Source organism: Sulfitobacter sp. M05, assembly GCF_029285175.1.
Classification (GTDB): domain Bacteria; phylum Pseudomonadota; class Alphaproteobacteria; order Rhodobacterales; family Rhodobacteraceae; genus Sulfitobacter.
Window position 1 is genome coordinate 1 of the sequence record NZ_JABEDH010000005.1, and the last position, 107,718, is coordinate 107,718.

At 57.5% G+C, this 107,718-nt stretch carries 126 protein-coding genes, 1 tRNA gene and 1 other RNA gene (1 of these 128 only partly in view); 69 read left to right on the forward strand and 59 right to left on the reverse strand.

The features are described 5' to 3' along the window. Positions 1–209 precede the first annotated feature (209 nt). The 3 genes from HKX44_RS16490 to HKX44_RS16500 are packed head-to-tail and all read right to left on the reverse strand — an operon-like array spanning position 210 to position 2,304. Complete coding sequence (locus tag HKX44_RS16490) at positions 210–464, reverse strand: DUF6525 family protein (RefSeq protein ID WP_276152469.1); 255 nt, start codon at positions 462–464, stop codon at positions 210–212. Then, positions 464–1,096, reverse strand: coding sequence for a DUF1826 domain-containing protein (locus HKX44_RS16495; protein ID WP_276152470.1), 633 nt, complete (start codon positions 1,094–1,096; stop codon positions 464–466). The genes HKX44_RS16490 and HKX44_RS16495 overlap by 1 nt, the downstream gene beginning before the upstream one ends. Beyond that, positions 1,093–2,304 (reverse strand): GTP-binding protein, encoded by a 1,212-nt coding sequence (locus HKX44_RS16500; protein WP_276152471.1) that lies wholly within the window; start codon positions 2,302–2,304, stop codon positions 1,093–1,095. Before HKX44_RS16500 ends, HKX44_RS16495 begins: the two co-directional genes overlap by 4 nt. A 104-nt stretch (positions 2,305–2,408) precedes the next feature. On the opposite strand from HKX44_RS16500, the gene HKX44_RS16505 reads away from it, so the two are divergent. After that, entirely contained in the window at positions 2,409–2,834 is a 426-nt protein-coding gene (locus tag HKX44_RS16505; RefSeq protein ID WP_276152472.1) for an Rrf2 family transcriptional regulator, read from the forward strand. Positions 2,835–2,928: 94 nt separating this feature from the next. Here the strand turns inward: HKX44_RS16505 and HKX44_RS16510 are convergent, their stop codons facing one another. Continuing rightward, complete coding sequence (locus HKX44_RS16510) at positions 2,929–3,567, reverse strand: class I SAM-dependent methyltransferase (protein WP_276152473.1); 639 nt, start codon at positions 3,565–3,567, stop codon at positions 2,929–2,931. 93 nt (positions 3,568–3,660) lie between these two features. Here HKX44_RS16510 and HKX44_RS16515 point away from each other — a divergent pair, with 93 nt between their 5' ends. Further along, positions 3,661–4,539 (forward strand): LysR family transcriptional regulator, encoded by an 879-nt coding sequence (locus HKX44_RS16515; RefSeq protein WP_276152474.1) that lies wholly within the window; start codon positions 3,661–3,663, stop codon positions 4,537–4,539. A gap of 3 nt (positions 4,540–4,542) precedes the next feature. Here the strand turns inward: HKX44_RS16515 and pheT are convergent, their stop codons facing one another. Further along, entirely contained in the window at positions 4,543–6,942 is a 2,400-nt protein-coding gene (pheT, locus tag HKX44_RS16520) for a phenylalanine--tRNA ligase subunit beta (protein ID WP_276152475.1), read from the reverse strand. 573 nt (positions 6,943–7,515) lie between these two features. Continuing rightward, a complete protein-coding gene (gene pheS / locus HKX44_RS16525) occupies positions 7,516–8,589 on the reverse strand; it encodes a phenylalanine--tRNA ligase subunit alpha (protein WP_276152476.1) in 1,074 nt (357 codons plus the stop codon). Between the two features lie 205 nt (positions 8,590–8,794). Here pheS and HKX44_RS16530 point away from each other — a divergent pair, with 205 nt between their 5' ends. Beyond that, positions 8,795–9,451 (forward strand): OmpA family protein, encoded by a 657-nt coding sequence (locus HKX44_RS16530; RefSeq protein ID WP_276152477.1) that lies wholly within the window; start codon positions 8,795–8,797, stop codon positions 9,449–9,451. Positions 9,452–9,532: 81 nt separating this feature from the next. On the opposite strand, the gene HKX44_RS16535 is transcribed toward HKX44_RS16530, so the two are convergent. Then, positions 9,533–10,231, reverse strand: a complete 699-nt coding sequence (locus HKX44_RS16535) for a glutathione S-transferase N-terminal domain-containing protein (protein ID WP_276152478.1) — start codon at positions 10,229–10,231, stop codon at positions 9,533–9,535. A 147-nt stretch (positions 10,232–10,378) separates the two neighbouring features. Between HKX44_RS16535 and mscL the strand changes: the two genes are divergently transcribed. Then, a complete protein-coding gene (mscL, locus tag HKX44_RS16540; protein WP_276152479.1) occupies positions 10,379–10,810 on the forward strand; it encodes a large conductance mechanosensitive channel protein MscL in 432 nt (143 codons plus the stop codon). Between the two features lie 227 nt (positions 10,811–11,037). Beyond that, complete coding sequence (locus tag HKX44_RS16545; RefSeq protein WP_276152480.1) at positions 11,038–11,571, forward strand: DUF2087 domain-containing protein; 534 nt, start codon at positions 11,038–11,040, stop codon at positions 11,569–11,571. Between the two features lie 44 nt (positions 11,572–11,615). On the opposite strand, the gene ald is transcribed toward HKX44_RS16545, so the two are convergent. After that, the gene (ald, locus tag HKX44_RS16550; RefSeq protein WP_276152481.1) at positions 11,616–12,734 is read right to left on the reverse strand and encodes an alanine dehydrogenase; all 1,119 of its coding nucleotides are present in this window, start codon (positions 12,732–12,734) and stop codon (positions 11,616–11,618) included. A gap of 139 nt (positions 12,735–12,873) precedes the next feature. On the opposite strand from ald, the gene HKX44_RS16555 reads away from it, so the two are divergent. Together HKX44_RS16555 and HKX44_RS16560 are read left to right on the forward strand one after the other, a co-directional pair. Further along, positions 12,874–13,335 (forward strand): Lrp/AsnC family transcriptional regulator, encoded by a 462-nt coding sequence (locus tag HKX44_RS16555; protein WP_276152482.1) that lies wholly within the window; start codon positions 12,874–12,876, stop codon positions 13,333–13,335. A gap of 53 nt (positions 13,336–13,388) precedes the next feature. Beyond that, positions 13,389–13,895 (forward strand): GNAT family N-acetyltransferase, encoded by a 507-nt coding sequence (locus HKX44_RS16560; RefSeq protein WP_276152483.1) that lies wholly within the window; start codon positions 13,389–13,391, stop codon positions 13,893–13,895. Between the two features lie 25 nt (positions 13,896–13,920). Here the strand turns inward: HKX44_RS16560 and rpsU are convergent, their stop codons facing one another. Then, complete coding sequence (gene rpsU / locus HKX44_RS16565; protein WP_025043397.1) at positions 13,921–14,127, reverse strand: 30S ribosomal protein S21; 207 nt, start codon at positions 14,125–14,127, stop codon at positions 13,921–13,923. 112 nt (positions 14,128–14,239) lie between these two features. Between rpsU and HKX44_RS16570 the strand changes: the two genes are divergently transcribed. The 5 genes from HKX44_RS16570 (at position 14,240) to HKX44_RS16590 (ending at position 18,041) form a co-directional block, all read left to right on the forward strand. Continuing rightward, on the forward strand, positions 14,240–14,926 hold the full coding sequence (locus HKX44_RS16570) for a COQ9 family protein (protein WP_276152484.1): 687 nt from the start codon (positions 14,240–14,242) through the stop codon (positions 14,924–14,926). 94 nt (positions 14,927–15,020) lie between these two features. Beyond that, positions 15,021–15,755, forward strand: coding sequence for an ABC transporter ATP-binding protein (locus HKX44_RS16575; protein ID WP_276152485.1), 735 nt, complete (start codon positions 15,021–15,023; stop codon positions 15,753–15,755). Continuing rightward, on the forward strand, positions 15,730–16,326 hold the full coding sequence (locus HKX44_RS16580; protein ID WP_276152486.1) for an energy-coupling factor transporter transmembrane protein EcfT: 597 nt from the start codon (positions 15,730–15,732) through the stop codon (positions 16,324–16,326). Before HKX44_RS16575 ends, HKX44_RS16580 begins: the two co-directional genes overlap by 26 nt. 80 nt (positions 16,327–16,406) lie before the next feature. After that, entirely contained in the window at positions 16,407–16,952 is a 546-nt protein-coding gene (locus HKX44_RS16585) for a biotin transporter BioY (protein ID WP_276152487.1), read from the forward strand. A gap of 102 nt (positions 16,953–17,054) precedes the next feature. Further along, positions 17,055–18,041 (forward strand): NAD(P)H-quinone oxidoreductase, encoded by a 987-nt coding sequence (locus HKX44_RS16590; protein ID WP_276152488.1) that lies wholly within the window; start codon positions 17,055–17,057, stop codon positions 18,039–18,041. 274 nt (positions 18,042–18,315) lie between these two features. On the opposite strand, the gene HKX44_RS16595 is transcribed toward HKX44_RS16590, so the two are convergent. Then, entirely contained in the window at positions 18,316–18,960 is a 645-nt protein-coding gene (locus HKX44_RS16595) for a ribonuclease T2 (RefSeq protein ID WP_276152489.1), read from the reverse strand. A gap of 130 nt (positions 18,961–19,090) precedes the next feature. On the opposite strand from HKX44_RS16595, the gene HKX44_RS16600 reads away from it, so the two are divergent. Beyond that, complete coding sequence (locus tag HKX44_RS16600) at positions 19,091–19,858, forward strand: DUF1013 domain-containing protein (protein ID WP_276152490.1); 768 nt, start codon at positions 19,091–19,093, stop codon at positions 19,856–19,858. A 741-nt stretch (positions 19,859–20,599) separates the two neighbouring features. On the opposite strand, the gene recR is transcribed toward HKX44_RS16600, so the two are convergent. The 3 genes from recR to HKX44_RS16615 all read right to left on the reverse strand — a co-directional run bounded on the left by recR (position 20,600) and on the right by HKX44_RS16615 (position 23,403). Continuing rightward, positions 20,600–21,193 carry a recombination mediator RecR gene (gene recR, locus HKX44_RS16605; RefSeq protein WP_276152491.1) on the reverse strand — a complete coding sequence of 198 codons (594 nt, stop codon included), beginning with the start codon at positions 21,191–21,193 and terminating at the stop codon, positions 20,600–20,602. Between the two features lie 64 nt (positions 21,194–21,257). Further along, complete coding sequence (locus HKX44_RS16610; protein WP_276152492.1) at positions 21,258–21,602, reverse strand: YbaB/EbfC family nucleoid-associated protein; 345 nt, start codon at positions 21,600–21,602, stop codon at positions 21,258–21,260. 52 nt (positions 21,603–21,654) lie between these two features. Next, a complete protein-coding gene (locus HKX44_RS16615; protein WP_276152493.1) occupies positions 21,655–23,403 on the reverse strand; it encodes a DNA polymerase III subunit gamma/tau in 1,749 nt (582 codons plus the stop codon). A gap of 140 nt (positions 23,404–23,543) precedes the next feature. Here HKX44_RS16615 and HKX44_RS16620 point away from each other — a divergent pair, with 140 nt between their 5' ends. Continuing rightward, complete coding sequence (locus HKX44_RS16620; protein WP_276152494.1) at positions 23,544–24,386, forward strand: neutral zinc metallopeptidase; 843 nt, start codon at positions 23,544–23,546, stop codon at positions 24,384–24,386. Beyond that, a complete protein-coding gene (locus HKX44_RS16625; protein WP_276152495.1) occupies positions 24,383–24,733 on the forward strand; it encodes a DUF6404 family protein in 351 nt (116 codons plus the stop codon). Before HKX44_RS16620 ends, HKX44_RS16625 begins: the two co-directional genes overlap by 4 nt. A gap of 103 nt (positions 24,734–24,836) precedes the next feature. Here the strand turns inward: HKX44_RS16625 and ffs are convergent. Then, positions 24,837–24,934: signal recognition particle sRNA small type (gene ffs, locus HKX44_RS16630), an RNA gene on the reverse strand. Positions 24,935–25,091: 157 nt separating this feature from the next. Here ffs and nudC point away from each other — a divergent pair. Together nudC and HKX44_RS16640 are read left to right on the forward strand one after the other, a co-directional pair. Further along, positions 25,092–26,060: an NAD(+) diphosphatase gene (gene nudC, locus HKX44_RS16635; RefSeq protein WP_276152496.1), complete on the forward strand. Its 969-nt coding sequence runs from the start codon at positions 25,092–25,094 to the stop codon at positions 26,058–26,060. A gap of 76 nt (positions 26,061–26,136) precedes the next feature. After that, entirely contained in the window at positions 26,137–26,604 is a 468-nt protein-coding gene (locus HKX44_RS16640; RefSeq protein WP_276152497.1) for an SRPBCC family protein, read from the forward strand. A gap of 61 nt (positions 26,605–26,665) precedes the next feature. On the opposite strand, the gene HKX44_RS16645 is transcribed toward HKX44_RS16640, so the two are convergent. Together HKX44_RS16645 and HKX44_RS16650 are read right to left on the reverse strand one after the other, a co-directional pair. Then, complete coding sequence (locus HKX44_RS16645) at positions 26,666–27,034, reverse strand: DUF4157 domain-containing protein (protein WP_276152498.1); 369 nt, start codon at positions 27,032–27,034, stop codon at positions 26,666–26,668. Between the two features lie 112 nt (positions 27,035–27,146). After that, entirely contained in the window at positions 27,147–27,989 is an 843-nt protein-coding gene (locus tag HKX44_RS16650; protein ID WP_276152499.1) for a prephenate dehydratase, read from the reverse strand. Positions 27,990–28,116: 127 nt separating this feature from the next. On the opposite strand from HKX44_RS16650, the gene HKX44_RS16655 reads away from it, so the two are divergent. The 6 genes from HKX44_RS16655 (at position 28,117) to HKX44_RS16680 (ending at position 35,351) form a co-directional block, all read left to right on the forward strand. Then, a complete protein-coding gene (locus HKX44_RS16655; protein ID WP_276152500.1) occupies positions 28,117–28,614 on the forward strand; it encodes a cytochrome c family protein in 498 nt (165 codons plus the stop codon). A gap of 277 nt (positions 28,615–28,891) precedes the next feature. Continuing rightward, a complete protein-coding gene (locus tag HKX44_RS16660) occupies positions 28,892–30,721 on the forward strand; it encodes an extracellular solute-binding protein (RefSeq protein ID WP_276152634.1) in 1,830 nt (609 codons plus the stop codon). 9 nt (positions 30,722–30,730) lie between these two features. Then, the gene (locus tag HKX44_RS16665; RefSeq protein WP_276152501.1) at positions 30,731–31,822 is read left to right on the forward strand and encodes a microcin C ABC transporter permease YejB; all 1,092 of its coding nucleotides are present in this window, start codon (positions 30,731–30,733) and stop codon (positions 31,820–31,822) included. Further along, positions 31,822–32,928: an ABC transporter permease gene (locus HKX44_RS16670; protein ID WP_276152502.1), complete on the forward strand. Its 1,107-nt coding sequence runs from the start codon at positions 31,822–31,824 to the stop codon at positions 32,926–32,928. The genes HKX44_RS16665 and HKX44_RS16670 overlap by 1 nt, the downstream gene beginning before the upstream one ends. Beyond that, positions 32,928–34,505, forward strand: coding sequence for an ABC transporter ATP-binding protein (locus HKX44_RS16675; protein ID WP_276152503.1), 1,578 nt, complete (start codon positions 32,928–32,930; stop codon positions 34,503–34,505). Before HKX44_RS16670 ends, HKX44_RS16675 begins: the two co-directional genes overlap by 1 nt. A gap of 75 nt (positions 34,506–34,580) precedes the next feature. Next, entirely contained in the window at positions 34,581–35,351 is a 771-nt protein-coding gene (locus tag HKX44_RS16680; RefSeq protein ID WP_276152504.1) for a DUF2189 domain-containing protein, read from the forward strand. A gap of 100 nt (positions 35,352–35,451) precedes the next feature. Here the strand turns inward: HKX44_RS16680 and HKX44_RS16685 are convergent, their stop codons facing one another. The 3 genes from HKX44_RS16685 to HKX44_RS16695 are packed head-to-tail and all read right to left on the reverse strand — an operon-like array spanning position 35,452 to position 36,375. Then, on the reverse strand, positions 35,452–35,709 hold the full coding sequence (locus tag HKX44_RS16685; RefSeq protein ID WP_276152505.1) for a DUF6552 family protein: 258 nt from the start codon (positions 35,707–35,709) through the stop codon (positions 35,452–35,454). Further along, positions 35,693–36,220 carry a cysteine hydrolase family protein gene (locus HKX44_RS16690; RefSeq protein ID WP_276152506.1) on the reverse strand — a complete coding sequence of 176 codons (528 nt, stop codon included), beginning with the start codon at positions 36,218–36,220 and terminating at the stop codon, positions 35,693–35,695. The genes HKX44_RS16685 and HKX44_RS16690 overlap by 17 nt, the downstream gene beginning before the upstream one ends. A gap of 8 nt (positions 36,221–36,228) precedes the next feature. Continuing rightward, a complete protein-coding gene (locus HKX44_RS16695) occupies positions 36,229–36,375 on the reverse strand; it encodes a hypothetical protein (protein ID WP_276152507.1) in 147 nt (48 codons plus the stop codon). Between the two features lie 99 nt (positions 36,376–36,474). Here HKX44_RS16695 and HKX44_RS16700 point away from each other — a divergent pair, with 99 nt between their 5' ends. Then, positions 36,475–37,365, forward strand: coding sequence for a LysR family transcriptional regulator (locus HKX44_RS16700; protein ID WP_276152508.1), 891 nt, complete (start codon positions 36,475–36,477; stop codon positions 37,363–37,365). On the opposite strand, the gene HKX44_RS16705 is transcribed toward HKX44_RS16700, so the two are convergent. Together HKX44_RS16705 and HKX44_RS16710 are read right to left on the reverse strand one after the other, a co-directional pair. Further along, positions 37,346–38,845, reverse strand: coding sequence for a D-alanyl-D-alanine carboxypeptidase family protein (locus HKX44_RS16705; RefSeq protein ID WP_276152509.1), 1,500 nt, complete (start codon positions 38,843–38,845; stop codon positions 37,346–37,348). The two genes, HKX44_RS16700 and HKX44_RS16705, sit on opposite strands and share 20 nt — an antisense overlap. A 236-nt stretch (positions 38,846–39,081) precedes the next feature. Beyond that, entirely contained in the window at positions 39,082–39,798 is a 717-nt protein-coding gene (locus HKX44_RS16710; protein ID WP_276152510.1) for an HAD family hydrolase, read from the reverse strand. Between the two features lie 90 nt (positions 39,799–39,888). On the opposite strand from HKX44_RS16710, the gene clpS reads away from it, so the two are divergent. The 17 genes from clpS (at position 39,889) to HKX44_RS16795 (ending at position 55,433) form a co-directional block, all read left to right on the forward strand. After that, complete coding sequence (clpS, locus tag HKX44_RS16715; RefSeq protein ID WP_276152511.1) at positions 39,889–40,230, forward strand: ATP-dependent Clp protease adapter ClpS; 342 nt, start codon at positions 39,889–39,891, stop codon at positions 40,228–40,230. Positions 40,231–40,233: 3 nt separating this feature from the next. Beyond that, positions 40,234–41,232, forward strand: a complete 999-nt coding sequence (locus tag HKX44_RS16720; RefSeq protein WP_276152512.1) for a class I SAM-dependent methyltransferase — start codon at positions 40,234–40,236, stop codon at positions 41,230–41,232. A 12-nt stretch (positions 41,233–41,244) separates the two neighbouring features. Beyond that, entirely contained in the window at positions 41,245–42,045 is an 801-nt protein-coding gene (locus tag HKX44_RS16725) for an SDR family oxidoreductase (protein WP_276152513.1), read from the forward strand. Between the two features lie 333 nt (positions 42,046–42,378). Beyond that, a tRNA-Met gene (locus HKX44_RS16730) sits at positions 42,379–42,455 on the forward strand. 196 nt (positions 42,456–42,651) lie between these two features. Beyond that, positions 42,652–43,329, forward strand: coding sequence for a TenA family protein (locus tag HKX44_RS16735; protein ID WP_276152514.1), 678 nt, complete (start codon positions 42,652–42,654; stop codon positions 43,327–43,329). 406 nt (positions 43,330–43,735) lie between these two features. Then, complete coding sequence (locus tag HKX44_RS16740; RefSeq protein WP_276152515.1) at positions 43,736–44,770, forward strand: TRAP transporter substrate-binding protein; 1,035 nt, start codon at positions 43,736–43,738, stop codon at positions 44,768–44,770. 71 nt (positions 44,771–44,841) lie between these two features. Continuing rightward, positions 44,842–45,423 carry a TRAP transporter small permease gene (locus HKX44_RS16745; protein ID WP_276152516.1) on the forward strand — a complete coding sequence of 194 codons (582 nt, stop codon included), beginning with the start codon at positions 44,842–44,844 and terminating at the stop codon, positions 45,421–45,423. Between the two features lies 1 nt (position 45,424). Beyond that, positions 45,425–46,744 carry a TRAP transporter large permease gene (locus tag HKX44_RS16750; RefSeq protein WP_276152517.1) on the forward strand — a complete coding sequence of 440 codons (1,320 nt, stop codon included), beginning with the start codon at positions 45,425–45,427 and terminating at the stop codon, positions 46,742–46,744. A gap of 90 nt (positions 46,745–46,834) precedes the next feature. Further along, a complete protein-coding gene (locus tag HKX44_RS16755; protein WP_276152518.1) occupies positions 46,835–48,382 on the forward strand; it encodes a benzoate-CoA ligase family protein in 1,548 nt (515 codons plus the stop codon). Further along, entirely contained in the window at positions 48,379–48,858 is a 480-nt protein-coding gene (locus HKX44_RS16760) for a DUF309 domain-containing protein (RefSeq protein WP_276152519.1), read from the forward strand. Before HKX44_RS16755 ends, HKX44_RS16760 begins: the two co-directional genes overlap by 4 nt. A 111-nt stretch (positions 48,859–48,969) precedes the next feature. Further along, on the forward strand, positions 48,970–50,628 hold the full coding sequence (gene boxC, locus HKX44_RS16765) for a 2,3-epoxybenzoyl-CoA dihydrolase (protein WP_276152520.1): 1,659 nt from the start codon (positions 48,970–48,972) through the stop codon (positions 50,626–50,628). 71 nt (positions 50,629–50,699) lie between these two features. Beyond that, a complete protein-coding gene (gene boxB, locus HKX44_RS16770) occupies positions 50,700–52,151 on the forward strand; it encodes a benzoyl-CoA 2,3-epoxidase subunit BoxB (RefSeq protein ID WP_276152521.1) in 1,452 nt (483 codons plus the stop codon). 77 nt (positions 52,152–52,228) lie between these two features. Continuing rightward, positions 52,229–52,399, forward strand: coding sequence for a hypothetical protein (locus tag HKX44_RS16775; protein ID WP_276152522.1), 171 nt, complete (start codon positions 52,229–52,231; stop codon positions 52,397–52,399). After that, a complete protein-coding gene (gene boxA, locus HKX44_RS16780; protein ID WP_276152523.1) occupies positions 52,396–53,565 on the forward strand; it encodes a benzoyl-CoA 2,3-epoxidase subunit BoxA in 1,170 nt (389 codons plus the stop codon). The genes HKX44_RS16775 and boxA overlap by 4 nt, the downstream gene beginning before the upstream one ends. Further along, positions 53,566–53,988, forward strand: a complete 423-nt coding sequence (locus HKX44_RS16785) for a thioesterase family protein (RefSeq protein WP_276152524.1) — start codon at positions 53,566–53,568, stop codon at positions 53,986–53,988. A gap of 54 nt (positions 53,989–54,042) precedes the next feature. Further along, positions 54,043–54,933: a helix-turn-helix transcriptional regulator gene (locus HKX44_RS16790; protein ID WP_276152635.1), complete on the forward strand. Its 891-nt coding sequence runs from the start codon at positions 54,043–54,045 to the stop codon at positions 54,931–54,933. After that, positions 54,930–55,433 carry a hypothetical protein gene (locus HKX44_RS16795; protein ID WP_276152525.1) on the forward strand — a complete coding sequence of 168 codons (504 nt, stop codon included), beginning with the start codon at positions 54,930–54,932 and terminating at the stop codon, positions 55,431–55,433. Before HKX44_RS16790 ends, HKX44_RS16795 begins: the two co-directional genes overlap by 4 nt. Positions 55,434–55,518: 85 nt before the next feature. Here the strand turns inward: HKX44_RS16795 and HKX44_RS16800 are convergent, their stop codons facing one another. The 5 genes from HKX44_RS16800 to hmgA all read right to left on the reverse strand — a co-directional run bounded on the left by HKX44_RS16800 (position 55,519) and on the right by hmgA (position 61,525). Continuing rightward, on the reverse strand, positions 55,519–57,183 hold the full coding sequence (locus tag HKX44_RS16800) for an ABC transporter substrate-binding protein (RefSeq protein ID WP_276152526.1): 1,665 nt from the start codon (positions 57,181–57,183) through the stop codon (positions 55,519–55,521). A gap of 464 nt (positions 57,184–57,647) precedes the next feature. Beyond that, a complete protein-coding gene (locus HKX44_RS16805) occupies positions 57,648–58,598 on the reverse strand; it encodes an MBL fold metallo-hydrolase (protein WP_276152527.1) in 951 nt (316 codons plus the stop codon). A gap of 72 nt (positions 58,599–58,670) precedes the next feature. Next, on the reverse strand, positions 58,671–59,924 hold the full coding sequence (gene fahA / locus HKX44_RS16810; RefSeq protein WP_276152528.1) for a fumarylacetoacetase: 1,254 nt from the start codon (positions 59,922–59,924) through the stop codon (positions 58,671–58,673). A 72-nt stretch (positions 59,925–59,996) separates the two neighbouring features. Then, the gene (locus tag HKX44_RS16815; protein WP_276152529.1) at positions 59,997–60,167 is read right to left on the reverse strand and encodes a hypothetical protein; all 171 of its coding nucleotides are present in this window, start codon (positions 60,165–60,167) and stop codon (positions 59,997–59,999) included. Next, on the reverse strand, positions 60,164–61,525 hold the full coding sequence (hmgA, locus tag HKX44_RS16820) for a homogentisate 1,2-dioxygenase (RefSeq protein ID WP_276152530.1): 1,362 nt from the start codon (positions 61,523–61,525) through the stop codon (positions 60,164–60,166). The genes HKX44_RS16815 and hmgA overlap by 4 nt, the downstream gene beginning before the upstream one ends. Before the next feature lie 78 nt (positions 61,526–61,603). Here hmgA and HKX44_RS16825 point away from each other — a divergent pair, with 78 nt between their 5' ends. Beyond that, entirely contained in the window at positions 61,604–62,053 is a 450-nt protein-coding gene (locus HKX44_RS16825) for a MarR family transcriptional regulator (protein WP_276152531.1), read from the forward strand. Positions 62,054–62,079: 26 nt separating this feature from the next. Beyond that, positions 62,080–62,946, forward strand: coding sequence for a DMT family transporter (locus HKX44_RS16830; protein ID WP_276152532.1), 867 nt, complete (start codon positions 62,080–62,082; stop codon positions 62,944–62,946). 10 nt (positions 62,947–62,956) lie between these two features. Here the strand turns inward: HKX44_RS16830 and HKX44_RS16835 are convergent, their stop codons facing one another. The 4 genes from HKX44_RS16835 to rplS form a co-directional block, all read right to left on the reverse strand. Beyond that, positions 62,957–63,766 carry a division plane positioning ATPase MipZ gene (locus HKX44_RS16835; protein WP_276152533.1) on the reverse strand — a complete coding sequence of 270 codons (810 nt, stop codon included), beginning with the start codon at positions 63,764–63,766 and terminating at the stop codon, positions 62,957–62,959. A 206-nt stretch (positions 63,767–63,972) separates the two neighbouring features. Next, positions 63,973–64,704: a peptidoglycan-binding domain-containing protein gene (locus HKX44_RS16840; RefSeq protein ID WP_276152534.1), complete on the reverse strand. Its 732-nt coding sequence runs from the start codon at positions 64,702–64,704 to the stop codon at positions 63,973–63,975. 230 nt (positions 64,705–64,934) lie between these two features. Next, on the reverse strand, positions 64,935–65,156 hold the full coding sequence (gene rpmE / locus HKX44_RS16845; RefSeq protein ID WP_276152535.1) for a 50S ribosomal protein L31: 222 nt from the start codon (positions 65,154–65,156) through the stop codon (positions 64,935–64,937). An 11-nt stretch (positions 65,157–65,167) separates the two neighbouring features. Continuing rightward, the gene (rplS, locus tag HKX44_RS16850) at positions 65,168–65,542 is read right to left on the reverse strand and encodes a 50S ribosomal protein L19 (protein WP_276152536.1); all 375 of its coding nucleotides are present in this window, start codon (positions 65,540–65,542) and stop codon (positions 65,168–65,170) included. Positions 65,543–65,890: 348 nt separating this feature from the next. Here rplS and ppk2 point away from each other — a divergent pair, with 348 nt between their 5' ends. Next, positions 65,891–66,781 carry a polyphosphate kinase 2 gene (gene ppk2, locus HKX44_RS16855; RefSeq protein ID WP_276152537.1) on the forward strand — a complete coding sequence of 297 codons (891 nt, stop codon included), beginning with the start codon at positions 65,891–65,893 and terminating at the stop codon, positions 66,779–66,781. A 35-nt stretch (positions 66,782–66,816) separates the two neighbouring features. Next, positions 66,817–67,068 carry a YdcH family protein gene (locus HKX44_RS16860; protein ID WP_276152538.1) on the forward strand — a complete coding sequence of 84 codons (252 nt, stop codon included), beginning with the start codon at positions 66,817–66,819 and terminating at the stop codon, positions 67,066–67,068. Between the two features lie 30 nt (positions 67,069–67,098). Here the strand turns inward: HKX44_RS16860 and trmD are convergent, their stop codons facing one another. The 11 genes from trmD to HKX44_RS16915 all read right to left on the reverse strand — a co-directional run bounded on the left by trmD (position 67,099) and on the right by HKX44_RS16915 (position 73,959). Then, positions 67,099–67,887: a tRNA (guanosine(37)-N1)-methyltransferase TrmD gene (trmD, locus tag HKX44_RS16865; RefSeq protein WP_276152539.1), complete on the reverse strand. Its 789-nt coding sequence runs from the start codon at positions 67,885–67,887 to the stop codon at positions 67,099–67,101. Continuing rightward, positions 67,884–68,675 (reverse strand): hypothetical protein, encoded by a 792-nt coding sequence (locus HKX44_RS16870; protein ID WP_276152540.1) that lies wholly within the window; start codon positions 68,673–68,675, stop codon positions 67,884–67,886. The genes trmD and HKX44_RS16870 overlap by 4 nt, the downstream gene beginning before the upstream one ends. Next, positions 68,675–69,211 (reverse strand): ribosome maturation factor RimM, encoded by a 537-nt coding sequence (rimM, locus tag HKX44_RS16875; protein WP_276152541.1) that lies wholly within the window; start codon positions 69,209–69,211, stop codon positions 68,675–68,677. Before rimM ends, HKX44_RS16870 begins: the two co-directional genes overlap by 1 nt. A 43-nt stretch (positions 69,212–69,254) precedes the next feature. Next, positions 69,255–69,407 (reverse strand): hypothetical protein, encoded by a 153-nt coding sequence (locus tag HKX44_RS16880; RefSeq protein WP_276152542.1) that lies wholly within the window; start codon positions 69,405–69,407, stop codon positions 69,255–69,257. After that, positions 69,404–70,033: a 5,6-dimethylbenzimidazole synthase gene (gene bluB, locus HKX44_RS16885; RefSeq protein ID WP_276152543.1), complete on the reverse strand. Its 630-nt coding sequence runs from the start codon at positions 70,031–70,033 to the stop codon at positions 69,404–69,406. Before bluB ends, HKX44_RS16880 begins: the two co-directional genes overlap by 4 nt. 16 nt (positions 70,034–70,049) lie before the next feature. Beyond that, positions 70,050–70,436 (reverse strand): 30S ribosomal protein S16, encoded by a 387-nt coding sequence (rpsP, locus tag HKX44_RS16890; RefSeq protein WP_276152544.1) that lies wholly within the window; start codon positions 70,434–70,436, stop codon positions 70,050–70,052. Positions 70,437–70,477: 41 nt separating this feature from the next. Continuing rightward, a complete protein-coding gene (locus tag HKX44_RS16895; protein ID WP_276152545.1) occupies positions 70,478–70,774 on the reverse strand; it encodes a chorismate mutase in 297 nt (98 codons plus the stop codon). Further along, positions 70,771–71,298 carry a GNAT family N-acetyltransferase gene (locus HKX44_RS16900; RefSeq protein WP_276152546.1) on the reverse strand — a complete coding sequence of 176 codons (528 nt, stop codon included), beginning with the start codon at positions 71,296–71,298 and terminating at the stop codon, positions 70,771–70,773. Before HKX44_RS16900 ends, HKX44_RS16895 begins: the two co-directional genes overlap by 4 nt. After that, positions 71,295–71,822 (reverse strand): GNAT family N-acetyltransferase, encoded by a 528-nt coding sequence (locus HKX44_RS16905; protein WP_276152547.1) that lies wholly within the window; start codon positions 71,820–71,822, stop codon positions 71,295–71,297. Before HKX44_RS16905 ends, HKX44_RS16900 begins: the two co-directional genes overlap by 4 nt. Then, positions 71,819–73,315: a signal recognition particle protein gene (gene ffh / locus HKX44_RS16910; protein WP_276152548.1), complete on the reverse strand. Its 1,497-nt coding sequence runs from the start codon at positions 73,313–73,315 to the stop codon at positions 71,819–71,821. The genes HKX44_RS16905 and ffh overlap by 4 nt, the downstream gene beginning before the upstream one ends. 161 nt (positions 73,316–73,476) lie before the next feature. Then, complete coding sequence (locus tag HKX44_RS16915) at positions 73,477–73,959, reverse strand: hypothetical protein (RefSeq protein WP_276152549.1); 483 nt, start codon at positions 73,957–73,959, stop codon at positions 73,477–73,479. A 229-nt stretch (positions 73,960–74,188) separates the two neighbouring features. Here HKX44_RS16915 and HKX44_RS16920 point away from each other — a divergent pair, with 229 nt between their 5' ends. Together HKX44_RS16920 and HKX44_RS16925 are read left to right on the forward strand one after the other, a co-directional pair. Continuing rightward, the gene (locus HKX44_RS16920; protein ID WP_276152636.1) at positions 74,189–75,067 is read left to right on the forward strand and encodes a LysR family transcriptional regulator; all 879 of its coding nucleotides are present in this window, start codon (positions 74,189–74,191) and stop codon (positions 75,065–75,067) included. Then, complete coding sequence (locus HKX44_RS16925; RefSeq protein ID WP_276152550.1) at positions 75,064–75,984, forward strand: DMT family transporter; 921 nt, start codon at positions 75,064–75,066, stop codon at positions 75,982–75,984. The genes HKX44_RS16920 and HKX44_RS16925 overlap by 4 nt, the downstream gene beginning before the upstream one ends. 133 nt (positions 75,985–76,117) lie before the next feature. Here HKX44_RS16925 and HKX44_RS16930 read toward each other — a convergent pair whose 3' ends face one another. Both HKX44_RS16930 and HKX44_RS16935 read right to left on the reverse strand, forming a co-directional pair. Then, positions 76,118–76,459 carry a metalloregulator ArsR/SmtB family transcription factor gene (locus HKX44_RS16930; protein WP_276152551.1) on the reverse strand — a complete coding sequence of 114 codons (342 nt, stop codon included), beginning with the start codon at positions 76,457–76,459 and terminating at the stop codon, positions 76,118–76,120. A gap of 39 nt (positions 76,460–76,498) precedes the next feature. Continuing rightward, positions 76,499–76,729, reverse strand: a complete 231-nt coding sequence (locus tag HKX44_RS16935; RefSeq protein WP_276152552.1) for a hypothetical protein — start codon at positions 76,727–76,729, stop codon at positions 76,499–76,501. 103 nt (positions 76,730–76,832) lie between these two features. Between HKX44_RS16935 and HKX44_RS16940 the strand changes: the two genes are divergently transcribed. The 6 genes from HKX44_RS16940 (at position 76,833) to HKX44_RS16965 (ending at position 80,500) form a co-directional block, all read left to right on the forward strand. Beyond that, on the forward strand, positions 76,833–77,741 hold the full coding sequence (locus HKX44_RS16940; protein ID WP_276152553.1) for a LysR substrate-binding domain-containing protein: 909 nt from the start codon (positions 76,833–76,835) through the stop codon (positions 77,739–77,741). Between the two features lie 178 nt (positions 77,742–77,919). After that, the gene (locus HKX44_RS16945; protein WP_276152554.1) at positions 77,920–78,264 is read left to right on the forward strand and encodes an AtpZ/AtpI family protein; all 345 of its coding nucleotides are present in this window, start codon (positions 77,920–77,922) and stop codon (positions 78,262–78,264) included. Position 78,265: 1 nt separating this feature from the next. Then, positions 78,266–79,027, forward strand: coding sequence for a F0F1 ATP synthase subunit A (locus HKX44_RS16950; protein WP_276152555.1), 762 nt, complete (start codon positions 78,266–78,268; stop codon positions 79,025–79,027). A 57-nt stretch (positions 79,028–79,084) separates the two neighbouring features. Continuing rightward, positions 79,085–79,309 carry a F0F1 ATP synthase subunit C gene (locus HKX44_RS16955; protein WP_011567586.1) on the forward strand — a complete coding sequence of 75 codons (225 nt, stop codon included), beginning with the start codon at positions 79,085–79,087 and terminating at the stop codon, positions 79,307–79,309. 97 nt (positions 79,310–79,406) lie between these two features. Further along, on the forward strand, positions 79,407–79,934 hold the full coding sequence (locus HKX44_RS16960; protein WP_276152556.1) for a F0F1 ATP synthase subunit B': 528 nt from the start codon (positions 79,407–79,409) through the stop codon (positions 79,932–79,934). A 5-nt stretch (positions 79,935–79,939) separates the two neighbouring features. Next, positions 79,940–80,500, forward strand: a complete 561-nt coding sequence (locus HKX44_RS16965; RefSeq protein ID WP_276152557.1) for a F0F1 ATP synthase subunit B — start codon at positions 79,940–79,942, stop codon at positions 80,498–80,500. Between the two features lie 105 nt (positions 80,501–80,605). On the opposite strand, the gene HKX44_RS16970 is transcribed toward HKX44_RS16965, so the two are convergent. After that, the gene (locus HKX44_RS16970; protein WP_276152558.1) at positions 80,606–81,373 is read right to left on the reverse strand and encodes an FCD domain-containing protein; all 768 of its coding nucleotides are present in this window, start codon (positions 81,371–81,373) and stop codon (positions 80,606–80,608) included. A gap of 111 nt (positions 81,374–81,484) precedes the next feature. Between HKX44_RS16970 and HKX44_RS16975 the strand changes: the two genes are divergently transcribed. Together HKX44_RS16975 and smc are read left to right on the forward strand one after the other, a co-directional pair. After that, positions 81,485–81,886 (forward strand): hypothetical protein, encoded by a 402-nt coding sequence (locus tag HKX44_RS16975; protein WP_276153150.1) that lies wholly within the window; start codon positions 81,485–81,487, stop codon positions 81,884–81,886. A gap of 153 nt (positions 81,887–82,039) precedes the next feature. Continuing rightward, positions 82,040–85,495 (forward strand): chromosome segregation protein SMC, encoded by a 3,456-nt coding sequence (gene smc / locus HKX44_RS16980; RefSeq protein WP_276152560.1) that lies wholly within the window; start codon positions 82,040–82,042, stop codon positions 85,493–85,495. 89 nt (positions 85,496–85,584) lie between these two features. Here smc and HKX44_RS16985 read toward each other — a convergent pair whose 3' ends face one another. Genes HKX44_RS16985 through HKX44_RS17000 form a run of 4 tightly spaced genes read right to left on the reverse strand, consistent with a single transcriptional unit; the run spans position 85,585 to position 89,038 of the window. Next, on the reverse strand, positions 85,585–85,980 hold the full coding sequence (locus HKX44_RS16985) for a rhodanese-like domain-containing protein (RefSeq protein ID WP_276152561.1): 396 nt from the start codon (positions 85,978–85,980) through the stop codon (positions 85,585–85,587). Positions 85,981–85,994: 14 nt separating this feature from the next. Then, on the reverse strand, positions 85,995–87,176 hold the full coding sequence (locus tag HKX44_RS16990; protein ID WP_276152562.1) for a lytic murein transglycosylase: 1,182 nt from the start codon (positions 87,174–87,176) through the stop codon (positions 85,995–85,997). Between the two features lie 9 nt (positions 87,177–87,185). Continuing rightward, positions 87,186–88,100 (reverse strand): adenosylcobinamide-phosphate synthase CbiB, encoded by a 915-nt coding sequence (cbiB, locus tag HKX44_RS16995; RefSeq protein WP_276152563.1) that lies wholly within the window; start codon positions 88,098–88,100, stop codon positions 87,186–87,188. Beyond that, positions 88,097–89,038: a threonine-phosphate decarboxylase gene (locus HKX44_RS17000; protein ID WP_276152564.1), complete on the reverse strand. Its 942-nt coding sequence runs from the start codon at positions 89,036–89,038 to the stop codon at positions 88,097–88,099. Before HKX44_RS17000 ends, cbiB begins: the two co-directional genes overlap by 4 nt. Before the next feature lie 170 nt (positions 89,039–89,208). Between HKX44_RS17000 and HKX44_RS17005 the strand changes: the two genes are divergently transcribed. Then, complete coding sequence (locus HKX44_RS17005; protein WP_346348189.1) at positions 89,209–89,625, forward strand: response regulator; 417 nt, start codon at positions 89,209–89,211, stop codon at positions 89,623–89,625. A 10-nt stretch (positions 89,626–89,635) separates the two neighbouring features. Here the strand turns inward: HKX44_RS17005 and HKX44_RS17010 are convergent, their stop codons facing one another. Next, the gene (locus HKX44_RS17010; protein WP_276152565.1) at positions 89,636–90,610 is read right to left on the reverse strand and encodes a glutathione S-transferase family protein; all 975 of its coding nucleotides are present in this window, start codon (positions 90,608–90,610) and stop codon (positions 89,636–89,638) included. Between the two features lie 160 nt (positions 90,611–90,770). On the opposite strand from HKX44_RS17010, the gene HKX44_RS17015 reads away from it, so the two are divergent. Continuing rightward, entirely contained in the window at positions 90,771–91,121 is a 351-nt protein-coding gene (locus tag HKX44_RS17015) for a hypothetical protein (protein ID WP_276152566.1), read from the forward strand. Between the two features lie 12 nt (positions 91,122–91,133). Here HKX44_RS17015 and HKX44_RS17020 read toward each other — a convergent pair whose 3' ends face one another. After that, entirely contained in the window at positions 91,134–92,177 is a 1,044-nt protein-coding gene (locus tag HKX44_RS17020; protein ID WP_276152638.1) for a fatty acid desaturase, read from the reverse strand. 191 nt (positions 92,178–92,368) lie between these two features. Beyond that, entirely contained in the window at positions 92,369–92,905 is a 537-nt protein-coding gene (locus HKX44_RS17025) for a winged helix-turn-helix transcriptional regulator (protein WP_276152567.1), read from the reverse strand. Between the two features lie 40 nt (positions 92,906–92,945). Here HKX44_RS17025 and HKX44_RS17030 point away from each other — a divergent pair, with 40 nt between their 5' ends. Next, entirely contained in the window at positions 92,946–93,323 is a 378-nt protein-coding gene (locus HKX44_RS17030) for a VOC family protein (protein ID WP_276152568.1), read from the forward strand. 17 nt (positions 93,324–93,340) lie between these two features. On the opposite strand, the gene HKX44_RS17035 is transcribed toward HKX44_RS17030, so the two are convergent. Further along, on the reverse strand, positions 93,341–94,510 hold the full coding sequence (locus HKX44_RS17035) for a MalY/PatB family protein (protein ID WP_276152569.1): 1,170 nt from the start codon (positions 94,508–94,510) through the stop codon (positions 93,341–93,343). Positions 94,511–94,607: 97 nt separating this feature from the next. Here HKX44_RS17035 and def (HKX44_RS17040) point away from each other — a divergent pair, with 97 nt between their 5' ends. Genes def (HKX44_RS17040) through HKX44_RS17060 form a run of 5 tightly spaced genes read left to right on the forward strand, consistent with a single transcriptional unit; the run spans position 94,608 to position 97,302 of the window. Continuing rightward, on the forward strand, positions 94,608–95,126 hold the full coding sequence (gene def / locus HKX44_RS17040; RefSeq protein ID WP_276152570.1) for a peptide deformylase: 519 nt from the start codon (positions 94,608–94,610) through the stop codon (positions 95,124–95,126). Then, positions 95,123–95,620, forward strand: a complete 498-nt coding sequence (gene def, locus HKX44_RS17045; protein WP_276152571.1) for a peptide deformylase — start codon at positions 95,123–95,125, stop codon at positions 95,618–95,620. Before def (HKX44_RS17040) ends, def (HKX44_RS17045) begins: the two co-directional genes overlap by 4 nt. Beyond that, positions 95,617–96,114: a peptide deformylase gene (gene def, locus HKX44_RS17050; RefSeq protein WP_276152572.1), complete on the forward strand. Its 498-nt coding sequence runs from the start codon at positions 95,617–95,619 to the stop codon at positions 96,112–96,114. Before def (HKX44_RS17045) ends, def (HKX44_RS17050) begins: the two co-directional genes overlap by 4 nt. 32 nt (positions 96,115–96,146) lie before the next feature. Next, a complete protein-coding gene (fmt, locus tag HKX44_RS17055) occupies positions 96,147–97,061 on the forward strand; it encodes a methionyl-tRNA formyltransferase (protein ID WP_276152573.1) in 915 nt (304 codons plus the stop codon). Between the two features lie 4 nt (positions 97,062–97,065). Continuing rightward, the gene (locus HKX44_RS17060) at positions 97,066–97,302 is read left to right on the forward strand and encodes a hypothetical protein (protein WP_276152574.1); all 237 of its coding nucleotides are present in this window, start codon (positions 97,066–97,068) and stop codon (positions 97,300–97,302) included. 42 nt (positions 97,303–97,344) lie between these two features. Here the strand turns inward: HKX44_RS17060 and HKX44_RS17065 are convergent, their stop codons facing one another. From HKX44_RS17065 to ispH, 6 genes are all read right to left on the reverse strand, one after another. Beyond that, positions 97,345–97,968 (reverse strand): trimeric intracellular cation channel family protein, encoded by a 624-nt coding sequence (locus HKX44_RS17065; RefSeq protein WP_276152575.1) that lies wholly within the window; start codon positions 97,966–97,968, stop codon positions 97,345–97,347. After that, positions 97,965–98,417 (reverse strand): ribonuclease HI, encoded by a 453-nt coding sequence (gene rnhA, locus HKX44_RS17070; RefSeq protein WP_276152576.1) that lies wholly within the window; start codon positions 98,415–98,417, stop codon positions 97,965–97,967. The genes HKX44_RS17065 and rnhA overlap by 4 nt, the downstream gene beginning before the upstream one ends. Continuing rightward, positions 98,410–99,003, reverse strand: a complete 594-nt coding sequence (locus HKX44_RS17075) for a class I SAM-dependent methyltransferase (RefSeq protein WP_276152577.1) — start codon at positions 99,001–99,003, stop codon at positions 98,410–98,412. Before HKX44_RS17075 ends, rnhA begins: the two co-directional genes overlap by 8 nt. Beyond that, entirely contained in the window at positions 99,000–99,452 is a 453-nt protein-coding gene (locus tag HKX44_RS17080) for a DUF3429 domain-containing protein (protein WP_276152639.1), read from the reverse strand. Before HKX44_RS17080 ends, HKX44_RS17075 begins: the two co-directional genes overlap by 4 nt. Before the next feature lie 11 nt (positions 99,453–99,463). Beyond that, complete coding sequence (locus HKX44_RS17085) at positions 99,464–100,078, reverse strand: LysE family translocator (protein WP_276152578.1); 615 nt, start codon at positions 100,076–100,078, stop codon at positions 99,464–99,466. A gap of 75 nt (positions 100,079–100,153) precedes the next feature. Further along, the gene (ispH, locus tag HKX44_RS17090) at positions 100,154–101,104 is read right to left on the reverse strand and encodes a 4-hydroxy-3-methylbut-2-enyl diphosphate reductase (protein ID WP_276152579.1); all 951 of its coding nucleotides are present in this window, start codon (positions 101,102–101,104) and stop codon (positions 100,154–100,156) included. A 266-nt stretch (positions 101,105–101,370) separates the two neighbouring features. Between ispH and HKX44_RS17095 the strand changes: the two genes are divergently transcribed. Then, positions 101,371–102,375, forward strand: coding sequence for a response regulator (locus tag HKX44_RS17095; protein WP_276152580.1), 1,005 nt, complete (start codon positions 101,371–101,373; stop codon positions 102,373–102,375). A 69-nt stretch (positions 102,376–102,444) separates the two neighbouring features. On the opposite strand, the gene HKX44_RS17100 is transcribed toward HKX44_RS17095, so the two are convergent. Then, positions 102,445–103,002, reverse strand: coding sequence for an NYN domain-containing protein (locus tag HKX44_RS17100; protein WP_276152581.1), 558 nt, complete (start codon positions 103,000–103,002; stop codon positions 102,445–102,447). A 152-nt stretch (positions 103,003–103,154) separates the two neighbouring features. On the opposite strand from HKX44_RS17100, the gene folK reads away from it, so the two are divergent. The 5 genes from folK to HKX44_RS17125 form a co-directional block, all read left to right on the forward strand. Continuing rightward, positions 103,155–103,790: a 2-amino-4-hydroxy-6-hydroxymethyldihydropteridine diphosphokinase gene (folK, locus tag HKX44_RS17105; RefSeq protein WP_276152582.1), complete on the forward strand. Its 636-nt coding sequence runs from the start codon at positions 103,155–103,157 to the stop codon at positions 103,788–103,790. A gap of 62 nt (positions 103,791–103,852) precedes the next feature. Next, on the forward strand, positions 103,853–104,206 hold the full coding sequence (gene rpoZ / locus HKX44_RS17110) for a DNA-directed RNA polymerase subunit omega (protein ID WP_025043502.1): 354 nt from the start codon (positions 103,853–103,855) through the stop codon (positions 104,204–104,206). A gap of 42 nt (positions 104,207–104,248) precedes the next feature. Further along, positions 104,249–106,390, forward strand: coding sequence for a bifunctional (p)ppGpp synthetase/guanosine-3',5'-bis(diphosphate) 3'-pyrophosphohydrolase (locus HKX44_RS17115; RefSeq protein WP_276152583.1), 2,142 nt, complete (start codon positions 104,249–104,251; stop codon positions 106,388–106,390). 57 nt (positions 106,391–106,447) lie between these two features. Beyond that, positions 106,448–107,113, forward strand: a complete 666-nt coding sequence (locus HKX44_RS17120) for a DUF2062 domain-containing protein (protein ID WP_276152584.1) — start codon at positions 106,448–106,450, stop codon at positions 107,111–107,113. Between the two features lie 11 nt (positions 107,114–107,124). Beyond that, positions 107,125–107,718: the 5' portion of a pyridoxine 5'-phosphate synthase gene (locus HKX44_RS17125; RefSeq protein WP_276152585.1), read on the forward strand. It continues 168 nt past the right edge of the window; 594 of the gene's 762 nt are visible here — the first part of the coding sequence; it begins with the start codon at positions 107,125–107,127; its stop codon lies off the right edge, out of view.

Here is a 107,718-nt window from a genome sequence, read left to right on the forward strand (position 1 = left end):
AGTGCCTTAGCGCCGATGGTACTGCGTCTTAAGGCGTGGGAGAGTAGGTCATCGCCAAACCTAATAAAGACTTCAATTCAAAACGTATCTCTCTACGATGAAAAATCAATAATCCAAAATTACCGTAATCATACAACGATGAAACACACACCGCGGGTCAACGGTTTTTGATAATCTCCTTACTGATGGTTGTAGATCCTCCCGAAGGATCACCCGGGCAGGCCCGAGCGATCACGTGCCAACATCCGTGCTTCTGCTGCGGAAAGGGCAAGCAGCGCTTCTTGGGTAGTCAGTCCCTTCGCGCTAAACTTCTTCCACAAACGACGTGCTGATGTAGGCGACCACGGTAGCGTCGCCTGCGACAGCCAGTGCCGCAGTGGTTGGGGCAAGCTGTCATAACTTTTCATTGGATCTTCTGGCCGAGATTTACGCCGCAGGCTGGTTGCGCCCAAATTCCGGTTCATCACGCGTCCTCCGGATCGGTAATTGGGTCAATCACCAGCACCAACCGGGTTTCGCCCGTTCCCTCAATCGGTGGGGACCGGTGACGCAGACCGCGTGCCGGCGTTGCCGGCCAAAGTGTGCCCCGCAAAAGCACTGGTGCGCCGGTCGGGACAGTGAAAATTCGCTCGGGGTCTGACCGGTCGTTGGAAACCCCATATTGTGTCCCGATACCACGATAGGTGCAGACCAAACGGGCTGTGACAGCATCAATGTGAAATTTCCGACAGGCGTTTGTTGTTACGGCTTGCAGGCGCAAACGCAGATACTGGGTTTCCATAAGATCGGCAAAAACCGCGGCCTGTGTGGTCGCATCGTTGATCAGTTGTTCACGCTCGCGGCATGGCGGCGTTTTGGCGATGTCGCATAACTCGGTCAGCGCCGCACGAAAGGCGCTGCGGTGCAGGATGACCCGACCATTCGGCAGGTTTTCAGGTTGAAGCCCATCAATCCAGGCCTGAAATTCGGGCCGGGGCCGCCTGTGCCAGATTGCGGCGGCGCAGTCTGGCCGTTTGAACGCGGCCAGACCTTGGCTAGACGGGGTCACGACAACCCCGCCAACGGCCCCTTTGACTTTTTCCGCTACCAGCGTCATGCCGCTTCCTCGGCCCGGCGCCAGAGCGGAAAAGGATCGGGATAGTCGGGCAAGTTATCAGGGCTGGTTGCCGCAACTGCTGGCACCAAGCAGGCATCCAGCCGTGCCCTTAATGCCGGCCAGTCAATGCCAGCACCAATGAAAACGATCTCTTGCCGGCGATCGCCCCACGGCTCTTGCCAATGGGCTTGCATATAGGCTTTGGCACTTTCATGGTCCGGCCAGCTTTCTTTCGGGACCGATGCCCACCATGTCCCCAAGGGCTTAACACTCGACAACGACCCCGCCAGCGAAAATTCAGCGACCCAGCCCGGACGGGTGGCAATCCAGAAATGCCCTTTGGCCCGGATAACACCGGGCATATCGCCATTCAGTACCTCCAGAATCCGTTCAGGGATGAACGGCAGACGCGCGCGGTAAACGAATGACGCGACCCCATACTCTTCGGTCTCCGGAACATGATCGGCAAAGCCATAGAGCTCTTTCGCCCACATCGGATGTTCATGGGCCTTTTCGAAATCGAACAAGCCGGTGTCCAGAATGGCTGAAGCGGGGACTTCGGAGTGGTCGACTTCGATAATCTGCGCATCTGCATTCAGGCTGCGAATGATCTTGCGCGCGGCGTCCACACGCTCGGGGCCGGCATCGGTCACCTTGTTCAGGATCACAACGTCAGCGAATTCGATTTGGTCGGTCAGCAGATGTACAAGGGTGCGTTCATCCTCTTCGCCTAGCGTCTCGCCCCGATCCCTCAGGAAATCGTGGCTGGAAAAATCATTCAGCAGGTTTGCTGCATCAACGACGGTGACCATGGTGTCGAGACGGGAAATATCGGCAAGGCTGTTGCCGAATTCATCACGAAAATCAAATGTCGCGGCGACCGGCAAAGGTTCTGAGATGCCTGTAGATTCGATCAGCAGATAGTCGAATCGCCCCTCATCCGCGAGACGCCGCACCTCTTCCAGCAAATCATCACGCAGGGTGCAGCAGATACAGCCATTGGACATTTCAACAAGGGTTTCGTCTGTGCGGCTCAGTTCCGTGTCCGCCCGCACCAGATCGGCGTCGATGTTCACTTCGGACATATCGTTGACAATAACGGCGACACGGCGGCCATCACGGTTGTTCAGCACGCGATTGAGCAGCGTGGTTTTGCCCGCGCCAAGAAAGCCGGAAAGGACCGTGACGGGAAGGCGGGTATCTGACATGGTTAGCTCCATAGGTTGCGTTAAGCATCACGCAACTTACTCAGTTACTAGATCAATGCAACAATAAATGTTACATTACCGCGCGCCTTGGAGAAATCACGCCGATGAAACGCAATTCCCGTCTGTCGCTTGCACTGCATACCTTGGGTCATATGGCCGGTGATCCCGATGCCGTGCAGACTTCGGCGGATATTGCCAGCCATGCGGGCACGAATCCGGTTGTTGTGCGGCGTGTCTTGGGCAAGCTGAGAGAGGCCGGCCTGTTGACCTCGGAAAAGGGCCATGCAGGTGGCTGGCGGCTTGCCCGGCCCCCCCAGCAGATTACCTTGGCGGATGTTTATCTTGCGCTTGACGAAAGCCTGATTGCGTCCCCCGATGAGATGGAGCCGCCAGATTGTTCTATCGAGCACGTTTTGCAAAAGAAAGTCGCCGGGGTGATGGCGGATATCGAACGCAGTCTGATTGAGCGGTTGGCCGCGACGACAATTGCCGAGGTGCGCGAAAGCGGACAGGACGCTCACGTGCATTGACGGGTTTTGCGCCCCGTATGCACATCCAGATTGTTATGAGACCCTGCTGCCGGCATCATTGCGCTGCCTATGGAACAGTCCAGCCTAAAGGCCGCTACCCCGTCTTGCGCCGCGCCACCAGATAGCGGCTCATGCTGGGCTTGCTGATGGCCTCTATAATCTCGAAACCCGCAGCGGTTATCAGCGCCTCAAGGTCTGCAAAGCTCAGCTTGCGCACGAACGGGGCCTTGCCGACAAGCTGCATCACCGGAATCAGGGCACCGAACAGAAACCGCTTTATCCCAATGGATGGTTCGCTCAGGCAGGGGGTTTTGGTGATCAGTAAAGCACCGGGTTCTAGTATTTCGGACAGGGAGGCCAGTATGCCCTCCAGATCCTCAGTGAGATGAAAGATGTTGAACCCCAAAACCACATTCATGCCAGCGGCATCGTGGGCCGCCTGTGCGGCGGTCGCCACATGAAACCCAAGATTTTGTGCGCCCTGTTCTGCCGCTTTTTCCCGCGCGATCCGCAGCATTCCGGGGGAGATATCAGTGCCGGTGAACTGTGCTACGTTTGGGGCAAGCAGCAAGGCGGTTGACCCGGTGCCGCACCCGATTTCAAGCACTTTATCCTCCGCATTCAGATACCTGCGGGTTCGTTCAAGCGTATAGGCATAGGCCTGTTGGTCCCGGATTGGGGCCGCGGCATATTTCAGAGCGTTCTTGTCCCAGAACTTTGAAGCTTGTGACATGAGGTTTTCCTTATTGAGGCACCTCCAACTCAATATCAATGTATGGGTGTGGCGAGAATTGACGAAATTTGCAGGCTATATATACGTATTTGTATGGATTTATCGCTGACCGACTGGAACCACCTGCGCGCTTTTCTTGCCACGGCCGAAAACGGATCCCTGTCAGCGGCGGCGCGGGCATTGGGGCTGACCCAACCAACGTTGAGCCGGCAGATTGCTGCCCTGGAAGCGGCGTTGGACCTGATGCTGTTTGAACGCAATGGCCGCACCCTGACATTGACCGACGCGGGGCGCGCCCTGTTGATCCATGCGGGAGACATGGGCAGCGCCGCGCTGCGGTTGTCGCTGGCGGCCAGCGGTCAACGTTCTGAGCTTAGCGGTTTGGTACGGGTCACCGCCAGCGATGTCACGTCGGTTCATGATTTACCGCAGGTGCTGCGTGCGCTGCGCTTGCGGGCACCGCAGATCAGCGTCGAAGTGGTGGCGTCAAATGACATAGAAAACCTGATGCAGCGTGATGCAGATATCGCCGTGCGCAATGTTCGGCCCGATCATCCCAACCTTGTCGCGCGCCTGTTGCGAAAACGAAGCGGGTATTTCTATGCGACCACCGCATATCTCGACGCCCGAGGGCGCCCCAAAACACTGGATGATCTGGCGCTACATGACTGGATTGCCCTCGGGCCGGTGGTGCGGATGCACCGCTATATGGTCGACATGGGCATCCCGATCACACCGGAGAACTTTCGCATTATTTCGGAAAATGGTGTCGCCGCATGGGAAATGTGCCGGGCGGGCCTGGGCATCAGTGCGATGGACGCCGAGGTGGCGGCGAAATCACCCGACCTTGAAAAGATACTGCCGGAACATTTGCATGTGACCTATCCTGTCTGGTTGGTCACCCACCGCGAGGTCCACACCAGCCCGCGCATCAGGCTGGTGTTTGATCTTCTTGCCGAGGCATTAAGCTGAGCGTTACCCGCGCAGCACGCCACCCGTTGCCTTGGCCACCTTTTCGATGACCTTGGCTCCGACTGCCTCGATGTCGGCATCTTTCAGGGTCTTGCCTTCGGGCTGCAATCGGACCGTGATGGCCAGCGATTTTTTGCCTTCGCCCAGGCTGCCACCAATGAATTCATCGAAGACGCGAACGTCGGTGATCAACGTTTTGTCGGCCCCCATCGCCGCATTGACCAAAATCAACGCTTCGACATCGGCATCGACAACAAAGGCAAAATCACGCTCGACTGCTTGCAAATCGCTGATCTTGAGCGCGGGACGTGTGGCACCGGATTTGCGTGGCATTGGCACTTGTTCGGGCCACAATGTGAACGCCATCGCAGGGCCTTTCACATCCATCGCCGTCAGAATCTTCGGATGCACTTCGCCGTAGATGCCCAGCACTTTTTTCGGACCCAAACAGATCATACCGTGGCGGCCCGGATGCCATTCACTCGATGTGCCGCGCAGGATTTGCACCCGCGCAGGTGCGCCCATCGCCGCCAGCACCGCCTCGGCATCTGCCTTGACATCATAGACATCAACGGGCCGCGAAGCCCCATGCACATCTTTCGGGCCGGTCCGTCCGATCAACAAGCCACTGACCAGCGCGTGCTGTTCTTTCGGCTCTCCACCGTGAAAGGCGGGGCCGACCTCGAATAGGGCCATGTCGGCAAACCCACGCGCCTGATTACGCGCCGCGGCGGCCAGCAAACCGGGCAGCAAGGCAGGGCGCATATGGCTCATGTCGGCGCTGATCGGGTTTTCCAGACGGGTCTCGTCTGTGCCACCACCGAATAAAGCAGCGGATGCCTGATCAATGAAGCTGTAGGTAACGCATTCGTTGTATCCCAAAGCCGCCGCTGCCCGCCGTGCGGCCACTTCACGCCGCTGCATCGGTGACAGGATTGGGCGGGGCACACCGGCGCTGAGGCGCGGCAAAGGCACGCCTTCCAGCTTGGTCAAGGAGGCGATCCGCGCGACTTCCTCTACCAGATCGGCAGAGCCTTGCACGTCGGGGCGCCAGCTGGGCACATGGGCCATATCGCCCTCAAGCGTGAAACCAAGGGCCGTCAAGGTCGTCCGTTGGGTTTCTGCCGGAATCGTCATGCCAACCAATGATTGCACACGATCCGTGTCCAGTTTGTAAGCGCGGCTGGTATCAGGAATGGCACCGGCGACCACCACATCAGAGGCTTCTCCCCCCGCGTGATCCATGATCATCCGCGTTGCATGTTCGATGCCATGCGGTGTCCATTCGGGGTCAATACCGCGTTCAAAACGATACCGCGCATCCGAGTTGATCTTGAGCGCACGGCCCGTATAGGCGGTGCGGACCCGGTCGAAATAGGCTGCCTCAAGGAAGACATTTGTGGTCTCTTCGGTACAACCCGTCGCGAGACCACCCATCACACCACCGATGCTTTCAACGCTATTGGCATCGGAGATGATGGTCATACCCTCTGCAAATGTATATTCCTTGTCGTCCAGCCCCATCAGCGTTTCACCCCCTTTGGCGCGGTGCACACGCAGGGCATTGCCAGCAATCTTATCTGCGTCAAACACGTGCAAAGGCCGGTTGCGGTCATAGGTGAAAAAGTTTGTCACATCGACAAGGAAGGAAATCGGGCGCAGGCCAATCGCCTGCAACGCATCCTGCAACCACGCCGGCGAGGGGCCGTTTTTCAAGCCTTTGATCACACGGCCATAGAACACAGGACATTGTTCCAGCGTGTCCTCGTCAATCGTGACGCTAACCGGACAAGGGAAGGTGCCTGCAACCGGTTCGCAATCGCGCGCCTTCAACGTGCCCAAGCCCCGCGCGGCCAGATCACGCGCAATGCCGCGCACACCCAGAGCATCGGGGCGGTTCGGGGTGATTGCAATCTCGATCACCGGATCAACCTTGGCCGGATCGTTCAACGCCAGCCAATCAACAAAGGACTGCCCAACCTCGCCAGAGGGCAGTTCGATGATGCCGTCATGCTCTTCCGACAGCTCCATCTCGCGCTCGGACGCCATCATGCCAAAGCTATCGACCCCCCGAATTTTGCCCACGCCAATGGTTGTATCAATTCCCGGCACATAGACACCCGGTTTGGCGACAACCACGGTGATCCCCGCGCGGGCGTTCGGTGCGCCGCAAATGATCTGCATCACGCCTTCGTCGGTCTCAACCTGACAGACGTTCAGCCGGTCGGCATCGGGGTGTTTTTCGGCGGATTTGACATACCCAATGGTAAAATCACGCAGCCGTGCCCCGCGATCCTCGACGCCCTCAACCTCAAGGCCAAGATCGGTCAGGGTTTCGCAGATTTCATCGACCGTGGCCGTGGTCTCCAGATGGTCTTTCAACCAGGAAAGCGTGAATTTCATGTCTCAATCCTCGTGCGTGTGCTTGGGTTCAGTCGGTATCGCCAAACGGGGCGGGGATCAATGCGGTTTGCTGATTGCACCAACGCGCGCCGTGCCATCGACGGCCCGCGGGGTGGCGATACCACGCTGGTTCTCTGGCAGTTTATGTTTCAGCTGTGATGAATTCTATCGAGGTCACTCCCAGCCTCACCAAATCGCCAACCCGATGGGGCGGGTAGGCGATGGCACGGCGGCTGCAAGCAGCCTTGATTCCGTGCTTGGTGCTCAGATATTGCGTTAGTTCTTACCACTACGTTTAATGAGATTTTGAACCTGTTTGGTTCTCCGCCATGCCTTAGTTGCTTTTTCCTGCACTGCACTGCGATTCCTAGATGCTGCCAAGTAAGCCGGAACCAGAAGCAATGCCATCACGGGATACAAAACAAGAATCCAGATAGGCGGAACAATCCAGAGAAGAAATAGCAGAGGGAATTGCATCAGAAACGTGCCTGCTTCCCACAGAATTGGGTGCCTTGCTGTCCGCCTTACCCACCAATCATAGTAAGCCCCAAGCCAGACCCCAATTAGATACATCTACCTACTCAAGCCACCATGCAAATTCGGCTGATCCAGCGACGCAAACCCGTAGTGCCGCAACCAGCGCAGATCGCTGTCAAAGAACGCCCGCAAATCCGGTATCCCGTATTTCAGCATCGCGATCCGGTCGATGCCCATGCCGAATGCAAAGCCCTGCCAGACGTCAGGATCAATCCCGCCCGCCTGCAACACTTTCGGATGCACCATGCCGGAACCCAGCACTTCCATCCAGCCGTCGCCCTCGCCAATGCGCAACTGGCCGTCGACCCATGAACACTGGATATCAACCTCGGCAGAGGGTTCCGTGAACGGGAAGTGGGAGGCGCGGAAACGGGTTTTGATGCCGTCAATTTCAAAGAACGCGGAAAAGAATTCCTCAAGCGTCCATTTAAGGTTCGCCATCGAGATGTCTTTGTCGATCGCCAGCCCCTCGACCTGATGGAACATCGGCGTATGGGTCTGGTCATAGTCCGCGCGGTAGACGCCACCGGGGCAGATGATGCGCAGCGGCGCGCCCTCGGCCTCCATCGTGCGGATTTGTACCGGCGAGGTATGGGTGCGCAAAACATGCGGCGGGCGGTTGTCGCCCTCGGCGCGGGCCATGTAGAACGTATCCATCTCTGCGCGGGCAGGGTGGTGGCCGGGAATGTTCAGCGCGTCGAAGTTATACCAGTCGGTGTCAATGCGCGGCCCTTCGGCAACGGAAAACCCCATTTCGGCGAAAATCGCGGTCAGTTCTTCGGTGACCTGAGATACGGGATGGATCGTGCCCTGCCGCTGTGCGCGTACGGGCAATGTCACGTCGAGCCATTCAGAGCGCAGCCGTTCGTCCAGCGCGGCATCGCCAAGGGCGGCTTTTTTCGCAGCCAGTGCTGAATTGATCTCGTCTTTCAACGCATTCAGCGCCGGGCCGACGGTCTGGCGTTCTTCCGGCGTCATCTTGCCCAGTTCGCGCATTTTCAACGCGACCTCGCCCTTTTTGCCCACGGCGGCCAGCCTGATATCTTCCAGACCCGATTCATCCGTCGCATCCGCAATCAGCTTCAGGTATTTTTGCTTGAGATCATCCATCGGGCACCCTCGAAATTTGCTTGGTTTGTGCTACTTGCGGTCCTGTGGAAATGCAACCCACCGACAAGGGGCAGAATGGGGGCTTATCCACAGGAAAATCGCGCTGGGCGTGAAAATGGTGCCTGCTGTCCTTGGCCACGGGCCGCATAGGGTGGTAAGGTTTTGCTGAAACCCAACATATTGCAGAACTCTCAAGGAATCGCCGGTGCCGCCTCCCAGCCCATTCAAACCTGCATCGCGCCATGGTCGTCCGGGCTTGATCCGCGCCTTGGCCAGCGGTGCGATTGCGGTTCTGCTGGGCGTTGGTGCTTTGACCGCCCTGCGCGTGGCGACCGGTGACGTCGGACCTGATGTGATTGACCGCGCAGCTACACCACAGCGCATTCCCGATCTGGAAATTCTGGCAATGGCGCGGATGGTGTCTCCGCCGGCACCGGGATCGTTTTCGATTGGCGAAGTACCAGCGCAAGTGTCCCCCGTGGTGCCCCCCTCTGATGACGACTGTGTACAAACGCTTCATCAGGCGTTGTCATCTACCATCGTGCGCTTTGACAGCGGCAGTTTTGAAATCACGCCACAGCATATCGCCGGCATGGCGCGGATCAGTGATCGGATCATGGCCTGTGAAACGGCCTATGTTATGGTGGGCGGACATGCGGATGGGGGCGGTGATGACGCGGCGAACCTTGCGCTGAGCTGGGAACGTGCGGACCGGACACTTAATCATCTGCTGTTGCTGGGCGTTGATCCCGCCGCCATCGAGGCCGTGGGCTATGGCGCGCGTGCGCCCCTGTCGCAAGGTTCAAATGAAGATGACGGCAGCGACCATCGGGTTGATTTCAAGGTGATGCGAAAGCCCTGAACACTGTGCGGCAGAATGCCCTAGGATCGTTTGATGTGCGGGCCGCGGCTATTTCGCAGCGCAGCTGTGGCCCGCAAAGGGTTAATCGCGCGGCGGTGTTACCAGCCCTTTTTGCACAGCAGGGCGGGCGGTAAAACGCTCAAGATAGGCCACGAGGTTCTTGTGATCATCCCAGCCCAGCAGGTCCTTGGCACCGTAGAAATCCAGCGCCCGCAGCCACGGCGCAATCGCCATATCCGCGATGGAATATGCGCCAGTGATCCAGTCCTTGCCCGCCATTTCGCCCTCTAGAACAGAAAGCAGACGCTTGGCCTCGGCGACATAGCGGTCTTGGGGGCGTTTATCTTCCCATTCTGAACCGGCGAATTTGTAAAAGAATCCGAGCTGCCCCAGCATCGGGCCAAGGCCACCCATCTGGAACATCAGCCACTGCTGGGTCTTTGCTTTTTCACGTGCTGATGTCCCCATGAATTGGCCTGATTTTTCTGCGAGGTAAATCAGGATCGCGCCCGATTCAAACAGACCAAGCGGCGCGCCGTCTGGCCCGTTCGGGTCAATGATCGCGGGGATTTTGTTGTTGGGGTTGAGGGACAGGAATTGCGCGCTTTTCACGTCGGCATCGGACAGCGTCACTTTATGGGCTTCGTAAGGAATGCCCATTTCCTCCAGCGCAATTGAAATTTTGACCCCGTTTGGTGTCGGGAACGAATAAAGCTGCAATACGTCGGGGTTCTGTGCGGGCCATCTTTGCGTGATGGGAAAATTTGAAAGGTCGGGCATTTCTTACTCCAGTGTGGGTTATTGAGATAAAGTAGGTGTTTTTCCCCCGAAAAACAGCCTTACCGATGTGCGGTGATGTGCTAGGGCATGTGCGGTAACGAGCCGACTGAACAAACAGCGGACGTAAGTGGAAAAAAGGGACAAGTAATGATTCAAGAATTCAAAGACTTCATCGCCAAAGGCAATGTCATGGACATGGCAGTTGGTATCATCATCGGCGCGGCCTTCACGGCCATTGTGACATCGCTGGTGGGTGATCTGATCAACCCGATTATCGGTCTGGTTTCCGGCGGTGTTGATTTCACCAACAAATATGCGGTTCTTAGCGGCGAAGTGCCTGCTGGCGCATCATTGGAAGCTGCACGCGAAACGGGTGGTGCAATCTTTGCTTATGGTGCCTTCATTATGGCGGTCATCAACTTCCTGATCATTGCATGGGTTGTGTTCATGCTGGTCAAAGCGGTGAACAAAGCGAAAGACTCGGTTAAGGAAGAAGAGGTTGTCGCCGAGGCAGCCCCAGCTGGTCCAACACAAGAAGAGCTGTTGGCTGACATCCTGAAGGCGCTGCAAAAGTCCTGATAGGGATGTTTGAGAGATCGGAAGGGCCTGCCAAATGGTGGGCCTTTCTTGTTTTTGTTGTCCGGCCAGCAAAGCTGCGCTAGAAAGCCCTTGGTTGGCAGTCACCAAGGCGTCGCTGTTTCGCAAGGAAAGCTAAAGCTGCCGTTCACGCTTCATTGATACATCTGTTCAATGCCGCGTCCGTAAGTCAGCGACCACGGATCTTTTGCGGCACTAAAGGACATGACATGTCAAAAGAAGCCATTCCGCTGTTGGTGGCGGATATCACCCCCTTTGCGCGATCTTTGTCGCTTCAGCTCAAGGATACGGATGGAAAACCGTCGCATCTTGCTTTGCTGAACATGCTGGCCCGTGCCTCGGGGTTTCGAAATTACCAACATTTGCGCGCATCTGAGGCGGCCAAGGGACGGTTAGCAGACACAGCACCGCAGGCGGATTTCAAACGGGTCGAAAAATGCCTAGAGCAGTTCGACGATGCCGGGCAGCTGATCCGTTGGCCGTCGAAACGGTTTGTGCAGGAGTTGTGCCTTTGGGTGCTTTGGTCACACCTGCCACGCGGCGAGGTGATGCAGGAACGCGATGTGAACGGGCTGTTGAACAAGGCGCATCTGTTTGAGGATGCCGCGATCTTGCGGCGCAGCCTGATCGGGCTCAAACTGGTGTCGCGCAATGCCGACGGGACGGATTACCGGCGCATTGAACAAACGCCGCCACCAGAGGCCATTGCTGTGATCCGCGAGATATCGGCGCGGCGGTCCTGAAAAAATCGGCAGGCCGGAATGTGTTGTCCGGCCTGCCTTTTGTCTTACGCTTTCAACGCGAGTTTTGGTGACAGCACGTCAATACCCAGTGCTTTGCCTACTGCGTGATAAGTCAACTGCCCCGCGTGAACGTTCAACCCGTTCAGCAGGTGTTCGTCATCTGCGCAGGCCTGACGCCAGCCCTTGTTGGCAAGGTCAAGCATGAAAGGCATGGTGGCGTTGCCCAATGCGATGGTCGAGGTGCGCGCAACCGCTCCCGGCATGTTGGCAACGCAGTAGTGCATGATGCCGTCAACTTCATAAACGGGGTCTTGGTGCGTGGTCGCTTTGGATGTCTCGAAACAGCCACCCTGGTCAATCGCAACGTCCACAAGGGCCGCGCCGGGTTTCAACTCGCTGAGCTGTGCGCGGCTGATTAGTTTCGGCGCTTCGGCACCGGGAATCAGGACCGCACCGATGATCATGTCGGCCTCGCGGGCCAGTTCGATGGTGTTCTGTGCGGACGCATAGGAGGTCTTGAACGTACCGCCATAAACGTCATCCAGATAGCGCATCCGGGGCAGAGATCTGTCCAGCACGGTTACATCCGCGCCCATACCGGCCGCGATACGGGCCGCGTGGGTGCCAACAACACCGCCACCGATCACCACAACGCGGGCCGGACCAACGCCGGGCACGCCGCCCATCAACACGCCACGCCCGCCGTTTGCTTTCTGCAAAGTCCACGCGCCAACCTGTGGGGCCAGACGACCCGCAACTTCGGACATCGGTGCCAGCAGGGGCAGCCCGCCGGTACGGTCTGTGACGGTTTCATAGGCGATACATGTGGCGCCAGAGGCCAGCAAATCCTTGGTCTGTTCTGGATCGGGCGCGAGGTGCAGATAGGTAAAGAGCAACTGCCCTTCACGCAGCATTTTGCGTTCGCCTGCCTGGGGCTCCTTTACCTTGACGATCATATCGGCAGCGGCAAAGATTTCGGCAGCGGTGCCGATGATCTGGGCACCGGCGGCCTCGTAATCGCTGTCCTCAAAGCCGGCACCCTGACCGGCACCCGCCTGCACGATCACTTCGTGACCGGCATTGATGGCTTCAAGTGCGGCACTTGGCGTCAGGCCGACGCGGAATTCTTGGGGTTTAATCTCTGTTGGGCAACCAATTTTCATTTTTGCGTCCTTTTGTTCGCATTGTGCCTGATATTTAGGCAGCTTCGACTGCAAAGGGGCACGAATAGCCGTGGCGTTTCAGTCCATTTTTCGGATACCTTTGCAAAATAGTGTTAATCCACGCGAGATTTTTGCGCATATGAGCCTTGATGAGATTGATCGGCGTATCCTGCGCGCCTTACAGCGAAACGGCCGGATGTCGAATGCAGAACTGTCTGACGACGTGCATCTGTCCCCCTCCGCCTGTCATCGGCGGGTCCAGCGGATGGAGAAAGAGGGATATATCAAGGACTATGTTGCCTTGTTGGATGCCCGTATGTTGAACGTGCCGACAACGGTGTTTGTAGAAATCACCCTGCGCGGGCAGGCCGATGACATTTTGGATGCATTTGAAAAATCCGTGGCGCGGATACCGGATGTGCTGGAATGTCATCTGATGGCAGGCTCTGCGGATTACTTGTTAAAGGTGGTGGCGGAAAACACCGAAGATTTTGCACGGATTCATCGGCAATATCTGGCGCGCCTGCCGGGGGTTCAAGGGATGCAATCGAGCTTTGCGCTGCGCACCGTGTTTAAAACGACGGCGTTGCCTGTGGTGTGAACATTGATTGAGTGCCCATTTCGCTTAAGCTGGACTGCTGCTCATTTGCGAAAATGGATATCAAGCTTCTTTCCATTGGTGCCGCGCAAGACTGTCGTCGGATATTGAAGTCTCTGCCTGAGTGGTTTGGAGACGCCGAGGCTTTGGATATGTACATTGCCCATGCCGGGCATTCTCCAGTGGTCGTTGCGCGCATGGATGGCGCTGTTGTCGGCTATATTTCTATATCGGAACATTTTGGAAGAAACTGCGAGATTCACTCAATGGGGGTGGATAAAGCCAACCATCGCAGTGGCTTGGGAAAAGCTATGGTGCGCCACCTGTTCGATTACGCTACAAATGCGGGTTTTTCATACCTTTCAGTCAAAACCCTATCCGAGCGGCACGCCGACCCAAACTACGAGGCTACAAGACAGTTCTATAGAGCAGTTGGCTTTGAGCCATTTGAGGAGTTGCCGACGCTTTGGGGCAAGGATCTGCCTTGTTTGGTGATGCTTCTTCCGCTCGCCTCTCCCCAAATAAAAACCCCCGCAGCCCTCACAGGCCACGGGGGTTCTTAATTCTTCAGCAAACGCTGGGAATGATTTACATCATACCTTCGCGCTGTGCTTTTTTGCGAGCCAACTTACGGGAACGACGAATCGCTTCCGCCTTCTCACGCGCTTTTTTCTCTGACGGCTTCTCGAAATGTTGCTTAAGCTTCATTTCACGAAATACGCCTTCGCGCTGGAGTTTTTTCTTCAGAGCCCGAAGGGCCTGATCGACGTTGTTGTCACGAACACTAACCTGCATGTGGTTTTCACCACCTTTCTAGGATAAAGTTGCAAGGATTTGCAGGAAACCGGCCTATATCAAGGTCAAACCCGTTTGTCGAGTCTTCCTGACCTGCTGAAAAGGACCAAATATGTCTGACCCAAAACACCTCTTGCTGGATGCAGCGCTGCCGCATGTGCCCTTTGATGGATGGAGCGAGGCCACTTTCGAGGCGGCTGTCGCGGACAGTGGCGTGGAAAAAACGGTGGCCCGCGCCGTTTGTCCCCGTGGGGCGGTCGATCTGGCCGTGGCCTATCACCAGCGCGGCGATCAGCAGATGTTGGATTCCCTCGGCGATGAAGACCTGAGTGCGATGCGTTTTCGTGACCGGATTGCCCATGCGGTACGCCTGCGATTGGAAGCTGTTGGTGACAAGGAAGCCGTCCGGCGCGGCACCACGCTGTTTGCCCTGCCGCCCTATGCGCCGGATGGTGCAAAGCTGGTCTGGGGGACAGCGGATCATATCTGGGAGGCGCTGGGCGATACTTCGGATGATTTCAACTGGTATTCGAAACGCATGACGCTAAGCGGCGTCTATTCAGCAACGGTGTTGTTCTGGTTGGGGGACACAAGCGAAGGGCACGCCGCCACCTGGGCATTTCTCGACCGGCGGATCGACAATGTGATGCAGATCGAAAAACTGAAAGCGCAGGTCAACAAGAACCCGACGCTGGGCAAGCTGATGGCGGGGCCAAATTGGTTGTTGGGCCGGATCAAGGCACCAGTGCGCTTTCCCAAGGGGGATTTTCCCGGTTCATGGACTGCGCGACGGGACTGAACACCTAGCAACAGTGTTCGTCAGGGGGGCTGGCTCCCTTTACTTCATCAGATGACCTGTTAGGCAACGCCTGACCCAGATGATGCGAGACAAGATGCGCCCCCCGACTTCCCCGTTGATTGCCCTGAAAGACTTGTCATACTTGCCGGATGGCAAACCTGTGCTTTCGGGGGTTACCCTTGAAACAGACGCCAAACGGATCGGGATCGTCGGGCGCAACGGCTCTGGCAAGACCACGTTGGCGCGGATCATCGCCGGGCTGTTGGCACCGGACGCAGGCACGGTACGTATTGGCGGTGTCGATGTGGCGCGTGACCGAAAGGCGGCGCTGGGCGCAGTCGGCATCCTGTTTCAAAACCCTGACCACCAGATCATTTTCCCAACAGTCGAAGAAGAACTCGCCTTTGGTTTGGCGCAGCTGGGGCAGAACAAGCCCGAGATTGAAACCGCTGTTGCCGCTATGCTGCACCGCTTTGGTAAGGCCCATTGGGCCGGCGCGGCAATCCATCAGCTGTCACAGGGGCAAAGGCAACTGGTCTGCCTGATGTCGGTGCTGGCCATGGCCCCGCGTGTGATTGTGCTGGATGAACCTTTTGCCGGACTGGACATCCCAACGACCCGGCAATTGGCGCGGGTTCTGGACGGTCTCGATGTCTGTCTTGTGCTGATCACCCATGATCCCGCCATGCTGGAAGTGTATGACCGCGTGCTGTGGATCGACGAAGGTCGCATTCTACAAGACGGTGATGCGAAACCTGTGTTGCACGCCTTTGAGCAGCAAATGTTGCGATTGGGAGGTGGCGATGATCTCTCTGACCTCGCCGGTTAGAACACGAGCCCACGGTTGGCCTGCCGGCCTTAAGCTGGGCGCGTTATGCGTTGCCACTGTACTGCTGTTCTCGTTGGACAGCATTTGGTGGCACCTTGGATTTCTCTGTGCCTCCGTGCTGCTCTATGCCCTGCCTGGACGGGTGTTTTTGCGCAGCGGGATGCGGCGGCTGTGGGGGCTGTGGCCCTTTGTGGCGCTGATTTTTGGCTGGCATGTCGTGATCGGTGATGTTGCCGGTGGGGCGGCAATCTGTTTCCGGATGCTGACGGCAGTGGGGCTGGCCAATCTTGTTACCATGACAACGCGTCTTAGTGACATGATGTCGGTGGTGCGGGTGCTGATCTCGCCGGTACGCTGGTTTGGCATTCCACCGCGTCGGATCGAACTTGCGATGGCGCTGGTCATCCGGTTCACCCCCGTGCTTGCCCTGAAAGGCGAGGCACTGGTCGCGGCATGGCGGGCACGTAGCCCAAAGCGCGCCGGCTGGCGGATTGTCATTCCCTTCGCCGTTTTGGCGATCGATGATGCCGAACGCGTCGCCGAGGCCCTGCGGGCGCGCGGCGGTGTTTGACTGCCACCGCCTCCTTGTTTCACGTTGAACGTGTCGCAGAAACATCTTACCTCTGCGTCAACCAATTTAAGGAAGTCCTCATGGAACGTTCAGTTGCTCTTATCGCCGTCTTCGCCGCCCTGATTGCGGCCCTTGGCCTCATGCCCACATTGATGCTGGCCTCCGGCATCCCGATCACAGCGCAAAGCCTAGGGGTGATGTTGTGCGGCACCGTTCTGGGGTCAAAACGTGGTGGGCTGGCGGCGCTGCTGTTTGTGGCGCTGGTGGCGCTTGGCCTGCCATTGTTGGCAGGTGGTCGCGGTGGACTGGGTGTCTTTGCTGGCCCCTCTGTCGGGTTTGTCATTGGCTTTCCTGTTGCTGCCTTTGTCACCGGCCTTGTGATGGAGAAAACCCGCCGGATGCCGATCACACTGGCGGCTGGTGTGGCCTCGGTTATTGGAGGCATTCTGGCGCTTTATTTCTGCGGTGTGCTGGGGTTCATGCGCGTGCTGGACAAAAGCTTGCTGGAAACACTGGCGATCCTCGGCGTGTATATCCCCGGTGATATCGTCAAGGTTGTTCTGGCGGGCTTGATCACCGCCGGTCTGGCCCGCGCCCGTCCAGCGAGTGTTTTCTCGCGCGCCTGAATTTGGGCAGACACCACGCCATTTGAATAGGAATGACAAACCGCGTGCGCTCCGGCGTGCGCGGTTATATGTTTTCCACTAAAGAGATACAGAGGAAACCCGATGACCGACACAATGCGCGCAATTGAAATCACCCAGCCCGGCGGCCCGGAAGTCCTGCAATTGGTGGAGCGGCCCGTGCCGCAAGCGCAGCACGGACAGGTCGTGATCAAGGTGGCTTATGCTGGGGTGAACCGGCCGGATGCTTTGCAACGTGCCGGCAAATACGCGCCACCCCCAACGGCCAGCGATCTGCCCGGGCTGGAAGCTTCCGGTGAGGTGGTCAGCATTGGAGCGGGCGTTACAGGGGTGAATGTCGGCGATCAGGTCTGCGCCCTGTTGCCCGGTGGTGGGTATGCCGAATATGTGGCCACGCCGGCGGCCCACTGCCTGCGCGTGCCTGAGGGACTGGGCATGAAAGAGGCCGCATGTCTGCCGGAAACGTTTTTCACCGTCTGGTCCAACGTCTTTATGCGTGGCGGACTAAAGGCGGGCGAGCGGTTTCTGGTACATGGCGGATCCTCGGGGATTGGTACAACGGCGATTCAACTGGCCCATGCCTTTGGCGCGCGTGTCTTTGCAACGGCTGGAACGGATGCAAAATGCACCGCATGTGTGGGATTGGGCGCGGAGGCCGCGATCAATTACCGCGATATGGATTTTGTTGATGTCTTGCGCGCTGAAGGCGGGGCCGACCTTATCCTTGATATGGTTGGCGGGGACTATATCGCGCGTAACATCAAAACTCTGGCAGAAGATGGCCGTCTGGTGCAAATCGCTTTCCTGCAAGGCCCGGTTGCCGAGTTGAACTTTGCCACGCTGATGACCCGCAGATTGACCATGACAGGGTCGACCCTGCGCCCGCAAAGCGATCTGGCAAAAGCGCGGATTGCGCAGGAGCTGGCAGAGGCGGTGTGGCCCCTTCTTGACGCAGGGCGTATCGCGCCGGTGATGGACAGCGAATATGCGATGCAGGACGCAAGTGACGCTCATGCCCGTATGGAAAGCAGCGGCCACATTGGCAAGATTGTGTTGCATATCGGCGGGTGACCCAAAGGACGCGGGCAAGCCCGCGACATGTTTCTGAATTCGCCAAACGCCGGCGGGCGGTGGCAGCTGAGAGCGCGGACAGTATTTTAAGCCAAAAAGAGAAACGGTTTGTTAACCAACCTCTGCGTTTATTGAGCCACGGAACAGGCAGCAGTGCCGATGACCGTGCCAAGAAGAGAACCTCTGCGTTCTTGTAAGGAGGGGAGAAGCAATTCTCTCCTCTTTTTGGCTTAAAATACTGTCCGCACTTTCAGCACCGTACCGTCAGTATAGGTTACCGCAGCGGTGCAAATCCCGCCTTTTTCAACGTACAGTCACGTAGGACGTCTTGCCCGCAGGGTACCGGGTTCAGGTCTTTTGACAAACAAATCCGCGCTTCCTGGATCTGTTCGTTGCGGCAGGTGATTGTCACCCCGTCCGCAAACATATCAGGGTTGGACTTCAAAAACGCTTCTTCAACCACCGCTGCGGGCAGCAGAACCTTGCGGTCAAGTTTACGAAAGACTGCCGGGCGGGTAACCCGCGCATAGGCTTTGCGTGATAACGCATAATAAGCGGCAGCTGAAAGGCCGGTACAGGTGCCGTGTTTTTTCCATTGATGCCACGCCAGACCGGAGGTTCCCATGATATCGGCCATTTTTGCAGTCATCCCCCGTGAAGGTGGGCGTTCGGCTGTTTGGCAGAAAGACGGGTAGCCACGATGAAACTGTGGCCAAAGCCCGTGCATAATCCAGCCATGACCGCTGCCTGTTTCGCACTGTTCCGAGTTGCGCGCGTCGCCTTCCAGCAGGCACCAGTTGGGGGACCAGCTGAGGGACAGCACGTAGTAGTCGAACACACCGGGCTTGTCGTTTTTGGCCTGCACACCGGTGGCGACCACGACGAACGCAACCGCGAGGCCGGTAAAGAGCTTGTGCATTGGGTCTTTCCTTATCTTGTTGCGCTCAGTATAAGCCAGTCAAGTTCCCCGACAATGGAAACCGTCTCAATCCACTGAGACAGCCTTTTCAGGCGACGGGAAAGTTGTGTTTTGAGAGAGGAGAACCATTATGGCAAAACCGATTATGGCCAAGGCAACAGCCGTTTGGCTGGTGGACAACACCACCATCAGTTTCAAGCAGATTGCCGATTTCGTCGGTATGCACGAGTTGGAAGTGCAGGGCATTGCCGATGGCGACGTGGCCACCGGGGTGAAGGGATTTGATCCTGTGGCCAACAACCAGCTGACGCAGGATGATATTGAAGCTGCGCAGAAAAACCCGCTGCACAAGTTGACGTTGAAATTCAACGCTGCCGCGCAGGGCGAGGAAAAACGCCGCGGGCCGCGGTACACACCGCTGTCCAAACGTCAGGACCGCCCGGCGTCGATCCTCTGGCTGGTCAAGTTCCACCCCGAACTGAGCGATGGTCAGGTTGGCAAGCTGGTGGGCACCACCAAACCGACCATTCAGGCGATCCGCGAGCGCACCCACTGGAATATCGCCAACATTCAACCAATCGATCCGGTTGCGCTGGGCCTGTGTAAACAGTCCGAGCTGGACGCCGCCGTGCAAAAGGCCGCTGCCAAGAAAGCAGCCGCTGGCGAAGTGATGAGTGACGACGAACGCCGCAAGCTGGTCAGCACCGAGCAGAGCCTTGGCATGGATGCAGAGCCCAAGATTCCCACCGCCATCGAAGGGCTTGAGACCTTTACACTATCCGGTGACGATATGGGCGAGGATGACGAGAAAGACGACAGCAATTATCTGGATGCGGATAGCTTCTTTTCGCTGCCTGATACGGACGCTGACAAGGACGAGGATGACACCAAGTCCTGAGACGTCGCGCACCGTTTTTAACGGGCCAAGCGATTTGCTTGAAACAAAGGGGCGCGGGGGAAACCCTGTGCCCCTTTTGTTGTCGACGGGAGGCCGCCAGAATGATCAGCGGTTGCATTCTCTCGCCTGCGCGAATCTTTGGCGCTTTGAGTAGGACGTGGATCACCTGACCCCAGCCTCTCCTTTTGGGTGCGATCAAAAGCTAATGGGGACGACTTTAATTTTACGCGGAAGCCGTTAAAGCGTCTGGCCCTAAACTTGAGACATCAAAACTCTGCCCACCTACGGCGCTCTCGGGGTATTGGTGGCACGCAATGATCCAAGTTTACGACCGGATTCGTTCGTCAGGTGTGAACGCCGTGCGAAAGAAGCGAATGCAGGCACCATTGGGCTGTCCTGCGGCAGTGCCGATATTCGTATGAAAAACCACCTTTACAACTGTCTGTTGCATTGCTGGACTAGGATAAGGTAATGAACCGGTGTCGTGGTGCCTATACCAGCGCGTACAGCTTTGTCGGATTTAACGGTTTTCCGCCGCTGGATGTCATCGTCCTTTGACGACAACGTCGCGGTCGGAAAGGCCGTCTGCTTTGGGAGGGGCAGGCGGCCGTTTTGTTTTTAAAGTGTCCGACCACCTCTAGCCCGACGCATTTCGTATCGCCCATGTCTTGAGTGCGCATGGCGTGGCAGGGAATTTGGGTTTCATGTTTAAGGCTGGGCGCTAAAAGCGCTGGGACACGGCTATAGTTTCTTGCGCGCAAGCATGGCGGCAGTAATGGTGCCGTCATCCAGATAATCAAGTTCGCCACCAATCGGAACGCCCTGTGCAAGGGAGGTCAACTGTACCCGCCCCTCCAGTTGATCGGCGATGTAATGGGAGGTGGTCTGCCCGTCGATGGTGGCATTCAGCGCAAGAATCACCTCGGTGACGTCTTCGGTGGCGATGCGGTCGATCAACCGCGGAATACGCAGTTCCTGCGGGCCGATGGCATCAAGGGCGGACAATGTGCCGCCCAGCACGTGATAGCGTCCGTGAAACACGCCAGAGCGCTCCATCGCCCAAAGGTCCGACACATCCTCGACCACGCAAAGTTCACCATTGGCGCGTTTGTTGGCGGTGCAGATGTCACAGATGTCAGCGGTGCCGATATTGCCGCAATTCAGGCATTCGCGGGCGGTGGCGGCCACGGTTTGCATGATGTCCGCAAGTGGTGTGAGCAAAAGCGCGCGTTTGCGAATGAGGTGCAGCACTGCACGGCGCGCCGAACGGGGGCCAAGCCCGGGGAGCTTGGCCATCATGTCGATCAGCGCGTCAATGTCCTGTGTTGAACTCAACTGTCTGTGCCTTTTGTGAGGGCGGGATTGAGTTTAGGGGCAAGATGAAGCCAGGGCGAGGCGCCTAGAATGGCAGTTTCATATCCGCGGGCAGGCCCATGCCTTCGGTCAGTTTCGCCATTTCTTCCTGCGCCCGCTGGGTGGCTCTGGACTGGGCGTCTTTGATGGCGGCGAGGATCAGGTCTTCGACAACCTCCTTGTCGTCGCCGTTAAAGATGGACGGATCGATATCAAGTTCTTTCAATTCACCCTTGGCGGTGCAGGTCGCTTTGACAAGGCCGGCACCGCTTTCGCCGGTGACTGTGATATTGGCCATATCGTCTTGCAACTGGGCCATTTTGCCCTGCATTTCCTGCGCTTTTTTCATCATGCCGGCCATATCACCCAGCGCGCCTAATCCTTTGAGCATTGCTCTCTCCTAATCTGTGTTTGTCTCTATATGCGGTGCGCAAGGAGCGGGTTCAACCATCCTCGAAGGGGTCCCATTCGTCTTCCACTTCTGGCAGGGCTTCGCTGACCGCTGCAGCGGCGATTTGTTCAGGTGTGCGGATGCTGCCGATGCTGGCTTTGGGGAAGGCGGTGATGACCGCTTGCCACAGAGGGTGTGCTTTTACTTCGGCGATCAGTGCGTTTTGTTTGGCATCCTTGACTTCGGCGATGGTTTCGCCACCGCCTTCGTTCACGATTGTCACCGCCCAGCGGTTGCCGGTCCAGAGTTGCAGCTTTGCGCCAAGGCGCTGGGCAAGGTCGCGGGGCGCGCGGTCTGTCGGGACAAATTCGATACGCCCCGGTTGATAGGCGGCAAGGCGCAGGGTGGTTTCGACCTCGACCAGCAGTTTCACATCGCGGTTGGCGCGGATCAGCTCGACCACATGGTCAAAGGTTGGAAAGCGGGCGAGGGCGGCGTCAAGGTCTTGGGCAAGCGCTGTGGTCTGCCCTGTGCCAGTAGGGTTGGCAGCCATGCGGGTTCGAGCCTGATGAACCGCCTGCGCACCGCCGCCTTGTGCAGCGCTGCCCCCCCCGCCGGCCGGCGCAGGGGCAGGCGGTGGCGTGGCATTGTTCAACTTGCGCACCAGCTCTTCGGGGCTGGGCAAGTCGGCCACATGGGTCAGGCGGATGATGGCCATTTCGGCGGCCATCATCGCATTGGGGGCAGAGGCCACTTCGTCCAGCGCCTTGAGCAGCATTTGCCAGAAGCGGGTCAGCACGCGCATTGGCAGGGTCTCGGCCATCTGGGTGCCGCGGCTGCGTTCTTCGGGTGAGATGGTGGGATCTTCGGCGGATTCCGGGGTGATTTTAACAACGGAAACCCAATGGGTGATTTCCGCCAGATCGCGCAGCACTGCCATTGGATCAGCCCCGTCGGCATATTGGCCGGACAGTTCTGTCAGCGCCCCGGCAGCATCCCCGCGCAGGATCATGTCAAACAGGTCAAGCACGCGGCCACGATCCGCAAGCCCCAGCATTGCGCGCACCTGCTCTGCGGTGGTTTCGCCAGCGCCATGGCTGATTGCCTGATCCAGCAGGGATGTCGCGTCGCGTACCGATCCTTCGGCAGAGCGGGTGATCAGCGCGAGAGCGTCATCGGCAATTTCGGCCCCCTCGGAGGTGGCGATTTTGCGCATCAGGGCAATCATCACCTCGGGTTCAATTCGGCGCAGATCAAAACGCTGGCACCGTGACAGCACGGTCACTGGCACCTTGCGGATTTCCGTGGTGGCAAAGATGAATTTGACGTGTTCGGGGGGTTCTTCCAGCGTCTTCAGCAAGGCGTTGAAAGCGCCGGTCGACAGCATATGCACTTCGTCGATGATATAAACTTTGTAACGGGCCGAGGCGGCGCGGTAATGCACTGAATCAATGATTTCGCGGATGTTGGCGACGCCGGTGTTTGATGCCGCGTCCATCTCGATCACGTCGACATGGCGGCCTTCCATGATTGCGGTGCAATGTTCGCAGACTCCACAGGGTTCGGTTGTGGGCTTGCCATTCCCATCCGGCCCGATGCAATTCATGCCCTTGGCGATGATCCGCGCAGTTGTGGTTTTGCCGGTGCCCCGGATGCCGGTCATAACAAAGGCTTGCGCGATCCGGTCTGCCTGAAACGCGTTGCGCAGGGTGCGCACCATCGCATCCTGTCCCACCAGATCGACGAAGGTCTCGGGCCGATATTTGCGGGCCAATACGCGATAGGCTGAGGTGTCGGTCATGCATGCTCCGGCAAGAAGGGATTCGGCGTTACGCTGCAAAGTAGGCGGTGCGGCGGGGCAGGTAAACCACGCCGTCCGATTGCTTGGAATTCGCCCGCGACTGGGGCATCATGTGCCAGCGAGTGATACAGGGGTTGAGTATGCGGTTACGTGGCATCAGAAGAAGCAGAAACGTCGAGGTGCGCGGCGGCGGTCACAGGCGGCGTGTTGGTGGCAGGGCAGGCGGGATCGGTGTTGTCGGGGTCCTTGCGGTTCTGGCCATCGGCTATTTCACCGGTATCGATGTCAGCCCCCTGTTGCAGGGCGGCACGCAGACCCAGCAAAGCGTGCCGGTTACAGCAACCGACAACCGCGAAACCGAATTCTCAGCGCAGGTGCTGGCAACAACCGAAGATGTCTGGACAAAGATTTTCCGTGACCAGCTGGGGCGCGAATATGTGCCGCCAAAGCTGGTGGTGTTCTCCGGCGTTACCCAAAGCCCCTGTGGCGGCGCGTCGGGGGCGACGGGGCCGTTTTATTGTCCGGCGGACAGTAAGGCCTATCTCGATACCAGTTTTTTCACCATGTTAAGTCAGCAAATGGGCGCCGGCGGTGATTTTGCGGCCGCCTATGTTATTGCCCATGAGGTCGCGCATCACGTGCAGAACCAACTGGGCATCCTGCCCAAGGTAAACGCCGCGCGCCAACGCGCAAGCAAGGCCGAGGCGAATCTGTTGACCGTGAAGTTGGAATTGATGGCGGATTGCCTGTCGGGAATTTGGGCGGTAAACGTGCGGGGGCTGATGGAAAAGGGCGATTTGCAAGAGGCGTTGAATGCGGCGCGCAAAATCGGCGATGATCATTTACAGCGTCAGGCAGGGCGGGTGCCGCAGCCGCATACCTTTACACATGGCACCTCAGAGCAGCGGGCGCGGTGGTTTGCTCGCGGGTTCGAAACCGGTGATGTCGGGCAGTGCGACACCTTTGCCGCGCGTCAGCTGTGACGGAGTATGACCGCAAGTTTGCCGCCGCCTTGGCCGAGCTGCAAGCGACCGACATGTGGGATACCAATTACAATCCGCCGCTTTTGCGGGTGCAGCGCCGGTTAGGGTGGTCGGCGCGCCCACCACATTATGCCCCTTTCTGGCGAATTTGGTCAGGCTATGCGCTTTGGTTTGGCCTCGTCTGGGGCGTGGCCATGTGGTTTATCATTTGGCGCGGGCAGGGGTTTTCACCGGCGAGTGCTGCTGGTGCGGCCGCTCTTGCCGGGATTATTTTCGGGGGGCTGATGGCCGGCTATTTCGCACGGGCGCGGCACCGCTACAAGCTGAGCAGGTGGGAAGAGTTGTGAGGGGCGTTCCTCGGCGGTTTCTGCGAAAAGACGCTTGACCTCTCGGCAGCATCCCTTGGATGCGCCTGTCGGTCCTGCGCGTATTTGCTTTGCAAATACGCCAGGGTGAGAGATTGATAACGACCCAAGCGGGACTCGTTGTGGCTGCTGCCTTCCGGCTCTGACCAGGTTGGCGAGGCGCCTGCCCGCACCAACCTCTCACGCTCCATATAGGCCCGCAGAAGATGCAGCGCAAGTATCTGCTTACGCCTGAACTTGAAACCTTGGGTCACTGACAGTTCTGTTTCATTGGCCGGATTGTGTCCCTGCGCCAGATGCCACACAAAGGGGCAGAGAAGTTCTGGAGAGGGATAGGTTTATGCGTCACGCGGAAGAGGTGACTTTTGGAGGGTCCGCATTGGACCGCGCCGGAGAGATTCGCGACAATCCGGCAGTGGTGAAATTTGCCCGTGCCGCCGCAGACAGCCGTGCCATTGTGTTCTGGCGCGGCAAACCTTTGATTGCCCCTGATCGGCCTGCTTCACTTGTCCGGTTGCCGATGGATCACCCGGTCCTTGCGGACGCTAAGGAGGAACCGATCTTGCTGGGCCGTGAAGACGGGGCTGCGCGGTTTGCTTTTGATTTGTCGGCGTGGCAGCCGGAGGGGTTGGACGAGGTTGAACTCGGCGCATTTCTTGATCCAAGCGAACAGCGCCACCCGGATTTGCCCGAGGGGATGGTTTTTGCCGAATTGCGCCGCGTGATGACATGGCTTGATCCGCGGGATGCCGAACTGGCCGCAACCGGAAAAGCGATCCTCAGCTGGCATGAAAGCCATGGCTTTTGCGCAAAATGCGGGGCGAAATCCCATATTGGCCAAGCGGGATGGCAGCGCCAGTGCCCAGTGTGCAAAACCAGCCATTTCCCGCGCACTGATCCTGTTGTGATCATGTTGATCACCCGCGGCAACTCTGTGTTGATGGGCCGCTCACCGGGGTGGCCGCGCGGTATGTTCTCGCTTTTGGCGGGGTTTGTGGAACCGGGAGAAACGCTGGAGGCCGCTGTCCGGCGCGAGGTGTTCGAGGAGGCCGGCGTGAAGGTCGGCGCGGTCAGCTATCTTGCCAGCCAGCCCTGGCCGTTTCCTGCCTCGCTGATGATGGGCTGCCACGGCGAGGCAACCAGCGAAGAAATCAACATTGATCCGGTGGAGATCGAACATGCCATGTGGGTCCCGCGTGAGGAAATGATGGAGGTCTTTGCCGGCAACCACCCGGTTATCCTGCCCGCACGCAAAGGTGCAATTGCCCACTTTTTACTGGAAAACTGGCTTGCGGATCGGCTGGAATGACGCGAGTGTCGGTTAACAGAGGGTTAACGACGGCAAGTTGGCAAACATAAGCCAGCAGGATCGGTAGGACACAGAGATGAAATTTTCCACCAACGAGGATATCGAAGCCCCCGCAGAAGCGGTTTTCGAAATGCTCTGCGACTTTGAGGGGTTCGAGCGCTCCGCAATGCGTCGCGGTGCAGAGGTGCAGCGCCTTGATCAGCTTCAAAAGCCTGGTGTCGGTATGATGTGGCAGGCCACTTTTGCCTTGCGCGGCAAGCAACGGCAGATGGACGTTGAGATGGTGACTTTCGAGCGCCCCAACGAGATTGTTCTCGAAAGCACCTCGCCGGGGTTACTGGCCACCACCGGGTTTGAATTGATCGCTCTGTCGCGCAGCAGTACGCGGGTCAAGGTCGAGTTGGAAATCAAACCCCTGAACCTCTCGGCGCGGCTCTTGGTGCAGTCGCTTAAGCTGGCGAAAACCTCCCTGACCAAGAAGTTCAAGCAGCGCGTGTCGGAATATGGCAGAGGAATGGAAGACAAATACAAACGCCTTGCCTAGGGTCAGGACCCATAATTTCGATCCTGACCCCAGCAAGGCCTGCGTAGTTTGTCGCACTTTGCTATTTTGACGTAAGCACCTTGCCCTTTTTGGCCGACGGGACCTTGCCCTTGGTCTGCTGGAGGACATGAGACAGTTCATGTGCCAAAAGTTTGCTGTCTTTCGCATCGCCGGATTTTGCCAGAAAGATATCCGACCCGCTGATGAAAGCTTTCGCACCTAGTGTTTTGCACGCTTCGGTGGCTTCGGCACCAACGTGAACTTTTACCGTGGACAGTTTCGCTGACGGGAATTTCTCACTCATCGCTTTGATGACTTCGGTCGGCAGTTTTCTGGATTTGGTGTCTGTTGGTATCTTATCCAGCGTTTTGGTTTTGGCGCGTTTCCCGTCAGTTTTTTCAAGCACTTCTGTTAACTTATCTTTGGCCATTTGAGGCAATCCCCTAGATCAATGCGTTTTTTCAATGCTTGATCTGTAGCACAGAAGGGGTAATCCCCCTAGGAATGCCTTGGGGGGCGGTTTGCCACGCTGTTACCGGGTGTTAGCCGCGAACGGGGTGGGCCGGATAGACCCCCAGAATATCAAGCGCCTTGGTGAAATACCCCAGTTCGTCCAGCGCCAGCTTTACATTGGCATCCTCGGGGTGTCCTTCGATGTCTGCGTAAAACTGTGTGGCGGTAAACGAGCCGTCCACCATATAGCTTTCCAGTTTGGTCATGTTGATACCGTTGGTCGCAAAACCGCCCATTGCCTTGTAGAGGGCGGCCGGAATGTTGCGGACCTCGAACACAAAGGTGGTCAGCATTTTGCCGCCACGCCGCGAAAGATCAATATCGGGTGCCATCAGCAGAAACCGAGTGGTGTTGTGGTCGAGGTCTTCAATGTCCCGCGCCAGCACATCAAGACCGTGAATATCTGCCGCCACTTCGCCGGCCAGCACACCCTCGACCGAGCCTTGGGTCCGCGCCAGATCTGCGGCGGCCCCAGCGCTGTCGGTGGCGGCTTCAAAGGTGATGCCCTGCGCATCCAGATAGCTGCGCGCTTGTGGAAGCAGGACCATATGGGCGCGCACATGTTTGACCTGATCCAGCGTGATGCCGGGCCGGGCCATCAGCGCGATGCGCACACGCACAAAGGCTTCCTCGATGATGTGTAACCCGCTTTGTGGCAACAAGCGATGAATGTCAGCCACGCGGCCGTAGGTTGTGTTTTCGACCGGCAGCATGGCCAGATCGGCACGCTCTTCGCGCACGGCACGGATCACCCCTTCGAAGGTTGTACAGGGGACAGGAATCATCTCGGGGCGGGCTTGCAGGCAGGCTTCGTGGCTATAGGAGCCCAAGGCACCTTGAAACGCGATACGGGGTGTGCTGTTGTCAGACATCTATGCAATCCTTGGTATTTCTGCACCCTCGGGCGTTTGGTCGCGGTAACTACACCTTGCTTGCAATAAGGGAAAGCAATAGATACGCCGCTGAAACGCATCAAATGACAGATACGGACCCAAACCTATGTTCGACACAATGACACTTACGAAAATTGCCGCCGGGCTTTTTGGCGCTTGGTTAATCCTGTTGCTTGGCAAATGGGCCGGCGAGGTACTGTATCATGCGGACGCACATGGCGAACCCTCTTATGTGATCGAGGTTGCCAGCGCTGGAAATGATGAGCCTGCCGAAGAACTTGATCTGGTTGCGCTGATGGCTGGTGCCGATCTGGACAAAGGATCAAAAGTATTTCGTAAGTGTACCGCCTGCCACAAGGTTGATGGGACCGATGCCGTTGGTCCACACCTGAACGGAGTGGTTGATCGTGAAATCGCAGCGGTTGGCGGGTTCGGATATTCCGGCGCATTAAGCGGCCTTGAAGGAAGCTGGACCGTTGAGGCGTTGATGGGCTTTCTGGAAAGCCCCAAGAAATACGCACCCGGGACAACAATGGGTTTCGCGGGTCTGAAAAAGCCGGCTGATCGGGCGAACGTCATCGCCTATCTGCAAAGCCTGAACTAAGCAGACCCCATTTCACGACCTCAAGCCGCCCTTTCGGGGCGGCTTTTTCATGTGTGTTTCACGAGATAACATATTCGCAACTTGTCTCTTGGCACGCTGCACCGTTAGCTTACATGAAACGTATTCGTGTCTTGCGACCTAAAGGATGTGCCTGATGATCAACGCCCTGAAAGCCGAAGGTAAACCGCAGGCTGTCCAGCCAAAACCAACAGGCAAGTGGCGCAGCCAGCTGGCCGCCCTGTGTGTTGCATTGGGAGGGATCGCCGGCAGCGCGGTGATGGCCGAAGAAGAGATTATCGTTACCCACGGCTACAACTTTTACGGAAATCTGAGCTATCCTGCGGATTACGAACATTTCAATTATGTGAACCCGAATGCTCCCAAAGGCGGGGAAATGTCGGTCGGTGTTGTTGGTACTTTTGATTCCATGAACCGCTATGCGCGCAAAGGGAATCCCGATGGTCTTGCCAATATCGGCTATGAAAGCCTGCTGGCTGATGCGCCTGCCAGCAACCCGTTTGTGTCGTTGCCGGCAGATGTTTACGGCGAATACTATGGCCTGCTGGCCGAGCGACTTGAGTATCCCGCGACCAAGGACTGGGTGATCTTTTATATGCGCAAAGACGCGCGTTTTTCTGACGGTACGCCGGTCACCGCGCATGATGTGGAATTTAGCCATAACCTGTTTCTGGATCAGGGGTTGAAATCCTATGGTGAAGCGGTGCGCAGACGTATTCCAAAGGTCGAAGTGATTGATGATCACACGATCAAATTTTACTTTACCAAAGGAATATCCCGGCGGTCCCTGATTGATCAGGCTGGCGGGGTTCCAGTCATGTCAAAAAAATGGTTTGAAAAAACCGGCGCGCGTCTGGATGAAAGCCGCTTGGACATCTCGCCCGGTTCAGGGCCCTATGTTCTCGATCACTTCGATATCAACCGGCGGGTCGTATACAAACGCAACCCGGATTATTGGGGCTGGCATTTGCCGATCAACAAGGGTCGGCACAATTTTGATTCAATCCGGCTTGAGTATTTCACAGATCCGACCGCGTCTTTCGAGGCTTTCAAGGCGGGGGTGTATACGTTTCGCCGTGAGGGGAGTTCAAAGATCTGGTCGACCGGATATGATTTCCCCAAAGCGCAAAGTGGTGCGATTGTGAAAGAAGTCCTGCCAGATGGTGATATCCCGCAGTCGTCGGGTTTCGTGTTCAATCTTGGCAGTGCGGTGATGCAGCAAAAAGACGTCCGGCGCGCGCTGGGGCTGGCCTATAATTTCCAGTGGACCAATGAATCATTGCAATACGGATTGTTCAAGCAGCGCCGTTCCTTTGTTCAGGGGACGGACCGGATGGCATCGGGCAAGCCTGAAGGCGCTGAGCTGGCATTTCTTAAAGGGCTGGGGGATGTAATCCCCTCCTTTATCTTTGATGAGGACGTGCCCGAACCGCATGTTTCCAAACCAGAGCGCCTGGCGGACCGGCGCAACATGCGCAAGGCAACCAAGCTGTTGGATGGGGCCGGTTGGGCAGTGGGTGACGATGGCATCCGGCGCAATGCAGACGGGGATAAGCTGACGGTCAATTTCCTGATTAGTTCCGCTGGTTCACCGACCGGGCGCGCGATTGTCGAAAACTATATCTCGAACCTCAAGACGTTGGGCGTTGATGCGGTGCTTGAAGCTGTGGATTCTGCACAATTCTCTTCGCGGCGTCAGGACCGGGATTATGATATGATTCTTGGTGCCTACCTCGATTTCCGCGAGCCGGACACTAACCTCGAACAGATGTTTGGTTCCGAAGCCGCTTCTTATAGCCTGTTCAACCCTGCCGGTATCTCAGACCCTGCGATTGATGCCATTATCTCCGCCTCGCTGGCCGCTGAAAGCCTTGAGGAAGAGGCTGCATCCATTATGGCGCTGGACCGGGCGCTGCGCCATCAGGTTGCAATGATGCCAGTGTGGTATCTTTCGGATCACTGGGTGGCCTATTACGATCAGTTCGAACACCCCGAAACGATCCCGCCGCTTGATCTGGGGTATCTCGATTTCTGGTGGTACAATGCTGATAAGGCTGCCAAGCTGCGTGCCTCTGGCGCGCTGAGGTAAGCGGCACCCATGGCGGCCTATATCCTTCGACGTTTGTTGCTGATTATTCCCACTTTGCTGGGCATAATGTTGATCAACTTTGCGCTGGTGCAGTTTGTGCCCGGCGGTCCGGTGGAACAGGCCATTGCCCGTGCGCAGGGGGGTGGTGACGTATTTGGTGGATTCGCTGGAGCGGGAAATGACGCGGGCGACCTGTCACTCGATTCCGGATCAAACAGCAGTTACATCGGCGCACGTGGCCTGCCGCCCGAGTTCATTGCCGAGCTGGAAAAGGAATTCGGTTTCGACAAACCGCCGGTTGAACGGTTTGTCAGCATGATCTGGAACTACATGCGTTTTGATTTCGGCGAGAGTTACTTCCGCTCTATTACAGTCATTGACCTGATCAAGGAAAAACTGCCGGTGTCGATCACGCTGGGGCTTTGGTCGACACTGATTGCCTATCTGGTGTCGATCCCGCTGGGTATCCGCAAGGCGGTGCGGGACGGGTCGCGGTTTGACACATGGACGTCCGGCGCGATCATTGCCGCCTATGCGATCCCGGGTTTCCTGTTTGCGATCCTGCTGCTGGTGATGTTCGCGGGGGGATCCTATTGGCAAATCTTCCCGCTGCGCGGTCTGACCTCGGATAATTTTGACCAACTCAGCCCGCTGGGTAAGGTTGCGGATTATTTCTGGCACATCTCCCTGCCGGTGCTGGCCTCTACCATCAGCGCTTTTGCCACGCTCACATTGCTGACCAAAAACAGCTTTCTCGACGAGATCAAGAAACATTATGTCATGACCGCCCGCGCCAAGGGCTTGTCTGAACGTGCGGTGCTTTATGGCCATGTATTTCGCAACGCCATGTTGATTGTCATCGCCGGTTTTCCTGCGGTGTTTATCGGGGTGTTCTTTGGTGGATCATTGATCATCGAAACCATCTTCAGCCTTGATGGGCTGGGCCGGTTGGGGTTCGAGGCGGCAGTGGCACGTGACTATCCGATCGTTTTTGGCACCCTGTTTATCTTTGGCCTGATCGGGCTGGTTGTCGGTATTCTGTCTGACCTGATGTATGTCTTGGTTGATCCGCGGATTGATTTCGAGCGGAGGGAAGGTTGATGGCCCTGTCCCCGTTGAACCAACGCCGCTGGCGCAACTTTAAACGCAACAAACGTGCCTTGTGGTCGCTTTGGATTTTCGCTGTGCTGTTCGCCATTTCGCTGTTCGCCGAGTTTGTCGCCAACGATAAACCGATCCTCGTGAATTATCGCGGCGACTATTATATGCCGATCTTCAGCTTTTACCCCGAGACCGCGTTCGGCGGGGATTTCCAGACTGAAGCCGTATATCGCGATCCGGAAGTCAAATGCCTGATTGCGACCGGCGGGCTGGACCTGTGTTTCGATGACCCCGATGCCTATATCGAGGATGCGCAGGACGGCGTGATCGAGGGCGAAGAGATCAGCAAAGGCTGGGCCATTTGGCCGATCATTCCCTATAGCTTTAACACCGCAGTTGATCGGCCCGGTGCCGCCCCTCTGCCGCCGAATGCACAGAACTGGCTGGGCACCGACGGGACCAAGCGTGATGTTATGGCGCGGGTCATTCACGGGTTTCGACTATCGATCCTGTTCACGCTGATCGTCACTGGCCTTGCCTCGCTTATCGGCGTTATTGCAGGCGCGGTGCAGGGGTTCTTTGGCGGTTGGACCGATCTGATTTTCCAGCGGGTGATCGAGATCTGGTCCTCCACCCCGTCACTCTATGTGATCATCATCATGTTCGCGATTCTGGGGCGCAGTTTCTGGCTGCTTGTGTTTTTGCTGGTGCTGTTCAGCTGGACATCTTTGGTTGGTGTGGTGCGTGCGGAATTCCTGCGTGCGCGTAACCTTGAGTACGTCCGCGCGGCGCGGGCATTGGGCGTCAGCAACGCCACAATCATGTTCCGCCATATGTTGCCCAATGCGATGGTGGCGATGCTGACGATGTTGCCGTTTATCATCACCGGCACAATCAGCACTTTGGCGATCCTCGACTTTCTGGGGTTTGGCTTGCCGTCCTCGGCACCGTCGCTGGGCGAGTTGACCTTGCAGGCGAAACAGAACCTGCAAGCACCGTGGCTTGCTTTCACCGCCTTCTTTACCTTTGCGATCATGTTGTCGCTTCTGGTGTTCATCTTCGAAGGCATCCGTGATGCCTTTGATCCGCGAAAGACGTTTTCCTGATGCCCTTGCTTGAAGTCAAAGACCTGTGTGTCGGGTTCCGTCAGGATGGCAAACTGTCCGAAGCGGTCAAAGGCGTCAGTTTTCACGTGGAACGTGGCGAGACCGTTGCGCTTGTGGGCGAATCCGGTTCCGGCAAATCCGTGTCTGCCCTGTCCACGGTGTCATTGTTGGGCGACAGTGCCGAGGTGTCGGGCTCTGTCACCTATGACGGGCAACAGATGATTGGGGCGGATGACGCTCTGCTGCGCAAAGTGCGTGGCAACGACATCAGTTTCATTTTTCAGGAACCGATGACCTCGCTGAACCCGCTGCACACCATCGAAAAACAACTGGCAGAAAGCCTTGCCTTGCATCAGGGGCTTGTTGGTGGGGCGGCCCGTGTGCGTGTTCTTGAGCTGCTGGAGCAGGTGGGTATCAACGAGGCCGAAAGCCGGCTTGGGGCCTATCCGCACCAGTTGTCTGGCGGGCAACGTCAGCGCGTGATGATTGCCATGGCCTTGGCCAATGGGCCTGACGTTCTGATTGCCGATGAACCGACAACGGCTCTGGATGTGACCATTCAGGCGCAAATCCTCGATTTGTTGAAAGACCTCAAGGACCGGATGGGCATGGGGCTTTTGTTTATCACTCATGATCTGGGCATTGTGCGTCGCATCGCGGACCGTGTTTGCGTGATGCAGCATGGCGAGATCGTAGAGCAAGGGCCAACGCAAGAGATTTTCGAGAATCCGCAACACCCTTACACAATCAAACTGCTGGGGGCCGAACCGACCGGACAGCCTGATCCAGTGGCAGAAGATGCCGCTGAGATCGTGCGTACGGAAAACCTGAAGGTCTGGTTTCCAATCACCCAAGGTCTGCTGCGCCGGACTGTCGGCCATGTGAAGGCGGTCAATGACGCGAGCATTCGCGTGCGCGCGGGTGAAACCCTTGGGATTGTGGGGGAAAGCGGCTCTGGCAAGACGACGATGGCGCTGGCGATTATGCGTCTGATTGCCTCTGAGGGGGGCATCACCTTTATGGATCAGGACGTGCGGCAATGGTCTACCCGCGAGTTGCGCAAGCTGCGCTCGGAGATGCAGATCGTGTTTCAAGATCCTTTCGGATCATTATCGCCGCGCATGACCTGTTTCCAGATCATTGCCGAGGGGCTGACAATTCATAATGTCGATCCAAATCGTGATCAACGCGAGCTGGTCCAAGAGGTGATGATTGAGGTCGGCCTGGACCCCAAAACGATGGACCGCTATCCGCATGAGTTTTCCGGCGGACAACGGCAACGGATTGCGATTGCCCGTGCCATGGTCCTACGCCCGCGTTTGCTGGTGCTGGACGAACCGACATCGGCGCTGGATATGACAGTACAGGTGCAAATCGTCGAATTGCTGCGCGATCTTCAGGCCAAATACGGGCTGGCCTATCTGTTCATCAGTCACGACCTTAAGGTGGTGCGGGCGATGTCGCATCAGGTGATGGTGATGAAGCGCGGCGATGTGGTGGAATACGGGCTGACGGCGGATCTCTATGAGCGGCCGAAATCCGACTACACCCGCAGCCTTTTGCAAGCGACAAGCTAGGGGTAACTCCTATGCGGTGGGGCGACTTGATCCAGATCAATTTACCCTCGCTGTTTTCCGCGCAATACTGAGCGGATGAATAACAGACCCCATGGTGCGCCCGAGCTGCGCAACCCGACATTCACTGATCTGCGCCAAAGCCTGGCTGCCGGTTTCCGCGATTTTCTGGCCGCACCGGGCCCGGATTTGTTTTTCGCCAGTTTCTATGTGATTGCCGGCCTTGTGATGGGGGCGATTACCTATGCCACAGGCACGACGTTCTGGCTGATCCTTGCTGTGATGGGCTTTCCGCTGATTGGTGCTTTGGCAGCCTTGGGGTTTTACGAGGTCAGTCGCCGGCGCGCGGCACAAGAGCCGCTAGAACTGTCCAAGGTGGCCGCGGTGGTTTGGTTTCACCGCGGTGAACAACTGCCTTGGCTGGCGGCGATCATTATCGTGGCGTTCTTGTTTTGGTTCTTTCTGGGGCACATGATTTTCGCGCTTTTTCTTGGCTTGTCGCCGATGACCAATGTGTCGACCTCACTAGAGGTGTTTCTGACCTCCGAAGGTCTGATGATGTTGGGCTTTGGCACGGTTGTCGGTGCGGGGTTTGCGCTTTTTGTTTTTGCTATCAGTGTTATGGGGATGCCCATGTTGCTGGACCGTGACGTTGATTTCATCACGGCGCTGCTGCGTTCGATAGCGGCGGTGCGCGCGGCACCGCTGGTCTACCTGTGCTGGGGCGGTGTGATCGGGATGTTTACCCTTTTGGCGATGCTGCCGATGTTCCTCGGATTGTTTGTGGTCATGCCCCTGTTGGGCCATGCCACCTGGCATTTGTACCGCACCCTGTCTGGGCAGGCCTAGAGAGCGTCCCGCCTTAAACATCAATCGCTTGTTCGCGGCCTCTCTCTTTGCTCAAACGTGAAAAGCGATAGATGATGGCTCAGGTTAATGGCGGGATGCTTTAGGCGGCGCTGGCAAGCCCGGCAATCATGGCCGCCAAAGCGACGATATGGATCAACATAATCGCCCTGTCGTTCCACAACAGGCCCACGGTAAACCACCCGACCAGCCCCACCAGAAACAGATAGATATTCAATGGGGTCATGCCGAATGCCGTGGCGGTATAGCCAAGGATCTGGACAATAGACGCCGCCCATTTCAAAAGGAAAACCACCTTCGCTCGGTCAAGTTTTGCCATTTGTTCAACGGATTGTTGCATAGGACATCCCCAATGGACCAAAGAATGCGGCCTGTACCTGCGCCGCGGTTAATTCAACACCACCAAAGCTTTGCGCCTTGGCCCCACAGGCATCTGCCACCAAGGTGACGTCAAACCCGAAGTCACGTGCCGCCCGTGTTGTGGCATCGATACACATCTGCGTCATGGCCCCGACAATTGTCACTTCTGTAATGCCCGCTGCTCTCAGGCGGGCGTGCAGATCGGTTTCGTGAAAGCTGTTCGGACGGTGTTTCAGGATTACCGCTTCGTCCGGCAGAGGAGCGACGCTGGCATGGATTTGCGCGCCCTCTGTGCCGGGTCGAAAGAACGGTGCCTTGTCGCTTGTTGCCTCGTGATAGACGTGGATGATCAGGTCGCCCGCTGTTCGTGCATCTTGCAGAACCCGGCAGGCGGCCTCGGCAACCTGCGCCATGTCATCGACCGGCCAAAGCCCGCCTGTGAAGTAATCGTTCTGAATATCGACCAGAACCAGCGCTTTGTTCGTCGTCATCACGTTGCTCACAGCTTGGCCGGATCGATGCAGATTTCCTCGCGGCGCGAGAACCAACGGCGGCGTTTGGGCGCGTTGCCAGAGGGAGCCGCACGCAGGCGGACACAGCCGGAGCGGGTCGCCGTCATCATGGATTGTGCGTAGATACTTAACATTTCAGTTCCTTTCCGCGTTGACTTGATGCTTATAAATATGAGGAAGTGGTGCGAATACGCGAGTCATTGAAAATCTGAATATGTAAGTTGAGGTTAAATATGGAATGGCGCAAGCTACCGCCCTTATCGGCGCTGCGGGCATTTGCCGCTTTTGCCGAGACCCGCAATGTGGTCGCGGCAGGGGACGCATTGGGCGTCAGCCATGCTGCCATCAGCCAACAGCTGCGGGCCTTGGAAAGCCATTTGGATGTTGCCCTGCTAGACCGCTCGGGGCGCAGCCTTGTCCTGACCATCGCGGGTGAACGCTTGGCCACAGCTTTACAGGCCGGTTTCGCCGGTATGATTGAGGCCACGGATGAAATCACCGGCCAGCAGGAGATTCGTCCCTTGCATATCTCGACGACGCCGACCTTCGCGGCGTCATGGTTGATGCCACGCCTGCCCAGCTTTCGCGAAGCCCACCCGGAGATAGACCTGATGATCGACCCCTCGCCACTGGTTGTGACGCTGGAGAACAGCGGGATTGACGTCGCGGTCCGCTATGGTGCCGGGGTCTGGCCGAAAGTCGAAACCGAGATTTTGTTTCATTCGCCGATGGTTGTTGTCGCGGCACCGTCTCTGGTCGGGGATCTGCCGTTCGGGAATTTGAGTGCCATCGCGGAATTTCCCTGGCTGGAAGAGTTCAGCACCTCGGAAGCCACCAATTGGTTCAAGCGCATCGGCGTGCCCAAGGCCAAGCTGGGGATGATGAAGGTGCCGGGTAACCTGATGTTGGATGGCGCGCGCGACGGGCAGGGGGTCGTGGTGACCGTGCGTGAATTCGTCGCCCGGGATATTGCGGCGGGCCGGTTGCGCGAATTGCATATCGAAAAACGGGAGGGGGAAGGATACTATATCGTCACCCGTCCCGGTGTGCAGCGCAAATGGGTCAAAGCATTTACCAGTTGGCTGCGCCGCGAGGCCGCGTCTGTTAACCCGGCCCGATCATAAAGCAGCTGACCTTGCGCGCGGCAAGGCGGCGGCAGGCTAAATCAGCGGTTTCACGGCTCATGCCCAGAAAGTTAGCGTCATAACCTTGTGGGCGGCGGACGACTTTGCGCAGCGAGCCGTCCAGCGTCGACATTTCGGCAAGCGCCGTTTTCAAGAGAACTTTTTCGGCGGCATAGCGGCTGGGATAGCGGCCCACGTTCACGCCCCAATGACGTCCGCCAGAGGTGGAAACCCGGGTCACGATTTCCTGCTCAACCGCGCGTTTTTTGCGTGTTACAGCGGTCTTGCGGGCTGTTTTCGGGCGCAAGGTTGGGCGGATTGAGCTGCTGGCTGCGGCAAGTGTTACGTTTGGCGGCGTTGCGGCCATCTGTGGTGCGGGGCCGGGGGCCGGTTGTGGCGCGGGTGTTTTCACGGCCTCTTTCAGTGCGGCGGTGATATCCGCATTGGTGATCAGCGGCTCCTGAACCGCAGCCACCAAAACAGAAGCCGGTGCGGTGGGGCGCTGTCTGGGGCGTTTGGAGTTCTTTACAGCGCCGACAAGGCGAATGGTTTTGCCCGCGCCACCAGCCACTGATCCGGGGTTTGTGCTGGGCCTGCTGGGGGCGGTTTCGACGTCGGCGTATACTGGTTTTTGTGGCTTGCGCAGCGGCGCGCGCGAGGGGGCGCGGCGGAACCCGAGGTCCATCAGCTTGGCCACCTGCGCGTTGCGCGAAGTTGTGGATTTACCGCCAAAGACGGTCACGATGATCCGTTCATTGCCCCGTTCGGCAGAGGCTGTCAGGTTGAAGCCCGCGGCGCGGGTATATCCGGTCTTGATCCCGTCTGCCCCTTTATAGGAGTTCAGAAAACGCCGGTTGGTGTGGCTGACCTTGCGCACACCGGCATCCGCCGTGACCCGCGAGAACAGGTTGTAATATTCAGGGAAATCATAGAGCAAATGCCGTCCCATGATCGACATGTCATGTGCGGTAGACAGGTGGCCGGCCTCTGTCAGGCCATGCATGTTCTTGAACGTTGTACGGTGCATTCCCAATGCTTTGGCTGTGCGGTTCATGCGGCGGGCAAAGCGCGCCTCGGTTCCGCCAATCGCTTCGCCGATGGCAGTGGCTGCATCATTGGCCGACTTCACCGCTGCTGCGCGGATCAGATAGCGCAGCGCAATGCGTTGACCCGGACGCAGGCCCAGCTTGCTGGGGGGCTCTGACGCAGCTTTTTTGGAGATCTTGACCTTGGTGTCCAGCGAAATCTCGCCACGCTTGATCGCCTCGAAGGCGATGTAAAGCGTCATCATCTTGGTAAGCGAGGCGGGGTGCAGCCGGGTGTTGGCGTTTTGTGCATGAATAACCTTGCCCGTGCGCGCATCCATCACATAGGCGGCATAGGGGGCTGCCATCGCGCTTAGCGGCACGATAACGATCAACCAAAAAGCCGTGATGAAATACAACCCCAATCGGGCTGACGAAACGCTTCGCGCTCTCATGATTACTGCCTTGTTCTGCCTCAAGACCGCCGATTTTTCGGCTGGCCATACTTTTTATAGAACAACACTAACATAGGTCTAAACTTCGATAAACCCTATGTTTCTTGGGATTTGCGGGAAAACGCCGGCTTTGCTTGTCCACATTTGGGGGCTGTTGGGCATCGCCATACTAAGGGGAGGATTGTGGCAGGAATGTGGCGGGAATTGGGCCTGTTTGCCCAGATTCCTTTGGCGTTTCAGGCCAGTTGCTTGGCAGGGAGGTTGCGAATGAATTCCGGCAAGGCAGCCAGGCGGTCGATCTGACCGAAACGGGCGGTGTCGTGGGGTGTTTCAGCGTCTTCAATTGCCCAGGTCAGCCCGTGAGGAACAAGGACGCCCCAGCCCCCCGCCCGGATCATCGGCACCACGTCGGACGCCATGGAGTTGCCTGCCATCAGCCCCTGATCCGCGCCGGTTCCGTGGCGATCAAAAATGTCGAGATAGGCGGCGGGTGTCTTGTCCGACACGATTTCTACCGCATCAAAATGGTCGCGCAGGCCCGATTGCGCCAGTTTGCGCTCTTGGTCCAGCAGGTCGCCCTTGGTGATCAGCAGTAATTTGAAATCGTGTTTCAGTGCATTCAAAGTGGCTTTGACATCTGGCAGTAATTCGACGGGATGGGACAGCATATCGCGCCCTGCATCAAGGATTTCAGCAATGACCGCAGCGGGCACATTGCCGTCCGTCACCTCAATTGCGGTTTCTATCATCGAAAGAGTGAAGCCTTTGATTCCAAACCCATAGTGCGGCAGGTTCCGACGTTCGGCAGCGAGGAGCCGCGTCATCAGGTTGTCGTTGTCTGAATACTCCCGCAACAGGTCAGAAAAGTGGCTTTGAGTCAGAGCAAAGAACCGTTCGTTGTGCCAAAGCGTGTCATCCGCATCCAGTCCGATTGTCGTGAGTATAACGTTCATTTGCGGCATACCTCTTTCAAAAATCGGTTATCGGGTTATATAACGGCTCTCGCGACTCACAATCGTTCACTCAAACCCGCCGGAGCAGTAATGCGCCTTGATGATTTCATGATGGCAGACCGTTCGGACGACGAAAACGATACCGAACTGCTGACCAAAACCAAACCGAAAACCGCGCGCCCTCCTTTGTACAAGGTGATGCTGCTGAACGATGATTTCACACCGATGGAATTTGTCGTTCTGGTGCTGGAGCGCTTCTTTGGGCTGAACCATGCGCAAGCCTTCGAAATTATGCTGACAGTGCATAAAAAGGGGCTGGCGGTTGTCGGGGTCTTCAGTCACGAGATTGCGGAGACCAAGGTGGCGCAGGTGATGGATTTTGCCCGCCGCCATCAACACCCGCTGCAATGCACTATGGAAAAAGAAGAATAACGCGTGATTGACGCTCGTTTGCAACTGGCGCTTGACGGCGGCGGCCTTGAGCTGCCCGCCGAGGGGCGTATCGCGGTGTTTCGGGCACCGGTTGACGCTGATTTGCGGGGGGTGGACGTAGACCGCTGTGATATCATCCATGACTTCAAACCATTTCATAACAGTTGGGAGGCCCGCGGCTATTCTGTTTTGCACGCCCCTGAGGGCCGCTATGCTGCTGCCATCGTTTGCCTGCCGCGCGCCAAGGCCGACGCCCGCACCCTGATTGCGCAGGCCTGCGCGGTGACTGATGGTGTCATTGTCATTGATGGCCAGAAAACCGACGGGGCAGATTCGTTCCTCAAGCAGATGCGCGGCCGTGTGACCGTGAACGGTCCGATCTCCAAGGCTCATGGCAAGCTGTTCTGGATTTCCGAACTTGCCGCCGATTTCTTTGCTGATTGGGTCGAGGGGCCATCCCAAACGCCGGGCGGTTTCTGGACTGCCCCGGGGGTATTTTCAGCGGACGCGGTTGACCTCGCTTCGGCCTTGCTGGTGGATGCCCTGCCTGAAAAATTAAGCGGTACGGTTGTTGATCTGGGGGCCGGCTGGGGTTTCCTGTCGGCACATATTCTGACCCGTCCGGCGGTGAAGCACGTGCATCTGGTCGAGGCGGGCCATCTGGCGCTGGAATGTGCGCGGCGCAATGTCACTGATGCGCGGGCAGAATTCCACTGGGCCGATGCAACAGAGTGGCAGCCCCCCAACAGGGTGGATGCCGTGGTGATGAACCCCCCGTTCCATCAGGGACGCGCAGCAGAACCCCAGATCGGGCAGGCCTTTGTGGCCGCTGCGGCGCGCATTTTATCGCCGAGTGGCGGGTTATGGATGGTTGCGAACCGCCATTTGCCCTATGAGGCGGAGCTAAAGACGCGCTTTGCTCAGGTCTCCGAGATCGGCGGCGACGCGCGGTTCAAGCTGTTTCACGCCGCCCGCCCTCTGAGGGGCAAGCGCAGGGGATAAGGAGGCACATCGATGTCTTTCTCGGTCAAAGGTAAAACGGTGATTGTGACGGGGGCCGCCAACGGGATTGGTCTGGCTGTTGCCCGGCATATGGCGGACAAGGGCGCAAACGTGATGTGCGCCGACGCCCACGAAAAGAAACTGGCCGAAGAATTCGGTGCCGCCCCCGAAGATGGCAATATCCGCACTTTCGCCGGGGATCTGCGCCAACGGCTGACGATTGCCAATTTGATTTCCGCCACCATTGATGCTTTTGATCAGGTGGATGTTCTGGTTAATGCGTCGCGCCAACTGTTGCCCACGGACGCGCTGGATGTTGAAGACACGTCGGTGCAAACCTTGCTGGATCAGAACCTGATGACCGCCCTGCATCTGACGCAATATGTTGCCAAACGGATGATCAAACAGGCCGAAGAACAGGAAGAGGGGCAGATCGGCTCTATCATCAACTTCAGCTCGATTGCGGCCAGCCAGATCCAGCCAGAGCTGATGGGATATGCCATTGCCGCGGGTGCAGTGCAGCAGATGACCCGTTCCATGGCGCTGACGCTGGCACCGCATCGCATCCGGGTTAATGCGATTTCCTTCGGCTCAGTGATGAGCGGCTCGCTTCGGGTGTCGGTTGCGGAAAACCGCGAATGGCGGGAAGACATCCGCAAGCATACGCCGCTAGGGCGGATCGCTGCCCCAAACGAACTGTGTGACACAGTGCAATATCTGGCTGCTGACAGCTCAAGCTTTATGACCGGCGAAGTGCTGGTCGTGGATGGGGGCCGCAGCCTGCTGGATGTGGTGCGCGCACCGGCACATTAGGCGCATGGGACACTGGTGGCGACGGACCTGAGATTCGGCGCGACAGGGTTTTGAGCGCCCGAACCGAGAAACACCTGAAAATTCCCGGATCAGACGGCGTACGTCAGGGGGCAGCTGGGGGCGAACCGGTAACGAGCAACACATTTTCTATTTTGCCCCGCAACACGTCGAATTTCCCATGTAAACAGCGTTTTCGGAACGGATCAGGACGGTGAGCCGGTGTTTTCATCCTTCCATTATCAAAGTTAATTTCGCGAAAGCGGTGCGGCTTTAACATTCAAAGAGGTTTTAGGCTTGACCGCGCCCAAGGGCTGGCTTAATCGACGCGGCGACGGCGTTATAGCTCAGTTGGTTAGAGCGAACGACTCATAATCGTTAGGTCCCTGGTTCAAATCCAGGTAACGCCACCACATTTCCTCGCAAAATATCCGTCTTGGTTCCGGCTCAAGCCGGGGGCAGGTTGGCTGAGCCGTTAGATGGTCTTGCCCTCTATGTTATCGACGTGGTCGGGATGAAAGCCTGCTTTAAAGACAGGATGGGATGTGATTTGTCTGACGCAGCATCACACGCCAAGAATTCCGATACGAAACAAGGGTATGCTTGTGCATGCCGCAACAGATAGAAAGCACTGACATGCGTGCCACCGACGCCCTGAAAAACGCGGTCCAAAGTGACTGGGATGCCGCAACGGACCATCCCTTCTGTAAAGAACTGGCCGAAGGAACATTGCCGCTGGAAAAAATGCGGTGGTATCTGGTTCAAGACTACAAATTTATCGACGAGTTCGTCCGGCTTTTGGCGACGGCAATTGCACATGCGCCAACCTTAGCTGATGGGGTTCCCATGGTGCAGTTCCTGGGCCTCGTGACCAGTACCGAAAATACATATTTCTTGCGCAGTTTTGTGGCGCTGGATGTCTCCCCAGCCGATCAAAATGCCCCCGCAGCGTCTGCGACCCGCGCGTTTCAGGAATTGATGTCCATTGCGCGCACTTCTGGTCGTTACGAACAAATGTTGGCGGTTCTTGTTGTGGCTGAATGGAGTTATTTGACTTGGGCGAACCGCTACAAAGCCTACGACCCCGATTTACCATTTTGGTTCTCAGAGTGGATTGATTTGCACGTTGGGGATGGTTTTGAGGGCGTTGTGGGGCATCTGCGAGACCAGCTGGACAGGGTCTGGAATGAATTGAGCCATGATCGCCAGCTTGAAGCAACGACGATATTTCACGACGCAGTTCTTTGCGAGCGCGCGTTCTTTGACGCCGCATATGTCGCCCAATAGGCAAAACGGAGACACCTTATCGGATATCTAAGCCGGTAAGGTTCGCGTTGCGGACATTTCTGCGGAACGAAGCAAAGGTTCGGTTTGGGTCATATGTGCTTGACGCTTGGGTAAATATTTCCCGCCCTTCCAGCAAATCAGATCCAGAAAATACACGCCATCGAGGCAAAAATAACGGATGTTACACAAGTGACCAGCGTAGCAGGTTCTTGTGCCGCTCGAGGTTGGATTTGTATCTGGCGACTGCTTGATGGTTACAATTTCTGATGGTTTGGTGCAGGTTAATCAGGCTGCCAATCAACTTGTCATTGATTGACGGCACAGGGCAACTGATATCTGATTGTCCGGGGATTATCATGTTGATCACTCGCAATACGGGTGGCACAGCGACAAATGGGAGAAGTCGATGATTTTACGTAGAACTTTGATGGGGGTTGCAGGTGCTGCTGTTGCTGCGACCCTGATGGCGACCACTGCCATGGCGCAGGAAGTCACGTTGCGCATGCACCAGTTCCTGCCACCGCAGGCCAATGTGCCAAAGCTGGTGCTGGACGTTTGGGCTGACAAGGTTGAGGCCGCAAGCGAGGGCCGCATCAAGATCGAGCGCTACCCCTCCATGCAGTTGGGTGGCAAGCCGCCGGAACTGATGGATCAGGCCATCGACGGCGTTGCAGACATCGTCTGGACCGTGGTTGGTTATACGCCGGGCCGTTATCCATCGACAGAGGTCTTCGAACTGCCGTTCATGATGACCAATGCCCGGGCAATGTCTTCTGCCTATTGGCAGATGTTTGAAAAGCACATGAAAGACAGTGAATTCAAGGATGTGCATATCCTCGGCACATGGGTACACGGCCCTGGCATGATTCACGTCAACAAAGAGGTGAATGCCCCCTCCGACATGGAAGGCCTGAAAATTCGTGGTGGCTCCCGTCTGGTGAACCAGCTGCTTGAGAAGGTTGGCGCAACCCCGGTCGGTATGCCCGTGCCTGCGGTTCCAGAAGGTCTGTCAAAAGGTGTGATCGACGGCACAACCATCCCTTGGGAGGTCACCGCGGCCCTCAAGGTGCCAGAGTTGGTATCAAACCACACCGAATTCGAAGGCAACGCGCTTTATGTGCTGACCTTTGTTCTGGCGATGAACAAGGACCGCTATGAAGGTCTGCCAGCAGAACTGCAAAAGGTAATCGACGACAATTCCGGTCTGGAGTTTTCGATCTTTGCAGGTGGCACACAGGCTGACAGTGACATTCCGGCCCGTCAGGCAGCTGTGGATCGTGGCAACACCATTGTGACCGTTAGCGGCGACGATGTGCAGGCATGGCGTGATGTGGCCCAGCCGATCTATGACGAATGGATCGCGGACATGAAAGGCAAAGGCATCGACGGTCAGGCATTGATCGACGAAGCCCGTAGCCTGATGGAAGCTTACGACAAGTAAGCGCTGATCCAACAAAAGAACCTGCGTCGGCGCCAGGCCGGCGCAGGTTTTTTACGACAAGTGAGTTTCCTATGCACCGCGCCGTTCAAACCCTCGCCCGTTTTACTGCATTGACGGGGGGCTTCGTCTTAATTGCGTTGATTGTGCTGGCCTCCCTTTCGATTGTCGGGCGGTCCATCAACAAAGCCCTGCACAACGACTTTTTCCAACAGACCTTTGCTGGCGGTGCGCAGTGGCTCCTTGATCTGGGCGTGGGCGAAATTAACGGCAATTATGAAGTTTTAGAGGCCGGCGTCGCCTTTGCGATTTTCTCGTTTCTGCCGATCTGCCAGTTCTACGGCGCCCATGCGACGGTGGACATCTTTACCTCGATGATGTCACGCGGCGTCAACAGGTGGATTGCCGCGTTCTGGGAGGTGGTGCTGGCCGCCGCAATCCTGCTGGTGATCTGGCGTCTCTATGAGGGCATGTTGCGCTATCTTGGAAATGGCGAAACCACGTTGTTCTTGCAGTTCCCAGTGTGGTGGGCCTATGCCGCCAGTTTTGGCGCGGGAGTTGTGGCCTGTATCGTCGCGGTCTATTGCGCGGCTGTGCGGATAATCGAAGCGCTGGGCAATCGCGATATCCTGCCGTCCGAGCATGGGGAACACTGAGATGAGCAACCTTGAACTAGGCTTTTATTCATTCCCCGTCCTGTTGTTGATGGTGTTTCTGCGTGCGCCTATTGGCCTTGCCATGCTGCTGTGTGGTTTTGGCGGTTGGTACTTTGCCATGGGAGGCAACCCCACGCCGTTGCTCGCCAAGATGAAATCCGAAACCTACACGACCTTTTCCAGCTATTCGCTGAGCATCATTCCGATGTTCCTGCTGATGGGGCAGTTCGCAACCCTTTCGGGCATGTCACAAGCCTTGTTCAAAGCCGCAGAAGGGTTCCTCGGCCATCGGCGCGGCGGCGTTGCGATGGCGGCAGTTGGTGCCTGCGCGGGTTTTGGTGCGATTTGCGGATCGTCCTTGGCCACGGCTGCGACCATGTCCAAGGTCGCCTTGCCCGAACTCAAGCGCTACGGCTATTCAGGCGGCTTCTCGACGGCAACGCTGGCCGCTGGTGGCACGCTTGGCATTCTGATCCCGCCGTCGGTCATCCTTGTGATTTACGCCATTCTGACCGAACAGAATATTGCCAAACTGTTCCTTGCCGCCTTTATCCCCGGCATCTTGGCGGCTGTTGGCTATATGCTGACCATTTCCATTTATGTTCGCCTGCATCCTGATGCGGCCGGCACCCGCGCGCCGATCCCGATGGCGGAACGGTTCCGCGCCCTGGCGGATTGTTGGCCGGTTCTGACGATTTTTATTATCGTTGTTGGGGGCATCTATGCTGGATGGTTTACCCCAACCGAAGGTTCCGCCATTGGGGCGGCGGGCACCGGGCTGGCGGCATTGCTGTCGGGCAGCCTGAGCTGGAAGGTTCTGGGTGAAAGCCTGTTGGGCACTGCGCGCACCACCGGCATGATCTTTTTCATCGTATTGGGAGCAGGGTTCTATAACGGCTTTCTTGCCCTGTCTGGTGTGCCGCAATTCATGGCCGGCTGGGTGGTTGAGCAAGGGTTTTCCCCGTTGCTGGTGTTATGTGTGATCCTTGTTTTCTATGTGGTCTTCGGGTGTTTGATGGACAGCCTGTCGATGATCCTGCTGACAGTGCCGATCTTTTTTCCGGTCATTATGGCGATGGATTTCGGCATGTCACCAGAACATCTGGCGATCTGGTTTGGCATCCTTGTGCTGATCGTGGTCGAAGTTGGGCTGATCACGCCACCGGTGGGGATGAACCTGTTCATCATCAATTCGATGGACCGCGAAACCCCAATGTCTCAGACCTATCGCGCCGTGATGTATTTTGTCGGCTCTGATCTGGCGCGGGTCGTGCTTTTGGTGTTGTTCCCTGCGATCACGCTGTTTCTCTTGCCGGACTGATTGTCCCCTGCATTAAAGTGCATGCGCGCAGTTGTAATGTTGCGGCAGGCCCCTCAAGCTGCACAGTGTTGAAAACAGCGGAGGGGTCTGATGCTATCTGTTAAGGCAAATGCGGCGCAGTATTTTGTGGATCGTCACATCACCGAAGGGCGGGGCAGTAAGACCGCCTATGTCGAGGCCGAGACGGGGCGTGAATTGGATTTTGCGCAGATGGCAACAGGTGCGGGTCAGGTTGCTGGCGCGTTGGGCAAGGCAGGTATCCGCCCGGAAGAACGCGCCGCGGTATTGGTGCTGGACCAGATCGAGTTTCCACAGATTTTCTGGGGTGCATTGAAATGCGGTGTGGTGCCGGTGCCTTTGAACACCTTGCTGGCCACGCCCGTCTATGATGCGATCCTGCGCGATAGCCGAGCCGCCATCCTTTTTGTTTCCGCCCCGCTTTGGGAGGTTGTCGCCCCAGCGCTGGCTGATAACCCTTATATCCGTCAGGTGGTTGTGATCGGTGATGCGCCTGCGGGGACGATGGATTTCAACGCCTTTATCAATGACGCCCCGGTGCATGAGACCATGGCGGTCAGCAGCGACGAGGTTGCCTTCTGGCTCTATTCCTCCGGCTCTACCGGTCAGCCCAAAGGGGTGGCGCATGTCCATTCCGCGCTTCAGGCCACCGCCGATACCTACGGGGCGCAGGTTCTGGGCATCCGCGAGGATGACAGGGTGCTTTCCGCCGCCAAGTTCTTTTTTGCCTATGGTCTGGGCAACGAGATGACCTTTCCGCTATCGGTCGGTGCCACCACCGTGTTGTTTACCGGGCGGCCAACGCCGGCGGGGATGATCGAAACGATTGCCAATCATCAGCCGACAGTTTTTTGCGGTGTGCCCACGCTTTACGCCGCGATGGTTGCCGAAATGGACAAGGTTGGCGTGCCGGCCTCTCCGATACGGGTCTGTATTTCTGCGGGTGAAGCTTTGCCCGAAGATATCGGCAAGCGCTGGGAAAAACACACAGGTATCGGCATTCTCGACGGGGTCGGCTCGACAGAGATGCTGCATATTTTTCTGAGCAACCAGCCCGGAGATATTGTCTACGGCACCTCGGGTATTGCGGTGCCGGGCTACGCGCTGCGACTGGTGGATGAACAGGGGCAAGAGGTGGGCACCGGAGAGATCGGTGAGTTGCTGGTCAATGGGGCATCAGCGGCAAACGGGTATTGGAACCAGCGCGCCAAAAGCCGCGCCACCTTTGAAGGGGCTTGGACCCGCACCGGTGACAAATATGAACGCCGCGCTGATGGACGATTGGTGTACTGCGGGCGGACCGACGACATGTTCAAGGTTTCCGGCATCTGGTTGTCCCCGTTTGAGGTCGAAAGCGCCATCGTCGACCACCCGCGTGTGCTTGAGGCGGCTGTGGTTGCCCAACGTGATGCAGACGGGCTGGAAAAACCCAAAGCCTATGTGGTGATGCAATCGGGAGAGGCGGATCAAGCGTTGGTGGACGAATTGAAAGCCCATGTGAAACAAAAGATAGGCTTGTGGAAATACCCCCGCTGGATCGAGGCCGTGACCGATTTGCCCAAAACCGCGACGGGTAAAATCCAACGCTTCAAACTGCGGCAGGATACGCAACAGCGATGAGGAAGGACAGCCGTCCGACACCCCGGCTGTCAGATATGGCCGCGCCGATACCCATGCCGCCACATGCCTATGTGCCCGGTCTAAACCCGCGCCTACCGGAAGACTGGTTTGACGCGATCAAGAGCACCGTACAGGTCGGGGTTTCACTGGCGGATCTTCAGCACACACAGGCGTTTCGGGCTGGATTGGCATATCTCGACGCGGGATATTACTGGGAATGTCACGAGGTGCTTGAGGCGGTCTGGATGCAGACCCCAGAAGGCACGGCGGAGCGCGAGATGGTGCAGGCCTTGATCCAGCTGGCCAATGCACAGTTAAAGGTTCGTATGGGACGCCCCCGTGCGGCAACAAGACTGTGCGACATGGTGCAGGACCATTTGCAGAACTGTACGGAAGGACAGCCGATTCTCGGCCTGCGGTCTAAGGCGGTGCTGGCGCAGGTGGAAACGCTGCGGGCATATCTAGCCAACGAATAGCTGCATTATAGTGCGGAAAATACCCGTAATTTGCAGTATATGCCATGTTGGCCTCATCCTTGAGTGAATTATAGTACGTAAAGATACTCCAGAACCAAGGGGAGCCTTTGCATGACCAAGGTGATTGATTTTCAAACGGATCCATCCAGATACCGCCACTGGGGCATCGAATATGATGGCCCGATTGCCTGGCTTTCGATGGATGTGGACGAGAGTGGCGGGTTGTTCGAGGGGTACGAGCTGAAGCTGAACAGCTATGATCTTGGGGTGGACATCGAACTTGCCGATGTGGTGCAGCGGATGCGGTTCGAACATCCGGAGGTCAAGGTCGTGGTCATGCGCTCGGCCAAGGAAAAGGTGTTCTGCGCTGGTGCCAACATCCGAATGCTGGGCGGCGCGGCGCACGCGCATAAGGTCAATTTTTGCAAATTCACCAATGAGACCCGCAACACCTATGAGGCAGCGCTTGCCGACAGTGGGCAGAATTATATCTGTGCAATCAAAGGGGCCTGCGCGGGCGGCGGTTACGAGTTGGCGCTGGCGTGCAATCACCTGATGCTGACCGACGATTCCACCTCTTCGGTGGCACTTCCAGAGGTGCCGTTATTGGCCGTTCTGCCCGGTACTGGGGGCCTCACGCGCGTGACGGACAAACGCAAAGTGCGCCGCGATCTGGCGGACGTCTTCTGCTCTATTGAGGAGGGGGTGAAGGGCAAACGCGCTGTGCAATGGCGGTTGGTCGATGAAGTTTTTGCGAATTCCAGCTTTGACGAAAAAGTCGCTGAACGCGCTGCGGAATTTGCCAGTGCCTCGGCCAAACCCGACGTGACTCAGGGTATCGCACTCTCCCCGATTAACCGGCAGTTTGCCACAGACGCAGTGACTTATTCCTCTGTCGAGGTCGGTTTGAACCGTGCCGAAAGCCGTGCTGTGATCACTGTTAAGGGGCCGGAAACAACGGCGCCGGCAGATATGGATGCCTTTACCGCAGAAGGGGCGCAGGCATGGATGCTGCGTTGCGCGCGCGAGTTGGACGACGCAATCCTGCATTTGCGCAACAATGAGAAACATCTGGGGCTGATCGAGTTCCAGACACAGGGTGATCCCGAATTGGTGATTGCACATGAGGCCCTGCTGCTGGCCCACAAGGATCACTGGCTGGCGAACGAGGTGCTGCACTATTGGAAACGTGTGTTGAAACGGATCGACATGACGTCACGCTCGCTGGTGGCGATGGTGGAGCATGGAAGCTGCTTTGCCGGACCACTTGCGGAACTGCTTTGGGCGGTTGATCGCAGCTATATGATGCTGGAAGAGTTTGACGGCGACAACCGCCCCTTGGCCCGCGTAACACTGTCAAACGGGAATTTTGGCACCTATCCGATGGGCAATGACCTGACGCGGCTTGAAACCCGGTTCCTAGGCACGCCGGAACAGGTGGAAGAGCTGAAAAATTCGGCTGGTGCGGCGTTGGAAGCGGAGGCCGCTGAAGAGCTTGGCCTAATCACCTATGCCTACGACGATATTGATTGGGAGGACGAGGTGCGCCTGTTCATGGAAGAGCGTGCCAGTTTCAGCCCGGATGCAATGACCGGCATGGAAGCCAACCTGCGTTTTGCTGGCCCCGAAACCATGGAAACACGCATTTTCGGGCGCCTGACCGCCTGGCAGAATTGGATTTTCCAACGCCCCAATGCGGTAGGCCCCGAAGGCGCGCTGCAACGCTACGGCACTGGTGTGCGCGGAAAATACGACATGGAACGTGTGTGAAAGGGCGCGGATTTTTTTGAAAAATCCGGTCCAAAATCGTCAAAAGATTTTGCTCCCGAAGGAGGAAGCTAATGCTCGACCTAATTAACGTAAGTTATGACACCCAAATCCCGAACAATGTCGGCCTGTCCGAGGACAAGAAGGTATTGAAGGCGCTGGAAAAATGGCACCCCGGTTATATCAACTGGTGGAATGATTTGATCCCGCAGAACTTTCAGGAAAGCATGGTTTACCTGCGCACCGCCGTCAGTGTTGATCCAAAAGGCTGGGCGAAATTCGACTATGTGAAGATGCCGGAATACCGCTGGGGTGTTTTGTTGGCCCCGGCGGTTGAGGATCGTAAAATCCCGATGGGCGAACATATGGGCGAACCGGCATGGCAGGAAGTGCCCGGTGAATACCGCAATATGCTAAAGCGGTTGATTGTCATTCAGGGCGATACCGAACCGGGCTCAGTGGAGCAGCAACGCTTTCTCGGGCTGACCGCGCCGTCGCTTTATGACATGCGCAATCTGTTTCAGGTGAACGTCGAAGAGGGGCGCCACCTTTGGGCGATGGTATATCTGTTGCAAAAGTATTTTGGCCGCGACGGGCGTGAAGAAGCAAACGATATGCTGGTGCGCTCATCAGGTGACGAAGATGCGCCGCGTATGTTGGGGGCATTTAACGAGGAAACGCCAGACTGGCTGTCGTTTTTCATGTTCACTTATTTCACTGACCGCGACGGCAAGATGCAGCTTGAAAGCCTTGCACAATCGGGTTTTGATCCTTTGTCACGCACCTGCCGCTTTATGCTGACCGAGGAAGCGCACCACATGTTTGTCGGGGAAACCGGTGTGGGTCGTACCATTCAGGCAACGCTTGAGGCGATGGCCAAGGCTGGCATCACGGATCCATACGACATCAATAAAATCCGCGATCTGGGGGTGATCGACCTGCCTACGATCCAGAAGAAGCTGAATCTGCATTACACATTGTCGCTTGATCTGTTTGGTCAGGAGGTATCGACCAACGCCGCCAACGCCTTTAACGCCGGGGTCAAAGGGCGTTACATGGAGCAGCGGATCGATGATGATCACCAGCTCAAGGATGACACCTATCCCGTGACCTCGATTAAAGAAGGCAAGATCCTGACCGAAGACGTGCCTGCGTTGACCGCGATCAACATGCGCCTGCGGGATGATTATGTGCGCGATGCCGCGGGGGGCGTGGGCCGTTGGAACAAGCTGATTGCCAAATCCGGTATCGAATTTGAGTTGAAGCTGCCGCATGAAGGTTTCCACCGCCAGATCGGTGTCTTCTCGACTGTGGCGGTAAGCCCGGCGGGGGATGTAATTTCAGCAGATGAATGGCACCAGCGTCGTGATGAATGGCTGCCGACCAAGGCAGATGGGGATTTCATCCAGTCGTTGATGGTGCCCTGTTTCGAACCTGGCAAATATGCCTCGTGGATTGCGGCCCCGAAAGTCGGGATCGACAATAAACCGGGTGATTACGAATACGTCAAACTGCACATGGCTTAAGGCATCGCCGCTCCCCGTTTGGCATGGCCTGCGGGGGGCAAGCGTTACCGACCAGCCGAAAAAAGGGAGTTCCTTTCATGCACGCTCAACAAGCTATCGGCTATGCGCCCCGCACCCGGGCGCTGGCCCGCGACCTTGAGGCCCAGCACATGGTCTGCGTCGGGTGTGACGATTGTAGGGGCATCTGCCAGGCGCTTTTGGATTCGATCTTGATCCCGAATCTGATCCTGAAAGACCGCCGCCCATGAACCAGCCCGTCAAACAGCACCTGATCGACCCCGAGATTTGTATTCGTTGTTATACATGCGAAATGACCTGCCCGATTGGCGCGATTGAACATGACGATATGAATGTCGTGGTGAACGCCGACATTTGCAATTTCTGCATGGACTGCATCCCCGTCTGCCCGACCGGCTCGATCGACGAATGGCGCGTTGTGGCAGAGCCTTACACGCTGGCCCAGCAATACGAGATGGAAGAGTTGCCAGAGCAGGAGGATATTGAAGTGGCCGCCGAGAGCGGCGCAGATGATCCGATTGAGACCTTGCTTGCTGAAGCGCACAAGGGGGCGGGCGGCAAGGCCAAACCACCGGCGTCAGCAAGCAAACCTGCGATCAATATGTACACCCTTGGCAAGCCGGCAACCCTGAAGGTGCAGGGCAATTACCGGCTGACCGATGATCCCGAACACGACGTGCGCCACATCATCCTTGATCCCGGTGCCCTGCCGTTTCCGGTGCTGGAGGGGCAATCCGTGGGCATCATCCCGCCCGGCAAGGATGCGGATGGCAATGCCCATCTGCCACGGCTCTATTCCGTTTCCAGTCCACGCGATGGCGAGCGGCCCGGCTATCATAATATTTCGCTGACGGTGAAACGCGAAGACAAAGGGCTGGCCTCGAATTTTCTGTGTGATCTGAAACTGGGCGACAGCGTTGATGTCACCGGCCCGTTTGGCGCGACCTTTCTGATGCCTTCCACACCCGACGCGCACCTGCTGTTGATCTGCACCGGCACGGGATCGGCCCCGATGCGGGCCTTTACCATGCAGCGCCAGCGCAGTGGGGCAACGGGCGGCATGACAATGTTCTTCGGGGCGCGCAGCCCAGAAACCCTGCCCTACTTTGGGCCGCTCAAGAAAATACCCGACAGCCTACTGAAAAAGCATCTGGTTTTCAGCCGCCTGCCGGATCAGGATAAGGAATATGTGCAGGACCGGATGATTGCCGAACAGGACAGCATTGCGGAAATCCTGCAAGATGAAAAAACCCATATCTATATCTGCGGTTTGCGCGGGATGGAGGAGGGGGTGGAGCTTGCCCTGACCTCAATTGCAGAGAGCATGGGGCAACAGTGGACAGCCCTGCGCGACGCCATGCGCGAAGACGGACGTTATCACGTGGAGACCTATTGAATGAGCGCGCCATTTGTCCATCCGATCAATGTGACATGGGGGGATTGTGACCCTGCGCGCATCGCTTACACGGCGCGGCTGCCGTATTTCGCGCTGGATGCCATCAACGCATGGTGGGAGGCGCATTTTGACGGCGAAGGCTGGTTTCAAATGGAGATCGACCGTAATGTCGGCACGCCGTTTGTACGGATGGAGTTGAACTTTCGCAGTCCCGTCACCCCACGCCATACCTTGATCTGCGAGACATTCCCGACCAAGCTGGGCAATAAATCAATCACCTTTGCGGTCAGGGCCTCGCAAGATGGTGTGTTAAGTTTCGAGGGCAGTTTTACTTGTGTGTTCACCATTGCTGATCAGTTCAAAAGCCGGAGCGCGCCAGACTATATGCGCCAGATCATCGAGCCGTTGATCCGTGATGTGTGAACCGCAAGACCGTTCAGCGTGGTGTCGTGCAATATGAGTCCGCCGGTTGCAAAGATGAATGCCCCCTCGGACCAATCAATGGATGCCGGATCCAGATTGATCCGCACCCTCGCGGTCAAGGTTGCAGCCCTGCGCAAACAGCGCGGATTGTCGCGCCGTGTCCTGTCAGAGATGTCGGGTGTCTCCCCGCGCTATCTGGCGCAGCTTGAGGCCGGCGAGGGCAATATTTCTGTATTGCTGTTGCAGCGGGTGGCAGGGGCGCTTGATGTGCGCATCGAGGCCTTGTTGACCGAACAGGCCCCATTGGATCACGACGTCCTGCGGGTGGCGGCCCTGTATCATCAGGCCCCCGAGGATGTGCAGCAACGCGTGTGCAGTATGCTGGCCCCGCAAAACCCGCGCCTGTTGCGGGCGGGGCGCATCTGTTTGATCGGATTGCGCGGGGCCGGTAAGTCAACGCTGGGCGCAAGAGCGGGGCAGGCGCTGGGCATCCCCTTTGTCGAATTGAATCGCGAGGTCGAGGCCGCAGCGGATATGCCGCTGGCCGAGGTGATGGCGTTTTATGGCGAGGCGGGATATCGCAAGCTGGAGGCCGAAGCCCTGGAACGGGTCGGTACCCGCCATGATCGGGTCATTCTGGCCGTGGCTGGCGGGATCGTGGCGGAAGAAGCCACGTTTTCGCATCTGCTGGAGCGGTTTCATACGGTCTGGGTCAGAACCAGCCCGGCCGAACATATGCAGCGCGTGCGCGGGCAGGGGGATCACCGCCCGATGCAGGGCAACCCTGCGGCGATGGCCCATCTCAAGGACTTGCTTCAGGCCCGTTCGCCATTTTATGCGCGGGCCGAAGCGCAGGTCGATACGTCCAACCGCACGGTTGGATCGTCGCTGAACACCCTGCTTGCCGCTGTGGCCAAGCATCGGTTTCTAGAACCCGGACTATGATCAGGAACGATGCGGTGCGGGCCGTGCAGGATCTGTTCTGGCAGGCGGGTGAACGGCTGATGTATCACCACACCAATCCTTGGGAGCTGGACGCGGCGCTGTGCGCTTGGGGATATGATTTGGGGGTTTGCGAGGCGCAGGATTTACTGGGGTTGGACAAGGTGCTGGCGCGTGTGCCTGAACGGGCAGTTCCGATCCTGTCGCGCATGGTGGCCGAGGGGCGGATTGGCAAAGTCGGTGGTGTCGGATATTTTCGCTATCCTGGTGGTGGCGGGGCGGTGATTGATCCGTTGATCGAGGATTTGATTTTAGAAGAAGCGTGGTTCGGCAAGGTCACCCGGTCGGACCTGCCTGATGACGCGCTTGTTATCGCAATGCACCACGCGTTGCATCCGATCTGTGCCGAATTGCGCAACGCGGGGGCGGATAAAACTGAGGTGACGCATCTTTTGCACCGCGCCATCCATTTCCCATTGAACAAGATGCCCGACTGGCTCTGACGCGGTTGGCCGATCCCTGTCCCGGCTGGCGCAAAAGAAAAGGGCCGCGCGATGCGCAGCCCTTTCCCAAGATTTCAAACCTGACTTAGGTCCATGCCATCCGTGCAGGGTGGTATTCGAACCCGATGTGGTGACCTGCACCAACAAGACCTTCTTTGGTGTGGTTATAGAGCGAGCGCCAGTAAGGCTGGATCGTAACGCCGTCTTCCTGCATCAACGCCTGACCTTTGGCCATAATCGCGCGGCGTGCTTCCACGTCGGCAGTGGCAAGAGCTTCGGTCAGAATGCTGTCGAACTCCTCGCTTGCATAACCGGCCTCGTTCCATGCTTCGCCAGAGCGATATGCGAGAGCCCAGATCTGCACGCCCAAAGGACGGGCGTTCCAGTTGGTTGAGGAGAACGGATACTTTGTCCAGTCGTTCCAGAAGGTGGAACCCGGCAGGATCGTCCGCTTGACCTTGATACCTGCGTCACGCAGCTGGGCTGCGACCGCGTCGGTGGTATCCTTGCGCCAAGCATCGTCAATCGAGAACAGTTCATGCTCGTAGTCGCCCATGCCGGCCTCGTCCATCAAGGCTTTGGCCGCTGCGGGATCAATCTTGCGAGGTGGGATTTCCGCAAACTCGGGGTGCATCGGGCCAACGTGATGGTTGTCGGCAACAATACCGCGACCGGCATAGCCAAGCTCCAGCAGCACCTCGTTGTCCACGGCCATTGCAAGGGCCTGACGCACACGTTTGTCTGCATAAGGGTTCTTGCCGTCTACCTCGGCCAGCTGGTTAGGGCGGATCACAATTGTCGCAGCGGTGGCGATGGAGTTTTCGACCCAACCGTCCAGCGTTGACATGATGTCGATGTATTCACCTTCCATCGAGTAATGCGCATCGACCTCTTCAGCTTCGGATGCTGCGATCCATGCGGAGGGGTCGGTGCCGTAGTCGATATATTCCAGACGGTCGATGTAGGGTCCGCCGTAAACCTCGGTGCCCCACCATGTGTGATCGGTGTTCTTGACCAGCACACCTTTTACCCCCACTTCCAGTGACTCTGGCAGATAGGGGCCGGTACCGACCGGGTTTTCCACCATCTTCTCGGCATCAAAAGAACTATGTGTGATTGCCGCCGGATAATCCGCCATGCCGGGGATCAGGGTAATGTCAGAGACCGGCAGTTTGAGGGAAACCGTGTGGCTGTCTGTTGCTGTAATTGCGCCTTCGATGGCCTGACCGGTGGCTTCGTCGACGAGGGTCGCGAAACGGCCCGCCATTGAGTTGCCTTCCAGTGACTTGTCACACCAGCCTTTGATGTTGCGCACAACGTCATCCGCGGTGAAGTCGTCACCATTGTTCCATTTGACACCCTTGCGGACGTTCAAAGTGTATTCGGTTGCGTCATCGTTGATTTCCCAGCTTTCCAGCAGGCCGGGGGTAAAGGTACCGTCGTTTTCCCAGATGGCAAGATACTCGAGCCAGCCGCGGGAAAAGTTGGCGATTTGTGACCAGTCATAGGTGCGCGGGTCCTTCAGGGCACGCACTTCCATCTGGAACCGGACGGTGCCGCCTTCCTTGTGGCCTGCCGCCTGTGCCGGTGCGGGCATGCCGATCATCGCATAGGCCGTTGCGGTTGTTGCACCAAAGGCGCTGGCAAGAGCCAGAAACTCGCGGCGGTTTACCGGATCGTTCTTTGCGGCTTGGGCAGAGTCCACAACGGATTGTGGCAGGGGGGTCCCGTTACGTGTCAAAAAACTCATTATATATCTTCCTCTTCTGTTGTCGCGGTCCCTTTGGGCCACAGGTAGGTGATGCGGTTTCTCCGCCATTATTGTTGTGTTTCGTCTGGAAACATCTTGGACAGTCAATCACAGTGAGACCACAGGTCAACCCTACTGCGCAAAGTTAACGCGGTGCCGGTCCAGTACGACATCAGCGGAGTCTGCATGCGGGCTAAGGGTGACCAAGCCGTATTTTCGTGTGAAATCAGAGATTAACCAATCCGCGCCCTTTGGTCCAGTCACGATGTCGTTTCCAGACAAGCATCGCCGGGGAACACTGCCAGTGCGGATGATAAGGCGGAAAGGGGAAGGGGAATGGCCGGCGTTCAACAATCAGTATGAACGCCGAAATTTGGCTGGTTTGCGTGTCATGCAAATATCGCGTGACAACCGGCCGATCAATTGCCGCCGGAAACGAATCCCCGGCGGCTTTGGTGGTGGCCTTATCCCTGAAGGGCTGCCCACATTTCCAGATCACGTTTGTCTGTCCAGATGCGGGGGTGCGCAATGCCGCGCGCCTCGTCGTAGGCACGGGCAACGTTGAAGGGCAGACAATGCTCATAGATGGCGTAATCTTTGAACTTGGGGTCACATTCGGCGCGTACCGCATCCCATGCCTCTTTCAAGGAGCCGCCCCGTGCCGCTACACGCGCTGCGGGCGCATAGGTGCTGTTGACGAAATCGCGGGTGGATTCAATCGCGCGGGCCACGGCATCCTTGCCGATCAACGCACCACCGCGTCCGGGTGCAATTGCGTCAACGTCATATGCCATGATCCGGTCCAGGGTCTGGCCCCAGTCGCCGAAATACCCGTCGCCGCAATAACAGGCAGAGTGATCTTCGACGATATCGCCGGTGAACATCACGTTTTCATCCGGCACATGGATGACGGCATCCCCTGCGGTATGGGCGCGGCCAATCTGTTTGATGTCGACACGGCGTTTGCCGAGATAGACCGTCATGCTGTCGCTGAAGGTGGTGGTTGGATAGGTCAGGCCGGGGATAGACTCATGGCCTTCGAACAGGCGCGGGAAGCGCTGGAATTCGCTGTCCCAATCTTCCTGTCCGCGTTCTTCGACCATGCCACGGGCGACGTCGGACATGATGATCTGATCGGCCCCATAGGCCGATGCACCCAGCACCCGCACCGCATGGTAGTGGGTCAGCACAAGATGGGTGATCGGTTTGTCGGTAACTTCGCGGACCTTTTCGATGACCTTGTTGGCAAGGCGCGGGGTGGCCTGGGCCTCGACGATCATCACACTGTCGTCACCGATGATAACGCCAGAGTTGGGGTCACCTTCGGCAGTAAATGCCCAGAGGTCGCGGCCGACCTCGTCAAAGGTGATTTTCTTTTCGGTCAGGTCGCCCTGGGAGGCAAATGCTTTGGCCATTGGATGTTCTTTCTAATGGGGTGCGCGGGGTTGGCGCAGGAGTGAGTTTAAGGGCAAGATGAAAGGGGCAGATCAGGGAAATTCAACAGCCGGAACGATTTTGCCGGCGCAATCGCCAAAGCCGATGCGAAAGCCGTCTCCCTGTGCGTGGCCGCTCAGGGTTAATGTATCGCCGTCTTCGATAAAGGTGCGGGTTTCGCCGGTGGTCAGGGTGAACGGGTCACGCCCAGCCCAAGAGATTTCCATAAGCGATCCGTATTCGCCGGCAACCGGACCTGAGATGGTGCCTGAGCCAAGCAGGTCGCCGGGGTTCATGCCGCAGCCGCCGACGGCATGGTGGCACAGTTGTTCCGCGGCGGAATAATACATCCGGTTATAGTTGGTTTTCGTGATCGTGGTCGCCGCTACAGCGCCTTCAGGTTGCATCGATACGGTAAGTTCGATGTCATAAAGGCCGTCGACCGTACTGTCCAAATAGGGCAGCAGCTGTTTTTCACGTGGCGGTGTTGGCGTGCGGAATGGATCCAATGCGGCAGCTGTGACGATCCACGGGCTGATCGTTGTGCCAAAGGCCTTGCCCTGAAACGGGCCAAGCGGCTGGTATTCCCAGCCCTGAATGTCACGGGCGGACCAGTCGTTCAGCAGCACATAACCAAAGATCAGCGCATCTGCTTCGTCGACGGTGATGGGGTGGCCCATGGGGGTGCCGGTGCCGACGATTGCGCCCATTTCCAGCTCGATGTCCAATCGTGTGGACGGCCCAAAGCTTGGCATTTCGGCGTCGGGTGCTTTGCGTTGCCCATTGGGGCGGTTGATCTCTGTGCCTGAAACAACAACTGAGGAGGCGCGTCCGTTGTAACCGACAGGAATGTGCAGCCAGTTGGCTGGCAAGTCGGGCGATCCACGCAATATCGCGCCCATGTTTTTTGCGTGCTGCATCCCGGCATAGAAATCAGTGTATTCAGATACCGCGATGGGAAGGTGCAGTTCCGCCTCTGACAATGGCACCAGATGCGGGGCGACTTTGGCCTGTTCGGGGGCATCGGTGATCAGCAGTTCAATCAGCCGCGCGCGCAAGCTGGCCCAGGTGTCAGACCCCATTTCCATCACATCGTTCCAGTAGGGCACGTCAAATACCGGATCATCGCCGATCGTCACGATACCCGCCTCTTCCAACGCGGCCATATCAAGCACCATATCGCCAATGGCCACGCCACACCGCGCTTCAAGGCGGTTGGTTGAGAACACCCCATACGGCAGGTTGTTCAATGGGAAGTCGGTGTCGGCGGAATTGGCGCTTTCGACCCATGATGTCAGTCGTGTCATTCTTTGTCCTGTCCTCTCGGAGCGGGCCATTGGCCCAATGTTCGCTGTAATGGCTGGTTGCCAGTGATCTGATTAATCGGGGCGGTCCCATTGTCCCCGTTCAGGGCCGCGTAACTCGTGGCCGGGACCCTTGCCATATCTGTCCGGGCGCTGGTTGACAAATTTCTGCCACCAGGCCCAGAGAATAAAGCACAGGACAAACGCCAGAAATACCAGCATCAAGACGCCCAAAAATTCGATCATTTCTGTCCCGGTGTACCGTCGAATTTCTTTTCGATGTCACTCCAGCAGTCGATGTAATCGTCCTGAAGCGGCGCCTCTTTTGCGGCAAATTCGGTCAGGTGCTGGGGGAAACGGGTTTCGAACATAAAACTCATGGTGTTGTCGAGCTTTTCCGCTTCGAGCTTTGCGTTTGAAGCACCTTCAAAAGCGTTTTTGTCCGGCCCATGTGGCAACATCATATTATGCAGCGACATGCCGCCGGGCACGAAACCTTGCGGCTTGGCGTCATACTGGCCGTAGATGTTGCCCATCATTTCGGACATGACGTTCTTATGATACCATGGCGGGCGGAAGGTATCCTCGGCGACCATCCAACGTTCCCGAAAGAGCGCAAAGTCTATGTTTGCTGTGCCTTCCACACCAGAAGGCGCTGTCAGGACGGTAAAGATCGACGGATCAGGGTGATCGAACAGGATCGCGCCCACAGGGCAATAGGTGCGCAGGTCGTATTTCACCGGCGCGTAGTTGCCATGCCATGCGACCACGTCCAGCGGGGAGTGGCCGATGTGGGTTTCGTGAAACTGGCCGCACCATTTGATTGTCACTGTGGACGGGACCTCGCGATCCTCAAACGCTGCCACGGGGGTTTTGAAGTCGCGCCGGTTGGCCATGCAGTTGGCCCCGATCGGGCCACGGCCCGGTAACTCGAATTTCTGTCCGTAGTTTTCACAGACAAAGCCACGCGCCGGCCCCTCAAGTACCTCGACACGGTAGAGCAAACCACGGGGCAGAACGGCAATTTCCTTGGGTTCCAGATCAATCACACCCAGCTCGGTGCAGAACCGCAAACGGCCCTCTTGTGGAACCACAAGCAATTCGGAATCTGCGGAATAGAAATAGCTGTCGACCATGCTTTCGGTCACCAGATAGATGTGGCTGGCCATGCCGACCTGCGTGTTCACGTCGCCGGCGGTGGTCATGGTGCGCATGCCGGTCAACCATGTCAGTGGGGCGTCAACATGCGGTACCGGATCCCAACGGTATTGGCCCAGGCTGGTCACATCCTCGGGGATATGCGGCGCTGATTTCCAATAAGGCAGGTCAATCCGTTCGTAGCGATGGGAATGCTTCACTGATGGGCGGATGCGGTAGCACCATGTGCGTTCGTTCTGGTGCGAGGGGGCGGTAAAGGCCGTACCGGTAAGCTGTTCGCCATAGAGGCCATAGTTTACCTTTTGCGGGGAGTTCATCCCTTGAGGCAGGGCGCCGGGCAGGGCCTCTGTTTCAAAGTCGTTCCCGAAGCCGGGCATGTAGCCTTCATGCGTGCCCATCGGTGTGGTGGCAGTGGTCAATTCGCTTGGCGTCAGCTGACGGTTCATCTCTGGCTCCCCAATGGCCTCTTTTCATACTCGGTTGCATATGTAATGGTTGTTTTTGTAACCAACAACAGGCTTCCAATGATGCAACGCAATTTCGACCTGCAGTCTTTTCTGCCCTATCTGTTGAACCAAGCTGCCGAGGTCAGCTCGCTATCGTTCCAACAGGTCTACAAGGATCGCTATGGCATGTTGCGCACAGAGTGGCGGGTGCTGTTCCATCTGGGGCTTTATGGACAGATGTCGGCAAGTGAAATTGGCAGCCGTGCCAAGACCCACAAGACCAAGGTCAGCCGCGCAGTGCAGCGCCTGACTGAGCGCCGTTTTGTTGAGCGTGCGCTGGACAGTGTCGACCGGCGGGTGACACATCTGACGCTGACAAAACGGGGGCAGGCGGCATATGACGATTTGCGCAGCGTGGCGGAGAGTTACGAAGAAACACTGCTGAAACAGCTGGAACCGGACGAGGCGGTCATCTTGCGCCGCGCGTTGCTTAAATTGGGTGGTGTGGCCCCATGCGACTTTACGTAGACGGATTTTCCCGTCACGGGTAGGGCATGACTGATCAGGCAAAAGGTGTGTGGATTACGTTGATGGGTGTCCTTTTTGTGGTGCCCGATTCGTTGTTCGTGCGGCTGATTGCTGCGGACGCCCTGACGGTTGCCTTCTGGCGTTTGTTGCTGGCCGGCGGGCTGTCTGCGCTTTGGATACTGGCCAGCGCCGGCACCGGGCCATTTCGCGCCGTATTACGCACGGGCCGCTATGGTGCCGTCTATATGGCGGGTGTGGGGGCAAGTGGGGTTCTATTTGTACTGGCGGTCAGCCTGACGTCGGTGGCCAATGTGGTGTTCATCATCGCCTCGCTTCCGGTTTTTGCCTCGCTGTTCAGCCGCGTTTTCCTGTCAGAGCCTTTTGGGTTGCGCACATGGCTGACCATTGCGGCGGTTGTGCCAGGGCTTTCCATCATCGCTTATGGATCTGGGGAAACCCAGAATGCCAGCCTTGCCGGTGATCTGCTGGCGCTTGGCGTTTCTGCCCTGTTCGCCGCCGCGCTGACTGCCGCGCGCCATGTGCGCAGGGTTTCAATGGTGCCCGGTGTGGCGATGGGATACCTTTTGGCGGCATTGGTGATCGCTCCCTTTTCAGCGCCGCTGACGATGCCTTTGGATCAATCCGCGCTGGTGTTGGCACACGGGCTGTTCATCCTCGCCAGCTCGATCCTGCTGGCCATTGGGCCCCGTTACATCACCTCGGCAGAGGTGGGGTTGCTTGTCCTGCTGGAATCCGTGTTGGCACCCTTGCTGGCCTGGGCCGTGGTCGGCGAAGACCCTGGACGCTATACGCTGCTGGGCGGCGCAATCGTGATCTGCGCCTTGCTGGTTTCAAATCTTGTGTTGTTGTTGCGGCAACGCCGTAGCGTCTAGAGGCAGGACTCTAGAAATTCGGCGTCACACCGGGCAGGTTCAGAGCCTTGAGCAAATCGCGCAATTCCTGTCGCGCAGCGACGTTTGAAATGTTCAACTGCTTGACGCCGATGTCCTTGAGATCCAGCAAAGTCAGGCCACGCGGGAACAGCTCGCGGAAGATAACCCGTTCGTTAAAGCCCGGTGCGACGCGAAAGCCGATCCGCTTTGACAGGTTCTTGATCGCCTTTTCCATCTTGTCCTTGTTAACCATCCGCTGCGCCCCCATCCGGTTGCGCACCACAACCCAGTCGATCGGTGCCAAACCGGCTTGCGCACGCAACTGTCGGGCGGTCCAGACCATTTCGGAATAGACCGACGGGCCGGTAATCTTGTCCCCCATGGCATCGGTGTGGGCCAGCAGGTCAAAATCAACAAAGCTGTCGTTCAGTGGCGTCACCAAAGTATCCGCAAGGGAATGCGCCACCTGTGACAGGCGGGTGTGCGAACCGGGGCAATCGATCAGAATGAAATCACTGTTTGGTTCCATCGCCGCCACCGCAGCGCTCAAACGGTGGTCATAGACGTTTTCACCCGGTTTCAGGCTGTCGGCTTCAATCTCTGGTAGCTCACACAAGGTGGGGCTGGCCAGTTCAAGATTTGCCTGCTTTTTAAAGGCGTTGCGGTTGTCCACGTAGCGCCCGAATGTGCGTTGCCGCAGGTCCAGATCAAGGCCACTGACCCGATGGCCCATCCGCGCAAGGGCTGTCGCCAGATGCATGGAGACGGTGGATTTCCCCGCGCCGCCTTTTTCGTTTCCAACGACGATAATATGCGCCATTTACGCGTCCCTCTGCCCGCCTGCTGTTTATGCAGGATATTGTTGAACGCCACTATATGTGGGGTTTGCGGGTTTGGGAAGTGGCAGAGAGGAGAAGGCGTCGGTGAAAATCACCTGCTGCAAAAATTTTGGTGCCAAAGTCTGTTCAATGTCCGATTTTCGCCGGGCTGCAATGCAGCGAACCGCACCGACGAAACTCTCTGCTGTCATTTCGCCAGAAAGGCATCGATCTCTTTTTGCATAAACGCCTGAAACCGCTCCTGTTCTTCATGGGCCATATCGTAGTCCACCATAAGGTTGAGGAACTGGGTATGCTGGGCTTTGTGGTCCTTGTCCAACCGAAGAATTTCATCCGACAGGCGCAGGGCGTCCACGATCTTGCCGTTTTTTTCCAGCGCGTGGTAACGTTCTATCAGCTTGTGGCACTCGGTAAGCCTGTCGAGATATGCCTTTGCATGGGTTTCAAGTTGCTTGTACGTCTTGTGAACCCGCGCGTCCTTTTCCCTTATGGTTTTGCGTTGCTTGCCTGTGGCGTTAGTTGACATCGCCAAATGAGCAATAAGAAAGGGTTCGAATGCTTTGTACTCTTTTTGCCGGCGCTTGTATTTCACGGGGTAGGGGGCGAACACTTCGCGATACCGCAGGTCTTTGTCACGGTAACCTGCCAGCCGCCAATCCACCAGTTGCACGCCTTTGCCCCCGGTTGATTTCTTGCCCCCAGTTCCGCCGCCCGATGTTTTGAGATCCAGCGCCGCCGCCGTGTTTTTGCCGACCAGCCCGTCAACCTTAAGGCTGGATGCTTTTTGAAAGGCCCGTACGGCGGCGTCCGTTTTGGGGCCGAAAATGCCATCCAGTGCCAGTTTGTGTTTAAACGCGTTCAGCTTCTTCTGAAGGGTCTTTACGGCACTCCCAGAGCTGCCTTTCTTGATCAACGGCATGGTGGCCTCCGGTCAGGGCAAATAACAAACATTAAAATTAGGGGGCAGACAAATTTCTGCAGAATCATAATTTAATGTTCACCAGCTTAGCCAATTGCGCAGGTGCCGGGAAAAATTCCCGTTCTTTCGGCCTTTTTCCGCCGTTGCCTGTTCCCCATTGTAAGGTCACAGCACGAAAAAAGGCGCAGCCATGACAGCCGCGCCTTTCAATTCCGTCAGTCTCAAATCGCTTACAGCGACAGGCCTGCGTATTTGTTCTTGAACTTGGACACGCGGCCACCGGTGTCCATCAGACGGCTTGTGCCGCCGGTCCATGCAGGATGCACGGAAGGGTCGATATCAAGCGCCAGCTGGTCGCCCTCTTTGCCCCAAGTTGATTTCATTTCCACGATTGTGCCGTCGGTCATTTTGACGTTGATCGTGTGGTATTCGGGATGTGTATCTGCTTTCATCGGTCCGCCCCTTACGCTTTTTTCGGCTTGTAGTTGGAATTCTCGACGATACGTGCGGATTTACCACGACGTGAACGCAAGTAGTACAGTTTGGCGCGACGCACACGGCCACGACGGACCACGGTGATGCTATCAATGTTTGTTGAATACAGTGGGAATACGCGCTCGACGCCTTCACCAAAGCTGATTTTACGCACGGTGAACGAACCGGCAATGCCGTGGCCGTTGTTACGCGCGATGCAAACGCCTTCGTAGTTCTGTACACGTGTACGTGTACCTTCGGTCACTTTAAAGCCGACGCGGATGGTGTCGCCCGCACGGAAATCAGGGATTTCCTTGGCAAGAGCGGCGATTTGTTCCGCTTCAATCTCTGCGATCAGGTTCATCTGACGCTTCTCCTATAATGATCGTGGTGTTCCACGAATATTGTTTAGTGATCCAAGAGCTTCGGTCTGTGTGTCAGGTGACCCGCAGGCACCCACCGAAGGTAGCATCGTCATTGCTTGTCTGGTTTGCATAAAATGCAAAACGCTTGTCTTGATTGCGCAAAACGCAAAACACCGGAGCCGCGGGTAAAGCGATTCCAGTTGGGGGCGGTATAGGCGGCTGCGCGGTTCGGATCAAGGCATCAAATACATCCGGCAGGGGCGGTTTGATTGATCCACGTCAAAGCGGCGGTATGTCCCGTTACCTATGCTCGGGTCGCTAGAGAAATTTTAGAACAGGGGACCAAGATGCCGACAAAAGAAAACGCCACGAAACAAGAGGTTCAGGCCAGCAAGGCCGATACGATCCTCGGCTTTGAGCAGGGCAGATACCCCTATGCGAAAAAGCTGGACCGCAAGACCTACGAGGCGGACAAGGCGGCACTTCAGGTCGAGCTGTTAAAGGTCCAGCACTGGGTTCAGGAAACTGGCCAGAAATTCGTGCTTTTGTTTGAAGGGCGTGATGCGGCCGGCAAGGGGGGTACGATCAAACGGTTCACCGAACACCTGAACCCCCGCGAGGCACGTGTTGTGGCGTTGAATAAACCCAGCGATGAAGAGCGCGGCCAGTGGTATTTCCAGCGCTATATCAAACATCTGCCGACAGCGGGTGAAATGGTGCTTTATGACCGCTCTTGGTACAACCGCGCCGGCGTCGAGCGGGTGATGAACTTTTGTGCGCCGACGGAATACCTTGAATTCATGCGTCAGACCCCAGAATTCGAACGTATGCTGGTGCGCTCTGGTATCAAGCTGTTCAAATACTGGTTCTCGGTCACACAGGACGAACAGAAAGCCCGGTTCGCCAGCCGTGAAACCGATCCGCTCAAGCGGTGGAAGCTCTCCCCGATCGACCGTGCGTCGCTGGATAAATGGGATGATTATACCGAAGCAAAAGAGGCGATGTTCTTTTATACCGACACTGCCGATGCACCATGGACCGTCATCCGTTCCAACGACAAGAAACGCGCGCGGTTGACCTGTATGCGGCATTTCCTCGCTCAGCTGGATTACCCGAACAAGGACCTGAGTGTCGCAACACCACCCGACCCGCTGATCTTTCATCAGGCTGAGGCCGTGCTGAACCAGAGCGATCATATTCTTGCATCTTCCCTGCACCCGCAGGGGCGCAAGCCCTGAACCATCCCAAACATTCCACTAGGAGAGAAGACAGTATGTCCCATACCCCCCACGAATTGGCAGAAGAATTTCCGGAACTGGCCAACCAAATGGCCGCGTTGCGTCAATCGGACAGCCATTTCGCCAAGATCGCTGATGAATATCACACCCTTAACCGGGCATTACACCGTGCAGAAACCAATGTTGAACCGACCTCGGATGAACACATGGTTGATATGCGCAAAGAGCGGATGGCGCTGAAGGATGCGATCTATGCCTATGTAAAGGCGCACCCTGCCGCGTCTTAAGCGGATCAAGGTGCCTATAGAGGAGGGTGCCTAGCTGGCGTCCTCCTCAGGGGGCAACAAATCGGGCCGCCGCGCACGGGTCAACTTTCGCGATTGCGCGGCGCGCCACTTGGCAATCTCTTTGTGATTGCCCGACATCAGGACAGACGGGATATCGTGGCCTTCCCATGACGCGGGGCGGGTATATTGTGGATGTTCAAGCAGGCCGTTTGAATGGCTCTCCTCGACAGTACTGTCCGCATTGCCCAGCACCCCGGGCAGCAGACGCACGGTGGCGTCGATCATTGCCTGCGCCGCCAGCTCGCCGCCGGTCATCACAAAATCCCCCAGAGAAATCTCGGTGATGCCGTAATGCTCGATCACCCGTTCATCAACGCCTTCGAACCGTCCACATAACATGGTGACGCCGGCGCAGGTCGCCAGATCGGCGGCCAGGGCCTGATCAAACCGTTTCCCGCGTGGCGACATGTACAGGATCGGCCAACGGCCATGGGTGCCGTATTGTGCGGCCTCGATCGCGGGGCCAACCACATCGGCGCGCATTACCATCCCGGCACCGCCGCCCGCCGGGGTGTCATCCACGTTGCGATGTTTGCCGATGCCAAAGCGGCGCAGATCATGGGTATGCAATTGCCACAGCCCGTCCTGTAACGCCTTGCCGGTCAGGCTGGCACCCAGCACTCCGGGAAACAGATCGGGGAAAAGAGTGACAATCCGCGCCTGCCAGACATCGCGATAGGCCGGCTTGTCCTGCATCAGTTCGCGGGGTTTCAGCGAGGCGCTGACCGACTGGCGGCCATGTGAACGTGTCGGTTTCATGCGTGCCCCTTTGTTGATGACAGGAGTGCCTTTTTCGCCGCATTGCGTGCGGTGATGTCAGTATGGGTTCTGTTGATGTCTAGCAAGGCATTCAGAACCTCGGGATCATGGCGCTGGTTGGCGGGGGGGACGGCCTGTAGTTCGGCCCGCACCGACAGGGGAATATCACAGAGGTCCAGCAAGGGATCGGCAGGGCCAAGCGGCAGGTCGACACAGTCTTCCAGCCGTTGCGCGGTGACTGGTGCCGGCACCCTGCTGGCGACCTCGGCGACCATCCCGTCCAGATTGGCCGCCCCAGCATAGGTGTGTTCGAAAACATCGTAGTTCATTGTCATTCCAGATGATTTAACATGCTCCCAATAGGCCGAAGCCAGCCAGGCATCAGGCGCGCGGGTGGTCAGATAGATCAGAATCTCGGCCTCGGGATAGGCGCTGCGCAGGATTTCCCAATAGGCATACAGCAACACAGGGGCGGCGGAATAATCTGCCAGCGGCCCGCGCCCGGGCAGGTGCCCGCTTAACTCTTCCGCCGAGATGATCAATGTGCGGCGCGGCATACCGGGGAGTGCATTGACCATTTCGCCAAACCGCGACTGCACCTTGATCAGGGTCAGCGGGTCCAGATCGGTGGAATACCCCCGTGCGGCGACAACAATGTCCTTGAGATGCCAGCGCAGCCGCAGCGCGACTTGCTTTTTCAGCGCCACACGGTTTTCCCGCAGAGTCGCCTGAATACTGGAGGTGCCTGTCTTGTGAAAACCCGCATGAAGGATAATGCGGCGCGGCATCAGTCGGTTGTGCTTTCGGGGACCATGCTATCGGGAAGAATGCCCAGTGGCGGGTCCGCAACGATGCGTCCGGCGGCCAGATCAACGGTGGGCACTGCCGCCTTGGTAAAGGGCAGAAACACGGTATCGGTTTTGCCCGCCAATTGCACTTCCAGCAGGTCGTCAGCACCATGATTGTTCACGGTCTTGACCCGACCCAGCAGGACACCACCGGTGTCATAGACTTCCAGGCCGATCAGGTCGGCATAGTAAAACTCATCATCGGGTAACGAGGGCAGCTGGCTGCGCTCTGCATAAAGTACAGTTCCGCGCATGGCATCCGCCTCTTCTTTGGAGGTGACATCGGGAATGCGGGCGGAAAACCCGTTCTTGATCGGGCGCAGAATGGCCAGCGACAGCTGTTTGCCACGGTCCTCTGTCCACAACGGGCTGTAGGTCTCGATGTCCTCGGGCACGGCGCAATAGCTTTTGATGCGCAATTCACCGCGCACGCCATATGCGCCTGCGATGGCCCCCACGGGGATCAGATCGGTCATTGAGATATCTCCGAAACAACACCGGACATCGCGCGGCCAAAGCTCATTGCAGTAACTCCGAATTCACACAGATTGTGCCAGTCCATTCACCTTCGCCATTGGCGCATTCCACCGACATTTGCTGGCGATCGTACCAGACCCCAAGGGCAAAGCCGAGGATAAGTGTCAGCAATGGAACGATTAAACGTAACATCATCTGTTTTCAATATGCAGGTCAGGCGCGCGCACCTCCCAGCCTTTGGTTTCCAGTTCCGGCGTCATGGTGTTTTGCTGTGGCCAGCCGACGCAGAGATACGCCACCAACGACCACCCGTCCGGTACGTCAAGATCAGCGTTCAGGCGCGTGGGATCAAGGACGGAAACCCATCCGACACCCAGCCCCAGACTGCGCGCAGTCAGCCACATCAGTGTGATGGCCCCAACAACGGAATAGCGCCGCATCTCGGGCATACTGGCAACACCTAGGCCGGCACCTTTTTCGGTGCTGTCATCGCAATAGACCGCCAGATGCTCTGGGGCTTCTTTCATGCCGGACAGTTTCAGCGAGGCATAAAGTTTGGCCTGGTCACCACCGTATCCAGTGAGGGCCTGTGCATTGCTGTCTTCAAAATTTGATATCGCCCTGGCGCGGGCTTCGGGCGAGGTGACGCGCAAAATGCGCCATGGCTCGGACAGACCGACGGAAGGGGCGAGGGAAAAGGTGTCGAGGCACTGACGCAACAGCGCCTCGTCCACCGGATCAGTGCGGAATTCGCGCACATCGCGCCGCCACCGCATAAGATCGTGCAATCCGGCACGGAATTCGTTTGTGAACGTGTCCATGCCGGAATGCCTGTTTTTATTCAGCAGCTGCTTCTTCTGCGGGTGCTGCTGCGGCTTCAGCCGCGGCTGCGGCCTTATCAGCTTTCTCCTGAACGCGCTCTTGCGCTTTCTTGCCAGGAGTACCCTTCTTGGGGTTGTTACGCTCTGTTTTAGGCAGGGCGCCTGCGGCTTCCAACATGCGGCGAACGCGGTCTGTTGGCTGTGCGCCTTTGGCCATCCACTCTTTTACTTTCTCGACGTCCATTTTCACGCGCTCTTCGCTGTCTTTCGGCAGCAGCGGGTTATATGTGCCCAGTTTTTCGATGAAACGGCCGTCACGTGGCATACGGCTGTCCGCAGCAACGATACGGTAAAAGGGGCGCTTTTTGGAGCCGCCGCGGGCGAGACGAATTTTCATAGCCATGGTGTGTAGTCCTTTGGTTTGGTTCGGGGGAGGCCCCGGATTTACGATTGGTGACTTTTGTGGTGCTGAATGACTTCAGCGATGATGAAGTTTAGAAACTTCTTGGCGAATTCGGGATCAAGGTCAGCCTTGTTCGCCAAATCTTCTAACCGTGCGATTTGACCGGCTTCGCGGTTTGGGTCGGACGGGGGAAGGTCGTGTTCGGCTTTGAGTTTCCCCACAGCCTGCGTGTGTTTGAACCGCTCGCCCAGCGTATAGACAAGGATCGCATCCAGACGGTCGATGGAGGCGCGATGCTCTTTCAGCAGCTCGGCGGCAAGTTTAACTGTATCGGTCATGCGGTCTCCACTTGTGATGGGTGGCGCCATACCTGGCAGGGTTTTTCCAGGACAACGCCGTCGCGTTCGTATGTCGCACCCAGCTTGGCAGCAAGCGCAAGCGAGCGGCTGTTATCCGCAAGGATATAGCTGATTGGGCTGTCGAGGTTCAAATGCACGGCAGCATAGGCGCGTGCCGCACGGGCCGCTTCAAAGGCGTATCCCTTGCCCTCGGCATGGGCAAACAATGTCCACCCCAACTCTGGCTCGTCAAAGGCCGGTGGATTACCGATGCCGACCCAACCCAGAAAATCACCGGTTTCGCGGTGTTCAATGTGCCAGACGCCATATCCACGAATTGCCCAATGGCCAATGCGCGCAGCGAGCTTTGCAAAGGTCTCGTTCGCATTTGCGGGGCCTCCGACCCTATGACTGCGCTCTGTTTCAAAAAAGGCGGTCAGGGTCGGCAGATCCGACTTGCGCGGCGCGCGCAGGGTCAGCCGCTGGGTGTCCAGCACTGGAATATGGTCGGTCATCGCGTTCATGCGGCTGGCTCCGCTGGGCCGGGGTGGCGGTAGACCATCAGCGAGCCGTGGCGGGGGTGTTGGTAGTCCGGCTCTCGAACGGCACCCATGCTTTCTGCTACGCGAACAGAGGCATCATTTCCCGGGTTGATCATGCTCATCGCGGTAGTCCAGCCCAATGCTTCATAGGCATGCACCAGTGCTGCCCGGCCTGCTTCTTGGGCGTAGCCCTTGCCGGTGCCAGACCAGACGTACCAGCCGATCTCTTTTTCTGGCCAATCAAGGGGTTGGTGCAGGCCGACAAGGCCGATGGCCGTGTCATTGTCTTTCAAAGTCACCATCCAACGGCCAAAGCCGCGCATACTCCAATGGCCGATCACTTGACAGAGATAGCGCCAAGCCTCTGCTTCGGTCTGTTTGCCGCCAATGTAGCGGGTTGCGTCTGAGGCTAAGAAAGACGCAAACGGGGCGTGATCCTGAGGGCCTGGAGCGCGCAAGATCAACCGTTCGGTCTCAAGTGTGGGTATGGTGGTCGCGGTAATCACTTTTTCTTACCGAACCCGCTCAGGCCCGAAGGCAGGCCCATGCCGCCCCCCATACCGGGCAGCTTGCCACCCATGGCTTTGGCGGCGGCTTCCATCGCTTTGGGGTCCATCTGGCCCGCCATCGCTGCCGGGTCCATGCCGCCCTTGCCCATCATGCCTTTCATGGCCTGCTTGAGCATGCCGCCCTTACCCATTTTGCCCATCTTCTTCATCATGTCGGACATCTGGCGGTGCATTTTCATCAGCTTGTTGAGGTCGGAAACCTCCATGCCGGCACCTTTGGCGATACGTTTCTTGCGGCTGGCTTGCAGCAGCGCAGGGTTGGCGCGTTCTTTCTTGGTCATCGACTGGATCAGGGCGATCTGGCGCAGCAGCACCTTGTCATCCATGCCGGCTTCTTCGACCTGTTTGGCCATCTTGCCCATGCCGGGCATCATGCCCATCATGCCTTGCATACCGCCCATCTTGATCATCTGTTCCAGCTGCATCTTGAGGTCGTTCATATTGAACTGACCTTTCGCCATGCGCTTCATCATGCGCTCGGCTTGTTCAGCCTCGATGGTTTCCTGCGCCTTTTCGACCAGCGCAACGATGTCGCCCATGCCAAGGATGCGGCCCGCGATACGTTCCGGCTCGAAAGTCTCAAGCGCATCCATCTTCTCGCCAAGGCCAACGTATTTGATCGGCTTGCCGGTGACCGCGCGCATGGACAGGGCGGCACCGCCACGCCCGTCACCATCCATCCGGGTCAGAACAACACCGGTGATGCCAATGCGGTCGTCGAAATTCTCGGCAGTATGCACCGCGTCCTGGCCCGTCAGACCATCAACCACCAACAGGGTTTCGCGCGGCGTGACAACATCCCGCACCGCTTCGACCTGCTGCATCAACTCTTCGTCGATGGATAAACGGCCCGCTGTATCCAGCATATAGACGTCATACCCACCAAGGCCGGCCTGCGTTTTGGCGCGTTTGGTGATGGCGACCGGATCTTCGCCTTTGACAATCGGCAGAGTGTCAACGCCGATCTGTGTCCCAAGGATCGCCAGCTGTTCCATCGCGGCGGGGCGATTCACGTCAAGTGACGCCATCAGCACGCGTTTGCCGTCCTTTTCTTTCAGACGTTTGGCCAATTTGGCGGTGGTCGTCGTTTTACCGCCACCTTGCAAACCGACCATCAGGATTGGCGCGGGTGGATTGTCGACCTTGAGCGCGCCCGGCTCACCTTCGCCAGACAGCACATCAATCAACGCGTCATGTACAATCTTGACGACCTGTTGGCCCGGCGTGATGGATTTGGTGACCGCCTGACCGGTTGCTTTGTCCTGCACTGCTTTCACGAAATCACGCGCCACTGGCAGCGAGACATCCGCCTCAAGCAGGGCAACGCGCACTTCGCGCAGTGCGGTTTTTACGTCCTCTTCGGACAATGCGCCCTGTTTGGTGAGGCGGTCAAAGACGCCAGACAGGCGTTCACTGAGGTTCTCAAACATGGGCAGAAGCCCTTTCTCGTTTCGGTTGCAGGGTGACATCCATATAGGAAGCCCCGCGAAAATGCACAAATGCCCCAGTGGGCGCAACGCGCTGACTGAGGGCGATCCCCGCCCAATGGCAAAGGGACCGGAAGACTATGCTTCCGGAGATTAGGGTCCGTTTAGGCGGTGGGCCGGTGTGAGTCAAGCCAGCCGTTGATGGCCTGTTCCGCCCGTTCGGCCCCGCGTCCGCTGGAATAAACCCAGGTGAGGGGGTAGGTGCCGGCATCCATGCCGCGCCCGATCACAAAGGCGGCGCGATGGGTATCAGAGCCGCCCGAACGCGAGGTTTGCACAATCGCCCGATCAAGTGCGTCCAGCGCCCATGTCCTGCTGGAGTAGCCCAACCAGCCGCGCCGGCGTAATTCGACCAGATTGCGTTCGCGATCAAGGATCAGCTGGGCGCGGCGTACAAAGATCATGTTGAACCCTACGGTCATGGCCAGCCCGCCTGCGCTCATCGCCAGACCCATGCCCGGCTCACTGACCAGCATCGACAGGCCGACGGCAACAAAGACAAGCCCGAATACCGTGATGAAAATCGCAAGCCAGACCGGATTGTTTTCAACGATCAGCTGCGCCGGTGTGTCTCGGATTATTTTCATCCAGTAAATCTGGCAGGAACCGTGGCGAAAGACCAGAGTGTCGAGGCCGCACACATCCTTATCTCTCAGGGTGATCTGCTTCCACTTAGGGCGCGGGAAACGGCGTGAAAGCCAGCGGGTTATGGTTGTTTTCTCCTGCTCTGCGCCGCTACGGACGATAAAATTTTACCGTGAAGGCCGAAAGTGTGGTTAACTGCCGGTTAATTCCGCAACAGCCAAAATGAATACGATGGAAAACTGGGATGAAATCAGGACGGCGTTTCAGGTTGCTCGCAAGGGCACGGTCAGCGGTGCAGCCGAGGTTTTGCGGGTGCATCACGCGACCGTCATCCGTCATATTGACGCGCTTGAACGGCGGCTTGGTGTAAAGCTTTTCCAGCGTCACGCGCGTGGCTACACCGCCACCGAGGCAGGTCAAGACTTGTTGCAGGTAGCGCAGGCAACGGATGATCAGTTCAGTCAGCTGGCTGGGCGGATCAAGGGGCGCGGTATGGACGTCTCGGGCGAGTTGGTGGTGACATCGCTTGCTTCTCTGGCTGGTCAGATTGCACCGGTCTTGATTGACTTTCAGCGCCAGCACCCCGATGTTCTGGTGCGCTATCTCACCGGCGAACGCCTGTTTCGGCTTGAATACGGCGAGGCGCATGTGGCGATCCGTGCCGGCGAAGTACCCGATCAACCCGACAATGTGGTCCAGCCTTTTTTGAAAATGCCGATGGGGGCCTATGCAAGTGCAGCCTATGTTAAAGAACACGGCATGCCGGTCGAACCTAAAGACTATGTCGGGCACAGGTTCGTCGGCGAAGACAACCGTAACAGCCGCGCGCCCTACAACATCTGGATGCGTGAACATGTGCCGGACAGTGCCGTTACCTTCCGCTGTACCGATATCAATGCCGTGGTTGCCGCGATCAGGGCGGGCGCGGGGATCGGTTTTCTGATGCGGGCCGGCGTTGCTCAGATTCCTGACGTTGTTCAGGTTCACGCCCCAAGGCCCGAGTGGGCCGCCCCCCTGTGGTTGGTCACCCATGTGGATTTGCACCGAACAACCAAGGTTCAGGCCCTGTTGCGTTTCCTCAAGGAAAATATCCGGGAAGGCGATTTGTGAGCCAGCCGTTGTTGGGCCATCTGGCAATGCTGGCGTTCTCGGCATTGGTCGCGGGATCGTTTTCTCTGGGCAGTTTGATGGCAAATGAAATTGATCCGACGGCTTTCACGGCGGTGCGGTTCTGGCTTGCTGCGGCGTTTGTTGGCATTCTGGCGCAGATGCGCGGGGGCTTGGGTAAGGGCAGTTTTACGGCCCCTTGGCGGTATTTTGTGTTGGGTGGGCTGTTTGGCATCTATTTCGTCCTGATGTTCGAAGGGTTGAAGGTGGCACCTCCGGTCAGTGCCGCCGCCGTGTTTACGTTGGTTCCGCTGATGGCCGCCGGATTCGCGTGGGTTTTACTGCGGCAGGTGCTGACCCCGCGTATGGCGCTTGCGCTGGCAATTGGCGGAGCGGGGGCGCTTTGGGTGGTGTTTCGTGCTGATCTGGATGCGCTTCTGCGGTTTGATATCGGGCAGGGCGAGGCGATCTATTTTATCGGTTGTGTCGCTCATGCGATATATACGCCTATGGTGCGCCGGCTTAACCGAGGCGAGGCGGTGGTCACTTTTACTTTTGGCACGGTTCTGGCTGGAGCTTGTTTGCTGACCGTTTATGCGTGGTCCGACATTTTTGCGACGTCATGGACGTCCCTGCCGTTGATGGTCTGGGTCACACTGTTTTACACGGCTTTTTTTGCCACGGCGGTGACCGTGGTGCTGTTACAATTTGCAACGCTGCGCCTGCCGTCTGCCAAGGTGATGGCCTATACGTACCTGACGCCCAGCTGGGTGATCATATGGGAGATTGGGTTGGGAAACGGTGCGCCGCCGACCTTGATCCTTGCCGGTGTGGCGTTAACCGTGCTGGCGCTTTTGCTGCTGCTGAGGGACGACAGCGCGAAAAATACGGTGCCAAGGCAGGGAACCATTCGGCCCTGATCGGGTTGTCCCAACAGAAATGTGGAAGGAAACGCGATGCGTAACATTATTTATCTTGTGGGTTTGGTGGTAATTGTTCTGGCGATTGTTCGCTTTGTCATGTGACGTTCGGGACACGTGATTAACTGGGGCATCAGGGGCTTTCTCTGGTGTCCCGATCCAGTTCGCCCTCTAGGAACCTCTCGAATGCGTCGAGGTTCACCGGCTCGAACTGACCAAACCCCTGCATCCAGACCGAGGCATCTTTCATCGCGTCCGGTTCAAGTTTGCACCATTTCACCCGACCACGTTTTTCCTGCGAAATCAGGCCCGCCACCATCAGTACATTCAAATGCTTTGAGATTGCGGCCAAGGACATCTCAAACGGTTCGGCCACATCAGTCACGGCCATATCGTCTTCCAGCAACATGGCAAGGATCGCGCGCCGTGTTGGGTCGGCCAAGGCGGCAAACACCTGATCAATGGATTTTGTCATGCACCACCATTACCGTGCGGCGGCGGTCAAGGAAAGCAATCAGCCGCGCGGGTGGTGCGTGTGCTGCGACGGCAGCTGGTGCCGGTGTGCTGCCAAGTCTGTTTCTGAAAGGCCGACGTCGCGGGCGATATGCGGGCTGACATCCTTTATGTGGGGGTGGCGCGCCTGTTTGATCCATTGGCGGCAAATGTGGATCAATCGTGATACATGTGGAATTTTCACACAGCTGTTCAGGTCGCGCAAACGCGCGTGATTGGGGAAATATGCCATTGCGACATCCTTTTTGTCTGATTTTCTTTGTTTTGCCGGATTGCTGGCGCGGGCACAAAGACAATTCCTTGACAGTTTATGTGCAAAAACTGCACATGTTCTTATGACCAGACAACTTCCTCCCCTGAATGCTTTGCGCGCCTTTGAGGCGGCGGGCCGTCATCAGAGCTTTACGCGCGCAGCAGAGGAGCTGGCGGTAAGCCATTCCTCCATCAGTCGCCATGTGCGCGGGCTTGAAGATCGCCTCGGGGTGCAGCTGTTTCGTGATTTGCCCCGTGGCCTGGAATTATCGGAGTATGGCGCGGCCTACCTGGCGCAGGTGTCGCCGGCGCTGGATGCGATTGCCTCGGCGACTGAAACCCTGACCGAAGTACCCAAAGGGACGGTTTGGGTGAATTCGGAGACCCTGTTTGCGACCAAGCTCTTGGTGCCGCAGCTTGGTGGTTTCGCAGCCCTGCATCCGGATATCGAGATCAGGCTGGAGGCCTCGCGGCATTTGGCGGATGTGGCGCGTTACGAGGCGGATCTTGCCATCAGGTTTGTGCGCCCCGAAAACCGGTATTCCGGCGCCCAGTTGCTGAGTGATGCGCCGATGCATCCCTATGCCTCGCCCCAATTGCTGACGTCGCCCCTCACGTCAACGCGCGATTTGCTGTCCTATCCGCTTTTGAAGGACCGCAGTAGCGGCACATGGGATATGTGGTTTGCATTGACTGGAGAGGTCGCGCCGCAAGAGGTGCCGCAATCTTCTTGGCGGATGAGCTCGGTTCTGGCGGTTGAGGCGGCGGTCGCAGGGCAGGGCATACTGCTGGTCTCGGACGAGGTGGTCGCAGGCGAAGTTGCCGCAGGGCGACTGATCCGTATTTCCGAGGTCGGGTTTCGTGAAGGCGGCTATTATCTTCTGCAAGGCGAAGGCGTGATGCGCCGGCAGGCGGTACGGGTTTTCCGGGATTGGCTGATGGCGCAAACAGCCTGTTGGCGGCAAGTGGCAGAGCCAACAATCAACCAATAAGTTGAATGTCCAACATGTCGAGGTCTGTGGTGAAATCGGCTCGGATGGCATGTGACCTGCTTGGGTATTCACGGGAAATCTGTTTCTTTACAACTGCCTAGCTATCTTTCCCCGTGTGTTGACTCTGCCCCTCTAGATGATTAGCAACCTCGTAAGAATTCCACTGGGGAATTGTACCGTGTCAGATCAAGACCTTCGCGCTCTGGAAGCTAAGATCGAAGCCGCAAAAGCGCGCTCGGCACCGGCAAAACCCCATCAGGAAGAGCATTATTCCCAAGCGCAGCTTGCGTGGCGGATGGTGATCGAATTGGTGGCCGGTCTTGGGATCGGTTTCGGCATCGGATACGGGTTGGATGTGCTGTTTGGTACGCTTCCCATCTTTATGGTGCTGTTTGTCATGCTGGGTCTTGCGGCGGGGGTAAAAACGATGCTCCGCTCGGCGCAAGAAATCCAGAACAAGAAAATGGCCCAAGAGGCCAGCAGGAACGCGCCCCTCGGGGACGACAAGAACGAAGGAGCCTGAGATGGCCACAGAGACACACGGCGCGGAAGAAGGCGGATTGGTTTTCCACCCGATGGACCAGTTCATCGTCAAGCCATTCCTTGGTGAAGGCAGCGATGTTGCATGGTACACAGTAACCAACGCGACAGTGTGGATGTTTCTCGCCGTTATCGCGACGTTCCTGTTGTTGGTGCTGGGCAGCTCAAAGCGTTCAGTAATCCCTTCACGGATGCAGTCAGTTGCAGAACTGGCCTACGGTTTTGTGTATAAGATGGTCGAAGATATCTGCGGCAAAGAAGGGGTGAAATACTTCCCCTACATCATGACCCTGTTCATGTTCATTGTTTGCTCGAACTTCCTTGGTCTGTTGCCGACGTCCTTTACACCGACATCGCACTTTGCGGTTACCGTTGTTCTGGCCTTCGCAGTGTTCATTACAGTGACTGTTCTTGGTTTTGTCAAAAACGGCGCAGCGTTCCTTGGCCTGTTCTGGGTGTCCTCGGCACCGTTGGCCCTGCGTCCGGTTCTGGCGATCATCGAGCTGATTTCGTACTTTGTACGCCCGGTCAGCCACTCTATTCGTCTGGCTGGTAACGTCATGGCGGGCCACGCGGTGATCAAGGTTTTCGCAGGCTTCGCAGCGCTGACACTGGTGTCCCCGGTTGCGATCCTCGGCATTACCGCAATGTACGGTCTGGAGGTCCTCGTGTCCTTTATTCAGGCCTACGTCTTTACGATCCTGACATGCGTGTACCTCAAGGACGCGCTGCACCCATCACACTAACGACGGCGGGAAATCTCCCGCCCCTACCTTATACTTCCAACCCATAGGAGAATACTCATGGAAGGCGAACTCGCACACATCGGCGCAGGTCTGGCAGCAATCGGTTCCGGCGCAGCCGCAATCGGTGTTGGTAACGTTGCAGGCAACTACTTGGCAGGCGCTCTGCGCAACCCATCTGCTGCTGCATCCCAGACAGCCACATTGTTCATCGGCATCGCGTTCGCAGAAGCCTTGGGGATCTTCGCATTCCTCGTTGCTCTGCTGTTGATGTTCGCTGTTTAATCTTCGGTAACGACTTTCTTATGCGCGGGCAGGGGCAATCCCCTGCCCGCGCATAAGTCCCACATCGCTCGGGTCTCGTTTCCAAGGAGAAGCCAAAATGGCAACTGAAACACATAGCGCAGAGGTGGCCTCGGCTCCCGGCATGCCACAGCTGGATTTTTCCACTTGGGGCAACCAGATCTTCTGGCTCGTGCTTGCGCTTATTGCAATTTATTTGATCCTGTCGCGGGTCGCATTGCCCCGCATCGGTGCGGTTCTGGCAGAGCGTTCCGGCACGATCACCAATGATCTGGCTGCGGCCGAAGATCTGAAAGCCAAAGCTGTCGAAGCTGAAGCGGCATATGAAAAAGCGCTGGTTGATGCCCGCGCCGAAGCCAGCAACATCGTCGAAAGCGCTAAGGCAGAGATCAAGGCAGACCTTGATGTCGCCATCGCAAAAGCCGATGCGGAGATTGCAGCCAAGGCTGCGGAATCCGAGAAAGCCATCAGCGAAATTCGCGCCTCTGCTTTGGAGAACGTGAAAGTCGTGGCCAAAGACACCGCCAAAGAGATTGTTGCTGCCCTTGGTGGCAAGGCTGACGCCAAAACGATCACCGCCGCGGTTACAGCCCGGATGAAAGGATAAACACCATGCGTTTGACCCTTACAGCCGCGTTGGCCACCGTCGCCGCCTCTCCGGCATTTGCCGCTTCCGGCCCGTTTTTCTCGCTCGGCAACACCGACTTTGTTGTGCTGCTGGCGTTCCTTTTGTTCATCGCTGTGCTGTTTTACTTCAAAGTGCCGGGCCTTCTGGGTGGTATGTTGGACAAGCGCGCCGAGGGCATCAAATCCGAACTGGATGAAGCCCGCAAACTGCGTGAAGAAGCACAAACCCTGTTGGCCTCTTACGAGCGCAAGCAGAAAGAAGTGCAGGAACAGGCTGATCGCATCGTTGCTGCTGCCAAAGAAGAGGCAACAGCCGCAGGTGCCCAAGCGCGTGTTGATCTTGAAAAATCCGTTGCGCGTCGCATGGCCGCTGCGGCTGATCAGATCGACTCCGCAGAAGCGGCTGCCGTCAAAGAAGTGCGCGACCAAGCCGCAGCCATTGCTGTTGCCGCTGCCCGCGACGTGATTGCCAAACAGATGTCTGCCGCAGAAGGTAATGCACTGATTGACGATGCAATCAAGCAAGTGGATGCCAAGCTGCACTAGGCTGGTAAATCGACAAGAATAGCGAAAGCCCTGACCCTTGCGTCGGGGCTTTTGCGTTTTTGGGGAATTCTCGGCCTGCCGGTGGCACACGATGCGCCAATAAACTTAGCTGTTGGTTTCGTGTTCCAGCCGCTGGCGGGCGATACGCTCGTTGCGCTCGGCCTTTTGCTGATCCGCCAGAGATGCCTCTACAAAATCAAGGTGTGTTTCAATGGCGGCACGGGCGGCTGCACTGTCTCGGGCCTGAAGCGCGTCATTGATGGCACGGTGCTGGTCCAGCAAGGCGGCCCGATTGGTGCGTTGTTTGAACATCACCTGCCGGTTGTAGAACACACCACCCCGCAACAGCTCGTACATTGACCGCATCATATGCAACATCACCACGTTGTGGCTCGCCTCGATGATGGCCATGTGAAACTGCGCGTCCAGCTGTGCCTCTTCCGTGGCATCGCGTTTTTCATGGGCGGCTTCCATCTTTTGAAAGACCGCATCGACAACTGCCAGATCGGTGTCTGACCCCAGCCGCGCCGCCCGTTCTGCCGCAAGGGCCTCCATGTCGCGCCGGAAAGATAGGTAGTCAAACACCGCCTCGTCATGGCGGCCAAAAAGCGCGACCAAAGCGGGGGAGAAAGCACTGCCCAAAACGTCAGCAACATAAACGCCTGCACCGGGCTTGGCGCTGAGCAGCCCCACTGCACGCAGTTCCGAAATCGCGTCGCGCAAAGATGGGCGCGACACCTTAAGCCGCTCGGCCAGCTCGCGTTCCGGTGGCAACCGCTCGCCAGCGCGCAATATCCCGCGCAGAATCAGTTGTTCGATCTGACGGACAACCGCAGTAGACAGTTTTTCGGAGGTAACGGGCTGAAATGGCATTCGGCTTCCCTTGCATTGGGTTGATTATATGACCGCAATCCTGCCGGAGCAATGATCCCGCCGCCGCTGAATGACTTCTGTTCAGTGTTCCTTATGTCGGATGTTAAGCCAATGTTAACCACATTGGCGGACCGTCTGCGGATGCTACGCTGTCTCTTGATCCTGCCGTTTCTGGCACTCGCAGGGTGTAATATGCCCAGTGCCGATTTTCGCGGCCTTTCGCCGATCCGGATCACGGTACAAGGCTCGACTTTCGAGGTGCGCCAAAAGGGCAACCGTGCCGAGGCAATTCGCGTTAACCCGCAATACGCCCCGCGCATTGGTCCTATCCACGACCGCGCGGCGGTTGCCATGGCCCGGGTAAGTGGGTGCCGCGTCGCCGGCGTATCGGGGGATCAGGCGCAGATTTTTGGCAGGCTTGATTGTGGGAACGGAGCCGCTGCAAAACCGGCGGTCCCCCTGGAACTTGATTGTGTTCCTCTGCGCGGGTCGGGTATAGCGGAAATCGGATAGATACGGGTTGACCTTGACTGTGATCCGGCCTGACTTTGCTATATCTTGTGGATAACTTTGCCAGTTTGGCCATGCCTTGTGGTCATCGCTTGACACAACCCCATACGGACCCGCATTTTACAGAACGCAGGAATCATCGGGGCCCCGTCACAAGTGCGCTTTTCCAAACTCAGACTGACAGGCTTCAAAAGCTTCGTTGACCCGACCGACCTGATCATCGCTGATGGTCTGACCGGTGTTGTCGGGCCGAATGGCTGTGGCAAATCCAATTTGCTGGAAGGGCTGCGTTGGGTCATGGGGGAAAACCGTCCGACCGCGATGCGCGGCGGCGGTATGGAGGATGTGATTTTTGCCGGTGCCGCTACCCGTCCGGCCCGCAACTTTGCCGAAGTGGCCCTATACATTGATAACACCGAACGTCTGGCCCCGGCGGGGTTCAACGAAAGTGACAACCTTGAAATCGTCCGCAGGATAACGCGGGACGTTGGCAGCGCCTATAAGGCGGGCGGCAAGGATGTGCGCGCCCGTGATGTGCAGATGTTGTTCGCTGATGCCTCGACCGGTGCGCATTCACCGGCATTGGTGCGGCAGGGCCAAATTTCCGAACTGATTAATGCCAAGCCGAAAAACCGCCGTCGGATTCTTGAAGAGGCTGCCGGGATCTCCGGCCTGTACCAGCGTCGCCACGAGGCCGAACTCAAGTTGAACGGGGCCGAGGCCAACCTTGCACGGGTCGATGATGTCATCGAGCAATTGGCAGCCCAGCTGGCCCAGTTGGCCCGTCAGGCGCGCCAGGCCGCGCGTTACCGCGAGATTGGCGATTCCCTGCGTCGGGCCGAAGGCATGTTGCTTTATCGTCGTTGGCGCGAGGCGGAAGACGCCCGCGCGGCGGCTGATGTTGAATTGCGGACCCGATCGGCGGCGGCGGCCCAGGTGCAGGGTCTTGTGCAAACTGCTGCGAAGGCGCGGCAAGCCGCCGAAGATGCCCTGCCAGCCCTGCGTGAAGAAGACGCCATTGCCGCCGCCGTGCTGCAACGCCTGTCGGTCCAGCGCGATACTCTGACCGAGCAGGAAACCCGCGCCCAACAGACAATCGAGACACTGAATGGCCGGATTGCGCAACTGTCCCGTGATATCGAGCGCGAAGCCGGCCTGAACCGCGATGCCGGTGACACGATTGAGCGGCTGGAGTGGGAAGCCCGCGAGCTGGCGAAAGCAGGCGAAGGACATGAACAGGCGCTGGAAGCTGCATCACTGGCCGCACAGGAAGCGGCTGCTGTTTTGCAGGCCCGCGAAAGTGATTTGTCAGAGCAGACCGAAGACGTGGCCCGGTTGGCTGCGCGTCATGGATCGGCCCAACGCCTGCTGGAAGACAGCCGCAAGACACAGAACAAATCGGAAAGCGAAGCCCAGAAGGCACAGATCGCCGCAGCGCAAAGCCAGGCCACGCTGGATCAGGCCAAGGCCGATTTTGAAACCGCACAGGCGGCAGAGCTGGCCGCGGTTGCCGCCTCTGAACAGGCCGAAGAGGCGCTGATTAGGGCTGAAGAGGCCCGGGCGGAAACGCAGGCGCGTGAAGCGGACGCACGGGGCGAGCGTTCCGAGGCCGAAGGCGAGATGAACGCGCTGCGGGCCGAGGTTGCGGCCCTCGCCAAGCTGGTTGAGCGGGACACTGCCGAGGGTGGCCAGATTCTGGATCGTTTGCAGGTGGAACACGGCTTTGAAAAGGCATTGGGGGCTGCTCTTGCCGATGATCTTCGGGCACCCGAGGTTGAAGACGATGGCCCGTCCGGATGGGCGGTGCTGCCCCGTTATGATCTGTCCCAGCCTCTGCCGGCAGGGGTGACCCCGCTTTCCCAGCATGTTTCGGTACCCGATGTTCTGGACCGGCGGATGGGCCAGATCGGGCTGGTTGATCCTGATGAGGGGGCCGGATTACAGGCGGCCCTGTTGCCGGGCCAGCGGCTGGTCTCGCTTGAAGGCGACCTGTGGCGCTGGGACGGGTTTCGCGCTTGGGCCGAAGATGCGCCGTCGGCGGCAGCGCTGCGGCTGCAACAACTGAACCGCCTTGAGGTGCTCAAGCAGGCGTTGGAACAGGCCAGCCAGCAAGCTGAAGGCGCTCGCGCTGCGCATGACAGTCTGACACGTCGTTTGGCCGAACAGACTGATGCAGACAAGCGTGCCCGAGAAGCCCGCCGAAACGCGGATCGCGCTGTGGCGGAGGCGGGGCGCGCCCTCAGCCGTGTCGAAGCGGATCGTAACCTTGCCGAGGGCCGGCTGGAAAGTCTTGGCCTTGCGGTGAAGCGCCATGAGGATGAAGCCATGGCGGCACGGGGGCGCGTGCTTGAGGCGGAACGCGCCTTGGCGGAATTGGGTGATCTCGCCGAGGCCCGCGCCGGCATCGAGGATCTGCGCATGACGGTCGAGGCTGCGCGCATCACGATGATGTCGCGCCGTTCGGCCCATGACGAGCTGCGCCGTGAAGGCGACGCACGGGTCAAGCGGTCGCAGGAAGTGACCAAGGAAGTCAGCGGTTGGCGCCACCGTCTGGAAACTGCGGAGAAACGCAGCACGGAATTGGTTGAGCGTAAACAAACCTCCGAGGCAGAGCTGAACGAAGCCAGCGCAGCACCGGCAGAGATTGCCGCAAAACGCGACGAGTTGAGCGATGCCATCCAGACCGCCGAGGCGCGCAAGGCGGCAGCGGCAGATGGTTTGTCCGCTGCTGAGGGTGGATTGCGCGAGGCCGCAGTGGCAGAGCGCGAGGCGGAGCGGGACGCGTCGGAAGCCCGCGAGGCCCGCGCCCGTTCTGAGGCCCGCGCCGAAGCGGCCAAGGAAACCGTTGCCGCAGCGGCAGAACGGATTTTGGAAGACAGCCAGATGACCCCGGAACAGCTTTTGGCGTCGCTGGACACGGCACCGGAAAATATCCCCGACGGTGGTGTGCTTGAGGCGGATGTGAACCGGCTCAAACGGCAGCGCGATGCCTTGGGGGCGGTCAACTTGAGGGCCGAAGAAGACGCCAAAGAGGTGCAGGAAGAATTTGACATGCTGACCGGCGAAAAGGCCGATCTGGAGGAAGCAATCAAGACCCTGCGCTCAGGCATTGCCAGCCTGAACCGTGAAGGGCGTGAACGTTTGTTGACAGCGTTTGAACAGGTGAATTCAAATTTCTCGATGCTCTTCACCCATCTGTTTGGCGGCGGTGATGCAAACTTGGTGATGGTGGAGTCTGATGATCCACTGGAAGCGGGGCTTGAGATCATGTGCCAGCCACCGGGTAAGAAACTCAGCACACTCAGCCTGCTGTCGGGGGGGGAACAGACGCTGACAGCCATGGCGCTGATTTTCGCGGTCTTTCTTGCCAACCCCGCGCCGATCTGTGTGCTGGACGAGGTTGATGCTCCGCTGGATGACGCCAATGTCACGCGCTTTTGTGATCTGCTGGATGAGATGTGCCGCCAGACCGCTACGCGTTTTCTGATCATCACCCACCATGCGGTGACCATGGCGCGGATGGATCGGTTGTTTGGCGTGACCATGGCCGAACAGGGTGTCAGTCAGCTGGTGTCAGTGGACCTGAAGAAAGCCGAAACGCTGGTTGCCTAACTTGAGGCATCACGCACCCCTTTTCGCTTTCACCCAAAAGGACAGGCCGCGAACAAGGGGTGCAAGTTTACTCAAAATGCTATAGCTGGCTATTTCGGTGCGGGTTTCTCAATTGGGCCGCCGGCCTTTTCCCAATCGACAAATCCGTCTTTCAGGTGGGCCGCATCAAACCCCATGTCTTGCAGCGTTGCCACTGAAATCGCAGATCGCCATCCTGAAGCGCAGTGAAAGACGAACTTTTTGTCCTCGCTAAAGACATCCTTGAAATAGGGGCTGTCCGGGTCGACCCAGAATTCCAGCATCCCACGCGGACAGTGAAAACTGCCTGGGATGAACCCGGTCCGCATCCGTTCGCGCGGATCGCGAAGATCGACGATCTGGACCGTCGGGTCATCAACCATCGCGATACCATCTGCGGTGTCGATTTCTTTAATGCGGGCGCGGGCAGCGGCGACCATTTCGGCGGCGGATATCTTGAGGGCCATGGGGTTCCTTTGGTTCAGAGTTTTGCCAGCAGCGCGGGCGTCGGCCAGCCGTCAACGGCCATGCCAAGGCGCGCCTGTTCGATACGCACGGCAGCCCGGGTGGCGGCACCCAGAATACCGTCGATACCGCCAACATCATGGCCGCGCGCCTGTAACCGTGTCTGAAGGGTTTTCATGTCAGCACCTTCCAGCCCCTGATCGGGAGTGCCAGCATCAAACACCTGTGCCCCTTGCAAACGGGTGGCGAAATAGGCGGCGGTCATCACATAGGTGAAACTTTGGTTCCAGTCGAAATACACCCGGAAATTGGGGTAGGCGACAAAGGCAGGCCCCTTGTGCCCCTGTGGCAGCAAAACCGAAACACCAAGGCCGCTGCGCAGGGGGCCATTGCGTGGCCGCACGCCAAGGGCCTGCCAGTCTTCGACGGTTTTTACGGTGTCCAATCCGGTGAGGGACCAGTTAAAATTCGCCGGCATCTCTACTTCGGCCAGCCAGGGTTCGCCCGCCCGCCATCCAAGATCTTGCAACATTTTGCCGCCAGACATCAGGGCATCCGGCGCAGAGGTCTTGAGGGACACCTTGCCATCGCCATCTCCGTCCACCCCGTTCTCCAGAATATCGCGGGGCAGCATCTGGACCATGCCGATTTCACCAGCCCATGCGCCCGTCGTCTTGCGTGGATCAAACTGGCCCTTTTCAAAAAGCTCTACCGCGGCAAGAACTTGCGGGCGAAACAGTTCGGGGCGACGGCAATCATGGGCCAGGGTGACCAAGGCGTTGGCGGTATTAAAGTCGCCCTGAAAGGCACCATAATCCGTTTCAAAAGCCCAAAAGGCCAGCAGCACGCCACGATCAACGCCAAAGTCACGTTCGATCCGGTCAAATACAGTTCCATATCGTTCGGCATTTGCACGCCCGCGATTGATCCGGTCGTCCGAGATCAGACGCCGTGAAAACGCAACAAAAGGCAGCTGAAACACACCTTGTTTCCGGTCGGCTTGCAGCACCGCCGGATCCTGTCGGACAGATGAGAAAAAGGCATCCACCGTGGTTTGTGATCTGCCATGTGCAAGGGCTTCGGATTTCAGGTCAGAGACAAAGGCGGCAAAGGGCCCGCCGCATGGTACGGCCTGGGATTGCGCAAGGCCGGATTGGGCCAGCCCGGCAAACATCAGGGAGAGGAAGAAGCGTCGCATTGAAATTCCTTAACCGATTAAAATACCAACCACGGCCAGCAGGACCAAACCTGTCGCCCAAGCGTGCCACAGGCGGGAAATGCAGGCGTCGATCTGGAGCGGGCCGATGGCGCGGGCACCCTGTGGGTTGACCCATGAAAACTCTTGCATGACACCATCATAAGCGCGCGGTCCCGCGAGTGCCACCTTGATGGCGCGGGCCATTGCCGCCTCGGGCCAGCCCGCATTCGGGGATTTGTGCAAGGCTGCATCCCGACGGATTTCGGACCAATGGTAAAGGCCATTGGCTGGCACGGCGATCAGCAGGGCCGTGAGGCGGGCAGGCACCCAGTTCAGCACATCGTCAAGCCGCGCCGCGGCCCATCCGAAATCCGCAAACCGCGGAGTTAGATAGCCGATCATACTGTCGGCCGTGTTGATCAGTTTATAGATCAGCAGCCCCGGCAGGCCCCCGATCAGGAACCAGAAAGCCGGCGCGATTACCCCGTCGCTCAGGTTCTCCGCGGCGCTTTCGATGGCAGAGCGGGCAACCGCAGGCGGTGCCATATCACGGGTGTCCCGGCTGACGATCATCGCAACGGCGCGGCGCCCCTCAGGCAGGGACAGGCGCAACCCGTCAGCTACAGCGCGGACATGCTGGACGAGTGACCGTTGTGCCAGAAGGATGGCGGCGACAATGATTTCGGCCAGCGGCCCAAACAGCCCCAGCACATAGCCAAGCACAGAACCTGTTACCACCAGACCCAGCACAACACCGATGCCTTTGGCCTTGCGGCCCGCGCCGTTGTTAAATGTCCTGTCGCACCAGCCGACAAGCCGCCCCATCAGGACCGCAGGGTGGGGTAGGCGCTGCCAGAGCCAGCCCGGCTCTCCCAACAGGGCATCAAGCAAAAGCGCTGCAACGAGGATGGCAGCGCCGCTCATGCCAACGCGGCCTCCAACTGCGCCCAGCCGTCGCCAGGTGGTAGCCCAAGCCGCAGCCAGCGGGAATTGTAAGGAAAGATGCGGCTCCAGACATGGTGCCTTGCCAGACGGGTTTGCCACTGGCTTGCATCCTCAACATCATAGAGCCGGAACAGTGACGTACCACCAACCAGTTTAGCTCCCTGTGCCAGCATCAAGCGGTCAAGGCGGCTGGCGTCCTGTTCCAGTCTGGCCCGGGTTTCGCTGGCCCAAGTGGTATTTTGCAGGGCATGAGTGCCGATCGCAAGCGCCGGTCCGGCCACGGCCCACGGCCCCAGCATCGCGTCAAGACGCGCCAGCAACGCAGGGTCTCCGATGACGAAGCCAAGGCGCAGTCCGGCCAATCCCCAGAATTTGCCGAAACTTTTCAGCACAAGCGTGCCAGGGGTCGTGGCCTCGCTGATGAGGGTCATATCCGGCGTCACATCGCAAAAGCTTTCGTCTATCACGCGTAGAGCGCCGGTGCAGTCCTGCGCGCACCATTCCCTGCCGTCGGGGTTGTTGGGATGGACATGGACGCTTGCCCCTTGTGGGGTTTTATCGGTGACCTCCCAACCGGCAGCGGCAAAACTGGCGGCGTGTTCGTTATAGGTCGGTCCGGGGATGGCAACGCGTCCTCTGTCCGCCAAAAAGGGGATATGGGCGATGGCCGCGGATGCGCCCGCGACGGGCAGGATGCCAGCCTCGTCGGGCACAGACCAGAACCGCCGCGCCGCCGCGATCAATGCCTCGCGCGCGGTCACATCAGGCAGGGCTGTCCATGCGGTCCCGGGGATAGGGGGCACCGGATAGGGGGCCGGATTGATGCCGGTCGACAGGTCCAGCCAGCCATCACGCTGCCCCCCGAAACGGTCGACCGCAGCATCAAGGTTGCCGCCATGGTCGCGATTGCTTTGCATGTGTCCAATACACCTTATTGAAAATCGTTTGCGAAACTCTGCCGCTGTCATCCACTGGCAGAGCGGAAAAACGCCGCTTTTTCAAGGGAAGTTTTGGCGGGTTAACCTATTCCGATGTGAATTAACCAGTTGTTAATGATTTGTTAACGAATTGGACGGACCACAGGAATATGACTGTTGACCTTTCCCCGTTGCCCGCAAGGCAAAGCGCACAAATGTGTGTTCTGATTGTCGAAAGCCGGCCCGAGTTGGGGAACCTTTGGCAACGGCATCTGGCCCGTCAGAACATGCGCGCAGATTGCGTGAGAACCCAGAATGCGGCCACGGCCCATATTGCGGAGCATGTTGTGGATGTGATTATCCTTGATCTGGTGATCGAGGGCGGCTCGGCGCTGGCGGTGTCGGATTTTGCCCAGAGTTGCCAGCCCGATGCGCGGGTTATTTTTGTGACTAACACCAGCTTTTTCTCGGACGGGTCGATCTTTGGGTTGGCAAAGAACGCACGTGCGTTTCTGCCTGCAGGCACCGCACCCGAGGATTTGGCGGTGATGGTGGAATATTATGGCACCCAAGGACGACCCGCCTAGGGATGCGGCCCTAGCTGCGCCCGTGTTGAGCCAGAAAATCAAGTTGGGGATTTACCGGGATGATCCGGTTGGGATTGATGGTGTCGTGGCTATAGTGATAGTGGCGCACGATGTGATCCATGTTCACCGTCGCCGCAATACCGGGTGTTTGGTATAGGTCGCGGGTATAGGCCCAAAGGTTCGGGTAATCGACGATCCGGTGGCGGTTACATTTGAAATGCAGATGGTAGACCATGTCAAAACGTACCAGCGTCGGGAACAACCGCCAGTCGGCCTCTGTCACCTGTGCCCCCATCAAATACCGGCTTTGCGACAGCCGTTCTTCGATCCAGTCAAGCGTGTCAAACAACGGGCCGACCGCCTCGTCATAGGCGGCTTGGGTGGTGGCGAAACCGCAGCGGTACACGCCGTTGTTGAAGCTGTCGTAAATGCGGTCATTCAACGATGCGATGGTGTCGCGCAGGGCCAGCGGCCAGTAATCTGCGGTATTGCCGGTGATGTCATCAAAGGCGCTGTTGAACATGCGGATAATTTCCGAGCTTTCGTTGGACACGATGGTGCCGCGCACCTTGTCCCACAGAATTGGCACCGTCACGCGGCCGCTGAACTTTGGATCGGCACGGGTATAGATGTCGCGGGCGAAGGGCAGATCAAAAAGCGTGTCGCCCGTGGCACCGGGGTAACCCGCGTCAAAGGTCCACCCATCGCTAAGCATGTCTGGATGCACCACACTGATGCTGATGTGGTTGTTCAGCTCTTTAAGGGCGCGAAAGATCAGGGTGCGGTGCGCCCAGGGGCAGGCATAGCTGACATAGAGATGATAGCGTCCACTCTCGGCCTTGAACCCGCCCTCGCCTGAAGGCCCCACCGATCCGTCAGCGGTGATCCAGTTGCGAAACTGCGCCGCAGAACGTTCGAATTTGCCACCCGAGGACTTGGTATCATACCATTTGTCCTGCCATTTACCGTCGACCAACAGGCCCATATCGCATCCTCTTCATGTTGTTAGGGGGAATGTAGTCTTGTTGTCATAATCTGCCCATATCAAGCAGAAGCGCAGGCGGGCTGCGCAGATGCACAGCTCGAATTAGGTTGATTTTTTAGTGGGATACGCCACGGTAGAGGGACTTGGGGTGGAGATTTTCATGGAAGCGATGTTGTCGAAAGAGATACTTGCGGGGCTTGATGCCGCGCGCAGCCAGACTTTGCGCCGCGCGTCACGGCTGCGGCTGGAAGTCGAAGGGCGGCATTATCCGGTTCTGCGTAAATGGAAGACGGGATTTTCGATTGCGGCGGAAAACGCGCCAGCCCTGCGAGGATTGGTCGATCTTTTCGACGGAAGTGACCATTTGTTCCAATGCTTGATTGTCGCAAGCGAGGAAGAGAGCGGCGAAATGCGGTTTGAATTTAAACGTGCGACCGCCGTTGCCACAGCGGCCGCACTTGATTTTGAACGCGCAATCGACGCGCCGGTTGCCTTGATCTCCGCGTATTAGACGCGAATCGGTTCAGGCGGCTTTGCCAGCAAGTTCCTTGAACCGGGCGCGCGCCTGAGAAAACGAAAGCAGACGTTTGCTTTCTTCATCCCACAGGTGCAGCCGCGCATTTTCCAGGCTTTCGCGGATCGTCATACGGTTCCCGTCGGCAAGGTCTTTGTGATCGCGCAGCACTTCGGGCAGGCGGTAAAACGGGATCCGGCTGTAAAGGTGATGCACGTGATGCACGCCGATGTTGGCGCTGACCCATTGCAGAACCGAGGGCATGACATAATGCGAGCTGCCGTGCAGCGCCGCCTCGTGCAGTTGCCAGTCTTCATTTTGCTCCCAATGGGTCGTTTCGAACTGGTGTTGGACGTAGAACAGCCAGACACCCGCCGTCGCCGCCAACAGGGTAGAGGGCACAAAAATCAGCAGGATCGGCATCAGTCCACCAAAATACAGGATCACCGCAAGCGCCGCGAGGATCACCGCATTGGTGCCCATCGCGCTGATCCAGTAGCGCAGATTATTCATCAAACCCAAGGGGATACGGTTCTGTAGGAAGAACAGGTATCCTGGCCCCAGACCGAACAGAATGATCGGATGTCGGTACAGGCGATAGATCAGCCGCTCAACCGGCCCGGCCTCGTGGTATTCGGCCAGTGTCATGGTGTGGACATCACCCATGCCCCGACGTCCAAGGTTGCCCGCGGAACTGTGGTGGATGGAATGGGTGCGCTGCCAGACGTCGTAGGGCGTCAGCGTCAGCACGCCAAGGGTACGCCCCAACCAGTCGCTAAGCGTGCGGTTCTTGAAAAATGCGCCATGGCCGCAATCATGCTGGATGGCGAAAAGACGCAATAGGAACGCGGCATTCAGCAGAGACAGGCCGAAGGTCAGCCAATAGCTGACCGAGAGTGACATCCATGCCAGTATCCAGATCAGCAGATAGGGGCCGATCGTCGTGGCCAGCTCGAAAGAGCTGCGCCAAGTGCTTGGTTCACGGTATTCGGCCAGAATTTTAACCCAATCTCTGGCTGGGCGTGTATCGGTAGAAGAGGAATGTTCGGACATGTGCCTGTTTTTCATTGTTGTCGCCCCTTCATAGAGCAATCGCCAGTTCACGCAAACGAGACTTGCGCGATGAACCTTAATAATCTGTTCACGGATAATTTTCGGCGGCTTTCTGCCTTGTAAAAACGTCTCGAAACATCTGAAATTGCGCAAAAATACCGCTGATAGCGCAGAGTTTTCGGGTCTAGAGGCTAAAGCGCCAGAGATACCGCCTTGCTGATGCGCATTCCGGCATTCACCGCATGATAGGTCGCACGTGGCGGGTGTGCATCTGTGTCGACGTGTCGCATGAGCCATCCGCGCCCCTGTAGCTGTTTGAAGGTTTGCGACAGCGCGCGGTCAGTGATCGCAGGCAGGGATGTCTTGATCTGGGTAAAGGAACGGGGAGTCGGGCTGACTGTCAGGACTGGCAGTGTCCAGGCCCGCCGCAGCAACGGCGTATCCTGTTCATCGGGCACTGCATTCAAGACCCGATGGGCCATTGCAGCAGCTTCGATGCCCGCAGGCGTCAGCCGGTATTCCGGTCGCATTGGGTGGCCGTGGCCCGGGTTGCGCTCCAGAAGGTCAAGGTCGATCAGATGTTTCAGGCTTTGGGCAAAGGCGGTGCGCCCCGCCTTGGTGGCTTGCAAAAGCGCGGCTTGGCGTCCGGGAACCCCCTGATCCAGCAGGGCAAGTATGCGCAGTGACCATGCGCGTGTGGTGATCTTGACAATTAAATTAACGTCCATAAAGTATAGTATATATATTTTTGATACAAAGGAAAAGCCCATGTCTGTTGTGACCGTTGACGACCAGATTACCATTGCCCTGTCGGTCCGCGACCGCCACGCCAGCGCGAAATGGTATACAGACATGTTGGGGTTTTCACTGCGGTTTCACATAGACGAGGCCGGCTGGAGCGAGATGTCGACAAACACCAAAGGCGTTGTTCTGGGACTGGGTGAGCAGGCGGAACCGGCACCGGGGAATGCGGTGCCGGTCTTTGGCGTGGCTGACATTACCGCCGCCCGCAGCGCCTTGGAGGCGGCAGGCGTGAAGTTCGACGGGCCGACTGAAACCATGGAAGGCATGGTCAGCCTCGCCTCTCTCTATGACCTTGACGGCAACGCCCTCATGATCGCGCAGGACCTGTCCAAAGGGGGCTGAGCCTGCTCCACGAGAGCCTATTGGAGGTCGCGAAACGCCTCTGCCAGCCGTTCACAGGCTTCTTGCACCCTGGCACGGGGGGTGGCGATATTGAACCGCAGGAAACTGTCGCCACCTTTGCCGAAGGTCGGGCCGTGATTCACGGCGATTTTTGCGTCTTCTTGCACGCGTCGGGTGAATTCATCGCGTGCCATACCAGTGTCTGCAAAATCGACCCAGGCCAGATAGGTGGCCTCAAGGTTCATTGACTTGAGACCGGGAATGGCATTGACCGCATCGTCAAACAGGCGGCGGTTGCCCTCCAGATAGGCCACCAGATCATCCACCCATGCCGCCCCTTCCGGTGAATAGGCGGCAGTTGCCATGAACAACCCGAAAGAGTTTGCCGAAAGTCCCATCGCCATCATCCGCGCGGCAAACTTTGCCCGTAAATCAGGGTCTTCGATGATCACATTGCCTGAATGACTGCCCGCGATGTTAAAGGTCTTGGTGGTAGCGGTCATCATAACCAACCGGTCAGTAACCCCGTCAATGCGGGACATCGGGATATGGGTGTTGCCGGGCATCACCAGATCGTGGTGGATTTCATCCGAGACCAGAATCAGATCGTGGCGTTTGGCAAAGTCGGCCACCCCTTGCAGCTCCGCACGGCTCCAGACGCGGCCACCGGGATTATGCGGTGAACACAGGATCAGCATCTTTTCGCCACCGGTCATCTGCGCATCCCACGCGTCAAAATCCATTTCGTAGCGGCCGGCGTTCACCGCCATCTCGCATTCGACAACCTTGCGGCCTGCGGCTTCGATCACCCGGGCAAAGGCATGATAAACCGGTGTGAACAATACGACACCGTCACCGGCAGAGGTATAGGCGTCGACACACATCGCGGTGCCGTTCACCAGGCCGTGGGTGGTGAAAATCCATGACGGATCAATCTCCCAGTTGTGGCGGGTTTTCATCCACCACTGGATCGCACCAAGGTATTTGCTGTCATCGCCGAAATATCCGTAAACGCCGTGATCCACCATGTTGCGGACGGCCTGTTGCACCACTTCAGGCGGGCGGAAATCCATGTCCGCCACCCACATTGCGATACCTTCATCACGCGGCACCCCATAAAGCGCCTCCATCTTGTCCCACTTGGCACAATGGGTGTCGCGGCGGTCGATGATCTCGTCAAAACTCATGGGGATGCTCCTGTTGGTCAGCGCGCAGGCTAGCGGGTTGGTTGCGGTCTGCAACCCCTTGCTTGCGCAGGCGCAGGCCATGGCCTACATCAGCCCCATGAAACGTACCATCCTTTTGCACCCCGACCCGCGCCTGAAAAAGACGGCCAAACCCGTTGCTGACCTGAGCGACGATTTGCGCAGTTTGGCTGATGATATGCTGCGCACCATGTACGAGGCCCCGGGCGTCGGGCTGGCGGCACCACAGGTGGGTGTGCTGGATCGGGTGATTGTGCTGGATTGTGTCAAGGAAGAGGGTGAAAAACCCCGTCCTTTGGTGATGTTCAATCCCCGGATCATCGCCGGTTCGGACGAGGAAAACACCTATGAAGAGGGCTGCTTGTCCCTGCCGGATCTTTATGCCGATGTGACGCGCCCCAAGGTGGTTGACGTCGAATGGATGGACCGCAACGGCAATCCGCAAAGTGAAACCTTTGATGGCTTATGGGCGACCTGTGTGCAGCATGAAATCGACCATCTGGATGGCAAGCTGTTCATTGATTATCTCAAGCCGCTCAAGCGTCAGATGATGACCCGTAAAATGGTCAAACTGAAACGTGAACTGGCACGCGGATGAGCGTCCTGCCGATTCTGCTGTGGCCGGACCGCCGCCTGACGGAAACCTGTGTGCCGGTCGCGGAAATCACCTCCGAACTCGAAACACTGGCCGCGGATATGTTGGAAACCATGTATGCCGCCCCCGGTCGCGGGCTGGCCGCGCCACAGGTTGGCGTGATGCAGCGGGTTTTTGTGATGGACGCTGGTTGGAAAGAAGGCAAATCCGACCCGCTGGTCTGTATCAACCCGATGTTGCAGGAAATCAGCGAGGACCGGCAGGTCAATGACGAGGGTTGTCTGAGCATTCCGGGGGTGACGGCATCCGTCAACCGACCTGCACAGGTGCAAATGGTCTGGACCGGCTTGAATGGCGGGCGCTATGTCCAGAGCTTTGACGGCTTTGCCGCCGCCTGCGTCCAACATGAACTGGATCATCTGGACGGGGTGGTCACCTTTGACCACCTTCCGGCGGTGGATCGCACAGCCCTGATCGCGGAGTATGACGCAAAATGACAGTTCGCAAAATCCTGCAATGGCCCGACAAGCGTCTGCGTACCAAAGCCGCAGAAGTGAGCGAAATCACCGATGAGATTCGCACGATTTGGCAAGACATGGTCGACACTATGGATGCGATGCCGGGGGTGGGCCTTGGCGCGCCGCAGATCGGTGTGATGCTGCAACTGGCCGTGGTGGATGCCTCCAGTGATCGCAAAAAACGGATACTGATGGCGAATCCACAGGTCATCGAATCTTCGGCCAAACCAAATGTGCATGAAGAGGCGAGCCCCTGTTTGCCCGGCGTCTCGGCCAAGATCACCCGACCGCGCGCTGTATCCGTACGGTATCTGAACGCTGATGGTGTGATTGCGCGGGGCGAATTTGTCGGGCTGGAAGCGACCAGCGTACAGCACCAGATCGACCATCTGGCGGGCCGGATGTACTTCGACAGGCTGAGCAAGACCAAGCGCGACATGCTGCTGCGCAAGGCGCTGAAGTTCAAGAATTAATCGCGGCCCTTGGCCATGATCAGGAGGTAGATATGCGTATCATTTTCATGGGGACGCCGGAGTTTTCTGTGCCGGTGCTGGATGCGCTGGTTGGGGCCGGGCACGAGATCGCTGCGGTCTATTGCCAGCCGCCCCGTCCGGCGGGGCGCGGCAAAAAGGACCGCCCGACACCGGTACATGCCCGCGCCGACGCGCTGGGCCTTGATGTACGCCACCCGGTGTCCTTGAAAACCGAAGAGGCACAAGCAGACTTTGCCGCCCTAAACGCGGATATCGCCGTGGTTGTGGCCTATGGATTGATCCTGCCACAGGCCATTCTGGATGCGCCGCGCGACGGGTGCCTGAATATTCACGCCAGCCTTCTGCCGCGTTGGCGCGGGGCGGCCCCGATTCATCGCGCCATCATGGCAGGTGATGCGACGACCGGTGTCTGCATCATGCAGATGGAGGCGGGGCTGGACACCGGGCCGGTATTGCTGCGCCGCGAAACCACAATTGGCGAGGTGGAAACCACTGCGCAATTGCACGACCGGCTCAGCGACATGGGTGCGCAGGCGATTGTTGCAGCGCTGGACGACCTGACGACGCTGACTGGCACACCGCAACCGGAGGAGGGCGTTACCTATGCGGCCAAGATAGACAAAGGCGAGGCGCGGATCGACTGGGCCCGCCCCGCGGTGGAAATAGATCGGCTGATCCGTGGCCTTTCCCCCTTTCCGGGGGCCTGGTTTGAACAGGCGGGCACACGGGTAAAGGCGCTGGGTTCGTCGCTTGCTGAAGGGGCCGGACAGCCCGGCGAGGTGCTGGATTCCGCCCTGCGCGTGGCCTGTGGCACAGGCGCGGTACAATTGACCCGCTTGCAACGGGCCGGAAAGGCAGCACAGGATGTCACGAGCTTTCAAAGCGGCGCACAGATTGCAGCCGGTACCCTGCTGAACGGAGATTGATGTTATGTTCCTTGTGCTTTTCGGCACTGTGGTGATCGCGGGCATCGTCGGCTATGCGGCGGAACGTACCGGCTGGACGCACAACGGTTATCTTCAGTCGATCATCATCTGTGTTGGCGGCGCGTTTCTGTTTTATTTTATCCGTATCATGTTCGGCTTTGGCTTTGCCTCACCGGGGTTGAATGCCATCCTGTCTTCAGTTGGGGCGCTGATCATCGTGCCGTTTCACTGGCGGCGATGACAGGATTGAGTTTATGGGCAAGATGAAGCTGGGGCGGTGCGTTTAGCCTTTGGGCGGGGTGCTTTTGTAGACCGGCAAGTGCCAGCCGAAAGTCAGGGATCCTGCCCGCAGGACCCATGTCACAGCGGCGCAGGCAAGCAGGGCCAGAGGTGTGTCCAACAAGTAGAATTTTGCAAGGCTTGCCGTGGCCGCACCGACAAAGGCGGCAGTGACGTAGAGTTCGCCTTGTTTAAGGATCAAAGGCACTTCGCCAACCACCACATCCCGCAGCAGCCCGCCCATACAGCCAGTGATCATCCCCATCAGAATGACAATTGTGGGTGAGTGATCAAGGCCAAGGGCCACACCGGCACCGGCGGCGACGGCAAAGGCCAAGGCGAAACTGTCCAGCCAGATCAATGTGCGCAAGCGGCTTTCAAAGATATGGGCGGTAAAGAAGATGATTAAAGCCGCGCCGGTGGCCAGCCCCAGATATGTGGGGTTGGCAATCCAGAAGATTGGGTTGCGGTCCAGCAGCAGGTCGCGGATCGTGCCGCCGCCCAGTGCGGTGATGCTGGCGATAAAGGCGAACCCGACCAGGTCAAGCTGTGCCCGGCTGGCCACCAAGGCACCGGTAACGGCAAAGACAAGCACAGAGCTGTAATCCAGTAGGGTGACGAGGGTCATGGTTTGAAAGGGGCCATGCCAGCACGTGCCAATTCATCGGCGCGTTCGTTTTCGGGGTGGCCTGCGTGGCCTTTAACCCATTCCCAAGTGACACGGTGACGGGCGTTTGCCGCATCCAGCCGCTGCCAGAGTTCGACATTCTTGACCGGTTTTTTCGCCGCATTTTTCCAGCCGTTTTTCTTCCAGCCGAAGATCCACGACGTGATGCCGTTCTTAACGTAATTGCTATCCGTCACGATGGTGATTTCTGTGTCGCGATCCAGCGTTTCCAGCGCGTGGATTGCGGCCAAAAGTTCCATCCGATTGTTGGTGGTCTGGGCCTCTCCGCCCTTCAACTCGCGTTCCTTGACGATCGTTTGGCCGTCCTTGGCCTGCATCAGGGCACCCCAACCGCCCGGGCCGGGGTTGCCGGAACAGGCCCCGTCTGTATAGGCATAAAGTTTAGCCATGGGCCGCCAGCCCGATCCAGTCGGCAAGCGTGCCGTCCAGCCCTTTGTCGCAACCTTGGCACGTGCCGGTCACGGTAAATCCTGCGGTGTTCAACAAACCTGTCAGTTCCTCTTTGGTGTAATAGGTATAAAGCCGGTCAAGGCTGTCGCGTTTGCTGCCTTCGCCGGATTTCAGCGCGATGTGAAAGATGCCGCGGGGTTTCAGGGCGCGGTGCAGGGCCGCCAGATGGGTGGGCATTGCCTCCCGCGGGGCGTGCAATAAGCTGAAGTTAGCCCAGATACCGTCGTAGATATCCGTGCCGGTGATCTGATCGAACCGGGCAAGACGGGCGGTGACACCTGCGTGCTGCGCCGCCATATCCACCATTTCCTGAACGGCGTCGGTCGCGGTTACGTGGTGGCCCTGTGCGGCGATGGCGGCGGCGAAATGCCCCGGACCACACCCCAGATCAAGCACCTCTGCACCTGCTGGCAGTGCCGCAAGGAAGGCAGGAAGCATGGCATCTTTTTCAACGGTGGCACCCACCACATCCGCATAGGTTTGGGCCTTGGCGGCATAGGTCCTGAGGGTCTTTTCGTCACTCACAGGAACACTCCGATACCAAGACAGATCAACACAACCACCGTCAGCTGAACCCTTAGGGCAACCCACCAGCTTGGGGTTAAATCCCAACGATGAAACGCGTAATCCAGCAGCAAGAGGCCCATAAACCCGGTACTGAGGTTGGTCAATGCGGATGTCACGCCGGTGCCGGGCATGAAGAACCACCACAGGGCAGGCAGGACTGACAGGGTATAGGCGGCCACGGCCTGTAAGCCGCGCGCATTGGTGGCAAATCCGAACAAAACACCGGACATGAAGGGCAGAATAATGCCGCCATAGCGGATCATGATCAAACGCCCTTCACCCAGCAAGAGACGCGGGATCGGCCAATCCGGCACGGCAAACAGGTCCAGCACCAGCAATGCGGCCCATATGAAAGGGATCAGCCCGGCGAGGCCAAGCAGCAATGCGGCAGCGGGAATTCGGCCCATCATCTGCATGGTTATGCCTGCTCCAATGAGAGGCGCCCGGCGAGAGCGGCGAAAATAGCAGCAAAGGAACGGTTGAGCCAGCGCATGACGGTTTCAGACCCCAGCAACCACACGCGGGCGGCAGCAGCGAACCAGCCGTAAAGCACAAATACCAAAAAGGTCATCGCCATGAACACGCCCCCCAGCAGCGCCATTTCCGCCGACGCAGTTGCGGTGTTCCCGCTGAGAAACGGGGGCAATAACGCCAGAAAGAAGATCGAAAGCTTGGGGTTCAGAATGTTGATTAATGCGCCGCGTCGCGCAATGATCCAGCCGGCTTCGGTGCTGCGGGTGGCGCTGACTGCAAGCGCCCCGCCTGATCTGAGGCTTTGCCATGCAAGGTACAACAGATATGCGACACCGGCGAATTTGACGCATGTGAACAGCAGCGCAGAAGTATGCAAAACCGCAGCAAGCCCAAGCGTCGCGGCGGCCAGATGTGGGACAATCCCAAACGTGCAGCCCAATGCGGCCCAGAACGCGGCCCGCCGTCCCTGACCCAGGCCGAGAGCCAAAGTATATATCACACCGGTGCCCGGGATGATTACGACGACCAATGCGGTCAGTAAAAACTGGAATGAAATCATGCTGCGCCTCTTTGGGGTGTGATAAAGGCAAACCTAGGGTGCCGCAGTTTGCAGGTAAAGCGCGGAGTGCCCCGTTCAGGCGGGGGTGCGCAATACGCGGGGCACTTTGAACTCTACGTTTTCCTGGGCGGTTTCCACCAATTCCCGCGTCACGCAATAACGCGCCTCAAAGGCGGCGATTACCTCGTTTATCAACACTTCAGGGGCAGAGGCACCGGCGGTGATTCCAATGCTGCGGATCCCTTCAAGGCTACGCCAATCAATGTCATCTGCCCGCTGTACCAGCTGCGCGTATTTACAGCCTGCGCGCGCTCCGACTTCGACCAGACGTTTGGAATTACTGGAATTGGGTGCGCCCACCACCAACATGGCATCACATTTGGGTGCCATCGCCTTGACCGCCTCCTGACGGTTAGTGGTGGCGTAACAGATGTCTTCCTTGTGCGGGCCAACAATTTCGGGAAAACGCGCGTTCAGTGCGGCGACGATCTCCGCGGTATCATCCACGCTTAGGGTGGTTTGGGTGACATAGGCCAATTTGGCCGGATCACGCACCGACACTTTGGCAACATCTTCGGGGGTCTCGACCAACAGGACCTCACCGTCAGGCAATTGCCCCATGGTGCCCACGGTTTCCGGATGGCCGGCATGACCGATCATGATCATTTGCAATCCGGCATCCGCATGGCGTTGTGCTTCGATGTGAACTTTGCTGACCAGCGGGCAAGTGGCGTCGACATAGACCATTTGGCGCGCTGCTGCTGCAGACGGCACGGATTTGGGAACACCATGGGCGGAAAAAATCACCGGGCGGTCGTCGGGGCATTCATCAAGCTCCTCGACAAACACCGCACCCTTGTCGCGCAAGCCGTCGACGACAAATTTATTGTGGACGATCTCGTGGCGTACAAAAACCGGCGCACCCCATTTTTCCAGTGCCATTTCAACAATCTTGATCGCTCGGTCGACACCGGCGCAGAACCCGCGCGGCGCAGCAAGGAACAGGGTCAATGGAGGCTTTGTCATCGGGGGATCCTTTGTTGCCAACAGACCTAATCCCTTGGGCCGAACAGGTCCAGCCCGTGCGCAATTTGTGTCAGCAGAGAATCAGTTAAACTTGGCGTTAACCAGAAAAGTTAACGGCCTTCAACTAAAGCTTGGATTTATGAATTGGATTATGTCTACATAATATCGAACCCCGGATAAAAGAAAGGCGGAAATAGCAAATTATGATTGGTAAACAGTTTGACTGTGTGTCGGGAGAGAGTCCCGAGATTGGATAAGAGACCTGATTGAGCTGGCAGAAGCTGGCGCGCGCGGTTGAGTGTACAAATGTGAAAGTACAGGCAATGCGACTACTGGCGGTAGATGACGACGAATTGATCCTCGAAATGGTCGGGGTATTCCTCGACACAATCGGATACAGCGATGTTGAGTGTGTAACCTCCGGCGCAGAAGCGCTTGCGGCAATTGCAGAAGCAAAGATCCCTTTTGACTGTATCCTTCTGGACATTCAAATGCCCGGTATGACCGGCATTCAGTTGATCCCCGAGATACGCGCGATTGAGGCCTATGCCTTCACGCCGATCATTATGCTGACCGCAATGTCCGATCGCAGCTGGATTGCGCAGGCATTTGCCGCTGGCGCGTGGGATTACGTGGCCAAACCTTTCGAGCTGTTCGAGTTAGAGGCGCGCCTGCATGCGGCCGAACTAAGGCTTGCCGAGAGCAAACGTTTTTTCGCGCGCCCCGAACATGCACCTGTACAGCTTGAGATCGCTGCGAAACGGCAGATTGCATTGCCGCGCCGCCAGTCCGGTGACACGCCTACCAAGAACGGGATGGTTCTGGAGGACGCATTTGAGAATTGCGTTCAAAGGATCATCAACGAGGCAGGGGCCGATTTGCGTGTCTTTGTGATTGAGCTGGAGGGGTTTAACAAGACGCTGTACGATTTGAGCGACGAGGCGCAAGCCTCCTATCCCGCCGAGATGGCGTTACAGCTCAGTAAATCCTTGTCGTCGCATCAGTCTATCGTGACCTATCGCGGTGACGGGCAGTTTCTTGCGCTGTCCTATGCTGTCGAAAACAAGGATGTCGGCAGGTTGGACCAGTTGGTGAAAAAAGCAGCGCGCAAGACCGACAGTAGGATTTTCCAATGCGGGTCTCGGAAAACCGCATTTCGTACCGGATACGCCCGCGTGTCGGATGTACCCACGGGGGCGAATCCGTTGCAGATCATTCACATCGCAGAAAAACGCCTGCAAGAGGCGAGTAGAGCGCTCGCTGACACGTAATTCGCCATGCTGGGCGCACCGCTCTAAGGGAGGCAAAAAGGTCTGCGGCTGGGCGCAGACCTTTTGTATTTATTCCGGGCGTGGGGTGAAATCATTGTCGCGTGGCGGGCGACCGATCACATCCTTTAGGTCTTCAAGTTCGATAAAGTTGTCAACCTGACGGCGCAATTCATCGGAAATCATTGGTGGCTGACTGCGAATTGTAGAAACGCAAGACACCCGAACCCCTTGGCGTTGCAAACTTTCAACCAGCGGGCGGAAATCGCCGTCGCCCGAAAAGATCACAATGTGGTCTACATGCGGGGCCAGTTCCATCGCATCCACGGCCAGTTCGATGTCCATGTTCCCTTTGACTTTACGTCGGCCCATGCTGTCGGTGTATTCCTTGGCCGGTTTGGTCACCATCGAGAAACCGTTGTAGTTCAGCCAGTCCACCAAGGGACGGATCGGAGAGTATTCGTCGTTTTCCAAAAGGGCAGTGTAATAGAACGCACGCAACAGTTTGCCCCGCCGCATGAACTCGTGGCGCAACAATTTATAGTCGATATCGAACCCCAGCGTCTTTGCTGCCGCATAGAGGTTTGACCCATCAATAAAGAGTGCCAGTCGCTCGTCTTTATAAAACATTTATACCCTTCCGGCGATATGGTCGCCAAACTCTGAACTATCACGTATTCATCGTGTCAGAACGTAATGTAGTTGTGCGCTTGAAAAGGAATCGCGCCGAACCTGTAATACTTCCCAACGACTCTGCGCCGTTTACCTAAGGATTTTTGATCATGTCGCAAGCCCAAGATCACGGGGAAATGAGGGGGGAGCCACTCAAATCCTTCACCTGTTTGCTTTTGGCGCTTGGCGCTAACCTGACGTCAACTATTGGAGCGCCGGAAAAAACCCTCCGGGCGGCGCTGGAACTTCTCAAATTAAAGGGCGCGGCGATTCGCGCTATAAGTGATTTCTATACTACACCTGCATTTCCTGCGGGCAATGGCCCAGATTATGTGAATGCTGCCGCCGTGATTTATGCCCCTTGGGGGGCGGCGCAAATGCTCGACATCTGTCATGGTATCGAGGCTGAAATGGGCCGCACCCGGGAAACGCGCTGGGGGCAGCGCACGCTTGATCTGGATTTGATTGCGGCGGGGGATCTGGTTTTGCCCGACCCGCAAACGCACCAGAAGTGGCGCAACTTGTCCCCGGATGCCCAGCGGTCACAGGCACCTGGCGAATTGATTCTGCCGCATCCGCGTCTTCAGGATCGCGCCTTTGTGCTTGTACCGCTGGCGGATGTGGCCCCTGATTGGGTCCATCCGGTGCTGGGGTTAACCGTGCTGCAAATGCGTGACACGCTTGATCCTGTTGACCTTTTGGCGGTGCGGGCATTGCCCGACCGGCAAGAGAATAACGGCTTGTAAATCCGGCCAAAGCAGCATAGATAGCGCACTTCTGACTGACCCTTGAGATATTGGAGGCTTCCATGGCCCGCGTTACCGTTGAAGATTGCGTTGATAAAGTTCCGAACCGGTTCGAGCTTGTCATGCTGGCGGCCCATCGTGCCCGTGAAATCTCTGCTGGTTCTGCTGTTACTGTTGATCGCGACAATGACAAGAATCCGGTCGTGTCCCTGCGTGAAATCGCGGATGAAACCCAATCTGCGGATGATCTGCGCGAGCGCCTGATCGAAAGCAACCAGAACCAGATCGAAGTTGACGAGCCTGAAGAGGACGCAATGGCGCTTCTGATGGGGGCCGAACAGGACAAGCCGGAAGAAGACAGCATGTCCGAAGAGATGCTGCTGCGGCAGTTGATGGCGGCACAGGGGCAGGGCTAGGGCTTACCCCCTCCCGCGGCTTGCGGGTGAAGAGGCAGATTGATGGACACGACTGAAATCACTGCCGATGATCTGGTGGCCCTTGTCCGGGCCTATAATCCAAAAACCAATGAGCCGCGCCTGCGTGCGGCTTACGACTACGGTGCCCAGATGCATGAAGGGCAGTTCCGCCATTCCGGCGAGCCCTATTTTACGCATCCCGTGGCTGTCGCTGCGATCCTCACCGAACAGCAGCTGGATGATGCCACGATCATCACTGCCCTGTTGCATGACACAATCGAAGACACGCCAGCCTCTTATGCCGAGGTTGAAAAGCTGTTCAGCACAGAGGTTGCAGAATTGGTCGACGGGGTGACCAAGCTCACCAATTTACAGCTCAACTCGACCGAAACCAAACAGGCCGAAAACTTTCGCAAGCTTTTCATGGCGATGTCCAAGGACCTGCGGGTCATTCTGGTCAAACTTGCCGACCGTTTGCACAACATGCGCACGATCAAGGCGATGCGCCCCGAAAAACAGGCGCAGAAAGCCCGCGAAACCATGGACATCTATGCGCCGTTGGCCGGTCGTATGGGGATGCAGTGGATGCGCGAGGAACTGGAAGACCTGTCTTTCCGCGTTCTGAACTCAGAGGGGCGCGCCAGCATTATCCGCCGTTTTATTACCCTGCAACGCGAAGCAGGCGATGTGATCCAGCGGATCACCGGTGACATGCGGCACGAACTGGAACAGGCCGGCATCGAAGCCGAAGTATTTGGCCGCGCCAAGAAACCCTATTCGGTCTGGCGCAAGATGCAGGAAAAGCAGCTTAGTTTTTCACGTCTTTCCGATATCTACGGCTTTCGAATTCTGACCACCAGCGAAGAAGATTGTTACCGCGCGCTTGGTATGATCCATGGCCGCTGGCGTGCGGTCCCGGGCCGCTTCAAAGATTACATCAGCCAGCCGAAATCAAATGGCTATCGCTCGATCCACACCACCGTGTCAGGGCGCGATGGCAAGCGCGTCGAGGTCCAGATTAGAACCCGCCAGATGCACGATGTTGCCGAAACCGGCGTGGCCGCGCACTGGTCTTATCGGGATGGCAAACGATCCAAAAACCCCTTTGCCGTTGATCCGGCAAAGTGGATTTCCCAGCTCAATGAACAATTCGACGCCGAAGAAAACCACGAGGATTTTCTAGAAGCCGTCAAGCTGGAAATGTACGCGGATCAGGTGTTCTGCTTCACGCCGAAGGGGGAAGTGGTCAAACTGCCGCGCGGGGCGACACCAATTGATTTTGCCTATGCGATCCACACTCGTATCGGGAATTCTTGCGTTGGAGCGAAGGTCGACGGGATGCGGGTACCGCTGTGGACCCGTGTGAAAAACGGCCAGTCCATCGAGATCATTCGCGCCCAAGGCCAGACACCGCAAGCGACGTGGCTGGATATCGCCACCACCGGCAAAGCGAAATCTGCTATTCGCCGGTCCCTGCGTGAGGAAGACCGCGCCCGATTTATCAAGCTGGGGCGTGAACTGGCACGGTCCGCCTTTGCACAAGTGGGCAAACGTGCCACCGAAAAAGTAATGCGCACCGCGGCAAAAAGCTTGCGGTTCGACGGGGTCGAGGACTTGCTTGCCCGTCTTGGTAGTTCGGAGATTACCGGTCGTCAGATCGTGCAATCGGTTTATGCCGATCTGGCCCCCAAACACGGCGCCGAAGTCGAAGCCGCACAAGCGATTGTAGGTCTTGACCCCGGCCAGAGCTTTGACCGGGCTTCCTGCTGTACACCGCTTCCGGGCGAGCGCATCATTGGTATCACATTCCGCGGCGAAGGGGTGACCCTGCACGCGATCGACTGTGAAAGGTTGGCCGAATACGAGGACCAGCCGGAACGTTGGGTCGATCTGCGCTGGCACGAAGGGAATCACCCGGCAGTCTATGGCACGGTGCTTGACCTGACGATGGGCAACGGCGCGGGCGTTTTGGGGCGCATCTGTACCTTGATCGGCGAGGCCTCCGCCAATATCTCGGACTTGGAGTTTCTGGAACGCAAACCGGATTTTTACCGCCTTCTGATTTACCTTGATCTCAGGGACGTGGCACATCTGCACAGCTTGATGCTGACCCTCGAAGCGGAAAGTGACATCGCTGCGATTTCAAGGTATCGCAAAATTGACGCCATTTCGCCCAGCCGATGACGTTCACAAATACGATGCCCTTAAGGGCCAACGAAAGACCGATGCAGGACAGCTGAATTGATATTCAAACGCCGCGACCCAAAACCTACACTGCGTGCGGTGGCCGAATTTATGTGGCCTCGTGGCGGTTGGGCACGTGCGTTCCACTATGTCAAACACCGTATGCGTCGCTTGCCTGACAGTCCCGAACGTATTGCGCGCGGGGTCTGGGCCGGGGTCTTTGTGACCTTTACGCCGTTGTTTGGTTTCCACTTTCTTGCTGCGGCCCTGCTGGCCAAGCTGATGAAGGGCAATATTCTGGCCTCGCTTATGGCGACATTTGTCGGCAACCCGTTTACTTTCCTGTTCATCGCCTTGTCCTCACTCAAGACGGGGCACCTGTTGTTGGGCACCGAACTGCCCGAAGGCGAGTTGCGCGCGCTTAGCCGTAAATTTGCGGAGGCCGGTGCCGACCTGTGGCACAACTTCGTGTCAATTTTCACCGCAGCTGAAATGGATTGGTCCAGCCTCACGGTTTTTTCACGCGATGTCTTCTATCCTTATCTCATTGGGTCGATCATTCCGGGCATCACCTGCGCGACCATTGCTTATTATCTGGCGGTTCCCCTGCTTCAGGCGTATCAAAAACGTCGACGGGGGTTGATTAAGGCCAAGTTCGAGGCGCTCAAACAGAAAGCCGCAGTAAAAGCGGATGGCAAGCGCAAGGTCGACGAGGCCAAGTAGGAGACACGAAAATGGGATTGAACGAAAAACTGCGCCTTGGCGTGAACATTGACCATGTCGCAACCGTGCGCAACGCACGTGGTGGGGCCTATCCTGATCCCTTACGGGCTGCAAAAATTGCCGAGGCCGCAGGTGCCGACGGCATCACCGCACATCTGCGCGAAGACCGCCGCCATATCTCGGATGCTGACATCGAAGGGTTGATGGATGTTCTCAGCGTGCCATTAAATTTTGAAATGGCCGCGACCGATGAGATGCAGAAAATTGCCCTGCGTCACAAACCCCATGCGGTTTGCATCGTGCCCGAGAAACGCGAAGAACGCACAACCGAAGGCGGGCTTGAGGTTGCGCGCGAGGAAAACAAGCTGGCGCATTTCATCGCCCCCCTGCGCGAAGCCGGCAGCCGCGTGTCGATCTTTATCGCCGCAGATGCCCGCCAGATCGAAGCGGCCAACCGCATCGGAGCTGAGGTGATCGAACTGCACACCGGTGCCTATTGCGATGCCTTTGCAGAGGGCAAATGGCCCGCCGCACAGCAGGAGTTGAAAAAGCTCGAAGAAATGTCCGCCTTCGCCCATTCGCTGGGGCTTGAGGTACATGCTGGT

What these genes read in the sequence shown, in the direction of transcription:
- HKX44_RS16490 (WP_276152469.1), bottom strand. Translation starts at nt 464, where the DNA reads ATGAACCGGAATTTGGGCGCAACCAGCCTGCGGCGTAAATCTCGGCCA.
- HKX44_RS16495 (WP_276152470.1), bottom strand. Translation starts at nt 1,096, where the DNA reads ATGACGCTGGTAGCGGAAAAAGTCAAAGGGGCCGTTGGCGGGGTTGTC.
- HKX44_RS16500 (WP_276152471.1), bottom strand. Translation starts at nt 2,304, where the DNA reads ATGTCAGATACCCGCCTTCCCGTCACGGTCCTTTCCGGCTTTCTTGGC.
- HKX44_RS16505 (WP_276152472.1), top strand. Translation starts at nt 2,409, where the DNA reads ATGAAACGCAATTCCCGTCTGTCGCTTGCACTGCATACCTTGGGTCAT.
- HKX44_RS16510 (WP_276152473.1), bottom strand. Translation starts at nt 3,567, where the DNA reads ATGTCACAAGCTTCAAAGTTCTGGGACAAGAACGCTCTGAAATATGCC.
- HKX44_RS16515 (WP_276152474.1), top strand. Translation starts at nt 3,661, where the DNA reads ATGGATTTATCGCTGACCGACTGGAACCACCTGCGCGCTTTTCTTGCC.
- pheT (WP_276152475.1), bottom strand. Translation starts at nt 6,942, where the DNA reads ATGAAATTCACGCTTTCCTGGTTGAAAGACCATCTGGAGACCACGGCC.
- pheS (WP_276152476.1), bottom strand. Translation starts at nt 8,589, where the DNA reads ATGGATGATCTCAAGCAAAAATACCTGAAGCTGATTGCGGATGCGACG.
- HKX44_RS16535 (WP_276152478.1), bottom strand. Translation starts at nt 10,231, where the DNA reads ATGCCCGACCTTTCAAATTTTCCCATCACGCAAAGATGGCCCGCACAG.
- mscL (WP_276152479.1), top strand. Translation starts at nt 10,379, where the DNA reads ATGATTCAAGAATTCAAAGACTTCATCGCCAAAGGCAATGTCATGGAC.
- HKX44_RS16545 (WP_276152480.1), top strand. Translation starts at nt 11,038, where the DNA reads ATGTCAAAAGAAGCCATTCCGCTGTTGGTGGCGGATATCACCCCCTTT.
- ald (WP_276152481.1), bottom strand. Translation starts at nt 12,734, where the DNA reads ATGAAAATTGGTTGCCCAACAGAGATTAAACCCCAAGAATTCCGCGTC.
- HKX44_RS16555 (WP_276152482.1), top strand. Translation starts at nt 12,874, where the DNA reads ATGAGCCTTGATGAGATTGATCGGCGTATCCTGCGCGCCTTACAGCGA.
- HKX44_RS16560 (WP_276152483.1), top strand. Translation starts at nt 13,389, where the DNA reads ATGGATATCAAGCTTCTTTCCATTGGTGCCGCGCAAGACTGTCGTCGG.
- rpsU (WP_025043397.1), bottom strand. Translation starts at nt 14,127, where the DNA reads ATGCAGGTTAGTGTTCGTGACAACAACGTCGATCAGGCCCTTCGGGCT.
- HKX44_RS16570 (WP_276152484.1), top strand. Translation starts at nt 14,240, where the DNA reads ATGTCTGACCCAAAACACCTCTTGCTGGATGCAGCGCTGCCGCATGTG.
- HKX44_RS16575 (WP_276152485.1), top strand. Translation starts at nt 15,021, where the DNA reads ATGCGCCCCCCGACTTCCCCGTTGATTGCCCTGAAAGACTTGTCATAC.
- HKX44_RS16580 (WP_276152486.1), top strand. Translation starts at nt 15,730, where the DNA reads ATGATCTCTCTGACCTCGCCGGTTAGAACACGAGCCCACGGTTGGCCT.
- HKX44_RS16585 (WP_276152487.1), top strand. Translation starts at nt 16,407, where the DNA reads ATGGAACGTTCAGTTGCTCTTATCGCCGTCTTCGCCGCCCTGATTGCG.
- HKX44_RS16590 (WP_276152488.1), top strand. Translation starts at nt 17,055, where the DNA reads ATGACCGACACAATGCGCGCAATTGAAATCACCCAGCCCGGCGGCCCG.
- HKX44_RS16595 (WP_276152489.1), bottom strand. Translation starts at nt 18,960, where the DNA reads ATGCACAAGCTCTTTACCGGCCTCGCGGTTGCGTTCGTCGTGGTCGCC.
- HKX44_RS16600 (WP_276152490.1), top strand. Translation starts at nt 19,091, where the DNA reads ATGGCAAAACCGATTATGGCCAAGGCAACAGCCGTTTGGCTGGTGGAC.
- HKX44_RS16610 (WP_276152492.1), bottom strand. Translation starts at nt 21,602, where the DNA reads ATGCTCAAAGGATTAGGCGCGCTGGGTGATATGGCCGGCATGATGAAA.
- HKX44_RS16615 (WP_276152493.1), bottom strand. Translation starts at nt 23,403, where the DNA reads ATGACCGACACCTCAGCCTATCGCGTATTGGCCCGCAAATATCGGCCC.
- HKX44_RS16620 (WP_276152494.1), top strand. Translation starts at nt 23,544, where the DNA reads ATGCGGTTACGTGGCATCAGAAGAAGCAGAAACGTCGAGGTGCGCGGC.
- nudC (WP_276152496.1), top strand. Translation starts at nt 25,092, where the DNA reads ATGCGTCACGCGGAAGAGGTGACTTTTGGAGGGTCCGCATTGGACCGC.
- HKX44_RS16640 (WP_276152497.1), top strand. Translation starts at nt 26,137, where the DNA reads ATGAAATTTTCCACCAACGAGGATATCGAAGCCCCCGCAGAAGCGGTT.
- HKX44_RS16645 (WP_276152498.1), bottom strand. Translation starts at nt 27,034, where the DNA reads ATGGCCAAAGATAAGTTAACAGAAGTGCTTGAAAAAACTGACGGGAAA.
- HKX44_RS16650 (WP_276152499.1), bottom strand. Translation starts at nt 27,989, where the DNA reads ATGTCTGACAACAGCACACCCCGTATCGCGTTTCAAGGTGCCTTGGGC.
- HKX44_RS16655 (WP_276152500.1), top strand. Translation starts at nt 28,117, where the DNA reads ATGTTCGACACAATGACACTTACGAAAATTGCCGCCGGGCTTTTTGGC.
- HKX44_RS16660 (WP_276152634.1), top strand. Translation starts at nt 28,892, where the DNA reads ATGGCCGAAGAAGAGATTATCGTTACCCACGGCTACAACTTTTACGGA.
- HKX44_RS16665 (WP_276152501.1), top strand. Translation starts at nt 30,731, where the DNA reads ATGGCGGCCTATATCCTTCGACGTTTGTTGCTGATTATTCCCACTTTG.
- HKX44_RS16670 (WP_276152502.1), top strand. Translation starts at nt 31,822, where the DNA reads ATGGCCCTGTCCCCGTTGAACCAACGCCGCTGGCGCAACTTTAAACGC.
- HKX44_RS16675 (WP_276152503.1), top strand. Translation starts at nt 32,928, where the DNA reads ATGCCCTTGCTTGAAGTCAAAGACCTGTGTGTCGGGTTCCGTCAGGAT.
- HKX44_RS16680 (WP_276152504.1), top strand. Translation starts at nt 34,581, where the DNA reads ATGAATAACAGACCCCATGGTGCGCCCGAGCTGCGCAACCCGACATTC.
- HKX44_RS16685 (WP_276152505.1), bottom strand. Translation starts at nt 35,709, where the DNA reads ATGCAACAATCCGTTGAACAAATGGCAAAACTTGACCGAGCGAAGGTG.
- HKX44_RS16690 (WP_276152506.1), bottom strand. Translation starts at nt 36,220, where the DNA reads ATGACGACGAACAAAGCGCTGGTTCTGGTCGATATTCAGAACGATTAC.
- HKX44_RS16695 (WP_276152507.1), bottom strand. Translation starts at nt 36,375, where the DNA reads ATGTTAAGTATCTACGCACAATCCATGATGACGGCGACCCGCTCCGGC.
- HKX44_RS16700 (WP_276152508.1), top strand. Translation starts at nt 36,475, where the DNA reads ATGGAATGGCGCAAGCTACCGCCCTTATCGGCGCTGCGGGCATTTGCC.
- HKX44_RS16705 (WP_276152509.1), bottom strand. Translation starts at nt 38,845, where the DNA reads ATGAGAGCGCGAAGCGTTTCGTCAGCCCGATTGGGGTTGTATTTCATC.
- HKX44_RS16710 (WP_276152510.1), bottom strand. Translation starts at nt 39,798, where the DNA reads ATGAACGTTATACTCACGACAATCGGACTGGATGCGGATGACACGCTT.
- clpS (WP_276152511.1), top strand. Translation starts at nt 39,889, where the DNA reads ATGCGCCTTGATGATTTCATGATGGCAGACCGTTCGGACGACGAAAAC.
- HKX44_RS16725 (WP_276152513.1), top strand. Translation starts at nt 41,245, where the DNA reads ATGTCTTTCTCGGTCAAAGGTAAAACGGTGATTGTGACGGGGGCCGCC.
- HKX44_RS16735 (WP_276152514.1), top strand. Translation starts at nt 42,652, where the DNA reads ATGCCGCAACAGATAGAAAGCACTGACATGCGTGCCACCGACGCCCTG.
- HKX44_RS16740 (WP_276152515.1), top strand. Translation starts at nt 43,736, where the DNA reads ATGATTTTACGTAGAACTTTGATGGGGGTTGCAGGTGCTGCTGTTGCT.
- HKX44_RS16745 (WP_276152516.1), top strand. Translation starts at nt 44,842, where the DNA reads ATGCACCGCGCCGTTCAAACCCTCGCCCGTTTTACTGCATTGACGGGG.
- HKX44_RS16750 (WP_276152517.1), top strand. Translation starts at nt 45,425, where the DNA reads ATGAGCAACCTTGAACTAGGCTTTTATTCATTCCCCGTCCTGTTGTTG.
- HKX44_RS16755 (WP_276152518.1), top strand. Translation starts at nt 46,835, where the DNA reads ATGCTATCTGTTAAGGCAAATGCGGCGCAGTATTTTGTGGATCGTCAC.
- HKX44_RS16760 (WP_276152519.1), top strand. Translation starts at nt 48,379, where the DNA reads ATGAGGAAGGACAGCCGTCCGACACCCCGGCTGTCAGATATGGCCGCG.
- boxC (WP_276152520.1), top strand. Translation starts at nt 48,970, where the DNA reads ATGACCAAGGTGATTGATTTTCAAACGGATCCATCCAGATACCGCCAC.
- boxB (WP_276152521.1), top strand. Translation starts at nt 50,700, where the DNA reads ATGCTCGACCTAATTAACGTAAGTTATGACACCCAAATCCCGAACAAT.
- HKX44_RS16775 (WP_276152522.1), top strand. Translation starts at nt 52,229, where the DNA reads ATGCACGCTCAACAAGCTATCGGCTATGCGCCCCGCACCCGGGCGCTG.
- boxA (WP_276152523.1), top strand. Translation starts at nt 52,396, where the DNA reads ATGAACCAGCCCGTCAAACAGCACCTGATCGACCCCGAGATTTGTATT.
- HKX44_RS16785 (WP_276152524.1), top strand. Translation starts at nt 53,566, where the DNA reads ATGAGCGCGCCATTTGTCCATCCGATCAATGTGACATGGGGGGATTGT.
- HKX44_RS16790 (WP_276152635.1), top strand. Translation starts at nt 54,043, where the DNA reads ATGAATGCCCCCTCGGACCAATCAATGGATGCCGGATCCAGATTGATC.
- HKX44_RS16795 (WP_276152525.1), top strand. Translation starts at nt 54,930, where the DNA reads ATGATCAGGAACGATGCGGTGCGGGCCGTGCAGGATCTGTTCTGGCAG.
- HKX44_RS16800 (WP_276152526.1), bottom strand. Translation starts at nt 57,183, where the DNA reads ATGAGTTTTTTGACACGTAACGGGACCCCCCTGCCACAATCCGTTGTG.
- HKX44_RS16805 (WP_276152527.1), bottom strand. Translation starts at nt 58,598, where the DNA reads ATGGCCAAAGCATTTGCCTCCCAGGGCGACCTGACCGAAAAGAAAATC.
- fahA (WP_276152528.1), bottom strand. Translation starts at nt 59,924, where the DNA reads ATGACACGACTGACATCATGGGTCGAAAGCGCCAATTCCGCCGACACC.
- HKX44_RS16815 (WP_276152529.1), bottom strand. Translation starts at nt 60,167, where the DNA reads ATGATCGAATTTTTGGGCGTCTTGATGCTGGTATTTCTGGCGTTTGTC.
- hmgA (WP_276152530.1), bottom strand. Translation starts at nt 61,525, where the DNA reads ATGAACCGTCAGCTGACGCCAAGCGAATTGACCACTGCCACCACACCG.
- HKX44_RS16825 (WP_276152531.1), top strand. Translation starts at nt 61,604, where the DNA reads ATGATGCAACGCAATTTCGACCTGCAGTCTTTTCTGCCCTATCTGTTG.
- HKX44_RS16830 (WP_276152532.1), top strand. Translation starts at nt 62,080, where the DNA reads ATGACTGATCAGGCAAAAGGTGTGTGGATTACGTTGATGGGTGTCCTT.
- HKX44_RS16835 (WP_276152533.1), bottom strand. Translation starts at nt 63,766, where the DNA reads ATGGCGCATATTATCGTCGTTGGAAACGAAAAAGGCGGCGCGGGGAAA.
- HKX44_RS16840 (WP_276152534.1), bottom strand. Translation starts at nt 64,704, where the DNA reads ATGCCGTTGATCAAGAAAGGCAGCTCTGGGAGTGCCGTAAAGACCCTT.
- rpmE (WP_276152535.1), bottom strand. Translation starts at nt 65,156, where the DNA reads ATGAAAGCAGATACACATCCCGAATACCACACGATCAACGTCAAAATG.
- rplS (WP_276152536.1), bottom strand. Translation starts at nt 65,542, where the DNA reads ATGAACCTGATCGCAGAGATTGAAGCGGAACAAATCGCCGCTCTTGCC.
- ppk2 (WP_276152537.1), top strand. Translation starts at nt 65,891, where the DNA reads ATGCCGACAAAAGAAAACGCCACGAAACAAGAGGTTCAGGCCAGCAAG.
- HKX44_RS16860 (WP_276152538.1), top strand. Translation starts at nt 66,817, where the DNA reads ATGTCCCATACCCCCCACGAATTGGCAGAAGAATTTCCGGAACTGGCC.
- trmD (WP_276152539.1), bottom strand. Translation starts at nt 67,887, where the DNA reads ATGAAACCGACACGTTCACATGGCCGCCAGTCGGTCAGCGCCTCGCTG.
- HKX44_RS16870 (WP_276152540.1), bottom strand. Translation starts at nt 68,675, where the DNA reads ATGCCGCGCCGCATTATCCTTCATGCGGGTTTTCACAAGACAGGCACC.
- rimM (WP_276152541.1), bottom strand. Translation starts at nt 69,211, where the DNA reads ATGACCGATCTGATCCCCGTGGGGGCCATCGCAGGCGCATATGGCGTG.
- HKX44_RS16880 (WP_276152542.1), bottom strand. Translation starts at nt 69,407, where the DNA reads ATGATGTTACGTTTAATCGTTCCATTGCTGACACTTATCCTCGGCTTT.
- bluB (WP_276152543.1), bottom strand. Translation starts at nt 70,033, where the DNA reads ATGGACACGTTCACAAACGAATTCCGTGCCGGATTGCACGATCTTATG.
- rpsP (WP_276152544.1), bottom strand. Translation starts at nt 70,436, where the DNA reads ATGGCTATGAAAATTCGTCTCGCCCGCGGCGGCTCCAAAAAGCGCCCC.
- HKX44_RS16895 (WP_276152545.1), bottom strand. Translation starts at nt 70,774, where the DNA reads ATGACCGATACAGTTAAACTTGCCGCCGAGCTGCTGAAAGAGCATCGC.
- HKX44_RS16900 (WP_276152546.1), bottom strand. Translation starts at nt 71,298, where the DNA reads ATGAACGCGATGACCGACCATATTCCAGTGCTGGACACCCAGCGGCTG.
- ffh (WP_276152548.1), bottom strand. Translation starts at nt 73,315, where the DNA reads ATGTTTGAGAACCTCAGTGAACGCCTGTCTGGCGTCTTTGACCGCCTC.
- HKX44_RS16915 (WP_276152549.1), bottom strand. Translation starts at nt 73,959, where the DNA reads ATGAAAATAATCCGAGACACACCGGCGCAGCTGATCGTTGAAAACAAT.
- HKX44_RS16920 (WP_276152636.1), top strand. Translation starts at nt 74,189, where the DNA reads ATGGAAAACTGGGATGAAATCAGGACGGCGTTTCAGGTTGCTCGCAAG.
- HKX44_RS16930 (WP_276152551.1), bottom strand. Translation starts at nt 76,459, where the DNA reads ATGACAAAATCCATTGATCAGGTGTTTGCCGCCTTGGCCGACCCAACA.
- HKX44_RS16935 (WP_276152552.1), bottom strand. Translation starts at nt 76,729, where the DNA reads ATGGCATATTTCCCCAATCACGCGCGTTTGCGCGACCTGAACAGCTGT.
- HKX44_RS16940 (WP_276152553.1), top strand. Translation starts at nt 76,833, where the DNA reads ATGACCAGACAACTTCCTCCCCTGAATGCTTTGCGCGCCTTTGAGGCG.
- HKX44_RS16950 (WP_276152555.1), top strand. Translation starts at nt 78,266, where the DNA reads ATGGCCACAGAGACACACGGCGCGGAAGAAGGCGGATTGGTTTTCCAC.
- HKX44_RS16955 (WP_011567586.1), top strand. Translation starts at nt 79,085, where the DNA reads ATGGAAGGCGAACTCGCACACATCGGCGCAGGTCTGGCAGCAATCGGT.
- HKX44_RS16960 (WP_276152556.1), top strand. Translation starts at nt 79,407, where the DNA reads ATGGCAACTGAAACACATAGCGCAGAGGTGGCCTCGGCTCCCGGCATG.
- HKX44_RS16965 (WP_276152557.1), top strand. Translation starts at nt 79,940, where the DNA reads ATGCGTTTGACCCTTACAGCCGCGTTGGCCACCGTCGCCGCCTCTCCG.
- HKX44_RS16970 (WP_276152558.1), bottom strand. Translation starts at nt 81,373, where the DNA reads ATGCCATTTCAGCCCGTTACCTCCGAAAAACTGTCTACTGCGGTTGTC.
- HKX44_RS16975 (WP_276153150.1), top strand. Translation starts at nt 81,485, where the DNA reads ATGTTAACCACATTGGCGGACCGTCTGCGGATGCTACGCTGTCTCTTG.
- HKX44_RS16985 (WP_276152561.1), bottom strand. Translation starts at nt 85,980, where the DNA reads ATGGCCCTCAAGATATCCGCCGCCGAAATGGTCGCCGCTGCCCGCGCC.
- HKX44_RS16990 (WP_276152562.1), bottom strand. Translation starts at nt 87,176, where the DNA reads ATGCGACGCTTCTTCCTCTCCCTGATGTTTGCCGGGCTGGCCCAATCC.
- cbiB (WP_276152563.1), bottom strand. Translation starts at nt 88,100, where the DNA reads ATGAGCGGCGCTGCCATCCTCGTTGCAGCGCTTTTGCTTGATGCCCTG.
- HKX44_RS17000 (WP_276152564.1), bottom strand. Translation starts at nt 89,038, where the DNA reads ATGCAAAGCAATCGCGACCATGGCGGCAACCTTGATGCTGCGGTCGAC.
- HKX44_RS17005 (WP_346348189.1), top strand. Translation starts at nt 89,209, where the DNA reads ATGACTGTTGACCTTTCCCCGTTGCCCGCAAGGCAAAGCGCACAAATG.
- HKX44_RS17010 (WP_276152565.1), bottom strand. Translation starts at nt 90,610, where the DNA reads ATGGGCCTGTTGGTCGACGGTAAATGGCAGGACAAATGGTATGATACC.
- HKX44_RS17015 (WP_276152566.1), top strand. Translation starts at nt 90,771, where the DNA reads ATGGAAGCGATGTTGTCGAAAGAGATACTTGCGGGGCTTGATGCCGCG.
- HKX44_RS17020 (WP_276152638.1), bottom strand. Translation starts at nt 92,177, where the DNA reads ATGTCCGAACATTCCTCTTCTACCGATACACGCCCAGCCAGAGATTGG.
- HKX44_RS17025 (WP_276152567.1), bottom strand. Translation starts at nt 92,905, where the DNA reads ATGGACGTTAATTTAATTGTCAAGATCACCACACGCGCATGGTCACTG.
- HKX44_RS17030 (WP_276152568.1), top strand. Translation starts at nt 92,946, where the DNA reads ATGTCTGTTGTGACCGTTGACGACCAGATTACCATTGCCCTGTCGGTC.
- HKX44_RS17035 (WP_276152569.1), bottom strand. Translation starts at nt 94,510, where the DNA reads ATGAGTTTTGACGAGATCATCGACCGCCGCGACACCCATTGTGCCAAG.
- def (WP_276152570.1), top strand. Translation starts at nt 94,608, where the DNA reads ATGAAACGTACCATCCTTTTGCACCCCGACCCGCGCCTGAAAAAGACG.
- def (WP_276152571.1), top strand. Translation starts at nt 95,123, where the DNA reads ATGAGCGTCCTGCCGATTCTGCTGTGGCCGGACCGCCGCCTGACGGAA.
- def (WP_276152572.1), top strand. Translation starts at nt 95,617, where the DNA reads ATGACAGTTCGCAAAATCCTGCAATGGCCCGACAAGCGTCTGCGTACC.
- fmt (WP_276152573.1), top strand. Translation starts at nt 96,147, where the DNA reads ATGCGTATCATTTTCATGGGGACGCCGGAGTTTTCTGTGCCGGTGCTG.
- HKX44_RS17060 (WP_276152574.1), top strand. Translation starts at nt 97,066, where the DNA reads ATGTTCCTTGTGCTTTTCGGCACTGTGGTGATCGCGGGCATCGTCGGC.
- HKX44_RS17065 (WP_276152575.1), bottom strand. Translation starts at nt 97,968, where the DNA reads ATGACCCTCGTCACCCTACTGGATTACAGCTCTGTGCTTGTCTTTGCC.
- rnhA (WP_276152576.1), bottom strand. Translation starts at nt 98,417, where the DNA reads ATGGCTAAACTTTATGCCTATACAGACGGGGCCTGTTCCGGCAACCCC.
- HKX44_RS17080 (WP_276152639.1), bottom strand. Translation starts at nt 99,452, where the DNA reads ATGGGCCGAATTCCCGCTGCCGCATTGCTGCTTGGCCTCGCCGGGCTG.
- HKX44_RS17085 (WP_276152578.1), bottom strand. Translation starts at nt 100,078, where the DNA reads ATGATTTCATTCCAGTTTTTACTGACCGCATTGGTCGTCGTAATCATC.
- ispH (WP_276152579.1), bottom strand. Translation starts at nt 101,104, where the DNA reads ATGACAAAGCCTCCATTGACCCTGTTCCTTGCTGCGCCGCGCGGGTTC.
- HKX44_RS17100 (WP_276152581.1), bottom strand. Translation starts at nt 103,002, where the DNA reads ATGTTTTATAAAGACGAGCGACTGGCACTCTTTATTGATGGGTCAAAC.
- folK (WP_276152582.1), top strand. Translation starts at nt 103,155, where the DNA reads ATGTCGCAAGCCCAAGATCACGGGGAAATGAGGGGGGAGCCACTCAAA.
- rpoZ (WP_025043502.1), top strand. Translation starts at nt 103,853, where the DNA reads ATGGCCCGCGTTACCGTTGAAGATTGCGTTGATAAAGTTCCGAACCGG.
- HKX44_RS17115 (WP_276152583.1), top strand. Translation starts at nt 104,249, where the DNA reads ATGGACACGACTGAAATCACTGCCGATGATCTGGTGGCCCTTGTCCGG.